Source organism: Streptomyces sp. B6B3 (assembly GCF_039871525.1).
GTDB lineage: Bacteria > Actinomycetota > Actinomycetes > Streptomycetales > Streptomycetaceae > Streptomyces.
This window is the reverse complement of record NZ_JBDPLU010000022.1, coordinates 57194-147796: the sequence shown is the minus strand read 5'-3', so window position 1 is coordinate 147796 and position 90603 is coordinate 57194. Positions and strand designations below refer to the sequence as shown.

General features: G+C 74.1%; 79 protein-coding genes and 1 tRNA gene (1 of these 80 running past the window's edge). 36 read left to right on the top strand and 44 right to left on the bottom strand.

Annotated features, from left to right (window positions below; genetic code table 11):
- Positions 1-70: 70 nt before the first annotated feature.
- Positions 71-147, bottom strand: a tRNA-Pro gene (locus ABGB06_RS32800).
- 71 nt (positions 148-218) lie between these two features.
- Positions 219-1670, bottom strand: coding sequence for a lipase maturation factor family protein (locus ABGB06_RS32795; protein ID WP_347596788.1), 1452 nt, complete (start codon positions 1668-1670; stop codon positions 219-221).
- A 102-nt stretch (positions 1671-1772) separates the two neighbouring features.
- On the opposite strand from ABGB06_RS32795, the gene ABGB06_RS32790 reads away from it, so the two are divergent.
- Positions 1773-2747, top strand: coding sequence for an acetylxylan esterase (locus ABGB06_RS32790; RefSeq protein WP_347596785.1), 975 nt, complete (start codon positions 1773-1775; stop codon positions 2745-2747).
- 69 nt (positions 2748-2816) lie between these two features.
- Entirely contained in the window at positions 2817-3956 is a 1140-nt protein-coding gene (locus tag ABGB06_RS32785) for an MsnO8 family LLM class oxidoreductase (RefSeq protein ID WP_347596782.1), read from the top strand.
- On the opposite strand, the gene ABGB06_RS32780 is transcribed toward ABGB06_RS32785, so the two are convergent.
- The 7 genes from ABGB06_RS32780 to xylB all read right to left on the bottom strand — a co-directional run bounded on the left by ABGB06_RS32780 (position 3894) and on the right by xylB (position 11895).
- A complete protein-coding gene (locus ABGB06_RS32780; RefSeq protein ID WP_347596805.1) occupies positions 3894-5207 on the bottom strand; it encodes a carboxyl transferase domain-containing protein in 1314 nt (437 codons plus the stop codon). The two genes, ABGB06_RS32785 and ABGB06_RS32780, sit on opposite strands and share 63 nt — an antisense overlap.
- Before the next feature lie 23 nt (positions 5208-5230).
- Positions 5231-6736 (bottom strand): acyl-CoA synthetase, encoded by a 1506-nt coding sequence (locus ABGB06_RS32775; RefSeq protein ID WP_347596779.1) that lies wholly within the window; start codon positions 6734-6736, stop codon positions 5231-5233.
- Positions 6737-6789: 53 nt separating this feature from the next.
- Complete coding sequence (locus ABGB06_RS32770) at positions 6790-7560, bottom strand: hypothetical protein (RefSeq protein ID WP_347596776.1); 771 nt, start codon at positions 7558-7560, stop codon at positions 6790-6792.
- An 8-nt stretch (positions 7561-7568) separates the two neighbouring features.
- Positions 7569-8267 carry a hypothetical protein gene (locus tag ABGB06_RS32765; RefSeq protein WP_347596773.1) on the bottom strand — a complete coding sequence of 233 codons (699 nt, stop codon included), beginning with the start codon at positions 8265-8267 and terminating at the stop codon, positions 7569-7571.
- A gap of 158 nt (positions 8268-8425) precedes the next feature.
- Positions 8426-9079 carry a peptidoglycan recognition family protein gene (locus tag ABGB06_RS32760; protein ID WP_347596770.1) on the bottom strand — a complete coding sequence of 218 codons (654 nt, stop codon included), beginning with the start codon at positions 9077-9079 and terminating at the stop codon, positions 8426-8428.
- Between the two features lie 163 nt (positions 9080-9242).
- On the bottom strand, positions 9243-10445 hold the full coding sequence (locus tag ABGB06_RS32755) for an ROK family transcriptional regulator (RefSeq protein WP_347596767.1): 1203 nt from the start codon (positions 10443-10445) through the stop codon (positions 9243-9245).
- Positions 10446-10461: 16 nt separating this feature from the next.
- On the bottom strand, positions 10462-11895 hold the full coding sequence (xylB, locus tag ABGB06_RS32750) for a xylulokinase (protein WP_347596764.1): 1434 nt from the start codon (positions 11893-11895) through the stop codon (positions 10462-10464).
- Between the two features lie 124 nt (positions 11896-12019).
- On the opposite strand from xylB, the gene xylA reads away from it, so the two are divergent.
- The gene (xylA, locus tag ABGB06_RS32745) at positions 12020-13192 is read left to right on the top strand and encodes a xylose isomerase (protein WP_347596761.1); all 1173 of its coding nucleotides are present in this window, start codon (positions 12020-12022) and stop codon (positions 13190-13192) included.
- Between the two features lie 70 nt (positions 13193-13262).
- Here xylA and ABGB06_RS32740 read toward each other — a convergent pair whose 3' ends face one another.
- Both ABGB06_RS32740 and ABGB06_RS32735 read right to left on the bottom strand, forming a co-directional pair.
- Positions 13263-14294, bottom strand: coding sequence for a LacI family DNA-binding transcriptional regulator (locus ABGB06_RS32740; RefSeq protein WP_347596758.1), 1032 nt, complete (start codon positions 14292-14294; stop codon positions 13263-13265).
- A 463-nt stretch (positions 14295-14757) separates the two neighbouring features.
- Complete coding sequence (locus ABGB06_RS32735; protein WP_347596755.1) at positions 14758-15834, bottom strand: LacI family DNA-binding transcriptional regulator; 1077 nt, start codon at positions 15832-15834, stop codon at positions 14758-14760.
- Between the two features lie 347 nt (positions 15835-16181).
- On the opposite strand from ABGB06_RS32735, the gene ABGB06_RS32730 reads away from it, so the two are divergent.
- Both ABGB06_RS32730 and ABGB06_RS32725 read left to right on the top strand, forming a co-directional pair.
- Positions 16182-17213, top strand: coding sequence for a glycoside hydrolase family 43 protein (locus tag ABGB06_RS32730; RefSeq protein ID WP_347596752.1), 1032 nt, complete (start codon positions 16182-16184; stop codon positions 17211-17213).
- Positions 17213-18643, top strand: coding sequence for an RICIN domain-containing protein (locus ABGB06_RS32725; RefSeq protein WP_347596746.1), 1431 nt, complete (start codon positions 17213-17215; stop codon positions 18641-18643). The genes ABGB06_RS32730 and ABGB06_RS32725 overlap by 1 nt, the downstream gene beginning before the upstream one ends.
- On the opposite strand, the gene ABGB06_RS32720 is transcribed toward ABGB06_RS32725, so the two are convergent.
- The 5 genes from ABGB06_RS32720 to ABGB06_RS32700 all read right to left on the bottom strand — a co-directional run bounded on the left by ABGB06_RS32720 (position 18585) and on the right by ABGB06_RS32700 (position 23419).
- Complete coding sequence (locus tag ABGB06_RS32720; RefSeq protein WP_347596743.1) at positions 18585-19598, bottom strand: EamA family transporter; 1014 nt, start codon at positions 19596-19598, stop codon at positions 18585-18587. The genes ABGB06_RS32725 and ABGB06_RS32720 overlap by 59 nt on opposite strands.
- Positions 19599-19779: 181 nt before the next feature.
- Positions 19780-20616, bottom strand: coding sequence for an alpha/beta hydrolase (locus tag ABGB06_RS32715; RefSeq protein WP_347596740.1), 837 nt, complete (start codon positions 20614-20616; stop codon positions 19780-19782).
- Between the two features lie 115 nt (positions 20617-20731).
- Positions 20732-22051, bottom strand: a complete 1320-nt coding sequence (locus tag ABGB06_RS32710; RefSeq protein ID WP_347596737.1) for an ROK family transcriptional regulator — start codon at positions 22049-22051, stop codon at positions 20732-20734.
- A gap of 1 nt (position 22052) precedes the next feature.
- Entirely contained in the window at positions 22053-22355 is a 303-nt protein-coding gene (locus ABGB06_RS32705) for a hypothetical protein (RefSeq protein ID WP_347596734.1), read from the bottom strand.
- A gap of 104 nt (positions 22356-22459) precedes the next feature.
- On the bottom strand, positions 22460-23419 hold the full coding sequence (locus tag ABGB06_RS32700; protein ID WP_347596731.1) for a TerC family protein: 960 nt from the start codon (positions 23417-23419) through the stop codon (positions 22460-22462).
- Between the two features lie 207 nt (positions 23420-23626).
- Between ABGB06_RS32700 and ABGB06_RS32695 the strand changes: the two genes are divergently transcribed.
- Positions 23627-24895, top strand: a complete 1269-nt coding sequence (locus ABGB06_RS32695) for an MFS transporter (RefSeq protein WP_347596729.1) — start codon at positions 23627-23629, stop codon at positions 24893-24895.
- A gap of 64 nt (positions 24896-24959) precedes the next feature.
- On the opposite strand, the gene ABGB06_RS32690 is transcribed toward ABGB06_RS32695, so the two are convergent.
- The 3 genes from ABGB06_RS32690 to ABGB06_RS32680 all read right to left on the bottom strand — a co-directional run bounded on the left by ABGB06_RS32690 (position 24960) and on the right by ABGB06_RS32680 (position 28517).
- Complete coding sequence (locus tag ABGB06_RS32690) at positions 24960-25445, bottom strand: GNAT family N-acetyltransferase (RefSeq protein ID WP_347596726.1); 486 nt, start codon at positions 25443-25445, stop codon at positions 24960-24962.
- A 161-nt stretch (positions 25446-25606) separates the two neighbouring features.
- Positions 25607-27922: a glycoside hydrolase family 95 protein gene (locus ABGB06_RS32685; RefSeq protein WP_347596723.1), complete on the bottom strand. Its 2316-nt coding sequence runs from the start codon at positions 27920-27922 to the stop codon at positions 25607-25609.
- Positions 27923-28058: 136 nt separating this feature from the next.
- Positions 28059-28517, bottom strand: a complete 459-nt coding sequence (locus tag ABGB06_RS32680) for an ATP-binding protein (protein ID WP_347596720.1) — start codon at positions 28515-28517, stop codon at positions 28059-28061.
- A 137-nt stretch (positions 28518-28654) separates the two neighbouring features.
- On the opposite strand from ABGB06_RS32680, the gene ABGB06_RS32675 reads away from it, so the two are divergent.
- The 3 genes from ABGB06_RS32675 (at position 28655) to ABGB06_RS32665 (ending at position 30632) form a co-directional block, all read left to right on the top strand.
- Positions 28655-29521 carry a helix-turn-helix transcriptional regulator gene (locus tag ABGB06_RS32675; protein WP_347596717.1) on the top strand — a complete coding sequence of 289 codons (867 nt, stop codon included), beginning with the start codon at positions 28655-28657 and terminating at the stop codon, positions 29519-29521.
- A gap of 3 nt (positions 29522-29524) precedes the next feature.
- Positions 29525-29761 (top strand): DUF397 domain-containing protein, encoded by a 237-nt coding sequence (locus tag ABGB06_RS32670; protein WP_347596714.1) that lies wholly within the window; start codon positions 29525-29527, stop codon positions 29759-29761.
- 64 nt (positions 29762-29825) lie between these two features.
- Entirely contained in the window at positions 29826-30632 is an 807-nt protein-coding gene (locus tag ABGB06_RS32665; protein ID WP_347596711.1) for an SAM-dependent methyltransferase, read from the top strand.
- A 70-nt stretch (positions 30633-30702) separates the two neighbouring features.
- Here the strand turns inward: ABGB06_RS32665 and ABGB06_RS32660 are convergent, their stop codons facing one another.
- Positions 30703-33648 (bottom strand): glycoside hydrolase family 2 TIM barrel-domain containing protein, encoded by a 2946-nt coding sequence (locus tag ABGB06_RS32660; protein WP_347596708.1) that lies wholly within the window; start codon positions 33646-33648, stop codon positions 30703-30705.
- Between the two features lie 252 nt (positions 33649-33900).
- On the opposite strand from ABGB06_RS32660, the gene ABGB06_RS32655 reads away from it, so the two are divergent.
- Positions 33901-34707 (top strand): SGNH/GDSL hydrolase family protein, encoded by an 807-nt coding sequence (locus tag ABGB06_RS32655; protein WP_347596705.1) that lies wholly within the window; start codon positions 33901-33903, stop codon positions 34705-34707.
- Between the two features lie 38 nt (positions 34708-34745).
- Here the strand turns inward: ABGB06_RS32655 and ABGB06_RS32650 are convergent, their stop codons facing one another.
- On the bottom strand, positions 34746-36098 hold the full coding sequence (locus ABGB06_RS32650; protein ID WP_347596702.1) for an SWF or SNF family helicase: 1353 nt from the start codon (positions 36096-36098) through the stop codon (positions 34746-34748).
- Positions 36091-39057 (bottom strand): DEAD/DEAH box helicase, encoded by a 2967-nt coding sequence (locus tag ABGB06_RS32645; protein ID WP_347596801.1) that lies wholly within the window; start codon positions 39055-39057, stop codon positions 36091-36093. The genes ABGB06_RS32650 and ABGB06_RS32645 overlap by 8 nt, the downstream gene beginning before the upstream one ends.
- A 222-nt stretch (positions 39058-39279) precedes the next feature.
- On the opposite strand from ABGB06_RS32645, the gene ABGB06_RS32640 reads away from it, so the two are divergent.
- From ABGB06_RS32640 to ABGB06_RS32625, 4 genes are all read left to right on the top strand, one after another.
- Positions 39280-40356, top strand: coding sequence for an acyl-CoA desaturase (locus ABGB06_RS32640; protein ID WP_347596699.1), 1077 nt, complete (start codon positions 39280-39282; stop codon positions 40354-40356).
- 103 nt (positions 40357-40459) lie between these two features.
- Positions 40460-40642 carry a hypothetical protein gene (locus ABGB06_RS32635; RefSeq protein ID WP_347596696.1) on the top strand — a complete coding sequence of 61 codons (183 nt, stop codon included), beginning with the start codon at positions 40460-40462 and terminating at the stop codon, positions 40640-40642.
- Positions 40643-40808: 166 nt separating this feature from the next.
- Positions 40809-41201, top strand: coding sequence for a roadblock/LC7 domain-containing protein (locus ABGB06_RS32630; protein ID WP_347596693.1), 393 nt, complete (start codon positions 40809-40811; stop codon positions 41199-41201).
- 100 nt (positions 41202-41301) lie between these two features.
- A complete protein-coding gene (locus ABGB06_RS32625) occupies positions 41302-42150 on the top strand; it encodes a DUF6397 family protein (RefSeq protein WP_347596690.1) in 849 nt (282 codons plus the stop codon).
- Here ABGB06_RS32625 and ABGB06_RS32620 read toward each other — a convergent pair.
- Positions 42128-44641, bottom strand: a complete 2514-nt coding sequence (locus ABGB06_RS32620) for a DUF3516 domain-containing protein (RefSeq protein WP_347596687.1) — start codon at positions 44639-44641, stop codon at positions 42128-42130. The genes ABGB06_RS32625 and ABGB06_RS32620 overlap by 23 nt on opposite strands.
- Positions 44642-44805: 164 nt before the next feature.
- Here ABGB06_RS32620 and ABGB06_RS32615 point away from each other — a divergent pair, with 164 nt between their 5' ends.
- Positions 44806-45594: a metal-dependent hydrolase gene (locus ABGB06_RS32615; protein WP_347596684.1), complete on the top strand. Its 789-nt coding sequence runs from the start codon at positions 44806-44808 to the stop codon at positions 45592-45594.
- Positions 45595-45928: 334 nt separating this feature from the next.
- On the opposite strand, the gene ABGB06_RS32610 is transcribed toward ABGB06_RS32615, so the two are convergent.
- Together ABGB06_RS32610 and ABGB06_RS32605 are read right to left on the bottom strand one after the other, a co-directional pair.
- Positions 45929-47710 carry an ABC transporter ATP-binding protein gene (locus ABGB06_RS32610; protein ID WP_347596681.1) on the bottom strand — a complete coding sequence of 594 codons (1782 nt, stop codon included), beginning with the start codon at positions 47708-47710 and terminating at the stop codon, positions 45929-45931.
- Positions 47707-49545, bottom strand: a complete 1839-nt coding sequence (locus tag ABGB06_RS32605; RefSeq protein WP_347596678.1) for an ABC transporter ATP-binding protein — start codon at positions 49543-49545, stop codon at positions 47707-47709. The genes ABGB06_RS32610 and ABGB06_RS32605 overlap by 4 nt, the downstream gene beginning before the upstream one ends.
- Before the next feature lie 206 nt (positions 49546-49751).
- Between ABGB06_RS32605 and ABGB06_RS32600 the strand changes: the two genes are divergently transcribed.
- The 5 genes from ABGB06_RS32600 to ABGB06_RS32580 all read left to right on the top strand — a co-directional run bounded on the left by ABGB06_RS32600 (position 49752) and on the right by ABGB06_RS32580 (position 56538).
- The gene (locus tag ABGB06_RS32600; protein ID WP_347596675.1) at positions 49752-50303 is read left to right on the top strand and encodes a DUF6886 family protein; all 552 of its coding nucleotides are present in this window, start codon (positions 49752-49754) and stop codon (positions 50301-50303) included.
- A 992-nt stretch (positions 50304-51295) separates the two neighbouring features.
- On the top strand, positions 51296-53224 hold the full coding sequence (locus tag ABGB06_RS32595; RefSeq protein ID WP_347596672.1) for a glycoside hydrolase family 9 protein: 1929 nt from the start codon (positions 51296-51298) through the stop codon (positions 53222-53224).
- Positions 53221-53829: a hypothetical protein gene (locus ABGB06_RS32590; RefSeq protein WP_347596670.1), complete on the top strand. Its 609-nt coding sequence runs from the start codon at positions 53221-53223 to the stop codon at positions 53827-53829. Before ABGB06_RS32595 ends, ABGB06_RS32590 begins: the two co-directional genes overlap by 4 nt.
- Positions 53830-54071: 242 nt before the next feature.
- On the top strand, positions 54072-55148 hold the full coding sequence (locus ABGB06_RS32585) for a LacI family DNA-binding transcriptional regulator (RefSeq protein ID WP_347596668.1): 1077 nt from the start codon (positions 54072-54074) through the stop codon (positions 55146-55148).
- 55 nt (positions 55149-55203) lie between these two features.
- Complete coding sequence (locus ABGB06_RS32580; protein WP_347596666.1) at positions 55204-56538, top strand: amidase; 1335 nt, start codon at positions 55204-55206, stop codon at positions 56536-56538.
- A gap of 12 nt (positions 56539-56550) precedes the next feature.
- Here the strand turns inward: ABGB06_RS32580 and ABGB06_RS32575 are convergent, their stop codons facing one another.
- Complete coding sequence (locus ABGB06_RS32575) at positions 56551-58104, bottom strand: NAD(P)/FAD-dependent oxidoreductase (protein ID WP_347596664.1); 1554 nt, start codon at positions 58102-58104, stop codon at positions 56551-56553.
- 156 nt (positions 58105-58260) lie between these two features.
- Here ABGB06_RS32575 and ABGB06_RS32570 point away from each other — a divergent pair, with 156 nt between their 5' ends.
- The 3 genes from ABGB06_RS32570 (at position 58261) to ABGB06_RS32560 (ending at position 61813) form a co-directional block, all read left to right on the top strand.
- Positions 58261-58860: a DUF1349 domain-containing protein gene (locus ABGB06_RS32570; protein WP_347596662.1), complete on the top strand. Its 600-nt coding sequence runs from the start codon at positions 58261-58263 to the stop codon at positions 58858-58860.
- Between the two features lie 67 nt (positions 58861-58927).
- The gene (locus ABGB06_RS32565; protein ID WP_347596660.1) at positions 58928-60757 is read left to right on the top strand and encodes an ABC transporter ATP-binding protein; all 1830 of its coding nucleotides are present in this window, start codon (positions 58928-58930) and stop codon (positions 60755-60757) included.
- Between the two features lie 105 nt (positions 60758-60862).
- On the top strand, positions 60863-61813 hold the full coding sequence (locus ABGB06_RS32560) for an alpha/beta fold hydrolase (protein ID WP_347596658.1): 951 nt from the start codon (positions 60863-60865) through the stop codon (positions 61811-61813).
- Here ABGB06_RS32560 and ABGB06_RS32555 read toward each other — a convergent pair.
- Positions 61790-62455, bottom strand: a complete 666-nt coding sequence (locus ABGB06_RS32555; RefSeq protein ID WP_347596656.1) for a TetR/AcrR family transcriptional regulator — start codon at positions 62453-62455, stop codon at positions 61790-61792. The two genes, ABGB06_RS32560 and ABGB06_RS32555, sit on opposite strands and share 24 nt — an antisense overlap.
- Positions 62456-62527: 72 nt before the next feature.
- Complete coding sequence (locus ABGB06_RS32550; protein WP_347596654.1) at positions 62528-62926, bottom strand: NUDIX domain-containing protein; 399 nt, start codon at positions 62924-62926, stop codon at positions 62528-62530.
- 80 nt (positions 62927-63006) lie between these two features.
- Between ABGB06_RS32550 and ABGB06_RS32545 the strand changes: the two genes are divergently transcribed.
- Positions 63007-63711 carry a nuclease-related domain-containing protein gene (locus ABGB06_RS32545; RefSeq protein WP_347596652.1) on the top strand — a complete coding sequence of 235 codons (705 nt, stop codon included), beginning with the start codon at positions 63007-63009 and terminating at the stop codon, positions 63709-63711.
- Between the two features lie 19 nt (positions 63712-63730).
- On the opposite strand, the gene ABGB06_RS32540 is transcribed toward ABGB06_RS32545, so the two are convergent.
- Together ABGB06_RS32540 and ABGB06_RS32535 are read right to left on the bottom strand one after the other, a co-directional pair.
- Positions 63731-64117 carry a VOC family protein gene (locus tag ABGB06_RS32540; protein WP_347596650.1) on the bottom strand — a complete coding sequence of 129 codons (387 nt, stop codon included), beginning with the start codon at positions 64115-64117 and terminating at the stop codon, positions 63731-63733.
- Between the two features lie 83 nt (positions 64118-64200).
- Positions 64201-65292, bottom strand: coding sequence for a DUF2332 domain-containing protein (locus tag ABGB06_RS32535; RefSeq protein ID WP_347596647.1), 1092 nt, complete (start codon positions 65290-65292; stop codon positions 64201-64203).
- A 229-nt stretch (positions 65293-65521) separates the two neighbouring features.
- On the opposite strand from ABGB06_RS32535, the gene ABGB06_RS32530 reads away from it, so the two are divergent.
- Both ABGB06_RS32530 and ABGB06_RS32525 read left to right on the top strand, forming a co-directional pair.
- Positions 65522-66190 (top strand): ThuA domain-containing protein, encoded by a 669-nt coding sequence (locus tag ABGB06_RS32530; RefSeq protein ID WP_347596644.1) that lies wholly within the window; start codon positions 65522-65524, stop codon positions 66188-66190.
- Positions 66175-66717, top strand: coding sequence for an O-acetyl-ADP-ribose deacetylase (locus ABGB06_RS32525; RefSeq protein WP_347596641.1), 543 nt, complete (start codon positions 66175-66177; stop codon positions 66715-66717). The genes ABGB06_RS32530 and ABGB06_RS32525 overlap by 16 nt, the downstream gene beginning before the upstream one ends.
- A 7-nt stretch (positions 66718-66724) precedes the next feature.
- Here ABGB06_RS32525 and ABGB06_RS32520 read toward each other — a convergent pair whose 3' ends face one another.
- Both ABGB06_RS32520 and ABGB06_RS32515 read right to left on the bottom strand, forming a co-directional pair.
- On the bottom strand, positions 66725-67678 hold the full coding sequence (locus ABGB06_RS32520; RefSeq protein ID WP_347596639.1) for an EamA family transporter: 954 nt from the start codon (positions 67676-67678) through the stop codon (positions 66725-66727).
- Between the two features lie 95 nt (positions 67679-67773).
- On the bottom strand, positions 67774-68814 hold the full coding sequence (locus ABGB06_RS32515) for a questin oxidase family protein (RefSeq protein WP_347596636.1): 1041 nt from the start codon (positions 68812-68814) through the stop codon (positions 67774-67776).
- 168 nt (positions 68815-68982) lie between these two features.
- Between ABGB06_RS32515 and ABGB06_RS32510 the strand changes: the two genes are divergently transcribed.
- Positions 68983-69702, top strand: coding sequence for a phenylalanine--tRNA ligase beta subunit-related protein (locus ABGB06_RS32510; RefSeq protein ID WP_347596633.1), 720 nt, complete (start codon positions 68983-68985; stop codon positions 69700-69702).
- A 34-nt stretch (positions 69703-69736) separates the two neighbouring features.
- Here ABGB06_RS32510 and ABGB06_RS32505 read toward each other — a convergent pair whose 3' ends face one another.
- From ABGB06_RS32505 to rhaI, 7 genes are all read right to left on the bottom strand, one after another.
- Positions 69737-70339 (bottom strand): TIGR03086 family metal-binding protein, encoded by a 603-nt coding sequence (locus ABGB06_RS32505; protein WP_347596630.1) that lies wholly within the window; start codon positions 70337-70339, stop codon positions 69737-69739.
- A 50-nt stretch (positions 70340-70389) separates the two neighbouring features.
- The gene (locus ABGB06_RS32500) at positions 70390-71025 is read right to left on the bottom strand and encodes an LUD domain-containing protein (protein WP_347596627.1); all 636 of its coding nucleotides are present in this window, start codon (positions 71023-71025) and stop codon (positions 70390-70392) included.
- Entirely contained in the window at positions 71022-72542 is a 1521-nt protein-coding gene (locus ABGB06_RS32495) for a lactate utilization protein B (RefSeq protein ID WP_347596624.1), read from the bottom strand. Before ABGB06_RS32495 ends, ABGB06_RS32500 begins: the two co-directional genes overlap by 4 nt.
- Before the next feature lie 227 nt (positions 72543-72769).
- The gene (locus tag ABGB06_RS32490) at positions 72770-73522 is read right to left on the bottom strand and encodes a (Fe-S)-binding protein (RefSeq protein WP_347596621.1); all 753 of its coding nucleotides are present in this window, start codon (positions 73520-73522) and stop codon (positions 72770-72772) included.
- 2 nt (positions 73523-73524) lie between these two features.
- Complete coding sequence (locus ABGB06_RS32485; RefSeq protein ID WP_347596618.1) at positions 73525-75042, bottom strand: rhamnulokinase family protein; 1518 nt, start codon at positions 75040-75042, stop codon at positions 73525-73527.
- Positions 75039-77102 carry a bifunctional aldolase/short-chain dehydrogenase gene (locus ABGB06_RS32480; RefSeq protein ID WP_347596615.1) on the bottom strand — a complete coding sequence of 688 codons (2064 nt, stop codon included), beginning with the start codon at positions 77100-77102 and terminating at the stop codon, positions 75039-75041. Before ABGB06_RS32480 ends, ABGB06_RS32485 begins: the two co-directional genes overlap by 4 nt.
- 5 nt (positions 77103-77107) lie before the next feature.
- Positions 77108-78268: an L-rhamnose isomerase gene (rhaI, locus tag ABGB06_RS32475; protein ID WP_347596612.1), complete on the bottom strand. Its 1161-nt coding sequence runs from the start codon at positions 78266-78268 to the stop codon at positions 77108-77110.
- Positions 78269-78480: 212 nt separating this feature from the next.
- On the opposite strand from rhaI, the gene ABGB06_RS32470 reads away from it, so the two are divergent.
- The 3 genes from ABGB06_RS32470 to ABGB06_RS32460 all read left to right on the top strand — a co-directional run bounded on the left by ABGB06_RS32470 (position 78481) and on the right by ABGB06_RS32460 (position 80560).
- Entirely contained in the window at positions 78481-78801 is a 321-nt protein-coding gene (locus ABGB06_RS32470; RefSeq protein WP_347596798.1) for an L-rhamnose mutarotase, read from the top strand.
- Between the two features lie 122 nt (positions 78802-78923).
- Positions 78924-79949, top strand: coding sequence for a LacI family DNA-binding transcriptional regulator (locus ABGB06_RS32465; RefSeq protein WP_347596609.1), 1026 nt, complete (start codon positions 78924-78926; stop codon positions 79947-79949).
- Between the two features lie 188 nt (positions 79950-80137).
- Positions 80138-80560, top strand: coding sequence for a secondary thiamine-phosphate synthase enzyme YjbQ (locus tag ABGB06_RS32460; protein WP_347596606.1), 423 nt, complete (start codon positions 80138-80140; stop codon positions 80558-80560).
- 118 nt (positions 80561-80678) lie between these two features.
- On the opposite strand, the gene ABGB06_RS32455 is transcribed toward ABGB06_RS32460, so the two are convergent.
- From ABGB06_RS32455 to ABGB06_RS32440, 4 genes are all read right to left on the bottom strand, one after another.
- Positions 80679-81554, bottom strand: a complete 876-nt coding sequence (locus tag ABGB06_RS32455; RefSeq protein ID WP_347596603.1) for a hypothetical protein — start codon at positions 81552-81554, stop codon at positions 80679-80681.
- Positions 81555-81711: 157 nt separating this feature from the next.
- Entirely contained in the window at positions 81712-82707 is a 996-nt protein-coding gene (locus ABGB06_RS32450; RefSeq protein WP_347596600.1) for a BadF/BadG/BcrA/BcrD ATPase family protein, read from the bottom strand.
- On the bottom strand, positions 82704-83381 hold the full coding sequence (locus tag ABGB06_RS32445) for a uracil-DNA glycosylase (protein WP_347596597.1): 678 nt from the start codon (positions 83379-83381) through the stop codon (positions 82704-82706). The genes ABGB06_RS32450 and ABGB06_RS32445 overlap by 4 nt, the downstream gene beginning before the upstream one ends.
- 45 nt (positions 83382-83426) lie before the next feature.
- Entirely contained in the window at positions 83427-84527 is a 1101-nt protein-coding gene (locus ABGB06_RS32440) for an exo-alpha-sialidase (protein WP_347596795.1), read from the bottom strand.
- 153 nt (positions 84528-84680) lie between these two features.
- On the opposite strand from ABGB06_RS32440, the gene ABGB06_RS32435 reads away from it, so the two are divergent.
- From ABGB06_RS32435 to ABGB06_RS32415, 5 genes are all read left to right on the top strand, one after another.
- Complete coding sequence (locus ABGB06_RS32435; protein WP_347596594.1) at positions 84681-85517, top strand: HipA family kinase; 837 nt, start codon at positions 84681-84683, stop codon at positions 85515-85517.
- The gene (locus ABGB06_RS32430) at positions 85514-85897 is read left to right on the top strand and encodes a DUF3037 domain-containing protein (protein ID WP_347596591.1); all 384 of its coding nucleotides are present in this window, start codon (positions 85514-85516) and stop codon (positions 85895-85897) included. Before ABGB06_RS32435 ends, ABGB06_RS32430 begins: the two co-directional genes overlap by 4 nt.
- Positions 85898-85989: 92 nt before the next feature.
- Positions 85990-86751, top strand: coding sequence for a 3-oxoacyl-ACP reductase FabG (gene fabG, locus ABGB06_RS32425; protein WP_347596588.1), 762 nt, complete (start codon positions 85990-85992; stop codon positions 86749-86751).
- Positions 86752-86850: 99 nt separating this feature from the next.
- The gene (gene ung, locus ABGB06_RS32420) at positions 86851-87549 is read left to right on the top strand and encodes a uracil-DNA glycosylase (protein WP_347596585.1); all 699 of its coding nucleotides are present in this window, start codon (positions 86851-86853) and stop codon (positions 87547-87549) included.
- 60 nt (positions 87550-87609) lie between these two features.
- Positions 87610-88512 carry a Gfo/Idh/MocA family oxidoreductase gene (locus ABGB06_RS32415; protein ID WP_347596582.1) on the top strand — a complete coding sequence of 301 codons (903 nt, stop codon included), beginning with the start codon at positions 87610-87612 and terminating at the stop codon, positions 88510-88512.
- Between the two features lie 26 nt (positions 88513-88538).
- On the opposite strand, the gene ABGB06_RS32410 is transcribed toward ABGB06_RS32415, so the two are convergent.
- On the bottom strand, positions 88539-89447 hold the full coding sequence (locus tag ABGB06_RS32410) for an undecaprenyl-diphosphate phosphatase (protein WP_347596579.1): 909 nt from the start codon (positions 89445-89447) through the stop codon (positions 88539-88541).
- 366 nt (positions 89448-89813) lie between these two features.
- Between ABGB06_RS32410 and tuf the strand changes: the two genes are divergently transcribed.
- Positions 89814-90603, top strand: the 5' portion of a protein-coding gene (gene tuf, locus ABGB06_RS32405; protein ID WP_347596576.1) for an elongation factor Tu. The gene runs 386 nt beyond the window's last position; the window shows 790 of its 1176 coding nt (coding positions 1-790); the start codon lies at positions 89814-89816; its stop codon lies beyond the right edge, outside the window.

Here is a 90603-nt window from a genome sequence, read left to right as displayed (position 1 = left end):
TGGGAGCATGCGCACATACGAAAGGCCGCCCCCGCGAAACGCGGAGACAGCCTCTGACCTGCGAAGATGCTGGTCGGGACGGCGGGATTTGAACCCACGACCCCCTGACCCCCAGTCAGGTGCGCTACCAAGCTGCGCCACGTCCCGTTGCCGGTGTTGGTGCCGTTCCCCAAGGTCACCGTGCAGCAGAACTGTACCTCATGCGGCGCAGTGCTCGCTCAGCCTGGGGCGTCGGGGCCGGGGCGGTCGAGGGCGTGTGGCGGGAGGTGATCGCCGAGGGGGGTGCGGTGCCACCATTCGCCGGTGGCGCGGAGCTCCCGCCAGGTGGAGAAGCGGTAGCGGTAGAGCCGGGCGCGCACCCATGCGGGGGGCGCGTCGGGGAAGGGGTTGACGCGGAGCAGTCGGAGGGTGGCGCGGTCGCCCGCCAGCAGCCGGTGCACGAGCCCGCGCATCCACGGGCGGGGGAGGTGCGGGGCCAGCGCGGCGAACCACATCTGCCAGTCCAGGCGGAGGTGGAACGGCGCGAACTGGCGCGGCAGCCGGCCCGGGGCCCCCGGCTTGCCGCGGAACTCGTACGCCTGCCACCGGGTCTCGTCGGTCAGCACCCGGTCAGCGGTGCCCTCCAGGACGATCTCGTGCCGCACCCGGGTCACCGTGCCGAACGCCCCGTAGGCGTTGACCAGGTGGAGGCTGTTGTAGGAGCGGTTCATCGCCTGTCCCGGGGAGACCAGGTTGCGGACCGGCCAGTAGCTGAGGACCGCGACCAGGGCCGCGAGGCCCAGGACGGCCGCCGTGAACCACGCCGGCGCGTCCGGCTGGTCCGCGGGTGCTTCCGGGAGCGGGAGGTGACGGGCGGCGAGCGCCCCGTCGACCGCCGCGACGGCGAGCAGCATCGTCAGCCAGTTCAGCCAGGCGAAGTTCCCGGAGGCGACGAGCCACAGCTGGGTCACGATGACGACGAGCGCCGCCCACGTCGCCACCGGCTGGGGCAGGAGGAGCGCGAACGGAACGATCAGCTGGGCGACGTGGTTCGCCGCGACCTCCACCCGGTGCAGCGGGGCGGGCAGCCGGTGGAAGAACCAGCTCAGCGGGCCCGGCATCGGCTGCGTCTCGTGGTGGTAGTACAGGCAGGTCAGCCTGCGCCAGCAGGAGTCGCCGCGCCACTTGATCAGCCCGGCGCCCAGTTCGACCCGGAAGACCAGCCAGACGACCAGGTAGAGCGCGACGGTCGGCGGCGCGATGGCGTCGTTGCCCAGGAAGATCGCCAGGAAACCGGCCTCCAGCAGCAGCGACTCCCAGCCGTAGCCGTACCACACCTGTCCGGCGTTGACGATCGACAGGTACAGCAGCCACAGCACGAACCACAGCGCCATCGACGCCCAGAGCGGGACCGCGTCCGCCGCGCCGGCCGCCACCGCCGCGGCCAGCGCCGCGCCCAGCCAGGCGACGGTGCCGAGCAGCCGGTCGGAGTAGCGCAGCTGGAAGAGGCCGGGTGCGTTCCGGAACGGCACCTGACGCAGGAAGTCGGGCGCCGGCGTGAGTCCCCGCTCCCCGGCCAGCACCCGGAACTCGCGGACCGCGCCGAGGAACGCGACCAGGTAGACGACGGCCAGCCCGCGTTGCAGGACCAGCCGGCTCAGCCACGCGTCGGGGTAGGCGATCCAGTCCATGGTCCATCCGTACCACCTGGTGAGCGCCGGGGCAGCCGTTGACGGGGATCTCGGCGCCACGTAGCTTTCCCGCGGTAATCGCTTGCAGGAAAGGCGCATCGCATGCCGTTGACGGACATGTCGTTGGAGAGTCTGCGGACCTACGAACCCGCGGTGACCGAGCCCGAGGACTTCGACGACTTCTGGACCAGCACTCTGGACGCGGCCCGCGGTGCCGCCACCGGGCCCGCCGAGTACCGGCCGGTGCCCGACTCACCGCTCACCGGCGTGGACGTCTACGACGTGCGCTTCCCCGGCTGGAACGGGGAGCCGATAGCCGCCTGGCTGCTGCTGCCCCGCGGCGCGGAGCGGCCGCTGCCCGGCGTGGTCACCTACATCGGGTACAGCGGCGGGCGTGGGCTGTACCTGGAGCACCTGCTGTGGAGCGCCGCCGGCTACGCGAACCTCGTGGTGGACAGCCGCGGCCAGGGCCACGACACCCCGGACGCCGACCCGTCGCCCGCCCCGCAGTTCGTGGGCGGCTTCATGACCCGCGGCATCACCGACCCGCAGCACTACTACTACCGCCGGCTGATGACCGACTGCGTGCGGGCCGTCGACGCGCTGCGCGAGCACCCGGCGGTGGACGCGGACCGGATCGTGGTCTCCGGCGGCAGCCAGGGCGGCGGCCTGGCGCTGGCGACGGCGGGCCTGGTCGGCGACGCGGTGGCCGGCGCGCTGGTCGACGTGCCCTTCCTGTGCCACTACCGGCACGCCTCCGAGATCGCCTCCGCCGGTCCGTACCCGGAGCTGGCGCGCTACCTCGGGGTGCACAAGCGGGTGGACCCGGACGAGGTCTTCAGCACCCTGAACTACTTCGACGGCGTGCACTTCGCGCCCCGCGCCACCGCGCCGGTGCTGTTCAGCGTGGCCCTGATGGACGACGTCTGCCCGCCGTCCACCGTCTACGCGGCCTACAACCGCTACGCGGGGCCCAAGGAGATCACCGTCTGGCACTACGGCGACCACGGCGGCGGCCGGGCGTCGCAGAGCGAGGAGCAGCTGCGCTGGCTGGCCGCCCGCGGACTGTCCGGCTGAGCGAGCGGATCGAGCTGAGCGAACGGTCCCGGCCGGGAATCCCGGCGGCCCGCCGCTGTTGAACCAGGTGTGGACGACATCGAGCGGCTGCGGTCGGTGCGCTGGTCCGTGCTGGACCGGGCGCTGATCCGCGAGGGACAACGGCCCGCCGCGGCGCTCCGGGAGACCGTGGACGCCGCGGTGCGGGTCGAGGCACTCGGCTACCACCGCTTCTGGGTGGCGGAGCACCACGGCGTCCCCGGGGTGGCCGGCTCGGCGCCGACGGTGCTGGCCGCCGCGGTGGCCGCCGCCACCTCCCGGATCCGGGTGGGCACGGGCGGGGTGATGCTGCCGAACCACCGGCCGCTGGTGGTGGCCGAGCAGTTCGGCGTGCTGGAGTCGTTGTTCCCCGGCCGCGTCGACATGGGCCTGGGGCGCTCGGTCGGCTTCACCGGGGCGGTGCGGGACGCCCTCGGCGCGGGGAAGGAGGCCGCCGACCGGTTCCCCGAGCAACTGGCCGAGCTCCTCGCCTACTTCGACCCAGCGGCAGCCGCGGCCGCGGCCGCCGACGCCGAACCAGACACGGCCGCCTGGCCCCGAGGGCCGGCGGTGACCGCCGTGCCGGCCCACGGCCTGCGCGTCCCCGCCTACGTGCTGGCCGTCGGCTCGGGCGCGGAGACCGCCGCCGCGTTCGGGCTCCCCCTCGTCATGGCGAACCTCGCCGACGAGACCAGGACGCTGGCCGCCCTGGAGCGCTACCGCACCGCGTTTCGCCCGGGACCGCGCGGCGGCCGCCCGTACGTGCTGCTCGCCGTCAACGTGGCGGTCGCCGCCGACCACGAGGCCGCCGCTCTGCTGCAGCTGCCCGAGGCGTGGGCCACCGCCGTCTCCCGCACCCGCGGCGTCTTCCCGCCGCTGCCGTCGCCCGGCGACGTGCTCGGGCGCCCGCTGTCCGAACGGGAGCGGCGGCATCTGGACGAGGCCCGCGCCGGCCAGCTGTACGGCGACGAGGCGGCCGTGACGCGCCGGCTGGCCGGACTGATCGACCGCACCGGAGCGGACGAGGTGCTGGTGACCCTCACCAGCCACGACACCGCCGCGCGGCTCGACTCGTACGGGCGGCTGGCGCGGCTGGCCGGTCTCGCGCCGCCGGCCGGCGCGCCCGCCTCAGACCGGCACGACGCCGCGCGCCAGTCCCAGCTCGACCAGGTCCTGCGGGCGCAGCCGTAGCTGCTCCGCCGTGCCCCGCACCTCGTCGGGGCCGCGCTTCAGGATCGCCGCCGCGAGCTCGGGGGCGATGACCGAGTAGTAGCTGTCCGGGGTCACCCAGGTCCGGCCGGACGCGGTCAGGGCCACCGCGCCGCCGGAGCCGCCCTCGCCGACCAGCAGGGTGGTGACCGGGATCCGGCTGGCCGCCACCGCCGTGATCGCCTCGGCGATCGCCGGGCCGACCCCCTCGCGCTCCGCGTCCGCCCCGTTGGCCGCCCCCGGCGTGTCCACCAGCGTCAGCACCGGCACCGAGAGCCGGTCGGCGAGCCGGAGCAGCCGGGTCGCGGCCCGGAAGCCGGCCGGACGGGTGGCGGTGCCGAGCTGTGCCACATAGCCCACGGTCCGGCCGTGGCGCCGGCCGAAGCCGCACAGGACGCCGGGATCGGGGCAGGCCAGCGGCTCGCGCTCGTCGAGGTACGCGTCCAGGTACGCCTCGGCGCGGGGCCGCTCCGGCGCCCGCGCCTGGTGCACGGCCGCCCACCCGGTCTCCGGCAGCGGCGTGTCCCGCAGCGCGTGCGGCGGCGCCACCGGACCGGCGGCCGGGGTGGTCAGCAGGGCGAGCCAGCGGTCGACGGCGGACGGCAACTCCTCCGGCGGCACGATCCGGTCCACCTGGCCGAGCGCGAACTTCGCCTCCGCCGTGTACGCGTCGGGGTCCGCGTCGGCCGGCCGCACCCGGGAGCCGGCGAAGCCGACCTGCGCGCCGGGCAACGCCAGCCGCACGTCCGAGCCGGCGCCGAGCGTGGCCCAGCCGCCGCCGGTGACCGGGCCCACGAGCACCGCCAGATGGGGCAGGCCGGCGGCCCGCAGCCGCACCATCTGCCGGGCGATCCGTTGCAGCTGGGTCAGCGCGTGCATGCCCTCCTGCATCCGGCTGCCGCCGCTGGCGATCACGGAGACCACGGGAAGCGACAGGTCCCGGGCGGTGATGAAGGCGTTCTCTACGCGGTCGCCGGTGGCCGCGCCGATCGAGCCGCCGAGGAAGCCGAACTCGAAGGCGATCAGCACCGCCTCGACGTCGCCGAACCGGCCGAGGCCGCACACCACGGACTCGGTCTCGCCGGTGCGCTCCCTGGCCCGCGCCCGGGCCTCGTCGTAGCCGCGCCAGCCGAGCGGCCCGCCCCCGCCGGGGAGGTCCGCGGCCGTGGCGGAGCGCTGCGGCAGCTCGGTGAACGCGCATGTCAGGGTGGCGATCAGCCGCCGGGCCGGCATCGTGGAGCCGGCCGCGGCCGTCGTCACGCCAACTCCCGTTTGAGGATCTTGCCCAGGGCGTTGCGCGGCAGCGCCGGCCGGAACCGGACCTCGCGCGGCCGCTTGTGCGCGGCGAGCTGCCGGACCACGTGGTCGCTGAGGTCCGTCGCGGAGGGCGGGCTGTCGCCGTCCCGCGGCACCACCCAGGCGATGATCCGCTCGCCGAGGTCCGGGTCGGGCTCGGCGGTGACGGCCGCCTCCGCCACGCCCGGGTGGTCGAGCAGCGCGTTCTCGATCTCGCCCGCGCCGATCTTGTAGCCGCCGCTCTTGATGAGGTCGGTGGACCGCCGCCCCACGAGCCGGTACCGGCCCGCCGCGTCGCGGGTCGCCATGTCGCCGGTGCGGAACCAGCCCTGCCCCGGTTCGCCGTCGAACGCCTGGGCGGTGGCGTCCGGGCGGTTCAGGTACCCGGTGAAGACGTTGGGGCCGCGTACCTGGATCTCGCCGATGGTCTCGCCGTCCTCCGCCGTCATCTCGGCCCCGGCGTCGTCCACCAGCCGCAGCTCCACGCCCCGCAACGGCACCCCCACCGTGCCGGCGGCGTCGGGGCCGTCGACCCGCACGCTCGTGTTCATCAGGGTCTCGGTCAGCCCGTACCGCTCGATCACCCGCCGCCCGGTCGCGGCCCGGATCCGCTCGTGGTCGGGCAGGGGCAGCGGCGCCGAGCCGGAGACCAGCAGCCGGGCGCCGGCCAGCGCGCGGGCGACGGCCGGGTCCGCCCCGGCCGCCTCGGCCAGCCGGTGGTACATGGTGGGCACCCCGAACAGCACCGTGCCGTCGCCGGCCAGCGCGTCGGCCGCGGCCTCGGGGGAGAACCGGCCGAGGTGGCGCACCGTGCCGCCGCGCCGCAGCGGCCCGAGCACGCCGATCACCAGGCCGTGCACGTGGAAGAGCGGCAGCGCGTGCACCACCACGTCGTCGCAGGTCCACTGCCAGGCCTCGGCCAACGCGTCCAGGGTGCTGGCGATCGCCCGGTGGGGGAGCAGCACTCCCTTGGGCGGCCCCGTGGTGCCCGACGTGTAGACGATCAACGCGGTCCGCTCGGGGTCGTGCGCGCCGCCCGGCTCCACGGGGTCGTGCGTGCCGTGCGTGCCGCCCGTGTCGTCCGTGTCGTCCGGGAGCGTCACCTCCGGCGCGGGCCCGGGTCGCGGCGCCAGCCGGGGGAGCGCCGCGAGCGGCTCCGGCAGCACGGCGTCGGGCGCGGCCAGCAGCGCCTCGGGCGCGGAGTCGGCGAGGATGTGCGCCAACTCGCGCTCGCCGATCCGCGGGTTCACCGGTACCGCGGGCACGCCCGCCTCCAGCGCGCCCACCGTCGCCACCGCGGTGTCCAGGGTGGCCGTGGCCCACACCGCCACCCTGGACCGCCCGGCCAGTCGGCGGGCCAGCGCGCCGGACTCCGCCCGCAGCCGGGCGTGGTCGAGCGTCTGGTCGCCGAAGCACAGCGCCGGCTTGTCGAGCGCGCCGGCCAGGGCCGGAAGCAGAGCGATCATCTGCCTCATGCTACGGCCCGCACCCGCCGGCGCGGCGGGCGTTGGGCGTGGCGCTAGGACCCGCGGCCGGCCTCGGGGAAGAGCAGGGTGAACGCCTCGGTGGCGTCGTCGAGCGCCCGCGCGTAGGGCGCGTCGAAGAACCAGACGAGGTAGAGCAGGAACGAGATCAGTGCGGTGAAGAGACCGGCGATCACCAGCTGCCGCGTCGTCTGCTGGATCTGCAGCATGAACACCAGGCCGATCACGACGACGGCGCCGGTGAAGAGCCCGATCCAGACCACCTGCGGCATGGTGGACTGGGCGCTCTCGGCGCGTCCGGCGCGCCCCTCCTTCGCCACCGACAGCCGGTCGAACATGCCCTGGTAGGCCGTCGCCTCGCGCACGGTCTGGGGCTCGTACTGGTTCACCGCCGTGCGCACGCCGTGCAGCAACTCGTTGCCCTGGGCGGTGAGCTCACCGTGGTCCAGCATGTGGTCCCACTCCTCGTTCACGGTGTACGCGACGTAGGTGCCGATCGCCTCCTGAACGTCCTCCCTGACGTCCTCGGGAAAGACCTCGACCTGCTGGGAGATCTCGTGCAGCGCCTGCGCCTCCTGCTGCACCTGGGCGCCCGCGGCGCTGTTCGCCTCCCATACGCCGGCGATGGCCAGGCCCAGGACGATGGCGTAGACCACGCCGATCATCATCGTCATGTACTCCATGACGTCCGGCGTCTCCGACGGGTCGTCGTCCTCGCCGACCCGGCGTTGCCGGACCATGGCCAGGAGCACCACGATGCCGCAGGTGGCGAGGACGATGATGGCCAGGGAAAGCCATTCGGACACCGGACCTCCTAGGAGTGTCGTGAGCGGGAACCGGAACGCGGTCGCAGCGCGGCCGCGGCCAGCACGGCGGGGGCGACGATCAGCAGCGTCCGGCCGACGAGCGAGCCGCCGGAGTCCGACGGCGGGTCGTTGGCCGGCAGTTGCAGCGCGTCGATCAGCGCCGACGTCGGCGAGGCGGTCGGCGAGGCGGTCGGCGACGGGGTGGGCTCGGGCTCGGGCGTCGCCTCGGGCTCGGGCTCGGGTGTCGGCTCGGGGGACGGCGTCGGCGTGGCCTCGACGGGTGCGGGCTCGGGCTCGGGGGATGGCGTCGGCGTCGGTTCCGGTGTCGGTTCCGGCGTGGGCTCAGGCGTCGGAGTGGGCTCCGGCGTGGGCGAGGGCGACGGCGTGGGCTCGGGCGGAGTCGGCGTGGGAGTCGGCGTCGGGGTAGGGGTGGGAGTCGGCGTGGGTGTGGGCGTCGGCTCCGGCGGCTTCGGCGGTGGCTCGCAGGGCAGCCAGGGAGGAATGGGCGGCCAGGGCAGCCAGTGCCCCAGGGGCCAACAGGGGATCGGCGGCCAGGGCGGCCAGTGGTGCGGGGGCGGCTCGTGACACCCGGTGGTGGTCGCGTCGGCGCATGCGTCGGCCGAGCCCGGCGCGACGCCCGCGAGTAGCGCGACACAGGTCACCGCCACGACCGCGGCGGACCGCCGCGCTCCCCGACTTCCCTTCATGGTGCGATCTTGCGCAGCTGGGGCCGAAGTTATGAGATCAGAGGAGGAAATTCGCCTGATGTGATGAAACTTGGCTCATTGGCGATTGGCGGTGGCCGTTCCCCGGCGAATCAGCCGCGCCTCACGCACCGGACGGTGGGCCACCGACGGCCCACGGCTCAGGCGGAGTTGACCAGATCCAGATAACGTTCCCAGTCCCACAACGGGCCCGGGTCCGTGTGGGTGGCACCCGGCACCTCGTTGTGCCCGATGATGTGCGCCCGGGTCTTCGGGATGCCGTGGCTCTCGCAGAGGTGTGCGGTGAGCACCGCCGAGCGCTCGTAGAGCACGTCGGTGAACCATGCGGGCTCGTCGACCCATCCCTCGTGCTCGATGCCGATGCTGCGGGTGTTGTAGTCCCAGTTGCCCGCGTGCCAGCCGATGTCCGCGTCGTGCACGCACTGCGCTGTGCGGCCGTCGGCAGACGCCACCACGTAGTGCGCCGAGACGTCGCTGGACGGGTTCTGGAAGATGCCGATGGTGTCCTGGAACGTCTCCTGCGCCACGTGGATCACGACGAACTCCACCGGATGGTCGTGGGGACGGGTCGCGACCGTGAAGTTGGACGCGTCGGCCGGGGCCCACACGACGTCGGGGAAGTCGGCGGGGGAGACGCCGCCGCCCGCCGGCCGGGGCGTGGCGGCACGCCGGGAGGCGCCGGGGACCGCGTCGGCCGCGGACGCGGTCACGGTGGTCGTGGCGACGGCCAGCGCCGCGCCGCCGCGCAGCATGGCCCGGCGGGAGGGGCGGAACCGTGGGCTGGGCAGGACCATGCGGGCTCCCGGGAGGAGTCGGACTACGGGGTGGCGACGCGACGAGGCGGAACGTTTCTCCTCATGCTGACGGCAACGCCGGGGCCTGCCAAGGGTCGGTGGGTCCGCCAACCGGCCCTGCCCGTGGGCCCGTCGGGCACCGGGCCGCGGCCGGCACGCGTGCTCAGGCGACGCCGCCCGGCGCGTCGAGCGTCGTGCGTATCGCGTGCCGGGCGGCGCCCAGCAGCGGCCCGTCCGGGCCCAACGGCGACGCGGTCACCGGCACCGGCGTGCTCCGGCCGCCCGCGGCGGCGGTGGTCCGGCGTGCCAACTCCCGCCGGACCGGCGGCAGCAGCCAGGGACCGAACCGGGCCAACGCGCCGCCGATCACCACCTGTTCCGGGTCCAGCAGGTTGACCGCGCCGGACAGTGCGATGCCCAGCGCCGTGCCGGCGCGCCGCACCGCCCGCAGCGCCACGGGCTCGCCGGCCTCGCAGCGCCCGGTCAACGCGCCCAGCCGCACGGCGGGTCCGGGCCGTAGGCCGGCGGCTCGCAGCACCGCCTCCTCGCCGGCGTAGGTCTCCAGGCAGCCGCGGCCGCCGCAGGTGCACGGCCGTCCGTCCGGGCGCACCGGCATGTGGCCGAGCTCGCCGGCGAAGCCGTGGGCGCCGCGCAGCAGTTCGCCGTCCACCACGACCGCGGCGCCGATCCCGATCTCCGCCGAGACGTGCACGAAGCTGCCGGGAGCCCGCTCCTGTTCCGACCACAGGCCGGACCAGAGCTCGCCCAGCGCACCCAGGTTGGCCTCGTTCTCCACCACGACGGGACCGAGGTCGGCCGGCAGCAGCCCGCCCAGGTCCGTGTCCCGCCAGCCGAGGTTGGGCGCCCGCAGCACCTTCGTGGTGCCCCGGGCGACCAGCCCCGGTACGGCGACGGTCAGCCCGGCCGGCCGCAGCCCCGCCGCCACGGTCTGTTCCGCGGCCCGGCGCAGCAGCCCGGACAGCGCGTCCAGCACCGTCCCCGGCTCGCTCTGCCGGTTGTGGGCCTGCTGGCTGAGGCGCGCCCGCACCTGCCCGCGCAGGTCCATCACGCAGACGGCCAGATGGTCCACGCCGATCTCGGCGCCGAGGCCGCACGGGCCGCGGTCGCTCAGCAGCAGCTGGGTGCCGGGGCGGCCCACCGTGCCCGACCGTCCCGGCCCCTGCTCGACCAGCAGCCCGGCCCGGAGCAGCTCGTCGACCATGGTGGAGACGGCACCCCTGGTCAGGCCGATGCGGCCGGCGACGCCGGCGCGGGACAGCGGGCCGGCCTCGGCCACGGCGTGCAGCACCCGGGACAGGTTGCGCTGCCGGATCTCCGCCTGGGACTGCGGTGCGGGCTGGGCCACCTGGAGGTCCGCCCGCTCAGTGGTGCCGCAGCAGCGCGTCGGCGTCGGTCAGGGTCCGCGCCAGTCGCTCCAGCGCGGCGTCGTCCCGCGCCACCGCGGGGAGGGCGGGGCCGGCGGCGGTGTCCCAGTCGCGCGCCACCTGCGCCGGGTCGCGGCCCAGCAGCAGCCCCGCGGCCTGCGCCGCGGCGCCGAGCGCCACCAGTTCCTCGGCCTGCGGCACCTGGACCGGCCGCCCGGACAGCCGGCGCACGGTCTCCCGCCACGCCGTGCCCCGCGCCCCGCCGCCGATGAGCAGGATCGGCTCGTCCGTCGCCGCGTCCTCGCCCAGCACCAGGTCCAGGGCTCGCAGCAGCGCGAAGACGGCGCCGTCGTAGGCCGCCTGCAGCAGGTGGCCGCCGGTGGTCCGGTGGGTCAGGCCGTGCACCAGACCGGTCGCGTACGGCAGGTCGGGGGTGCGTTCGCCGTCCAGGAAGGGCAGCAGCACCGCGTCGCCGCCGGGCTCCACGTCCTCCCGCTCCCGGCCGAGCAGCGCGGCGATCCGGTCGACCGCCAGCGTGCAGTTGAGCGTGCAGGCCAGCGGCAGCCAGCCGCGGCCGGCGTCGGCGAAGCCCGCCACGATCCCGCTGGGGTCGGCCGGGCGGCGCTCGGAGACCGCGTAGACCGTGCCGGAGGTGCCCAGGCTCAGCACCGGGCGGCCCGGCACCAGGCCGAGGCCCAGGGCGCCCGCCATGTTGTCCCCGGTGCCGCCGGCGACCAGGATGCCCTCCGGCAGCGGCAGTCCCGAGCGCACCGTGCCGGCCGGCTCGCCGGCGCCGACCACGCGGGGCAGCAACCCCGCCTCCAGGCCGACGTGCTCCAGGATCTCCGCGTCGTAGTGCTGGCTCGCGGTCGACCACCAGCCGCTGCCCGAGGCGTCGCCCCGGTCCGTGGTGCCGCCGGTGACGTCCTGGCCGGTGAGGCGCCCGGTGAGGAAGTCGTGCGGCAGCCGGACCGCCCGGGTGGCCGCCGCGGCCTCCGGCTCGTTCTCGCGCAGCCACGCCCATTTGGTCACGGTGAACGAGGGCGCGGGCACGCTGCCGATCCGCTCGGCCCACGCGGCGGGCCCGCCCAGCTCGTCGAGCAGCCGGTCGCGTTGCGGCGCGGAGCGGGTGTCGTTCCACAGCAGCGCGTTGCGCACCGGACGCCCGTCGGCGTCCAGCGTGACCAGGCCGTGCTGCTGGCCGGCGACCGCCACGGCCGCGGCCTGCCGCACCGGGGCGCCGCACTCCTCCAGGGCCTGGCCGAGCGCCTGCCACCACTGCTCGGGATCGCTGTCGTGCTCGGCGGTGACCACGTGCGGCGCCTGGCCGCGGGCCACCACCGAGCCGGTGGCGCTGTCCACCACCAGGACCTTGGTGGACTGCGTGGAGCTGTCCACGCCGACGACGAGGGGTCCATCCGGAGCGGCCATGAGTGACGTCCTCTCTGACGAGGGTGACGGGCCCGACAGGCGGGTGCCGGGGCCTTCCACCGGGAGCGTCTGCATACTAATTTGTTAACGGCCATGACGAAATACTGGGAGCCGAGGAGCAGCCATGTCATACCAGCCCACGCCCGCGGACAAGTTGAGCTTCGGCCTCTGGACGGTCGGCTGGCAGGGCCGCGACCCGTTCGGTGACGCCACCCGCCCGGCGCTCGACCCCGTGGAGACCGTCACCCGGCTCGGCGAGCTCGGCGCCTACGGCGTCAGCTTCCACGACGACGACCTGATCCCGTTCGACACCCCGGAGGCGGAGCGCGAGGCACACGTCAAGCGCTTCCGCCAGGCGCTGGACTCGGCCGGCATGGTCGTGGCGGCGGCCACCACCAACCTCTTCACCCACCCGGTCTTCAAGGACGGCGCCTTCACCGCCAACGACCGGGACGTGCGGCGGTACGCGCTGCGCAAGACGATGCGCAACATCGACCTGGCGGTCGAGCTGGGCGCCCGCACCTACGTGGCCTGGGGCGGCCGGGAGGGCGCGGAGTCCGGCGGGGCCAAGGACGTCAGGGTGGCCCTCGACCGTTTCAAGGAGGCCTTCGACCTGCTGGGCGAGTACGTCACCAGCCAGGGCTACGACCTGCGGTTCGCGCTGGAGCCCAAGCCGAACGAGCCGCGCGGCGACATCCTGCTGCCCACCGTCGGCCACGCGCTGGCGTTCATCGAGCGGCTGGAGCGACCCGAGCTGTTCGGCGTCAACCCCGAGGTCGGCCACGAGCAGATGGCCGGGCTCAACTTCCCGCACGGCATCGCCCAGGCGCTGTGGGCCGGGAAGCTCTACCACATCGACCTCAACGGGCAGAACGGGATCAAGTACGACCAGGACCTCCGCTTCGGGGCGGGCGACCTGCGGGCCGCGTTCTGGCTGGTCGACCTGCTGGAGTCGGCGGGTTACGACGGGCCGAAGGTCTTCGACTTCAAGCCGCCGCGTACCGAGGACTTCGACGGCGTCTGGGCCTCGGCCGCCGGCTGCATGCGCAACTACCTGATCCTGAAGGAGCGGGCGGCCGCCTTCCGGGCCGACCCGGAGGTCGCCGAGGCGCTGCGCGCCGCCCGCCTCGACGAGCTGGCGCGGCCCACCCTGGACGAGGGCGAGACCGCGGCGACGCTGCTCGCCGACCGGAGCGCGTTCGAGGACTTCGACCCGGAGGCGGCGGCGCAGCGCGGCATGGCCTTCGAGGCCCTCGACCAGCTGGCCATGGACCACCTGCTCGGCGCGCGCGGCTGAGCGGTCCCGGCACTCCTCACGGTCCCGGCGGTCGTCAGGTCGAACACCCCGGCCCGACGACCGTCCGGGACTACCCGGGAGGTGCCGCGCTCTGCCGCGGCACCAACCGGGTGGACAACTCCGTGCGGGCACCCTCGGGACGGTCGCCGTCCATCCGCCGCAGCAGCAGCCGTAGCGCCGCGGCGGCCATCTCCGACAGCGGCTGCCGCACGGTGGTCAGCGTCGGGCTCGCCCACCGGGCCTGCGGCAGGTCGTCGAAGCCGACGACGCTGACGTCCTCGGGGATCCGCAGGCCGCGCTCGCGCACGGCCTCGTACACCCCGAGCGCCATCGGGTCCGAACAGGCGAACACCGCGGTCGGCGGCTCGGGCAGCGCCAGTAGCTCCGCAGCCTGGCGGGCGGCGCCCTGCTCCGTGAAGCCGCCGTACCGCACGTACTCCGGGGGCACCGGCAGCCCGGCCGCGGACATCGCCGAGCGGTATCCCGCCACCCGGGCCGTGCTGCACAGCTTGCGCCGGTATCCGCCGATCACCGCGATCCGCCGGTGGCCCAGGCCGATCAGGTGCTCGGCCGCGGATACCCCGCCCTGCCAGTTGGTCGCGCCGACCGACGGCACGCCGGGGGGCGGGTCGAGCACCGGGTCGATCATCACGTACGGGATCTGGTGCTGGTCCAGCCAGGCGTACTGGGTGGGGTGCAGCTCGGCGAGGTTGAACAGCACCCCACCGGAGCCGCGCGCGCAGAGCTTGTCCAGCCAGCCTCGTTCGGCGCGCCCGCCGCGGGCCCGGGTGAGCGCCGCGGACACCACCACGCCGAGCCCCGCCTCGTGCGCCGCCTCCTCCACGCCGTGCAGCACCGCGCCCGACCACGTGCTGTCCAGCCGGTGCACCACCAGGTCGATCAGCGCGGGCGGGCGGTTCACCGCGAACCGCGGGCGGCGCACGTAACCCAGGCGGTCGAGCACCTCGGTCACCCGGCGGCGGGTCTCGGGGGCGACGTCCTCACGGCCGTTGGCCACCTTCGAGGCGGTGGGCACCGACACCCCGGCCTCCCGGGCGATGACGGCCAGGGTCGGCCCTCCTGCCCCTGCGGGACGGACCATGCCAAACCCCTTTCGTCCGCCACGACCCGAAACTTTCGAATGCGCTGGAGACGCCAGGTCGAAACACTGACCTGATAGCAAGCGCTTCCTACGTTAAGGGCACGTCGCCTGTGTGTGAAGAGTCGGGAGGCGATCCCGGCCGACGTGGAAAATATTTCGAAAGGCGGCGGAAAGGCGGAAGAATCCCCCGCTCCGGTTGGGCGAATTCGACGGTGTTCGACGCCATGCGGCCCCGCGTGCCCCGGCCGTTCGCGGCATGCTGGCGCCCGAGCCGCGCCGCCGTGACCAGCCGGGAAACAAGTGCGGAATCCCGTCGCGGCCGGACGCCGGAACTGCCCGGAAAACCGCCCGTCGGCGTTTCCCGCACGTCGGCCGGATCCGGCCGGTCGCCCGTGCCCGAGTACCGTCCGGAATTCCGTCGACCGGGAAAGCATTTCCGCACCCTCCGGCGCCCGGGCGCTGTTCACCGATCCGAGGAGTCCCCGGGGCCGAGCTGCCGCACCGACGCCCGCACCACCACGTGCGTGCCCAGCGTGGTCCGCGCTTCCGCCGTCCCGGAGCCCCGGCCCAACGCCGCCCGCACGGCGGTGCGCCCCAACTCCTCGTACGGAACGTGCACGGTGGTCAGCGGCGGAAACAGGTCACGGGCAAACGGGATGTCGTCGTAGCCGACCAGCGAAACCTCGTCGGGCACCGCCACCCCCGCCTCGCGCAGCGCGGTGAGCGCCCCGGAGGCCACCATGTCGCTGGTCGCGAAGACCGCCGTGAACGACCGGCCGGCGGCCAACGCCTCCTGGATCCTGCGGTGTCCCGACTCGCGGGTGAAGTCGCCCGGCATCACCTGCCCTCGCTCCGGCGCCAGGCCGTACGCGGCCAACGCCGAGCGGAAGCCGCGCTCCCGCCCGGCGGCCGTGGTGTTCGCCGGGGATCCGCCGAGGAACAGGATCCGGCGATGCCCCAGGGACAGCAGGTGACTGGTGATCGCGTGCGCGCCACCCTCGTTGTCGTACTCGATGACGACCGCCGGCCCGCCCTCCTGGAACGGCGCGCGGCCACACAGCACCAGCCGGGAGCCGGCCGAGGCCAACGACCGGGCGATGCGGGACATCCGCTCCCGGTACTCCGGGCTGTCCGCCACGCCGCCCACCAGGATGACCGCCGCCGCCCGCTGCGCCCGCATCAGCTCCACCAGCACCCGCTCCCGCTCCGGGTCGCCGTCCGTGGTGCACACCAGGCTCAGATGCCCCAGCCGGGCCGCCTCCCGCTCCACGCCCTGCGCCATGTGCGCGAACGACGGACCGGTGATGTCGTCCAGCACGAACGCCACGGTGCCGGTCTCGGCGCCGGCGATGGCGCGAGCCCGGGCGTCCGCCACGTAGTCCAGGTCCCGGACCGCCCGCATCACCCGCGCCCGGGTGGCGGTGCTCACCGGATAGCTGCCGCCGAGCACCCGGGAGACCGTGGAGGCCGAGACCCTCGCCCGGGCCGCCACGTCGCGGATGGTGTGCCGGGCCGCCGCCCCGGGGCTCTTCCTGCTCACCCAGTCACTCCGTTCAACAACCGGTTGCTATCCGGACCCTAGCAGCGGGTTGCCGGGCGGGGGAGGGGAGAGCCGCGACTGCTCCTCTGACATGACCGCTTAGCGCCGCGGCGATCCGCCCGCCTTCGTTCCGGCCGAGCCGGCCGGGCTCGGCAACCGGTTGCTAGATCATGGCCCGAGAACCGCCGCCGACCGGGCCGGCCGGCGCCGGTGGCCGGATCCCCGCCCCTCGCCGCTTTCGAAAGTTGTCAGGGCCGCCGGAGGGTGGGGCATCGCGCGGCCCGGGCCTTAATGTTGCGGACATGCCACTTCGCCACCCGAGCCGCCGGGGAGTGATCAGGGGCGCCATGGCCGTAGCGGGGGCGAGCGGTGCCGGGCTGACCGCCGTCGGCGCCGCCTCGGCCCGCCCCCCACGCCCCACGGCGACCTACGTCAACCCGCTGATCCAGCAGCGGGCCGATCCCCACATCACCCGGCACACCGACGGTCGTTACTACTTCACCGGCACCGCCCCCGAGTACGACCGGATCGTGCTGCGCCGCGCCGACACGCTCCAGGGACTCGGCACGGCGTCCGAGAGCGTCATCTGGCGCAGGCACAGCAGCGGCGAGATGGGCGCCCACATCTGGGCGCCCGAGTTGCACCACGTCGACGGGGCCTGGCACGTCTACTTCGCCGCCGGCCGGGCGGACGACGTCTGGGCCATCCGGATCTACGTGCTGCGCAACGCCTCGTCCGACCCGTTCACCGGACAGTGGACCGAACTCGGCCGGATCGACACCGGCTGGGACAGCTTCTCGCTCGACGCCACCACCTTCGAGCACTCCGGAACCCGCTACCTGTGCTGGGCGCAGTCGAACCCGGAACACGACAACAACAGCAGCATCTGGCTCGCCGCCATGGACAGTCCGTCGTCCATCACCGGCACCGCGGTCGAACTGTCGGTGCCCGAGTACGACTGGGAGACCATCGGCTACCGGGTCAACGAGGGCCCGTACGCCCTCCAGCGCAACGGCCGCGTCTTCCTGACCTACTCGGCGAGCGCCACCGACGCCAACTACTGCGTCGGCCTGCTCACCGCCGCCGACGAGAGCGACCTGCTGAACCCCGACTCCTGGTCCAAGAGCCCGCGGCCGGTCTTCGCCACCAGCGAGCAGAACCGCCAGTACGGCCCGGGGCACAACTGCTTCACGGTCTCCGAGGACGGCACCGAGGACGTGCTCGTCTACCACGCCCGGCAGTACCGGGACATCTCCGGCGACCCGCTGAACGACCCCAACCGCCACACCAGGATCCAGACCCTGGGCTGGCACGACGACGGCACCCCGGACCTCGGCGTCCCGGTGCCGGACGGCGCGACCACCGGAGAGGACGCGTGATGCGACGCTTCTGGCTGCTGGCCGCGGTCCTCTGCTGTGGCCTGCTCGCTCCCTTCCTCACCGGCTCGGCCGCCCACGCCGCGCCGGTGACGCTGCTCAACGGCACGCAGTTCACCGATCCGAACGGGAACCCGGTGCACGCGCATGGCGGTGGGGTGATCAGGGTCGGTGAGTACTACTACTGGTTCGGGGAGAACCGCAACGACGACAACACCTTCCGCTACGTCTCCGCCTACCGCTCCACCGACCTGAGGACGTGGGAGTTCCGCAACCACGTCCTGACCGAGGCCACCGACCCGGAACTGGCCACCGCGAACATCGAACGGCCGAAGGTCATGTACAACGAGGCCACCGGGCAGTTCGTGATGTGGGCGCACAAGGAGAACGGCTCCGACTACAGCGAGGCCCGCGCCGCCGTGGCCGTCTCCGACACCGTCGACGGCGACTACGCCTGGCAGGGCAGCTTCCGCCCGCTGGGCCACATGTCCCGGGACATCACCGTCTTCGTCGACGACGACGGCACCGGCTACATGGTCTCCGCCGCCCGGGAGAACTACGACCTGCACATCTACCGCCTCACCGACGACTACACCGACGTCGAGGCCCTGGTCGCCAACCCCTGGCCCAGCGGTCACCGCGAGGCCCCCGCCCTGTTCAAACGCAACGGCGTCTACTTCATGCTCACCTCAGGCGCCACCGGCTGGGACCCCAACCAACAGCAGTACGCCACCAGCACCAACCTCGCCACCGGCTGGAGCGCGATGACGAACATCGGCGACTCCACCACGTACGGATCGCAGACGGCCTGGGTGCTCCCGATCCAGGGCACCCAGGGCACCAGCTACCTCTACCTCGGCGACCGCTGGGGCGGTTCGTTCGGCGGACGGGTCAACGACTCCCGCTACGTCTGGCTCCCGCTGACGTTCCCCAGCAGCCGCACGATGAGCATGAGCTGGGCCCCCGAGCTGACCATCGACACCGCCGCGGGAACCGTCGCGGCGAGCGGTGGCCCGTACCAGACGCTCACCGCGCGCCACTCCGGCAAATGCGTGGACGTGGTGAGCCGGTCCCAGACGGCCGGCGCGGAGGTGGCGCAGTACCCGTGCAACGGCGGCGGCAACCAGGCGTTCTGGCCGCGCGACGCCGGCGGCGGCTACGTGCAGCTGCTGACCCGGCACAGCTCGATGTGCCTGACCGTGTCCGGCGGTGCCACCGGCGACGGCGCCGCCGTACTGCAACAGCCGTGCGACGGCGGCCAGGCGCAGCAGTGGCGGGTCACCGACGCCGGCGGCGGATACGTCCAACTCGCCGCCCGGCACAGCGGGAAGTGCCTCGACGTCTCGGACGAGTCCACCGCCGACGGGGCGCGGCTCATCCAGTACGCGTGCTCCGGCGCATCCTGGCAGCAGTTCCGGACGGCACAGACGTGACCGGCGCGGCCCGGCGGCCGGCGGTGAGCAGCACCAGGCCGAGGGCGACCAGACCGGTGCCCGCCCACCCCCAGCCGCCGAGCCGCTCGCCCACCACCGCAACGCCCAGCACCGCGGCCACCACGGGCTCCAGCAGGGTCAGCGTGGTCGCGGTGCTCACCGACGTCCGCGCGAGTCCCGCGCCGAACAGCAGGTACCCGAGGCACATCGGGACCAGCGCCAGATAGCCGGCCACGACCACCCCGCGCGGCTCGGCGACCAGACCGCCGCCGGTGGCCGCGAACACCGGCAGCAGCACACCCGCCGCCATGCCGAACAGCGCGCCCATCGTCGCGCGTGAGGAGTGCCCGCGGCGCATGATCCGGGCGCCGCAGTAGGCGTAGGCCGCGTAGGAGGCGCCGGCCAGCAGGCCGAGGAGCACGCCGTCGGGCACCCGGTCGGCGGTGCCGCCGCCCGGTCCGGCGACCGCGAGCGCGGCCGTACCGGCGGTGGCCGCGGCGGTGGCCGTCGCCCAGCGTCGGGTCAACGCTGTGCCGTCGACCAGCCGTTCCAGCAGCGCGGCGAACACCGGGGCGCTCCCCAACGTGACCACCGTGCCGACCGCCACCCCGGCCCACGCCATCGAGGTGTAGAACGCGAGGGGGTAGACGGCGACGTTGAGCGCGCCGAACAGCGCGAGGCGCAGCGTCCGGGGGCCGGCGCGGAGCACGACGAGCGCCGAACGCCCGGCGAGCGCCAGGGTGAGCAGGCCACCGAGGCCCATGGTGGCGGCGCCGATGGCCAGCGGGGAGGAGCCGGGGGGCGCGAGGCTGGCCACGGTGCCGGTGGTGCCCCACAACGCGGCGGCGGCCAGCACCAGCAGCGGCGCGAGGGCGGTGGGTCCGGGAGAAACAGAGGCGGAGACAGAGGCGGAGACAGAGGTGGAAGAAGAGGAGCCGGAGGAGGAAGAAGGCATGAGCGAACGCGTCCTGGTCCGTCGAGGTCCGAAGGGGATCCGCGGGAAGGGCGCGCCAACGCACCGGCGGGCTCGGAGAGCCTCGGGCCGGAACGGAAGAGGAGAAACGCGAGCCGCGCGCCCTCAGCGGGCGGGCGGCGGTGTGACGGCGTGCCAGTAGGACGTTCGCATGAACGGCAGCCTAGCGCGGCGCGTCACGGCCGTCGTCACCGGCCGTCTCGGCGCACCACGCCCGCAGCAGCGTCACCACCTCGGCGGGCCGCTCCTCGTGCAGGTAGTGGCCGCAGTCCGGCCACAGCTCGACCCGGGACAGCGGATGCCGGGACAGGCCGCGCTCCCACCCGGCCGCGGCGGGGGAGGTGTGCACCCCCAGCGCGGGACAGCGGCGGTCGCGCAGGTACGCGTCGGCGGCCGGCCGCAGCCCGAACGCGCCGGGCGCCAGGTACATCCCGTCCCGGTACCTGATCAGCACCTCCGGGTCCATGGCGGCCATCAGCCGCTCGTGCCGGCGCCGCACCCGCTCCGGGGTGCCGGGCGCGAAGGCGCGTCGCACGAAACCCACCGCCCAGGCGGCTCCCTCGCGGCGCAACGCCCGCTGCTCGGCGGGCAGCCGCTCCGCCTCGGCGGCGTCCCCGCCGTAGGCGGTGGCCAGGGCCACCACCGACCGGACGACGTCCGGATGCTCCACCGCGAGCGCGGCGACCACCTGGCCGCCGAGCGAGTGCCCCACCGCGACGACCGGACCGGCGTTCAGCCCGCGCAGCCAGCCGGCCAGGTCGGCGGCCAGTACCCGCGGCGCGCAGCGCTCGGGGCGGTCGGGGGTCCGGCCGTGCCCGGGCAGGTCGGGGACCAGCACCCGGTGCCACGGCGCCAGCCCGGGAAGGTGGTCCGCCCAGTCCTCCCCGTCGCTGCCCCAGCCGTGCACCAGCAGCAGCGTGGGCCCGGCGGGTGCGTCGGTCGGCGTCCCGGTGTCCACCGCGTGCGGCCGGAAGGTCGGGTCGGGCTCTGCCGGCGGCATGGTGGCACTCCTCGGATCGGCGGGGACCGAACGCACCGCCGCCTCGACGGCGGAGCGGGCGACGAAGGGGGCAAGCGCTTTCTGCCCCGCGCAGCATAGCCGGCGCTCGACGGGCTCAGCCTCGGGATCCGGCCTCGCGGGTCGTTCCGTGGCGTGCCGGCCCGAGGGTGCGGGAGGCCGGCCCCGGCGGGAACGGGCCGGGCCGCAGGCTCCCGCCCGCCGTGGCGGCGTGGGAGGTGCCGCCCTGCCCGCCCGGGGCGAGCACGCCCTCCAGCGCGGAACTGGCCGCGCCCAGGCTGACCGGATTGGCGCGCACCGGGCTCAGCACGATCTGGGTGCCGTCGCCCGGGCGGCGCAGCGCGTGCCGGTCCACGGCCTGACGCACCTGGCGCAGCAGCGGCGCGCCGAGCCGCCTGGCCACCCAGCCGCTGAGCACCACGAGCTCCGGGTCCAGCAGGTTCACCAGGTCGGCCACGGCCGCGCCCAGATAGGCGGCGGTGTCGCGCACCGCCTTCTCGGCGACCGGATCGCCGGCCTCGCACGCGGCGGCCAGCGAGGCGATCGTCGCCGCCGGGTCGTCGGGGTGCAGCAGCGGGCTGAGCGGGTTGAGCTCGCGGAGGTTCTGCACGATGCCGGGGGCGCCCACGTAGGTCTCGACGCAGCCGTGCCGCCCGCAGTGGCACAGCCGACCGTCCATGACCAGCGTCGTGTGCCCCCATTCGCCGGCGCTGTTGGACCGGCCGCGGTGCGGCTCGCCGCCGAGCGCGAACCCCGCCCCGACGCCGGTGCCGAGATACACGACGACCGCGTCCTCCCGGCCCCGGGCGGCGCCCGACCACAACTCGGCGGCCAGGCAGGCGTGCAGCGGGTTGTCCAGGAACAGCCGGTGCGGCAGGCGCTCGGCGAGCAGCCGCAGCAGCGGCACGTCCTGCCAGCCCCAGGCCGGCGCGTAGAGGGACACGCCGGTCCTCCGGTCCAGTACGCCGGGGATGCCGACGCCCACCCCGAGCACCTGCCGTCCGGTGGCCGCCCGGTGGCCGACCGCCGCGCCGACGGTCGCGGCGATGGCGTTCACGACCCGGTCGGGGGCGGCGTCGCCGAGGCACAGCTGCCGCTCGGCCCGGGACAGGACCGTCCAGGCGAGGTCGAAGACCTCCGCGTGCACGTAGGTCTCGGAGACGTCCACGCCGACGAGCGCCGCGTCCGACGGGTTGACGGCCAGCAGGCCGCGCGGCCGGCCGCCGCCGGAGTCCTCGTATCCGGCCTCCACCAGCAGGCCGAGCGCGACGAGCTCGCCCACCAGCGTGGCCACCGTCGCGGTGCTCAGCCCGGTGGCCACGGCCAGCCGGGGGCGGGACACCGGCTGGTCGGCGATGACCTGCCGCAGCACCCGGTACCGGTTGGCCGTGCGGATCCCGCGCGAGGTGCGCTTCACCTCATTCCTCGCTGCCGTCCGAGCCCTTCCTGCGGAACCAGCGCCGGCGCCGCGGCTTTCCCGACCGCTTGCGCCGCCGCGGGCCGTCGGCGTGCACCCAGCCGGCGGGCGGGCTGTCGGAGCGCCAGGGCTGTGGCTCCGGGCCCTCGTTCTTCCACCGTTCACGGAGCATCCGGGTGCGCGCGGTCGGCTCCCGCACCTCCGCGCCCCGCACGAAGCTCTCGTCGAGCACCACGTCGTCCCACGCGTCAGGCCGGTCGTCGTCGCCGTGCGGCTCGACAGGGCCAGTCGGCTCAGCCGCCATCGCCCGCCTCCCGTTCACCGTCGGGACGCTCCCGTCTTCCCGGGACATCCACCATTCAGGTGAACGTCCCGGGAGGCTCGTCGGTTCCCTCCGTGGCCGTACCGTCACCGCTCGGCGGCCTCCCTGGCCCGGCGCGAGGCGTAGAGGCTGGTCACCGTTGTCACGGCCAGCACGCCGCAGATGACGGCGAGCGAGACCGCGATGCTGATCTCCGGAACGTGCACGCCCGACTCGTGCAGCGCGTGCAGCACCAGCTTGACGCCGATGAAGCCGAGGATCACCGACAGCCCGTAGGAGAGGTGGACCAGCTTCTTCAGCAGCCCGCCGATGAGGAAGTACAGCTGGCGCAGGCCCATCAGCGCGAAGGCGTTGGCGGTGAACACGATGTACGCGTCCTCGGTGAGGCCGAAGATCGCCGGGATCGAGTCGAGCGCGAAGAGGATGTCGGTGGTGCCGATCGCCAGCATGACGATCAGCATCGGGGTGATCAGCCGCCGGCCGCCCTCCCGGACGACGAGCTTGGTGCCGCGGTAGCCGTCGGTCGCGGGGAAGCGCCGCTCGACCGACTTCAGGAAGCGGTTCTCCTCCCACTCGTCGTCCTCCTGCTGGGACCGCGCCTCCACGATCAGCTTCCAGGCGGTCCAGATCAGGAAGGCGCCGAAGATGTAGAAGACCCAGGAGAAGTTCGCGATGAGCGCGGCGCCCAGCGCGATGAAGATCGCCCGGAGCACCAGCGCGATCAGCACGCCCACCAGCAGCACCCGCGCCTGGAACTCCACCGGTACCGCGAACTTCGTCATGATCAGCACGAAGACGAAGAGGTTGTCGACGCTGAGCGACTTCTCCGTCACATAGCCGGCGAAGAACTCGCTCGCCGGCTGGCCGCCGCTGAACACCAGCAGCCCGACCCCGAACAGGCAGGCCAGCACGATCCAGATGACCGTCCAGGTCCCAGCCTCCTTGAGTGACACCTCGTGGGGCTTGCGCCCGAAGAAGAAGTCGATGGCGATGAGCGCGCACAGCACCACGACGGTGAGCACCCACAGGGCGAACGAGACGTCCACGGTTCCTCCGGTGACGGGGCTTGTCGGTTCGGGGTGCCCGGCGACGCCAGCGTCGCCGGGCACCACAGCCCGATGGTAATCAGATGGTAAAGAGTAATCGGAAAGTAAAGCGGACGGAGAGGCGGGGCGGGTCGGGCGGCAGTGCTGTCCGTCACTGCCGCGACCGGACTGATGTCACCGGGCTGCCCAACGGGCATGATCACAGGCATGGAACAACCGGACGCCGGGCTCCGTGGCTACCTCCAGATCTTCCGCGTGCCGGGGAGCCGTGGGTTCGTCGCCGCCAGCCTGGTCGGGCGGATGCCGATGGCGACGCTCAGCCTCGCCACGGTGCTGCTCGTCGACCACGTGACCGGCAGCTACGCCGTCGCCGGCGCCGTGGCGGCCGTCGGCGCGGTGTTCTACGCGCTGCTCGTCCCGCAACTCGGCTACCTGGTGGACCGCCACGGCCAGCGGCGGGTGCTGCGCCCGCTGGCCTGGGCGTTCGGGGCGGCCGGCGCGCTGTTCCTGACGGCCGCCCTGTCGGAGACTCCGGACTGGCTGCTGTACGTCGCGGGCGCCGCCTTCGGGGCCACCGTCCCGCCGATCTCCGCGCTGGTGCGCGCCCGTTGGAGCCATCTCGCGGGTCAGGACGGCGGCCCGCCGCTGCGCACCACGTACTCCTTCGAGTCCGTCGCCGACGAGATGATCTTCGTGGTCGGCCCGCTGCTGGTCTCGGTGGTCGTGCTCCTGCACCCGGCCTACGGGGTCGCCACCGTGGCCACCTTCGGCGCCGTCGGCGGGCTGCTGCTCGCGGCCCAACGCCGCACCGAGCCACCGGTGTTGCCGCGCCGGACCACCGGCACCCGGGCCATCTCCGTGCGGGGCCTGCGGCTGATGTGCGTCATGTACGTGTGCATCGCGGCGATGTTCGCGGGCCACGAGCTCAGCACCATCTCGTTCGTCGACGAGCACGGCGACACCTGGATGGTCGGCGCGATCCTCGCCACCTACGCGGTCGGCAGCGCCGTCGGCGGGCTGTGGTACGGCGCGCACCGCTGGGTCATATCCCTGGACCGCCGCTTCCTCCTCGCGCTGGTCGCGATGGTCGTCGGCGTGGCGCCGCTGTGGGCCATGCCGTCGGTGTACGCGCTGTGGGCGTTCTCGCTGTTCTCCGGCCTGCTCATCGCGCCCGGCATCATCGCCGGCTACAGCCTGGTGCGGGAGGGCGTGCCGCCCGAGTCGCTCACCGAGGGCATGACCTGGTTGGCCACCGCGGTGGGACTCGGCAAGGCGCTCGGCGTCGCCGTCGCCGGCCTGGTCATCGAGGCCCATGGCGCGCGCTGGGGCTACGCCTTCAGCCTCGGTTGCGGCGCCGGCGCCGTGCTCGTCGGACTGCTGAGCGTCCGGCAGTTGCGCGTCATGGCCAGCGGCCCCGACCCGCGCGCCCGGACCGCCGGCCTGTCGAGACCGCCGGCTCCGCACCAGCCGTCCTGAGCACCAGCCGTCCTGACGCCCGCGACGGGGCCGTCCCCGGGCCGGAGCCCGGGGACGGCCGTTCTCATCCGTGCCGGTAGCGGGTCAGGCACACCTGGTCGGCCTCGAAGCCGAGGCTCTCCCAGAACCGGTGGTCCTCCGTCGCGTCCGCGCAGGAGAGGTACCTGATCGGGTCGGCGCCCTGCTCCCGCAGGTAGGCGACCGCGGCCTCCGCCAGCGCCCGGCTGATGCCGCGACGGCGCTCCTCGGGCACCACGTAGAGCGAGTCGATCTCCCCGCACAGCCCGGGCAGCAGACCCTCCTCGGTGCTGACCCGGCCGTTCACGAATCCGACGATCGCCGCATCGCGCACCGCCACGAGGCAGAACGCGTCGCGGTGCCACGCGGACACCGCGAGCATCCGGGACAGCCGGCGCAGGCCGTGCGCGGTGAGCGGGCCACCGTCCTCGATCTCCCGGCACATGCGGTCCCACAGACCGCCGACCGTGTCACCCTCGTCCTCGGCGATCCGTCTGATCGCCACCGTGTCGTCCGTCGTCGTGTCCGTCATCGTGTCGCTCCTTCCGTTCCGTTCGGCTGATGGGCGCGCGCGAACGGCACGGGGGAGGGGCCCGGGGCCACGCGGTGGCGCGGCTCCTCGGGGTGTCTCAGCGTCAACCTGGCATGGCTCGACGATAGCCGGGGCGGCCCGAGCCGTCACCCGCCCGCGGGTCAACCCCGCGGCGTCAGCAGGTACGTGGCGCCGGAACGGGTCGGGAACACCACGACGCCGGGCTCGGGTCGGGCGACCTCGGGACGGTCGCCACCCTCCTCGACCACGGTCAGCTCCGCGCCGGCGCGCACCCGCGCCTCCCGGCCCAGTCGGGAGGCGATCCGGGCCGACACCAGGGCGCCCGCCGACCACTCCAGGCCCACCTCGAAGCCACCGCGGCCGAGCAGCCCGTGCGCCCGCCCCGCGGGCAGGGCACCAGGAAGCGCCGGCAGCAACGCCAGCTCACCGGCGTGGCTCTGCAGCAGCCACTCGGTGACGCCCGCCGTCGCGCCGAAGTTGCCGTCGATCTGGAACGGCGGGTGCAGGTCGAAGAGGTTCGGCGCGGTGCGCTCCGGGGTCAGCTGGTCGGTCAGCAGCTTGTACGAACGATCGCCGTCGGCCAGCCGCGCCCAGAAGTTGATCTTCCAGCCGAGCGACCAGCCCGTCCCGGCGTCGCCGCGCTGCTCCAGCGTGGTCCGGGCGGCGGCCATCAGCTCCGGGGTGGCCCGGGTGATCTGGTTGCTCGGGTGCAGGCCGTAGAGGTGCGAGACGTGCCGGTGGTGCTGCTCGGGCGCGATCGCGTCCCAGTCCTGCTGCCACTCCTGGAGTTGTCCCTGGGCGCCGATCCGCATCGGCGGCAGCCGGTCGCTGGCCGCCGTCGCCGCGGCGCGCAACTCCGGGTCGACGTCCAGCAGTTCGCCGGCCCCGACGGCGGCGTCGAAGAGGTCGCGCAGGATCTGGCCGTCCATGGTGGGGCCGGCGCACAGCGAGCCGCCCTCGTCCGGGTGGTGGCCGTTCTCCGGCGAGATCGAGGGGCAGGTCACCAGGAAGCCGGTGTCGGGGTCCTCGACCAGGGTGTCCAGGAAGAACCGCGCGGCGTCGGCCAGCACCGGATAGTGCTCGCGCAGCACCGCCACGTCGCCGGTGAAGCGGTAGTGCTCCCACACCGCGAGGGCCAGCCAGGCGCCGCCGGTGGGCCACATGCCCCAGAACGCGCCGTCCACCGGCGCGGTGGCGCGCCACAGGTCGGTGTTGTGGTGGGCGACCCAGCCCCGGGCGCCGTAGCAGTCCCGCGCGGTGCGGGCTCCCGAGACCCGCAGGTCGCGGAGCAGCGCGAACAGCGGCTCCCAGCACTCCATGAGGTTGGCGGGGGCGGCCGGCCAGTAGTTCATCTCGGTGTTGATGTTGATGGTGAACTTGCAGCCCCACGGCGGGTCGGTGAGGTCGTTCCACAGGCCCTGCAGGTTGGCCGGCTGGGTGCCGGGGCGCGAGCAGGAGATCAGCAGGTACCGGCCGTACTGGAAGTAGAGCGCGGCCAGTTGCGGATCCTCGCCGCGGGCGAAGTCCCGCACCCGCTGGTCGGTGGGCAGCGCGGACGCCGCGGTGCCCGGGAGCTCCAGGTCGGCGCGGCCGAAGAGCGCCTGGTAGTCCTCCCGGTGCCGGCGCCGCAGCTCCCGGTGGCCGCGCCGGGCGGCGCCGGCCAGGTCCCTGGCGGCCCGGCCGTCCGGATCGGCGCTCACGTCCTGCCAGCTCACGTGGTTGGTGCCGGCCGAGACGAGCAGGGTGACCGCGTCGGCGGACCGCACCTCGAGCCGGCCGTCCGCCGAGGACACGGTGCCGCCCTCGGCGGTCGCCCGGGCCAGGGCGCGGAAGCGGATCGCGCCGGGCACCTCGCCGGCGTCCTGGCCGGCCCCGTCCACCGCGATCGTGGTGGCGTCGGGCGAGCCGGTTCCGACGGTGAGCGGGCCGTCGAAGGCGGCGGTGAACGAGATCGCGCCCGGCGCGTCGGCGGTCAGCCGCATCACGATCACCTGGTCCTCGGCGCTCGCGAAGACCTCGCGCCGGTGCCGCACCCCGGCCGTCACGAAGCTCACCGCGTGCACGGCCTCCGCGAGGTCGAGTTCGCGGCGGTACTCGGTGACCTCGGCGGCCGACCCGGATCCCGGTCCCGGGAACGTCAGCCGCAGGTTGCCGACCGTCTGGTAGGGCGGCAACGTCACCGGGACGCCCATGAGGTCGGCGTCCACCCGGCGGGCGGCCTCGGCCCACTCGCCGGCGAACACCAGCCGGCGGACCTCCGGAAGCGCCTTACGCGCTCGCGGGTTGTCGAAGTTCCACGGCCCGCCCGCGTAGACCGTGTCCTCGTTCAGCTGGAGCCGCTCCTCCTCGACGCCGCCGAACACCATCGCGCCGAGGCGGCCGTTGCCCACCGGCAGGGCCTCGAGCCACTCGGTGGCCGGTCGCGGGTACCAGAGGAGGTGTGGGGGCAGGGTCATGGCGGCTCGGGTCCTTCGGTCAGGAGTGCGACGGTCGAACGATGGCGCGTCCGGTCCCTCGGACGCCATTCGGCCCGGCGCCCATGGTGCCATCCGCCGCCGCGACACCACCGGGCGAGTCCGCGATACGAGCCGGTCAGCGTTGCGAGCGCCCGATCGGCAGGTCCGCCCAGACCACGTGCCCCTCCCCGGTCTCCCGGGGTCGAACCCCCCATCCCTCCGCCAGCGCGCAGACCAGGAAGAGCCCGCGACCACCCTCGTCCGTCTCGGTGGCGCGCAGGGGTATCCGGCTCGGCCCGGCCCCGTCACTGGCGACCGAGACCCGCAACAACGCACCCGAGACGCGCAGTTCGCAGCCGACCGACGTGCTGGCGGTATGCCGCAAGGCGTTGGTGACCAACTCGGAGACGACCAGCTGAGCGTTGTCGCTGGTCTCCTGGTTCACCCGCCAGTGCGCGAGCTGCTGCCGGACCCGTCTTCGCGCCTCGGCCGCCGAGGCGTCGACGGCCGGCAGGCGGAAACTGAGACGCTCGCCCGCCAACAGCGAGTCGTCGTCGTGTCGCGCCAGGGACTGCGCGTGCGGAGAGGATGCCACCTGCCTACTGTGGACATTGTCTGTCGCATCCGGCAAGAGGCAAACTGCAAATTACAGAATCGTCAGTACCAGAGTGTTGATGTGCTTGACAGCGTGGCACACTTCTGTCGCATGGCGGCGGTTGAAGGGCGCGTGCGGTGACAGGCAGTCAGGTGAGCGGGGCGGCGACCGCCCTGCGGGTGGTGCTGGGCAGACGCCTGCAGGTACTCCGCGAGGGGGCCGCGCTGTCGTTCGAGGAGGCGGCCCGGGAGCTGGACGTCACGCACGCCACCATCCGCAGGATGGAGAAGGCCCAGGTCGGCCTCAAGGTGCCGTACGTCGAGAAGCTTCTGCGGATCTACGGCGTCATCGACCAGAAGGAGGTCGACGCCTTCCTCGGCCTGGTCAGGGAGGCCAACCGCCCCGGCTGGTGGCACCGGTACCGGGACGTGCTGCCCGAATGGTTCTCCGCCTTCGTCAGCCTGGAGGCCGAGGCCGACCAGATCCGCGCCTACGAGCCCCACTACGTGCCGGGACTGCTGCAGACCGAGGACTACGCCGCCACGGTGCTGCGGTCCGGCCTGCCGCACGCGCCCGCCGAGGAGATCGAGCGCCTCGTCGCCCTCCGGCTCGCCCGCCAGGAGCTGCTGACCCGCGACCAACCGCCGCTCCTGTGGGTCGTCATGGACGAGACCGTGCTGCGCCGCCCGATCGGCCGGTCCGACGTCATGCGCGACCAGATCTCGCGGCTCATCGACGCCGCCGCCTCCCCGCAGGTCAGGCTCCAGATCCTGCCCTTCTCCGCCGGTCCCCACCCGGCGATGTACGGACCGTTCCACCTCTTCAGGTTCCCGCTCCCCGAGCTCTCCGACGTGGCGTGCGCGGAGAACCTGATCGGGGCCGCCTACTTCGACCAGCGGGACGACGTCTCCACCTTCCGGGAGGCGTTGGACCGGATGTGCGCGCAGGCCGCGCCCGTGCACCGCACTGAGGCCCTCCTCAGTGGTATTCGCAAGGAGATCTGAACCATGGATCGCATTTACAACGGCATGCCCGCCACGCAGCTCGGCTCGAAGGGCTGGCGCAAGCCGTGGAGCGGGGGCAACGGCGGCAGCTGTGTCGAGGCCATGCGGCTGGGGGACGGACGGGTCGCGCTGCGCCAGTCCAACGACCCGGACGGACCCGCGCTCATCTACTCGCCCCACGAGATCGAGGGGTTCATCAGGGCGGCGAAGTCGGGCGAGGCCGACTTCCTGCTGGTGTGAGGCCCGGCGCGACGGCGACGCGGAGGGGACGCGGACGGGACGAGGACGAGAGGCGGAGCGAGGCGTGACCGACGAGGGCTTCCCCCAGGACCGGATCGACACCACCCGGCCGCATCCGGCCCGTATCTACGACTATCTGCTGGGCGGCGAGGACAACTACGAGGTGGACCGCGAGGCGGCCGAGCGGCTCGCCCAGCTACCCGACGCCCTGGCCAGCATCCGCGAGAACCGGGACTTCCTGCGCCGCGCCACCCGGCGCGTGGTCCGGCGCGGCGTCCGGCAGATCATCGACATCGGCACCGGCATCCCCACCTCGCCCAACACCCACGAGGTGGCCCGCGCCATCGCCCCCGACGTGCGGGTGGCGTACGTCGACAACGACCCGATCGTCGGCGCCTACGCGGGCGCCACGCTCACCAGGGCGGGCGACACCGGCTTCGTGCTCGCGGACATCCGCGAGCCGCGGGCGATCCTCGAGCACCCCGTCGTCGACCGGCTGATCGACTTCCGCGAGCCGGTGGCGCTGCTGCTCGTGGCCGTCCTGCACTTCCTCGACGACGCGGACGACCCGGCCGGCGTCGTCGCGGACCTGGTGCGGCCGCTCCCGCCCGGCAGCTGCCTGGTGATCAGCCACGGAACCGGGGACTTCCACGAGCCCGAGGTGCTCCGCAGGGGGATGGAGATCTACCGGCGTGCCACCGCGGCGTTCCACCCGCGCGGGCACGACGAGGTGGTGGCCTTCTTCGACGGCTTCGACCTCCTCGACCCGGGCGTGGTCCAGGCCTCCCGCTGGGAGCCCGAGACGCCCGGCGAGCCGCCGGAGGAACTGCGCCGGGTCGGTCTCTACGCCGGGGTCGGGGTCAGAGGCTGACCCCGTGTGGAGACCGACCGGGCCGGGGTCGGAAACGGAGACCGCACGACCCCGGCCTCGGGGGCGCCGCTCAGCGGCCCGCCACCGCGCCGAAGGAGACGGCGAACTCGACCGGGCCCACGGTCAGGTGGTACTGGGGGAGCGGGCCCGGGCCGCAGGACTGGCTGCCGATGCCGTGCTGGGCGTGGTCCAGGTTGACCCAGACGGCGTCGCCGGGCACCAGGTCCGTGGTGTGCTCGGCGGCGTCCAGCTGCTCGCTGGTCCAGCGCCGGGCGGTGAACCAGAACGGCGCCGAGTGCGCGGCCATCCGCAGCCCCGCGCCCGTGGCGTCGCGCAGTTCGGCCCACCGCACGTCCGCCCGGGCGCCGTTCTCCTGCGGGCGGACGTACGGCGTCTGCATCGCGTCCACCGACAGCGCGTGCCGGCCCAGAAACGCGGCCTCCCGGGTGTCGGGGTACGCCTCGCCCGGGCCGCCGCCGTACCAGGTGGCGCGGTCCAGGCCGCCGTCCAGGCCGAGCAGCAGCCCGAGCCGGGGGAGCGGGCAGGGCCAGTCGCCCTCGGGCGTGACCGTGACGGTGAGCAGCAGCTCGTCATCACCGGCCGTCCACCGGTAGTCGGCGCGCAGCCCGAGGTCGGTGGCGGCCGGGGCGACCCGGGTGCGCACGATCAGCGCCGCGTCGTCCGCCCGCACCGCGTCGATCCGGTGGCGCATCCGGTGCAGCCCCAGCTTCCGCCAGGCGAGGCCGAACCGCGCGTCCTCCTGCCAGGAGGCGCCCAGGTCGTTGTCGGTCGGGGCCCGCCAGACGTCGAGCCGCGGCCCCTGACGCAGCGGCACCCCGCCCACCTCGCGCAGCTCGCCGCTGGCGGCGTCGAAGACCCCGGGACCCAGCCGCAGGGTGTCCGCCTCCCGCCGCGGAGCCGCCGCGGGGGCGGGCGCGGCCGGCCGGCGCCGGGGCACGGCCGGCAGCTGCGACCAGGCGACCACGTGGCCGCGCGGCGCCCAGGGCGCGTCCGCGGCGAGCACCGCCCGTATCGTCCACACCGCCTCGCCCGCGTCGTCGCCCGCGGTGGGCGCGGCGGGCAGCTTCACGTCCGCGGCCTCGCCCGGGCCGAGCGGCGGAACGGCCAGCGAGCCGCCGGACACCGGTTCGCCCTCGACCTCGTAGGCCCATTCGAACGCCAGATGGCTCAGGTCGGCGACGTCGTGGAGGTTGGTGACGGTGACGGTGCCGCTCGTCGCGTCGTCGGTGATGCGGACGGGTTCGATGACCTTCTTGTACTCGATCAGGCCGGGGGAGGGGGTGCGGTCGGGGAAGAGGAGGCCGTCGCAGACGAAGTTGCCGTCGTGGAGTTCCTCGCCGAAGTCGCCGCCGTAGCCGAAGTAGGTGCGGCCGTCCGGGGTCTGCTTGGGCAGGCCGTGGTCGATCCACTCCCAGACGAAGCCGCCCTGGCAGCGTTCGTAGGTCTCGAAGAGCCGCTGGTAGTCGGCCAGGCCGCCGGGGCCGTTGCCCATCGCGTGGGCGTACTCGCACAGGATGAAGGGCAGGGAGCGGCGGTGCGCGTCCAGTTCGGGGTCCTCCAGCGGCGGTTCCTCGCGGCGGCCGATGGCCTCGACCTCGGCGTGCGGGGCGTACATCCGGGAGTAGAAGTCGCTGTCGGGATACGAGTAGTCGTTCTCGTAGTGCACGGCGCGGGACGGGTCGCGTTCGCGGATCCAGGCGGCCATGGCGGACAGGCCGGCGCCGGAGCCGCACTCGTTGCCCAGCGACCAGATCACCACCGAGGGGTGGTTCTTGTCGCGTTCGACCATGCGTTGGGCGCGGTCCAGCAGCGCGGGGGTGAAACGGTCGTCGGCGACGGGGTTGCCGCGCCAGCCGGGGAAGTTGCAGAAGCCGTGGGTCTCCAGGTCGCATTCGTCGATGACCCACAGGCCCAGTTCGTCGCACAGGTCCAGGAAGGCGGGGTGGGGTGGGTAGTGGCTGGTGCGCACGGCGTTGATGTTGTGCCGTTTCATCAGCAGGACGTCGCGGCGCATCGTCTCCAGGTCCACGGCCCGGCCGGTCTCGGGGTGGAACTCGTGCCGGTTCACGCCCCGGAAGAGGATCCGCCGCCCGTTGGCCTGGAACACCCCGTCCACCACGCCGACCGTCCGGAAGCCGAGCTGGAGGGGGATCCGCTCGCCGTCGGTGGTGAGCTCGGCCGCGTAGCGGTGCGGCGTCTCCGCGCTCCACGGTTCGACCGGTACGGACGCCTCCTCGCCGGTGGCGAGGTCCAGTCCGAGCTCCGGGCACGTGACTCGTCCCGGGACGTCGCAGTCCACCCGCAGCGTGCCCAGGCCCGTGGTGTGGTCGTAGCCGGCGTGCACGAAGAGGTCGGCGGGTGCGCCGGCGGGCCGGTGCAGCAGGGCCACCTCGCGGAAGATGCCCGGCAGCCACCACATGTCCTGGTCCTCCAGGTAGCTGGCGGCCGACCACTGGTGCACCCGCACGGCCAACACGTTGCCGCGCGGGCGCAGCAGGTGGCCCACGGCGAACTCGTGCGGCAGCCGGCTCCCGGTGAAGGTCCCCAACTCCTCTCCGTTCAGCCAGACCCGGGCGCAGGACTCCACGCCCTCGAACCGCAGCACGCTCGCCCCGCCGTCCGGCCACGCGTCCGGCAGGTCGAAGACCCGACGGTGGTCCCCGGTGGGATTCTCGGTGGGCACCCGCGGCGGGTCCACGGGAAAGGGGTACAGCACGTTGGTGTACGCCGGAGCGCCGTGGCCCTGGAGCACCCAGTGGCCGGGCACGGTCACCTGCGTCCAGGCGGCGGTGTCGGCCTCGTCACCGACGAAGTCGGTGTCCGCACCCTCGGCGGTGGCCGACAGGCGGAAGGACCAGGTGCCGTCGAGCGACAGCCGCGCGGCGTCCGAGCCGGCGTACCAGGCGCGGCCGGGGAGGCTGCCGGTGCCGGGGGAGGGGTCCTCGTAGTAGGGCAACGGGGAGGCGGGAGGGGCGTCCTCGGGCCGGGTGTGCATGGGTCTCCTCCGGCGCCGCGACGTTCGATGCCGCGCGGCGCTGTTCGTATCTGTTGTCTGCTGTTGGTTCACGCTAAGCGGCCGGGCTTCGTTGGACAACCTCCCGGGGGCGCACGGTCGTCACCTTCGGCCTCTCCGGTCGTTGCTGTTTAAGCGGCGTTAACGCGCCTGGCGTGGACATGACGTGACGCGGGTAGAACGCTGCTACCAGTTCTCAATGCTCCTACCCCCACGGAAACTTGAGGAGACTCGATGAAGTTGCGCCGCATCGTGGCGGCGGCCGTCACCGCGGTCACCGCTTTCGGTGTCAGTGTCCTGGGCCCGTCGGCCCTGGCCCAGGACTCCCCCACGGCCGCGGGCGCGTACGTCGCCCTCGGCGACTCCTACTCATCCGGCGTCGGGGCCGGCAGCTACGACGACGCGAGCGGTGACTGCCGCCGCAGCAACGTCGCCTACCCGGTGCTGTGGGCCAACGCCAACGCCCCCTCCTCGTTCGACTTCACGGCCTGTTCGGGCGCGAGGACCACCGATGTGCTGAACAACCAGCTCGGCCCGCTGAACTCGAGCACCGCGCTGGTCAGCATCAGCATCGGCGGGAACGACGCCGGCTTCGCCGACGCCATGACGACCTGCGTGCTCGAGGGCGAGAGCGCCTGTGTGGCGCGGATCGCCGAGGCGAACGCGTACATCTCGAACACCCTGCCGGCACAGCTGGACGCGGTCTACTCGGCCATCCGCGACCGGGCGCCCAGCGCCCAGGTGGTGGTGCTGGGTTACCCGCGGATGTACGAGCTCGACGGCAGCTGCTGGGTGGGTCTCAGCGAGACGTCCAGGGCCGCGATCAACAGCGCCGCGGACAACCTCAGCGACGTGACCAGCAAGCGCGCCGCCGACCACGGATTCGCCTACGGCGACGTGCGGACCACGTTCACCGGACATGAGATCTGCTCGTCCGACGAATGGCTGCACAGCGTCACCTGGCCGATCAACGACTCCTACCACCCGACCGCCGACGGCCAGTCCGGGGGGTACTACCCCGTGCTGGAGGGCCTCGCCTGATCTCTGCCTGATCTCAGCCTGATCTCACGGAGCTTCGCTCACCGGCCGCCGTCCTCGTCCGCGTCGCCTCGCAGCGCCGTGGCCAGGGCGGCGGCCGGATCCTCCTCCGGCGGACCGGCGGGCCACCAGCGCCCGCCCTGCCGGCGGTACGGCCACCAGCGGCCGTCCGCGCCGCAGCGCAGTTGCGCGTCCGCGCCGACCAGGGTCCACCGTCCGTCGGCGCCGCGCAGCGCCGGCGGGGACTCCTCCTCCGACCACGCGTGGGCGAGCCGCTCGGCGGCCCAGACCGGCGCCGGAGCGTCGTCACCCTCCAGCACCGCGAGCGCCGCCCCGCCGCCGAACCCCCAGGCACGGGCGGCCATCTCCAGCTCCGTGTCGGTGCGCCCGCAGCCCTCGGCCAGCCGCCGCCGCAGCGGCGTGGGCGCACCGGCCGCCGCCAGCCGCGCCGCGTCCCGCCAGATCGCGCCCGGCCCGTCGGGGCCGCCCGGCCGCTCCGGGTCCGGATCGACCCGCGGTACGGGGCCGAGCTCCGCGGCGAGCAGGTCCCGCGCCCGGCGTGCGGCGTCGGCGGCGAGGAACTCCAGCGCGTCCACGTCGAGTCCGGGACCCGGCGGGACGCCGCCGCCCAGCGCCGGCGGCACGCCCGGCTCCGGCACCGGATCGGGCGGCGCGGGCAGCGGCACCACGCCCCGCCGATACGCCTCGACCGCCGGCACACCCGCCGGCTCCTCCGCCGCGCCGGGCCCGCGCCCGGCGCCCGCCGCGCCGTGCCGTTGCAGGTCCGCGAGCACGTCGTCCTCCGTGCGCCCCCGCAGCAGCAGGATCGCGAACGGTTCGGCGTCCAGCACCCGGGCCACCTGGTAGCTCAGCGCCGCGGTGTGCGCGCAGTGGTCCCATTCGCCGCAGTCGCATGTCGGCTCCAGATCACCGATGCCCGGCAGCAGTTCCACGCCGGCCGCCTCGGCGTCCTCGACGAGCGCCGGCGGCATGTCCCGGTCCAGTAGCGCCGCCAGGTGGCCGGCCTCGCGGGCGATGGTGGCCAGCAGCCGGTCCCATTCCGTGGCGTCCAGCCGGCGCAGCAGCACGTCGGCGCGGTGCGGCGTGCCGTCCGCGTCGCGCACCACGGCGGTCAGTCGGCCAGGACGCACCGAGACGGCGCCCACCGCACCCGACCGCGCCTGCCGGCGTCCCTGCTTCAGCCGCTGGCCGTCCAGCGCCGTGTCCTCCAGGGCCTTCAGCCAGCGTTGGCCCCACCAGGTGGTGGCGAACCCGCGCCCGGGCGCCGGCGGCGGCGCGGCGAAGACGCGTTCGGCGTCGTCCTCGTGGTCCGGGCGCTCCGGGCGCTCCGGGCGCTCCCGGTCCTCGCCCGACCGCAGCTGTTCGTCAGTCACGTCCGTCCCCCTCCCGCAGCTCGACCAGGCGCGCCAGCTCGGCGTCGGACAGCTCGGTGAGGGCGGCCTCCCCCGAGCCGAGCACCGCGTCGGCCAGCTCCTGCTTCCGCCGCAACAGCGCGGCGATCCGGTCCTCGACCGTGCCCTCCGCGACCAACCGGTGCACCTGCACCGGACGGTGCTGCCCGATGCGGTGCGCCCGGTCGGTGGCCTGCGCCTCGACGGCCGGGTTCCACCAGCGGTCGAAGTGCATCACGTGCTCGGCGCGGGTGAGGTTCAGGCCGGTGCCGGCGGCCCTGAGCGAGAGGAGGAACACCGGCGCCTCGCCCGCGGTGAACCGCGCCACCAGTTCCTCCCTGCGGGCCACCGGCGTCCCGCCGTGCAGCAGCAGGCTGGCCACCCCGCGCGCCGCGAGATGGTCCCGCAGCAGCCGCGCCATCCGCACGTACTGGGTGAACACCAGGACGCTCGCGCCCTCGGCCACGATCGCGTCCAGCAGTTCGTCGAACAGCGCCAGCTTCCCGGAACGCCCGGTCAGCCGGGGGCTGTCCTCCTTGAGGTACTGCGCCGGATGGTTGCAGATCTGCTTGAGCGAGGTGAGCAGCTTGACCACCAGGCCGCGACGGGCCACCCCGTCGGCGTCCGCGACGGCGGCCAGGCCCTCGCGGACCACCGCCTCGTACAGGCCCGCCTGTTCGGGGGTCAGCGCCACCGCGTGGTCGGTCTCGGTCTTCGGCGGGAGCTCCGGGGCGATGCCGGGATCCGACTTGCGCCGGCGCAGCACGAACGGGCTGATCAGTCGGGCCAGCCGGCGGGTGGCCGCCGGGTCCGCGCGGCCCTCGGCGGCGTCGGCGTACCGGCGACGGAAGGTGCCGAGCCGCCCCAGCAGTCCCGGGGTGGTCCAGTCGAGGATCGCCCAGAGCTCCGACAGGTTGTTCTCCACCGGTGTGCCGGTCAGCGCGACCCGGGCCCTGGCCGGGACGGCGCGCAACTGGCGGGCGGTGTCGGAGGCGTGGTTCTTGACATGCTGAGCCTCGTCGGCGACCACCAGGGACCAGTCGGCCGCGCCGGCCAGCAGTGTCGCGTCGCGCCGCATGGTCCCGTAGGTGGTCAGCACGAACCCGCCGCCCTCGGGGCCGGCCAGCCCGGTCAGCTCCCGGTCGGGGCCGTGGTGGCGGCGGGTCGGGGTGCCCGGCGCGAACCGGGCGATCTCCCGCTGCCAGTTGCCGATCAACGAGGCCGGGCAGACCACGAGCGTGGGGCCCGCGGTGTCCGGGTCGCGCTGCCGGTGCAGGTGCAGCGCGATCAGCGTGACGGTCTTGCCCAGGCCCATCTCGTCGGCGAGGCAGCCACCGAGGCCGAGCGAGGTCATCCGGTGCAACCAGTCGAGGCCCCGCAGCTGGTAGTCGCGCAGGGTGGCGGCGAGACCGGGGGGCGGGGTCACGGGCTCGGGGTCGGCGCGTTCCGGGTCGGCCAGCCGGTCGCGCAGCGCGGCGAGCCAGCCGCCGGCGCGCACCTCGACGCGTTCCCCGTCGTCCTCGGTGCTGCCGGCGAGAGCGGCGCCCAGCGCCTCGGCCGCCGACAGGGTGCGATCCCGACGGCCGACGGCGCGGCGCACCTGCTCCGGGTCCACCAGCACCCAGCTGTCCCGCAGCCGCACCACGGGACGGCCCGCCTCGGCCAGCCGGTCCAGCTCCTCGCGGCTCAACGCGGCGTCGCCGATCGCGAACCGCCAGCTGAAGCGGAGCAGCGCGTCGGGTCCGAGCAACGACGGCGGGCCGGCGCCCGGTGGTCCGCCCGCGGGCCCGCCCACCTCGCCCCGCGTGGTCAGCGAGCGGACCAGTCCCCGCGGCCAGTGCACCCGGAGCCCGGCGGACGAAAGCGCCCGGAGGACGGGGGCGCCGAGCAGCTCCGCGATGTCCTCCTCGGCGAGGTCCACGGCGTCCGGGACGGCGGCGGACAGCAGCGGGCCGAGCGCGTCCCAGGCCGCGGCCGCGCGGCGGAGCGCCAGCAGCGCGTCGGCACGGGCCCGCGGGCCGAAGGCGCCGGCGGGGTCGCCGGCCGACCAGAGCTCGGCGGCGTCCACCACCACGGTCGGGTCGGTCAGGCTGTGCGCCTGGAGCACGGCGCGGAACCGGGTCGGCCTCCCGTCGGGCTCGGCCGGGGCGTCGGCCGGATCCGGCGCGGCAGAGCGCGGTTCCTCGGCGAGTATCTCCACCCGCAACGACAGCTGGACGCCCGCGTCGTGCCCGGCCGCGACGCCCTCCGCCCAGGGGCGGTGCTCCGGCACCGGGCGCACGGGCCGGGCACCGGCCGGGGCGGCGAAGGCCGGCCCGCCGGCGGCCAGCGCGGCGGCCGGGGTGCGCGGCAGGCCGTCGGCGACGGCGTCCAGGAAGGCGCGCAGCAGCCGTTCGGGACGGGGGAGCAGCGGCACCCCCGCGGTGGCGTCCGGCAGCGGCGCGGCGTGTGCCTGCGCGGGCATGGCCGCGGCCAGCTCGCCGATTCGTTCCGCGTCGGCCGCGTCCAACGGGGCAAGCCGCCAGGCGTCGTGGTCCCCGGGGCTGAGCCCGGGCAACAGCCGGCCGCGGGCTGCCAGTTGCAGGGCCAGCACGGCGGCGGCGCCCCAGTAGGCGGCGGCCGGATGGCCGCCCGCCGCCCGGGCCCGGGTGAGCACCGGCAGGGCCTCGCGCACCGGCCGCACGACGGCGGGCACGGAGCGGACGGCGACCGAACCGTCCGCGTCGGGCAGCGCGACGTCGAGCGGCTCGGTGTCCCCCTCCGGCGTCGTCTCCGGATGCCAGAAGGCCACGCGGGACGCGCGCGGCGGGTCGGCCGGCAGGAAGACGGCCGCGCAGCCCGCGAGGGCGACGGGCCGACCGGGCGGCGGATCGGCGGGAGCGGCGTGGTCCGCGGGATCGGTGACTGGGGAGGCGGGCGGGACGGATGGGGCCGGGCTCACGGTCACGGTGCGGCTGCGCTCCTCAAACTTGACTAGTCGCGGCAGCGGCCGAGGGTACCCCACCGTGGCACCGTTCAGGAAAGGTCCGCCGAGCGGAAGGGGGTATACCCCCGTGTTCGGGAGGCCCTGGATACACCCCGTTCCGGGTGCTGTGGCCATGGCGCGGGTGTGGCGGTGGGCCTTACGGTCTGGGGGACCACATCGTCGATCGCCGGAGTCGCCATGTCCCACGCCCCCGTCGCCCTTGACCCGCCGCCGTCCAGGAACTCCGGCGGTGTCGCCGAGGAGGCGCCGGCTTCGGATGCCTTCGCCCCGCTCCTGCGGCAGATCAGGGGACAACGGCTGCTGGACCGGCGCACCGGCTGGTACACGGCGAGCATCTCCCTCAACGCGCTCGCGCTGGCCGGTGTGGTCGGCGCGCTGCTGATGGTCGGCGACTCCTGGTGGGCGCTCGTGCTCGCCGTGCCGTTCGCGATCCTCTCCGCCCGCACGGGCTTCATAGGACACGACGCCGGCCACTCCCAGATCAGCGCATCCCGACGCACCAACCGGCTCCTCGGGCTGATCCACGGCAACCTGCTCCTCGGCATGAGTTCCGCCTGGTGGAACGACAAGCACAACCGGCACCACGCCAACCCCAACCACCTGGACAAGGACCCGGACGTCGGCGAGGGCGTGCTGGTGTGGACCCAGGCCCAGGCCGAGCGGCGCGCGGGCATGGCCCGCTGGCTCACCCGCAACCAGGCGTGGCTGTTCTTCCCGCTGCTCACGCTGGAGGGCATAGCGCTGAAGGTGGCGAGCGTGCGGATGGTCGCCGCGTCGGCGGACTGGGACCGCAACGGCCGGGCCCGCGCCACCGAGGCGGTGCTGCTCGCCGCCCACCACGTGGGCTACGTGGCGCTGCTGACCGCGGCGCTGTCGCCGGGCCGAGCGGTGGTCTTCGCGCTGGTGCACCACGCCCTCTTCGGCCTCCACCTCGGCGCCGTCTTCGCCCCGAACCACAAGGGCATGGAGATGCCCGACCCGGACGGCGAGCGCTGGGGCCATCTGCGGAAGCAGGTCCTGACCTCGCGCAACGTGCGCGGCGGCTGGCTGACCGACTGGCTGATGGGCGGCCTGAACTACCAGATTGAGCACCACCTCTTCCCGAGCATGCCCCGCCCGCACCTGCGGCTGGCCCGGCCACTGGTCCGGCACTACTGCCGCGTCGCCGACGTCCGCTACACCGAGACCGGGCTGCTGGACTCGTACCGGCTGGCGCTGCGGCACATGCACGAGGTCGGGGCGCCGCTGCGCTGAGTCGGGCCTTCCGCCCGTTCCCACTGGTTCCGGACGGAACGGAGGACACTGGAGAGACGTTCACCGGATGCGGCGGTCGTCGTCGCGACAGGGAGGTAGGAGCATGTCTCGTGGTGCGAAGATCGGCATCGCCGCCGTGGGTGCCGGCCTGGTGCTGTGGATCCTGACGAACTTCTGGATCGCCGCGCTCGTGATGCTGGGCATTCCGGTCGCCGCGTACCTGACGCTCGACCGTTCGCAGCGCCGCCGGCTGCGCCGGGTGGGCCGCCGGGAGCTGGGTCGCTGACCCGCCGTCCCGGCGCCCCGCCGGCACCCCACCCCACCCGAGGTGGCTGACCTGAGGAAACGGTACGGTCGCTTCCGGATAGCGGTACGGCAGAAATGGTTGCCGACGGCCCGTTACTGGGGAAGGCTGACACAGCAGTCGCCTTACGGAGAAGGGGGAGCTGGGGATGGCACTGGGTACCACGCTCGACTGGTTGCTGGACGACCTGGCCCAACGCGTGTCCCGGGTGCGGCACGTCCTGCTGCTGTCGAGCGACGGGCTGGTCACCTCGGTGAGCCGGGGCCTGCCGCGCAGCAGCGCCGAGCATCTGGCCGCCGTGGCCTCCGGGCTGCACAGCCTGGCCAACGGGGTGGGCGAGCACTTCAAGTGCGGGGACGTCCGGCAGACGATGATCGAGTTCGACGACGGGGTGCTCTTCGTGACCGCCGCGGGGGACGGCAGTTGCCTGTGCGTCCTCACCGGATCGGACGCCGACATCGGGCAGGTCGGGTACGAGATGACCCTCCTGGTGAACAAGGTGGGGGAGCACATGGGACTGGCGGCCCGCGAGCCCCGCTGAGCACCGAGCGCGTCCGTTCGTCACGCTGAGTTGCCATCACGGGGTTGCTGCGGCTAGAGTGACTACTTAGAGTCATTTTCCCGTTGCGAGGAGTCATCCCATGGCATCGCTCGACACCACCCTCCGCCCCGTCCCTCCCGTCACCGCCGCCACCGCCGCCACCGCCGAACATCTCCCGGACACCGTCTCGGCACCCCGCGCGGCCCGAGCGCTCGGCCTCTCCCGCCGGCAGCTCGACGTCGCCGTGCGGCTCGGCCTCGTCGCCACCGAGGCGACCGACGTGCCCTGGCTCCGACGAGTGTCCTGGGCCGAGATCGAGCGGCTCCGCGCCGACCCCGGGTTCCCCGTCCCGCTGCGGGACCAGGCCCTCCTGGTCAACGCCACCGAGGGCGCGGACATGCTGGGCGTCACGCCCGCCCGCTTCGCCCGGCTCGCCCGCGGCGGCTGCCTGGCCCCGCTCAGCCTCTACCCGCACCGCGGCGCCTTCGTCTGGCGCTACCCGGCCATCGAGCTGCGGACGTTCGCCGAGCGCCACCCCGAGCTGCTGAGCGGGCCGGTGCCCGAGGCCCTGCGGTCGCTGCTCCGCGAGGGCGCCGACTGGCGGCCCCGACGCTGGCGCGCCCGGCACACCGGGCTGCTCGCCGCACAGGCCCGGTCGCCGTGGGAGCGGGCCGCGGTGCCGGCCGCCGTCCTCCACCCGCGCGCCCTCCGGGCGCTCGTCCCCGACCAGCACGAGCGGGCCCTGCTGCGCCGCCTCCGCCCGCCGCTCTGCGACACCAGGGAGGAGGCCGCCCGGGAGGTGCTGCCCGCCACGGACCCGGACGAGACCCGGTGGTACGGCACCGCGCTGACCCTGGCCCTCCGGGACGCCCGCCGGGTCCGACCCGGCCCGCTGCCACCTCCCCGGATCAGCCCGCACCGGGCCCTCAGAACTGGCCGACGTCCGTGAGGTGAACCACCGCCCGGCCCTCGGCGGCCGACGCCGTGAGATCGATCTCGGCGGAGAAGCCCCAGTCGTGGTCTCCCGCCGGATCGGCGAAGGTCTGCCGCGCCCGCCACAGGCCGTCCTCCGGCCGCTCCTCGATCTGCAGCAGCCGCGGCCCCCTGGCGTCGGGTCCGGTGCCCAGCTCGTCGTACTCGGCCCAGTAGCCGGCCATCGCCTCGTCCCACGCGTCGGCGTCCCAACCCGCCTCGCCGTCCAGCTCGCCGAGCTCGTCGACGCGCCCCAGGGCCGCCAGCTCCACCCGGCGGAACAGGGCGTTCCGCACCAGCACCCGGAACGCCCGGGCGTTCGCGGTCACCGGCGTCACCTGGTCGGCCCGCTCCCTGGCCTCCTCCGCGTCCTCGACCTCCGGATTGGCCAGCTGCTCCCACTCGTCCAGCAGGCTGGAGTCCACCTGCCGGACCATCTCGCCCAGCCAGGCCGTGATGTCCTGCAGGTCCTCCGACTTCAGGTCCTCCGGCACGGTGTGCTCCAGCGTCTTGTAGGCGCCGGCCAGATAGCGCAGCACGATGCCCTCTGTGCGCGCCAGCTCGTAGTGCGAGACGAACTCCGAGAAGGTCATCGCCCGCTCGTACATGTCGCGGATCACGGACTTCGGCGACAGCGGATGGTCCCCGACCCACGGGTGGCTCTTCCGGTACAGGCCGTAGGCGTGGAAGAGCAGATCCTCCAGCGGCCGGGGATAGCCGACGTCCGTCAGCCGCTCCATCCGCTCCTCGTACTCGATGCCCTCGGCCTTCATCGCCGCCACCGCCTCCGCCCTGGCCCGGTTCTGCTGGGCCGCAAGGATCTGCCGGGGGTCGTCGAGCGTGGACTCCATCACCGACACCATGTCCAGGGCGTACGACGGGGACTGCGGGTCGAGCAGTTCGAAGGCCGCCAGCGCGAAGGTGGCCAGCGGCTGGTTGAGCGCGAAGTCCGCCTGGAGGTCCACGGTCAGCCGCACCCGCCGGCCCTGCTCGTCCGGGACGTCCAGCCGCTCGACGATGCCGCCGTCCAGCAGCGAGCGGTAGATCGCGATGGCCCGCCGGATGTGCCGCAACTGCTGGCGGCGCGGCTCGTGGTTGTCCTCCAGCAGCCGGCGCATCGCCTGGAACGGGTCGCCGGGACGCGCGATGACGGCCAGCAGCATGGCGTGCGTCACCCGGAAGCGGGAGGTCAGCGGCTCGGGCTCGGCCGCGATCAGCCGCTCGAAGGTGTTCTCCGACCAGTTCACGAAGCCCTCGGGCGGCTTCTTGCGCACCACCTTGCGGCGCTTCTTCGGATCGTCACCCGCCTTGGCCAGCGCCTTCTCGTTCTCCACCACGTGGTCCGGCGCCTGCGCCACCACGAAGCCCGACGTGTCGAAGCCCGCCCGGCCGGCCCGGCCCGCGATCTGGTGGAACTCCCGGGCCCGCAGCACCCGCACCCGGCTCCCGTCGTACTTGCTGAGCGCGGTGAAGAGCACCGTGCGGATCGGCACGTTGACCCCCACCCCCAGGGTGTCGGTGCCGCAGATCACCTTCAGCAGGCCCGCCTGCGCCAGCTTCTCCACCAGCCGCCGGTACTTCGGCAGCATCCCGGCGTGGTGCACCCCGATGCCGTGCCTGACGTACCGCGACAGGTTCCGGCCGAACCGGGTGGTGAACCGGAAGTTGCCGATCAACGCCGCGATCTCGTCCTTCTCCGCCCGGGTGCACATGTTGATGCTCGTCAGCGCCTGGGCCCGCTCCACCGCCTGCGCCTGCGTGAAGTGCACGATGTACACCGGCGCCTGCCGCGTCTCCAGCAGCTCGGTCAGCGTCTCGGTCAGCGAGGTCGTCCGGTACTCGTAGCTCAGCGGGACCGGGCGCGTCGCCGAGCGCACCACCGCCGTCGGCCGCCCGGTGCGCCGCGTCAGGTCCTCCTCGAAGCGCGCCACGTCGCCCAGCGTCGCCGACATCAGCACGAACTGCGCCTGGGGCAGCTCCAGCAGCGGGATCTGCCACGCCCAGCCCCGGTCCGGCTCGGCGTAGAAGTGGAACTCGTCCATCACCACCTGGCCGACGTCCGCCTCGGCCCCGTCCCGCAGCGCGATCGACGCCAGCACCTCCGCGGTGCAGCAGATCACCGGCGCGTCGGCGTTGACCGACGCGTCGCCCGTGAGCATCCCGACGTTCTCGGTGCCGAAAAGCTTGCACAGGTCGAAGAACTTCTCCGACACCAGCGCCTTGATCGGCGCCGTGTAGAAGGTGACCTTGTCCTCTGCCAACGCGGCGAAGTGCGCCCCGGCCGCGACCAGGGACTTCCCCGATCCGGTCGGGGTGGACAGGATGACGTTGGCCCCGGACACCACCTCGATCAGTGCCTCCTCCTGCGCCGGATACAGGGAGATGCCCTGTTCCGTGGCCCAGGACGAGAAGGCGTCGTAGAGGGCGTCGGGATCGCTGGCGGCAGGCATCTGATCGATAAGGGTCACGCCCCCATACTGCCCGCACTCCGCGACCATGCGGGAACCGGCCGGTCGCCCGCCGGTCCGGGGGCACTACGCTGTCCCGCCGTAGGGGAGTTGACACCGGGGTCGCGCGACGCGCCCGGCGAGACCTCGGCGGAGACACGAACTGAAGGGGGCGGGGCGCGGCCATGATGGGACCGGCACACTCACTGTCCGGAGCGATGGCCTGGCTGGGGGTGGGCGTCGCCATGGCGTACGCGGACCACCCCATGCCCTGGCCCGTGCTCGTCGTCGGCACGCTGATCTGCGCGGGCGCCGCCCTGGCCCCCGACCTGGACCAGCCGTCCGCGACGATCTCCCGCGCCTTCGGCCCCGCCTCGAAGCTGCTGTGCAAGGTCCTCTGCGAGATATCCGCCGCCGTCTACAACGCCACCAGGAGCCGGAGCGAGCGCCGCCGGGCGGGCGGCCACCGCACCCTCACCCACACCTGGCTGTGGGCGGTGCTGGTCGGCGCCGGCTTCGGCTTCGCCGCGGTCGCCTGGGGCCGCTGGGCGGTGCTGGTCACCCTCTTCATCCACATGGTGCTCGCCGTCGAGGGCCTGCTCTGGCGCATGGCCCGTGTCTCCAGCGACATCCTCGTCTGGCTGCTCGGCGCCACCAGCGCGTGGATGCTGGCGGCCGTGCTCGACGAGCCGGGCAACGGCGCGAACTGGCTCTTCGCGGACCACCCCTACCTGTGGATCGGCCTGCCCATCGTGCTCGGGTCCGTGGTGCACACCCTCGGCGACTCGATCACCATCTCCGGCTGCCCGATGCTGTGGCCGCTGCCGATCGCCGGCAAGCGCTGGTACCCGCTGGGCACCCCCCGGTTCATGCGCTTCCGGGCCGGCGCCTGGGTGGAGACCCGGGTGCTGATGCCCGGCTTCATGATCCTCGGGGCCGCCGGCGGGGTCGGCGCGGTGGTCCTGGCCGCCTGACCCCGCGGCGAAACCCCACCGAACGACCAGGAGCGGAACGCGGGGTCGGCGCCTCGTCCGGGCCCCGGTGGGCGGTCGGCGAGGACGCCGTCCACCTGACGGCGCGGCGGTCGTGGACGCCCTGTCACCTCGCCGAGCCCGAGCGGGCCCTGACGGAGGCGCGGGCCGCGCCCGGGCCGGCCACGCGTCGCGTCCACCCGCCGGCCGCGGAGCGCCGACCCAGGGAACGCGCCCCGGCGCCCCCGCCGGCAGCCGTTTCACCCGAACGAGGACGACACGCGGAGACGACCGGGCGGGGGCGGGGGCGGGGGAGCCGCCCCCGCCCCCCACGCCGTCAGCCGTGCCAGGACCGCCACAGCGCCGCGTACGCGCCGTCGGCCGCCACCAGCTCGTCGTGGCTGCCCAACTCGCTGATCCGGCCGTCCTCCACCACCGCGATGACATCCGCGTCGTGCGCCGTGTGCAGCCGGTGCGCGATGGCGATCACCGTCCGACCCCGCAGCACCCGCGCCAGCGAGCGCTCCAGATGCCGAGCCGCCCGCGGGTCCAGCAACGACGTCGCCTCGTCCAGCACCAGCGTGTGCGGATCCGCCAGCACCAGCCGGGCCAGCGCGATCTGCTGCGCCTGGGCCGGACTCACCGTCAGCCCGCCGGAACCCACCTCCGTGTCCAGGCCGTCGGGCAGCCCGCGCGCCCACTCGGCCGCGTCGACCGCGCCCAGCGCCGCCCACAGCTCGGCGTCCTCCGCGTCCTCCCTGGCCAGCAGCAGGTTGTCGCGCAACGGCCCCACGAAGACGTGGTGCTCCTGGTTCACCAGCGCCACCTGCTCCCGCACCCGCTCCGCGGGCATGCCCGCCAGCCGCGCGCCGCCCAGGGTGATCTCGCCGCGCCGCGGCGCGTAGATCCCGGCCAGCAGCCGGCCCAACGTCGACTTCCCCGCGCCCGAGGGGCCGACCAGCGCCACCCGGGTCCCCGGCGAGACGTCCAGCGACACGCCGTGCAGCACGTCGGTGTCCGCCAGATAGCCGAACCGCACCTCACGGGCCGTCAGATCACGGCCGTCCGGGCGCAGCGCGCCGTCCCCGTCGTCGTCCTCGATCTCCCGCACCCCGACCAGCCGGGCGAGCGACACCTGCGCCACCTGCAGCTCGTCGAACCAGCGCACGATCATCCCCACCGGCTCGATCATCATCTGCGCCAGCAGCGCACCGGTCGTCAGCTCGCCAACCGTCAGCCAGCCCTCCAGCGCGAACCAACCCCCCAGGATCAGCACGCCGCCCAGAATCGTCGCGTGGTAGAGGTTGATCGTCGGGATCAGCACCGAGCGCAGCCAGAGCGTGTAGCGCTCCCACGCGGTCCACTCCCGCACCCGGCGGTCGGACAGCGCGATCCGCTCCCCGTCCAGCCGGTGCGCCTCGATCGTCCGGCCGGCGTCCACCGTCTCCGCCAGCACCGCCGCCACCGCCGCGTAACCCGCCGCCTCCGAGCGATAGCCCGCCGGAGCCCGGCGGAAGTACCACAGGCAGCCGGTCAGCAGCACGGGCACCGCGATCAGCACGGCGAGCCCCAACGGCGGCGCCGTCACCACGATGCCGCCCAGTAGCAGGCCGGCCCACACCACGCCGATGGCCAGCTGCGGCACCGCCTCCCGCATCGCCTGCGCGAGCCGGTCGATGTCCGTGTTGATCCGCGCCAGCAGGTCGCCCGTGCCGGCCCGCTCCAGCACCCCCGGCGGCAGTCCCACCGACCGCACCAGGAAGTCCTCGCGCAGGTCGGCCAGCATCCGCTCGCCCAGGGTGGCCCCGCGCACCCGCACCAGCCGCACGAAGAACGCCTGCACCGCCAACGCCACCGCGAACAGCGCGACGGTGCGGCCCAGATGCAGCTCCCGTGCCCCGGAGGACAGGTCCTCGATGACCCGGCCGAGCAGGTACGGGCCCACCATGGAGGCCACCACCGCCACCGCGTTGACGGCGACCAACGCCAGGAAGGCGCCGCGGTGCCGGCGCAGCAGGTCCCGCACGTAGGCGCGCACGGTGGCCCGGCCGGCCACCGGCAGCCGCGTCGCGTGCTCTCCGGTGGCCGGGTCGTACTCCGGCGGACGGACGCCGATCATGCCGTCTCCTCGGCGTAGTAGGCGGGTGAGGAAGGGGTGGACTCCGCGACGTCCGAGCCGGGAAGCCCGGCGTCCGGCTCGTCCGGCTCGTCGGGCTCCCGGGTCACGATGGACCGGTAGCCCGGGGCCGACCGCAGCAGCGTCCGGTGCGGTCCGGACGCGACGGCCCGGCCGTCGCGCACGAACACCACCTCGTCGGCGAGGTCGAGCAGCAGCGGGCTGGAGGTGAACACCACGGTGGTGCGCCCCGACCGCAACGTCCGCACGGCCCGGGCGACCCGCGCCTCGGTGTGCGAGTCCACCGCCGAGGTCGGCTCGTCCAGCACCAGCACCTCAGGATCGGTGACGAGCGACCTGGCCAGCGCCAGCCGCTGCCGCTGCCCGCCGGACAGCGAACGCCCCCGCTCCGTGATCCGGGTCCGCATCGGGTCGCCGCTCGCGTCCGGCGCCGCCTGAGCGAGCGCCGCCAGCACGTCCTGACACTGCGCGGTGGCCAGCGCCTCGTCGGCCGACACCCGACCGGACGCCGGCACGGCGAGCAGTTCCAGCAGCGTCCCTGACAGCAGCACCGGATCCTTGTCCTGGACCAGCACGGCCGTCCTGGCTGCCACCAGCGGCACCCCGTCCAGCGCCACGCCCCCCAGCCGCGCCGACGGCTCGCCCCGGGAGTCGGGCGCGTGCCCGCCCAGCCGCGCGGCGAGCCGCTCGGCCGCGTCCGGATCACCGCACACCACCGCCGTCAGCCGTCCGGATCCGGCCCGCAGCCCGGTGGCCGGGTCCCACAGGTCGCCGCCGAGCGGCCGGTCCGCGCCGCCGGTCGGCCCGTCGCCGGGCCGCTGCTCGCGGCGCAGGCCCAGCACCCGCACCGCGCGTTTGGCCGACGGCCGGGAGAAGGTGAACGCCATCGCCGCCTCCTGGAACAGCCGCAGCGGGAAGAGCAGGAAGGTGACCGCCCCGTAGACGGTGACCAACTCTCCGGCCGAGATCCGCCCGTCCTGCGCCAGCCCGGCGCCCTGCCACACCACGGCGACCAGCAGCAGTCCCGGCATCACCACCTGGATGGCGTCGATCAGCGCCCACATCCGGGCGCTGTGCACCGACGCCGCGCGGACCTCCTGGGACGCCCGCCGGTAGCGGTCGAGGAACAGTTCCTCGCCGCCGATACCGCGCAGCACCCGCAGCCCCGCCACCGTGTCCGAGGCCAGCGCGGTGGCCCGCCCGGACTTGGCGCGTTCGCGGTCCGCCCGTCGGGTGGCGGCGGGCAGCAGCGGGAACATGCTCAGCAACACCGCCGCGATGCCCACCAGCACCAGCACGCCCAGCCGGGGTTCGTAGACGACCAGCCCGACGCACACCCCGAAGGCGACCAGCGCGGCGGCCGCGAACCGGGAGAACGACTCCACGAACCAGCCGATCTTCTCCACGTCGCCGGTGGACACCTTCACCACCTCGCCGGCCGCGACCTGACGGGTGAGCACGCCGCCCAGCGTGGCCGTGCGCCGGGCCAGCAACTGCTGCACCCGGGCCGCCGCGGTGATCCAGTTGGTGACCGCGGTGCGGTGCAACATGGCGTCCGCCCCCGCCATCACCAGGGCGACGGCGAGCATCAGCAGGCCGGTGACCGCCAGGTCCCGCCCGGAGTCGTCGACCACCGCCTGTACCGCGAACCCGAGCAGCACGGGCAGCGTCGCGACGCACGCCATGTGCAGCGTGCCCCAGCCCAGGGACCGGGCCTGACCGCCGAGCTGGCGGCGGAAGAGCCACACGAGGAACCGGAATCCGGAGCGTACGTCGGGCTCTCCGGGGTCGGCGTGCGGAAGATCTCGGATCTGCATGACATCCCAGAGTCAGTACGGGCGAGGGGAGGGTGTCGAACTGGTCAACCTGGCTAGAGTCACGGTCCGAGGTGCCGAATTTCAACGGGTTTTTCCGGACCCGGTCCGGGCGCGCCCGCCGCGTCGGCCAACCCCACCCGGCACCTCCCGGCCAGCACACCGCCGGTTTCCGGCCAACCCGCTCCGGATGGCGGTAGAAAGGACGCATGCGCCCGCGCCCGGGGGAGGTGCTGCACTTCTCCCACGACCCCGACATCCCCGTCTTCGTCCCCCACGTCGCCCCGACCAGCCGGGAGTCACGCCCCTACGTCTGGCCCGTCGACGGCAGCCGGTCGCCCGACTACTGGTTTCCCCGCGCGTGCCCGCGCGCTATGGCCTGGCTGGTGCCCGGTACCACCGAGGAGGACCGGCTCCGCATCCTGGGACCCGGCGGGGGCACCCGGGTGCACGCGATCGAACACGGCTGGCTCGCGGCGCTGGTCAGCACCCGGCTCTTCGCCTACCGGCTGCCGGCCGCGCCGTTCCGACCCATCGGCGAACCGGTGCCGAACGCGATGGTGGCGACGGAACCGGTCACCCCGCTCGGCCCCGCTGAGCCGGTGGATGACCTGCTCACGTTGCACCGCGAGGCCGGCATCCAACTGCGCGTGCTGGACAACCTCTGGGAGTTCTGGGACGCGGTGGTCGACAGCACCCTGGGCTTCAGCGGCATCCGACTGCGCAACGCCCGGCCGCGTCCGCCGACGCGCTCCGTCTGAACGCGACTTCAAACCCCGAAACCTGGGGCGCCTCTCAGTCAGCCATTCACCGCGCTCCGCTTCATCCCGTGCACCTCTGCGCGGCGCTGTGGCACGCCTGGCGCCGCCCCCGTTTGAAAAAAGGAACGCACGAGGTGTTGACCGGATCGATACGCGCCCCCACTATGAGGCTATCCACCGGGTGGGAGCGCTCCCACTTAGCCGCACGGCGCACCGCCCGGCGGTGGCTCGTATCCGAGAGAGAAGGATCGAGAAGGGCCACAACCATGCCACCCCCCCAAGGCATCCCCATCGCGCCGTGCCTCTCATGGCCCGGCGCGCGGCAGTCGGCAGGTGACTGTCGCGGTGAACCCGCCGACGCCTCATCCGCCGAGCCACACGAGACGGAGCACCCGCGCGGCGAGGACCGCCGACCGATGCTCTGGAAGTGGCTCAGGGAGGCCAACCAACACAGCGCGTTCAACCGGCGAAGCCGGGGAACCAACCTGTGACACCGCGGCGGAGGGTCGCCACCCCCTTCGCCGGCTCGGCCCACCCGAGCGTTGTTCCCCCGTCTCCCGCCGCGAAGTAGCCGCTCCGGGCCCTCGTGTCGAGGGTTGGTCGGCGGGCTGACGGGTCGCCGCTTCGACTCTGTCAGGGACGACCAGGACTGAGGCGGAGCCCGTCCCGGATGGCTGTGTGCCGACATTTCCCGAAGCCATCCGGGACGGGTGTGGCGTGGTTGGACGATTCCTGTTTGAAGATAAAACGGTCCAAGTCATTGACGAGGGCATGACGCCATCGCACCATGTGCAGTGCCGCCGTCGGGTGGGAGCGCTCCCAGTACGGACTGCCGAGCCGCCCCTCGGGGACCGAGGCAGTCACCACCCGACGGCGGTCTCCGTATCCCAGCGGAAACCGAGGAACGAAAAGGGCCTGCAACCATGTCACCCCCCAAGACAGCGAGACACTCGTTAAGACCCCCGCCCGCAGCGCGCCGTCGGCGCCGCCGCGTGTCGCTCGCCGCGCTCCTCGGCGCGGCGACGATCGCCGGCGGTCTGCTGGTGCCGGGTGCGACGGGCGGAGCCGAGGCGCAGGAATCCCAGTTCAACTACGCCGAGGCCCTGCAGAAGTCGATGTTCTTCTACGAGGCACAGCGCTCCGGGGCACTCCCGGACGACAACCGCGTCAGCTGGCGCGGGGACTCCGCGCTCGACGACGGCGCGGACGTCGGCCTGGACCTGACCGGCGGCTGGTACGACGCCGGCGACCACGTCAAGTTCGGCCTGCCGATGGCCTCCGCCGCCACCATCCTGGCCTGGGGTGGGCTGGCCGCCGCCGACGGCTACGAGCAGTCGGGTCAGCTGACCTACCTCAAGGACAACCTGCGCTGGGTGAACGACTACTTCATCCGGGCGCACCCCGAGCCCGACGTGCTCTACGCCCAGGTCGGGGACGGCGACGCCGACCACAAGTGGTGGGGTCCGGCCGAGGTGATGCCGATGGAACGCCCGGCCTACCGGGTGGACGCCGGCTGCCCCGGATCCGACGTGGCCGCCGAGACCGCCGCCGCCATGGCCTCCTCGTCGATGCTCTTCGCCGAGGACGACCCGTCGTACGCCGCCACCCTGGTGCGTCACGCGGAGCAGCTGTACGCCTTCGCCGACGAGCACCGGGGCGTCTACTCCGACTGCGTGCCGGCCGGATCGTTCTACCGTTCGCACTCCGGCTACCAGGACGAGCTCGTCTGGGGCGCCTACTGGCTGTACAAGGCCACCGGCGACGCGGCGTACCTCGACAAGGCGGTCACCGAGTACGACGAGCTGAACACCGAACAGCAGACCGACACCCGCAGCTACCGCTGGACGATCTCCTGGGATGACAAGTCCTACGGGGCCTACGCCCTGCTGGCCATGGAGACCGGCGAGGAGCGGTACGTGCAGGACGCCAACCGCTGGCTCGACTTCTGGACCAGCGGCGTCAACGGACAGCAGGTGCGCTACTCGCCCGGCGGCCAGGCGGTCCTGGACTCCTGGGGATCGCTGCGCTACGCCGCCAACACGGCCTTCGTGGCCCTGGTCTACTCGGACTGGCTGTCCGGAACCGACGCGGAACGCGCCGCCCGCTACCAGGACTTCGGCCAGTCCCAGATCGACTACGCGCTGGGCGACAACCCCCGCCAGTCCAGCTACGTCGTCGGATTCGGCGAGAACCCGCCGACCGAGCCGCACCACCGCACCGCCCACGGCTCCTGGACCGACCAGATCACCGCCCCGGAGGCCAACCGCCACGTGCTGTACGGCGCGCTCGTCGGCGGACCCTCGGCCCCCAACGACCAGTACACCGACGACCGGCAGGACTACGTGGCCAACGAGGTGGCCACGGACTACAACGCCGGCTTCTCCGGTGCCCTGGCCTATCTGGCCGGACTGCACGGCGGCACCCCGCTGCCTGACTTCCCCCAGGCCGAGGAGCCCACCGACGCCGAGATCTACGTCGAGGCGTCGCGCAACGCCACGGGCTCGACCTTCACCGAGGTCAAGGCCACCGTCAGGAACACCTCGAGCTGGCCGGCCCGGGCGATCGAGGCCGGCACCCTCCGCTACTGGTTCACCCTCGACGAGGGCACGGACCCGGCGGCGATCACCCTCAGCTCGGGCTACAGCGAGTGCCCCGAACCACTGGGCGAGGTCCACCAGGCCCAGGGCTCGCTGTACTACCTGGAGCTCGACTGCGCCGGCAGGTCCATCTTCCCCGGTGGCCAGTCGCAGCACCGCGCCGAGGTGCAGTTCCGCATCGACGGCGGCGCCGGCTGGGACCCGTCCAACGACTGGTCCAACGAGGGACTCGGAGCGACCACCAGCAGGACCCCGCACATCACCCTGTACGACGACGGTGAACTGGTATGGGGCGAGGAGCCCGGAACGGAGGCGTCATCATGAGCGACACCCTGTACTCGCCCGCGGGACACAGCGACGAGCGGAGCGCCGCGCGGCGCGACGTGAGCGACCGGACCAGGTCCGGCCTGTCGCAGACCGCGGCGCGCGCCCTCGCCGTGCTGCGCATCATCACCGGCTCCATCTTCCTGTGGGCGTTCCTGGACAAGACCTTCGGCCTGGGCTACGCCACCGACGCCGAGAACGCCTGGGTGGAAGGCCACTCGCCGGCCGAGGGCTACCTCGCCTCGGTCGCCACCGGGCCGCTGGAGTCCACGTTCCACGACTGGGCCGGACAGACCTGGGTCGACTGGGTCTACATGCTCGGCATGCTCGGGCTCGGCCTCTCCCTGGTCACCGGCGTGGCGCTGCGGGTCGCGGCCCTGGGCGGCACGCTGATGATGCTCTTCCTGTGGGCTGGTGAGTTCCCGCCCGCCCAGCACCTGTCCGACGGTTCCCCGAGCATGTCCACCAACCCCCTGGTGGACCAGCACATCGTCTACGCCGGCGCCATGATCGCGTTGGCCGTCTGCTCGGCCGGCCGGGTCTGGGGCCTCGGCCGGGTATGGGAACGCCTCCCGCTGGTCAGCCGCCACACCTGGCTGCGCTGATCCGGCGACCCCGAGGACCGCGGGTGCGCGGGGAGTGGGCGATGGCCTCCCCGTGCACCCGCTTCAACCTCCGGAAGACCCCGGCGACCCTGCCCCCCGATCGCAGCGAACGATCTCTGCCCGGCCGGCGGCTCCCGGGGCCGGCATCCGGGCGGTGAGGGCCGGCGGTTACCGGTCCCACCTGCGACTAGACTGCGTCCGATGAGCGGCACCCCGAGAAACGCTTTCTGCGGAGCGAGGCCATGACCCCCGCCGATCCGGCACCCGGCGCCCCCGCGACCCTCCGGGACGTCGCCGAGCGGGCCGGTGTGTCGATGGCCACCGTCTCCCGGGTGCTCGCGGACAACTATCCCGTCGCCCAGCGGACCCGGCAGCGGGTGCTGCGCGCCATCCGGGAGCTGGACTACGTCGCGAACACCCACGCCCGCGCGCTCCGCGGCCGCGGCACCCCGACCGTCGCCTTCGTGCTGAACGACGTGCGCGGCGCCTCGTTCGCCCAGGTCGCGCACGGCGTGGAGGAGGAGGCCGCGCGCCGCGGCCGGATCTGCCTGATCTGCACCACCCAGGGCGACCCCGAGCGCGAGCTCTCGGTGGTGCGCACCATGCGCGAACAGGGCGCCGGCGCGGTGATCCTCATCGGCGGGGTGGTGGACGACGCGGCCTACCGGGAGCAGATGACCGGCATCGCGCACTCGCTGGACGCCTCCGGATCCCGGCTGGTGCTCTGCGGCCGGCCGCCGCTCGGCCCCGACGTCCCCGCCACCTGCGTCGAGTACGACAACGAGGGCGGCGCCTACGCGGTGGTCAGCCGCCTGCTCGCCCAGGGACACCGGCGGATCCTCTTCCTCGGCGCCGACGCCGAGGGCACCACCACGGTCGCCGGCCGGATGGCCGGGTACCGCAGGGCCCTGGCCGACTACGACGCGCCGGCCGAGGAGGGCCTGGTGCAGCGCGCCGACTTCAACCGGGCCGACGCCTACGAGCGGCTGCGCGGCCGGATCCGCCAGGGCGTCGACTTCACGGCGGTCTTCGCCGTCACCGACATCGCCGCCGCGGGTGCGCTGGCCGCGCTCACCGACTCCGGGCTCACCGTCCCGGACGACGTCTCCCTCGTCGGGTACGACGACGTGGACCCGGCCACCGACCTGCGCCCGCAGCTGACCACCGTGCACGTGCCGTACGAGGAGTTGGGGCGGACGGCGGTCCGGCTGGCGCTCGGGCTCCGGGAGGGTGAGTCGTCCTCGGCCGAGCAGCACGCCCTGCTCGGTACCCACGTGGTGATCCGCGACTCCACGGCGCCGGCCCCCGTGGCCCGCTGACCCCTCGCGGCCCGACCCGCGACCGCACAGGGTCCCGCGCCCTAGGCTGACCGCCGTGTCCGAACTCATCCGCCTCCGCTCGTTGTCCGCCGAACTCGCCGCCCTGCGCTCCGGCGCGCTGAGCGCGACCGACGCCGTCGCCCGGAGCTGTGACCGCATCGAGGCCGTGGACGAGCTGGTCCGCGCGTTCCTTCCCGAGCCGGGTCGCCGCGAGCGGCTCGCCGCCCGGACGGCGACGCTCACGGCCGACGCGCCCCCGCCCGCCGACCGGCCGCCGCTGTACGGCGTCCCGGTGGCCGTCAAGGACATCGTGCACGTCGCGGGGCTGCCGACCCGGGCCGGCTCCCGGCTGCCCGCCGAGGCGCTCGCCGGCCCGCAGGCCCCCGTCGTGGACCGGCTGGTCGAGGCCGGGGCGGTGGTCGTGGGCAAGACCGTCACCGCCGAGTTCGCCGTCGTCGCCCCCGGCCCGACCCGCAACCCGCGCCGGCCCGCCCACACCCCCGGCGGATCGAGCAGCGGTTCGGCGGCTGCCGTCGCCGCCGGCATGGTGCCGCTGGCCCTCGGCACCCAGACCATCGGGTCGGTGGTGCGGCCCGCCGCCTACTGCGGGGTCACCGGGTACAAGCCCAGCCACGGCCGCGTGCCGGGCGCCGGGGTGATAGCCAACGCCCCGACCTTCGACACCGTCGGCGTCTTCACCGCCACGCCGCTGGACCTCCTGCCGGCCGCCGCCGTGCTGCTGGACGACTGGCGCCCGCCGTCCGCGCCCCCGACCGGGCCGCCCGTGCTCGGCGTCCCCGACGCCGCCTACCTCCGGCACGCCGACGACGCGGCGCTGGCCCATTTCGAGCGCCAGCTCGAGACGCTGGAACGACGCGGCTTCGCCGTGCGGCGCACCGGTTTCCTGGCCGACTTCGACGCGGTCCGGGCGGACCAGTTCGTCATCAACCGCTTCGAGCTGGCCCGCGGCCACCGCGCCTGGTTCGCGGCCCACGCCCCGCTGTACCGCCCGGAGACCGCGGCGGCGATCCGCGAGGGACAGCCGATCGAGCCCGCGGCGTACGAGGCCGCGCTCCGCGCCCGCGCCGCGCTCCGCGCGCGGCTCGCCGAGACGACGGCCGAACACGGCGTCGACGTGTGGGTCGCCCCCGCCGCCACCGGACCGGCGCCGCGCGGCCTCGGCAGCACCGGGAACCCGGTGATGTCCCTGCCCTGGAGCTACCTCGGCGCCCCGGCGCTGTCGTTCCCGGCCGGCCGCTTCCCGGACGGGCTGCCCGCCGGGTTGCAGTGCGCGGGCCCGGTGGGCGGCGACGAGGACCTCCTGCCGCGCGCCGCCGCCGTGGCGGACGCCCTCACCCGCCACCCCGGATCCGGCCGCCCGCCTGGCTAACCCTGTCGGGAGCTAACGCCCGAGCGCCGCCATGGCCGCGTTGTGTCCGGGGATGCCGCTGACCCCGCCGCCGCGCAGCGCCCCCGCGCCGCACAGCAGCACGTTGGCGTGCGCGGTCTCCACGCCCCACCGGCCGCTGTCCTCGCGCGCATGCGGGAAGGCGAGGTCCCGGTGGAAGATGTTGCCGCCGGGCAGCCGCAGGTCCCGCTCCAGATCGAGCGGCGTCCTGGCCTCCAGGCACGGCCGGCCGAACGCGTCCCGGGCCAGGCAGTCGGTGAGCGGCTCCGCCAGATGCCGGTCCAGGGCCTCCAGCGTCGCCTCCAGCAGCCGCGCCCTGGTCCTCTCGTTGTCCCGCGCGAACAGCCGCGCCGGCGTGTGCAGCCCGAACAGGGTCAGGGTCTGGTAGCCCTCGGCCGCCAGTTCCGGCGCCAGGATCGACGGGTCGGTGAGCGAGTGGCAGTACAGCTCGCTGGGCGGCGTCTCCGGCGGCTCCCCGGCCGCCGCCTGCCGGTAGGCGTCCGCCAACTGCCGATAGCCCTCCGCCACATGGCAGGTGCCGGCGAACGCCTCCCGCGGGTCCACGTCCGGATCGCGCAGCCGCGGCAGCCGCCGCAGCAGCATGTTCACCTTGAACTGCGCGCCCTCCGGGGCCGGTTCCGGTGACGGCTCGCCCAGCAGCCGGGCGAGCTCCGCCGGCGCCGCCCCCACCAGCACCTGGTGCGCGCCCACCACGCCCTCGGCCTCGAAGGTGCGGTACCGCACCTCGGCCGCGCGGCCGTCGGTGTCCACCGCCGTCACCTCGTGCCCCGTGGCGATCTCCGCGCCCGCGCCCAGCGCCGCGGCCGCCAGCGCGTCCGTCACCGCCCCCATCCCGCCCACCGGCACGTCCCAGTCGCCGGTGCCCCGCCCGATCACGTGGTAGAGGAAACAACGGTTCTGCCGGAGCGCGGGGTCGTGCGCGTCGGCGAAGGTCCCGATCAGGCCGTCGGTGAGCACCACGCCGCGCACCAGATCGTCGTCGAACGCCGCCTCCACCGCCTCGCCCAGCGGCCGCTCGAACAGCGCCGCCCAGGCCGCGGGCTCGGCCACCCGCTCGCGCAGCGCCTCCCGACTCGGCAACGGCTCGGTGAGGGTGGGGAACACCCGCGCCGCCACCCGCCGGGTCATCCCGTAGAACCGCTGCCACGCCTCGTACTCCCGGTCCGAGCCGGTGAGCCGCGCGAACGCCTCGCGGGTCCGCTGCTCGCCGCCGCCGACCAGCAGCCCGGTGTGCCGCCCGTCCCGCACCGTGGGCGTGTACGACGAGAACCGCCGGCCGCGCAGGTCCAGCCGCAGCCCCAGGTCCGCCACGATCTCCCGCGGCAGCAGGCTCACCAGATAGGCGTACCGGGAGAGCCGGGCGGTGACGCCGTCGAAGGCCAGGTCGGACACGGCCGCGCCGCCGGTCCGCGGCAGCCGCTCCAGCACCAGCACCCGGCGGCCGGCCTGGGCGAGGTAGGCGGCGGCGACCAGACCGTTGTGGCCACCGCCGACGATCACGACGTCATACGAGCTGCGGAGGGGCATGACACTTGGTAACACGCCGCGTCCGCCCCGGCCAGCGGCGTGGCCGGATCCTCTGGTCGGCCGGGGCGGGCTGGCGTAGGGTCCGTCACGCCCCGCACCCCGGCCGAACGCGGGACGCCGTGCCCGCCAGGCCACCGAGAGACGGAGGACCGGATCGTGGACGACGCCGTGACGCTGCCGGCGATACCGGCGCCGCTGCGCTGGCTGAACACCCCCGTCGACTGGCGGGTCGACGGCCCGGACGCGCTGACGGTCACCGCCGGCCCGCGCACCGACCTGTTCACCGACCCCGGCGGCCCCGACCGCTTCGCCAACGCCCCCGCCCTGCTCGGCGACCCGTCGGGCGACTTCACGCTCAGCGCCCGGGTCACCGTGTCCCTGGCCGAGACCTACGACGCGGGCGTGCTGCTGCTCCACCGGGACCCGGACACCTGGGCCAAGCTGTGCCTGGAACTCTCCCCGCAGGGCCGGCCGACCATCGTCTCGGTGGTGACCCGCGGCAGCTCCGACGACGCCAACGGAATCGCGGTCGACACCGGAGACGTCTGGCTGCGGATCGCCAGGATCGGCGACGCCTACGCCTTCCACGCCTCCACGGACGGGAGCTTCTGGCAGCTCGTCCGCTACTTCACCTTCGGCGGCGCCGCCCAGGTCGGCTTCCTCGCCCAGTCGCCGCTCGGCCCCGGCAGCACGGTCTGGTTCACCGGGATCGCGTACGCCCGGCGCACACTGAGCGATCTGCGCGGGGGAAGCTAACGACCCGGTCCCGGCCGTAAACTGGAGGGTCGTCTCCGCAGAAGAGACGTTCCCCCCGAAGGAGCCCATGCCAGACAGCACCCCGCCCCGGGGCGCGGAGGCCGAGGACGACGCCTCGGCCCCACCGCCGCCCGCACAGATCCGACGTATCCTCCGCCTCTTCAAGCCCTACCGCGGCCGGCTGGCCGTCGTGGGGATACTGGTCGCCGCCTCCTCCCTGGTCGCCGTGGCCTCCCCGTTCCTGCTGCGGGAGATCATCGACACGGCGCTGCCCGAGCGGCGCACCGGACTGCTCGCCCTCCTCGCCCTCGGCATGATCGCCACCGCGGTCACCAGCAGCGTCTTCGGCGTGCTGCAGACGCTGCTCTCCACCACGGTCGGCCAGCAGGTCATGCACGACCTGCGCACCGCCGTCTACGCCAAGCTCCAGCAGATGCCGCTGGCGTTCTTCACCCGGACCCGCACCGGCGAGGTGCAGTCCCGGATCGCCGGCGACATCGGCTCCATGCAGGCCACCGTCACCTCCACCGCGACCTCCCTGGTGTCCAACCTCACCGCCGTGGTCGCCACCGTGGTCGCGATGCTGGCGCTGGACTGGCGACTCACCCTGGTCTCGCTGGCGCTGCTGCCGTTCTTCGTGTGGATAGCCCGCCGCGTCGGCCGGGAGCGCCGCCGGATCACCACGCAGCGGCAGAAGCAGATGGCCGCGATGGCCGCCATCGTCACCGAGTCGCTCTCGGTCAGCGGCATCATGCTCGGCCGCACCATGGGCCGGGCCGAGGCCCTCACCCGGAACTTCTCGGCCGAATCGGGCCGGCTGGTGAACCTGGAGGTCCGCGCCAGCATGGCCGGACGCTGGCGCATGTCCACCATCGGCATGATCATGGCGGCGATCCCGGCGCTGCTCTACTGGTCGGCCGGCGCGATGATCCAGCTCGGCGGCACCCCGCCGTCGATCGGCACCCTGGTCGCGTTCGTCAGCCTGCAACAGGGGCTGCTGCGCCCGGCGGTGTCCCTGTTGTCCACCGGCGTCGACATCCAGGCTTCGCTCGCGCTGTTCCAGCGCATCTTCGAGTACCTCGACCTGCCCGTGGACATCACCGAGCGCCCGGACCCCGTGACCCTGCACCGGGCCCGCGGGGAGGTCAGATTCGAGAAGGTCACCTTCCGGTACGACCCCGGCACGCCGCCCGCCCTGGACGGCATCGCGCTGACGATCCCGGCTGGCGGCTCGCTCGCCGTCGTCGGCCCGACCGGCGCCGGCAAGAGCACCCTGGGCTACCTGGTGCCTCGGCTGTACGACGTGACCGAGGGGCGGGTCACCCTGGACGGTGTCGACGTCCGCGACCTGAGCTTCGACTCGTTGGCCCGGGCCGTCGGCGTGGTCTCCCAGGAGACCTACCTCTTCCACGCCTCCATCGCCGACAACCTGCGGTTCGCCAAGCCCGACGCCAGCCAGGCGGAGCTGGAGGCGGCCGCCCGGGCCGCCCAGATCCACGACCACATCGCCGGGCTGCCCGAGGGGTACGAGACGCTCGTCGGCGAGCGCGGCTACCGGTTCTCGGGAGGCGAGAAGCAGCGGCTGGCCATCGCCCGCACCATCCTCCGCGACCCGCCGGTGCTCGTGCTGGACGAGGCCACCAGTGCGCTGGACACCGGGACCGAGCAGGCGGTGCAGCTGGCCATCGACGGGCTGTCGGCCGGCCGCACCACGCTGACCATCGCCCACCGGCTCTCCACCATCCGGGACGCCGACCAGATCGTGGTGCTGGACGGCGGGCGGATCCTGGAGCGCGGCACCCACGAACAACTGCTGGCGCTCGACGGCCGGTACGCGGAGCTCGTGCGCCAGGACAACCGCGAGCGGCAGGTGGTGGAGGTCGAGGCGGCACCCTGAAACCCACCCCGAAACCGGGGGTACCACCCTCGCCCATAAAACTGTGCGAACGGTCGTGCTACTATCTGCTCCTCCGAAGACCGACAAGCCATGGAGCCACCGGCCATGAACCTCACGACCGGCGTCGTCCGCACCACGCTCGCCGCCCTCGCCCGGGTCGCCCCGAGGGCCGCCGCCGGGGTCGCCCTGCCACTGTTCCGCACACCCACCGGCCGCAGCCGGCTCCGGCCGGCCGAGGAGCCGGTGATGCTCCGGGCCCGCCCCGACCGGTTCGAGGTCAACGGCAAGGCCGTCGACGTCTTCGCCTGGGGCGACGGCGCGCGCCCGGTCCTGCTGATGCACGGCTGGCAGTCCCGGGCGTCGCGGTTCGCCCCGCTGATCGCCGCGCTGCTCGACCGCGGCTACAGCCCGGTCGCGTTCGACGCGCCGGGCCACGGCGGTTCGGGCGGCCGCACCACGACGATCCTGGAGTACCGCGAGATCGCCCGACGGCTGCACCAGCGGCACGGCCGGTTCACCGCCGTGATCGCGCACTCCATCGGCGGCCTCGCCGCCTTCTTCTCGGTGCGCGAGCAGGCGCCGGCCGACCGGGTGATCACCCTCTCCGCCCCGGCCGACTTTGACCACGTGGTCGACCGGTTCTGCGCGCAGCTGCGGCTCGGCCCCCGGGTCGGGACGGAGCTGCGGCGCCGGATCGAGAGCCGCATGTTCCCCGAGGAGCGGGACATCTGGGCCCGGTTCGCCGCCACCCACCGCCCCGCCGACCTCACCCAGCCGATCCTGGTCGTCCACGACGAGGCCGACGACGTCATCGATCCTGGCCAGGCCCGACGTCTGGTCGCCGCCTACGGCCAGCAGGCCGACCTGCTGGTCACCCGGGGGCTCGGCCACCGCCGGATCATCTCCGACCCGCGGGTGGCGGAGGCGGTGCTGGACTTCCTCGCGGCCACCGAGACCACGGAGACCGCCGAGGGCATCGAGCGCATCGAGACCGTGACGACCCCGGCGGACGCCGTGCCCGTACCCGAGGGCTCAGCCGCCGACCCGGTCGGATAGTCCCGGGAACTCCAGGCCGGCCGGATCCGCGGCCGCCTCCCGCAGCAGCCGCCGGATCGCCACCTCGGCCCGCCGGTACCCGGAGTCGTCGTCGTGCAGCACCGACTGGGCGTTCGCCATCTCCAGCAGCGCCATCAGCTCGAACGCCAGCTGGCCGATCTCCGCGTCGGGCCGCAGCTCACCCCGCGGCCCGGCCCGCTCGATCATGCCCTCGACCAGCTCGACCCAGTCCTCCCGCGCCCGCGCCACGGCGTCCCGCACCGGCCCGCCGCGCGCGCTGAACTCCGCGGACACCGCCGTGAAGAAGCAGCCGCCGGGGAAGACCCGAGCCCGGGAGTAGTCCAGGTACCGCTGGCACAGCTGCCACACCTGCCCCAGCCCTTCCGGGACCTCCCGCGCCGGCCGCACGATCTGGTCGGCGAAGACCGCGACGGCCGCCCTGATGGTCGCCAGCTGCAGCTCCTCCTTGGAGCCGAACAGCGCGAACACGCCGCTCTTGCTCAGGCCCAGCTCGCCCGCGATGCGCCCCAGCGACAGCCCGTCCAGGCCCTCGACGGAGGCGATGGCCATGGTGCGGCCCAGCACCAGCCGGCGGGTCTGGTTCCCCCGCTCCACCCGCCCGTCCGTCCGCGCTCCGGCCACGGCGCCGCCCTTTCCGTCAGCAGAAACCCCATGCTACCGACGGTGTCCGGGGCCGGCCCCGGTGTCGACCGGTCAGCTGAGGCGGCCGGCGGCGGCCAGGTCGTCGAACACCGCGTGGTCCACCGGGGCCGTGCGGTGCCGGTCGGCCAGGCTCAGCCACGCGATCTCCGCGATCTCGCTGCTGGCCGCCAGCGTCCCCCGGTACTCGCCCGTGTAACAGGCCAGGACCAGGGTGCCCGGCGGATGCCCGTCCGCCTGCCCCGTGTACGTGCCCAGATGGGTCACCGTCTCCGGCAGCAGCGTCACCGTGAGCTCCTCGCGTACCTCGCGCAGCAGCGCCGCCAGCTCGGCCTCGCCCGGCTCCCGCTTGCCGCCGGGGATGTAGAAGAGGTCCCGGCCGCGGGACCGGGCGCCGAGGATGCGGCCACCCTCCAGGTGGACCCACGCCACGGCCTCGATGAGCTGCGCCAACGTCCTCCGCCTCGCCTTCCGCCCGCGTGCTCCGGACCGCCCCCGAGGCGCTCTCGCCCGGGGACCCGCACGATGGTGTCATGGAGTCCTGGGGGTGTGCGATGGAGAATCCGGAGAGCCCGGACCGGCGGCCCTACGGCGACGGGCCCCTGTGGTTGCATCCCGACGACGACCTGGCGCCCAACCGGCCGGGCGAGACGCTGCACGGCCGGATCGCGGCCCTGCCGGCCGGCGCTCCGCGCCGGCTGCTCGACCGGCTGCTGGTGCGGTCGGCCGAGGCGGACGAGCTGCGGGCCCGGCTGGTCGGCGAGCAGGCCGCCGGGACCCGCCTCGACCGGCTCGCCGAGGCCGGCTGGCGGGTGCTGCACTCCGTTCCGCTGCCCGGCGCGGCCGAGGTCTGCCATCTGGCCATCGGGCCGGGCGGCGTGCTGAGCCTCCGGTCCGTCTTCCATCGCAACGCGCGGCTCCGGGTGGACACCGACGGCGTCGAGGTGACCAGGGCGCTGCGCCGCCACCGCGTGCCGCACGTCCGGAGCTGCCGGCGGGACGCGCGGCGCGCCGCGCACGCGCTCGCCCGCAGCCGTGGTTTCCCGGTCGAGGTGCGGCCCGTGCTGGTCTGCGTCGCCGCGGCCGGCGTCACCGTGTCACCCGAGCTGCGGGACGTCGAGGTGCTCACCGAGCACGAGCTGCCCGCCCTGGCCGCACGCGGCGGCGTGCTCAAACCTGACGTGGTCGAGGCGCTCTACGGCCTCGCCCGCGACCGGCGCACCTGGCGCGACGTGTGACGCCCACGTTCTCGTCCGATCAGCGGATCGTGCGCGGCCGGGCCGGCGCCGGCTCCGGCGGGAAGACGCAGAACTCGTTGCCCTCCGGATCGGACAGCACGTGCCACCGGACGCCGTCCCGGGGCGGGGTGACCAGGCGGGCGCCCAGCGCGATCAGCTCCTCGGCGTCGCCCCACACGTCCAGATGCACGCGGTTCTTCGCGGTCTTCGGCTCCGGCACCCGGTTCACCCAGATCAGCGGACCGTGGCCGGTGGGGTCGTGGATCGGCACCGGCCACTCGGGGCGCGGCGGCTCGCCGCCGTCCTGCTGGTGGCGCTGGTAGCCCAACGCGGTACACCACCAGTCGGCGAGCGCCTGGTGGTCGTTGGCGTCCATGGCCAGGTCCTTGAAACGCGCGGGTGACATGGCGCGAGCGTAGGCCCTGCACGACCGAAGTCCACGCATCCACCGGCGCGTGCCCGCAGCCGCACCACCACCGAGCGTCTCGTTCACGCCCGGCGGCGCGGCGCCGCGTCGACGCCGGCCGGGAGACCGTGCGGCGGGGCCGGCGTCAGCAGGCGTTCGGGCTCGCCCGGCGCCTGGGTGACCAACCAGAAGCCGGGCTCGCCGTCGACGGTGCGGGGTTCGAAGGAGATCCGGGCGAAGCCGGCGTCGGGACCGGCAGCCGCGGCCAGCCGGTCCAGTTCCCGCTCCACCCGGGCCCACGCGGCGTCCGGCACGTACTGCCGCATGATCGAGTGCCACACCACCGTCAGCGTGCCCGGCTCCAGCTCGACGTTGGCGAGGAACTCGTCGGCGCCGGCCGCCTCCACCGTCGCCGGCACCTTGGCGGCGATCCCCAGCGCGCCGTCGAGCCGCGCCCGACGCTCGTTCTGGTCCGGCCACAGATACGCGCGTAGTGCCAACGAGCCGTCTTGCGTCAGCGGGTCGATGGGGGAGGGATCGCAGCCCCGCCGCTCGACGATGCGCAGCGACGGATGGCGCTCGGCCCCCGCGCGCAACCAGCCGGGCACCTCCCCCCGCCAGGTGTCGGTGAGGTGGACCGGCGAGTCCACCGGACCCCATACGAAGTCCCCGGCCGTGTAGCGGAACTGCTCGGCCCGCAGGTTCAGCCCCGCACTCGACCCCAACTCGAACAGCCGGACCGGGAGCTGCGCCGTCGGCACGGTGTGGAGCAGCCCCGCCACCAGCAGGCTGGACCGGCCCACCTCGTTCGTCTGGGGCGGGTTGCGGAGCCACGCCCGCACCCACTCCGGCTCCGCGGCGACCACCTCGCGGAACGCCGGCCACGCCGCCGCCGGCCGCGCCGGGTCGAAGGCGCCGCCGGCGCTCGGATAGTGCGCGGCCAACTCGGGCGCCCGGCCGGTCAGCACCAGGGCGTGCACCCCGCCGAGCAGCCGCAGCGGCACCGCGTCGTCGAACGAGGCGTCCAGATATCCCGCGATCGCCGCCGCGCACGGCCCGCCGTCGCGGATGTCCCGGGCCACCTGCTCCAGCAGGGCGGCGTAGAGCGGGGAGCCGAGGCGGGCGCAGGCGGCGGCCTGCTGGGCGAAGGCGCCGGCGGCCACTTCACGGGGCATCGTTACTCCTCACTCGGGAACGCACCAAGATCATGGGGCCGGGACCACCCGTTACGGAAGACGCGGGGCGGGGCGATGTTGCAACCGCCGCCGGTCGTCCTCGCACATCTGGGCCCGCGAGACGCTGCGCTCATGGTGGCATCCGCCGGTCCCGCCGCGCGCCCCGCCCTCCGCGAACCGGGGACCGTGACGGCCGCACGGCGAACCCGGGCTTCTACCATGGGACGCCATGAGCACGCCGACCATCGCCGTCTTCACCCGTACCACCGGCTACCGACACGAGTCCATCCCGCGCGGCGTCGACGCCTTCCGCGAGTTGGGCGCGGAGCACCGCTTCGACGTGTCGGCCACCGAGGATCCGGAGGAGCTGGCCGCCGCCCTGCCGGACTGCGCGGCCGTGGTGTTCCTGTCCACCAGCGGCGAGGTACTCACCGACCCGACCCGGGAGGCGCTGCGCCGGTACCTCGCCGACGGCGGCGCCTTCGTCGGCGTGCACGCCGCCGCATGCACCGAGTACCAGTGGCCCTGGTACGGCGAGTCGCTGGTCGGCGCGGTCTTCGACGGGCACCCCGACCTCCAGCCGGGCGTCGTCGCGGTGGAGGACCACGACCACCCCGCCACCGCGCACCTCGGCGAGCGCTGGGAGTTCACCGACGAGTGGTACAACTTCACCGCCAACCCGCGCGGCCGGGTCCGGGTGCTCGCCTCCGCCGACGAGTCCAGCTACACCGGCGGCCGGATGGGCGCCGACCACCCGCTGGTCTGGTGCCACGAGAACGCCGGCGGGCGGTCCTTCTACACCGCGCTGGGCCACACCGACGAGTCCTACGCGGACCCCGCCTTCCGCGCCCATCTGCTCGGCGGGCTGCGCTGGGCCGCCCGGTGGCCGCAGCCGTGACCGGCGGCCCCGACCCGGTCCTCACCCGGGTACGCGGCGACATCACGGGGCAACACGTCGACGTGGTGGTCAACGCCGCCAACTCCTCGCTGCTCGGCGGCGGGGGAGTGGACGGCGCCATCCACCGCGCCGGCGGCCCGGAGATCCTCGAGGAGTGCCGCGCGCTGCGCGCCTCCCGGTACGAACACGGCCTGCCCGTCGGCCAGGCGGTCGCCACCACCGCGGGCCGCCTGCCGGCCCGCTGGGTCGTGCACACCGTCGGCCCGGTGTTCTCCGCCCGGGAGGACCGCTCCGAGCTGCTCGCCTCCTGCTACCGCGAGTCGCTCCGGGTAGCCCACGAACTCGGCGCCCGGACCGTCGCGTTCCCCGCCGTGTCCACCGGGGTGTTCCGCTGGCCGCTCGCGGACGCCGCCCGCATCGCGGTGACCACCGTCCGGGCGGAGGCGCGCCCGGGACGCTTCGCGGAGCTGCGCTTCGTGCTCTTCGACGAGCCCGCCCACCAGGCGTTCGGCGCGGCCCTCGGCTGAGCCCGTGTCATCCGGCCCGACCCCGGGAATCCGGCGCGAGCTCGACGCCCGGCCGCTGCCGTCCCGGCCGCCGGAGCCGCACCGTCCGGCGGCGGCCGTCCCCGCCCGCCGGGGACCCGAACGACGTCAGCGCGACGCCGCCGACCAGCAGGACCGCGGCCAGCCAGCGCGGCCCGCTGATCCCCTCGCCCAGCAGCAGGGCCGCCGAGGACATCCCGAACACCGGGACCAGCAGCGAGAACGGAGCCACCAGCGAGGCGTGGTAGCGGCGCAGCAGGAAGCCCCAGACGCCGAAGCCGAACAGCGTCGCGCCCCAGGCCACGTAGACCACGGCGCCCACCCCGCCCCAGCCCAGGCCGGTCAGCGCCGCCCAGTTCTCCCGGCCGCCGTCCATGAGCACCGACAGGACCGTCAGCGGCAGGATCGGGACGAGGCTCACCCACACCATGAAGCCCAGCGCGTCCTCCGGCGCCGCCCGCCGGGTGAGGACGTTCGACACGCCCCAGCACACGGCCGCGCCGATGACCAGCGCGAAGCCGAGCACCGGCCCCGAGGCGCCCTCGTCCAGCGCCGCCACCGCGATGCCCACCAGCGCCACGCCCATCCCCAACACCCGGGCCGGACCCGGCCGCTCGCCGAGCACCAGCGCCGCGATCAGCGCGGTGAACACGGCCTGGCTCTGCAGCACCAGCGACGACAGCCCGGCCGGCATCCCGGCGTCCATCCCCACGAACAGCAGCCCGAACTTCGCCACGCCGAGCGCCAGCCCCACGGCGACGATCCACCTCAACGCCACCCTCGGCCGCGGCACCAGGAAGACCGCGGGCACCGCGGCCACCAGGAACCGGAGCGCGGAGAACAGCAGCGGCGGGAACTCGTCCAGACCGGCCTCGATCACCACGAAGTTGACGCCCCACACCGCGGCGACGAGGACGGCGAGGCACAGGTGGGTGGGACGCATGCGTCGAGCATCCCGCCCCACACTCCCGGGGCACCAGCGACAATCCCTTAAGCCGATCGTTCAGCAACGCTGACGCGTCGTCGGACGCGGCGGCGTCAGCTCACCGGCTCGATGAGTTCCACGGCGCGCAGCCCCGCGCCGAGCGGCAACGGGTCGCCGGCCCGGTCGGCCGCCACGTCGAGCACCGTGTCCACCAGCTTGATGGCGTGCTCGTCCCCGTGCGCCGCCGCCCGCGCGAACAACTCCTCGCCGGTCACCCCCGCCGCGTCCGGCGGCCGATGCGGGCCGTCGGCCGGTGCGTACGCGGCGACCACCGCCGCGCTCGCCGACCAGGCCCACAGCAGGCTCGCCGGCCACAGCTCCCGGGGCAGCGCCGGCAACGTCCGGCGCACCGCGTTCGGCGCGGTCGCCGCGTGCACCAGCATCACCGGCTGGCCGTGGGCGTGCGAGGCGTAGTACCCGGTGGCCCCCCGCACCAACTCGTCCAGCCGCTCCGGCACCCCGTCCGGCGCCACCGTTCCCGGCTCCACCCAGGCGGGCACCTCGCTGAGCTGCGCCAGGCGGTGCCTGATGCCGCCCGAGCGGTCGGCCACCGGAGGCACCGCCCGCAACGCGTGCCCGGCGCCGACCGGCGCCGGCAGCGGGACCACGCCCACGGGCAGCGGCTGGTGCCGCGCCGCCCAGTAGCCCAGGCCGTGCGCCAACTCGGCGCGGCGGGGCTCGTTCTCGCCGTCCCGCAACAGCACCCGCACCGCGTGGCCCACCCGGATCACCGGGTGCGTCGCCGCCGCGGCGATGCCGGGCAGCAGCCGCGGCCACCAGGCGGCGAGCACCTCCCGCCACGGCCGCTCCGCGAGCCGTTCCTCGAAGTACACGGCCCAGTCCGCGAGGTAGCGCGGGTCGCCCAGGCGCTCCTCGCGGTTCTCCTCGGTGATCCGGTCGTACCGCCCCGGCCGCTCCTCGAGCCGCCGCGCGTAACCGTCCAGCCATCGGTGCACCCGGGCGCCCTCCCCGTGCCGCACCAGGGCCTCCACCGCCATCGGCCCGTGGTTGCTCAGCCAGTCCTCGAACTCCGGACCCGTGCGGTGCAGGCGCAGCAGCGCCTCGTCCAGCGTGCCCGTCTCGTCCCTGTCCATCCCCCGAACGTACGCGCGGCCCGGCGGGCGGATAACCGGCCGGGGACCCAACCCCGACGCGCCGCTGGACCTACCCCTGGTCCTAGGTCCGCCGGCCGGCCGGCGGACCATCCCGCCCCGGGTAGGCTGAGCGGCCGGCAGCGGCACACGACGACGGAGGACGAGGCGATGACGGAACTGCGGGTGGCGGCGGAGGTCGCGGAGGCGTTCCCCGCCCTGGCGATCGCCGCGGTGGTCGCCGAGGACCTGCGGGCCGAGGAAACCTGGCCGGAGACCGAACCGCTGCTCTCCGGCCTGGAGACGGCGGCGACGGAGGGCGCCTGGCAGCCGCTGGCCGAGACCGACCCGCTGCTGGCCACCTGGCAGGAGGCGTACCGCGCCTTCGGTACCAACCCGCGTCGCTTCCGCCCCAGCATGGACGCGCTGGGCCGGCGGCTGGGCAAGTCGGGGCGGATGCCGCGCGTCAACCCCGCCGTCGACGCCTACAACGCCGTCTCGGTGACCCACGGCGTCCCGGCCGGGGCCCTCGACCTGTCCGCCGTGCGGGGCGACATCCTGCTGCGGTTCGCCGTGCCCGGCGACGTCTTCGTCCCGCTCGGCGAGCCGGCGGAGCGCGAGGAGGCGAGGCCCGGGGAGGTGGTCTACGTCGACCGGGCCGACGACGCGGCGGTGCTGACCCGGCACTGGAACCACCGGGACAGCGACCGGACCAAGGTCACCCCGGCCTCCCGCCACGTGCTGTTCCTCATGGAGACGGTCGAGCCCGACGCCGGGCGCAAGACGCTCGACCAGGCCGTCGATCAGCTCGCCGCCCTGCTGGCCGGCCACGCCACCGCCGTCACCCGCCATCTGCTCACCCCGGACGAGCCGGCGGCGCGGCTCGCCTGACCCCCGCGCCGCTCGGCCAGGGCGGTCTGGCGGGTCAGGCGGCCGTCCCCCGGCCGGCTGCCGCCCCGCCGCCCGGGTCACGCCCCAGCAGGCCGAGCAGCTGGTCCTGGCGGCTCGCCGACGCGGGCACCCGGACGGGCGCGGCGAAGAACGCGCCCTGCAGGGCGCCGGGCAGCTCCCTCGTGTAGTCGTACACCAGCGCGACCAGGTCCCCGTCGATTCCGTCGTCGGCCCCGACGCCCCGGGCCAGGTCCCAGGCGTGCACCGTGAGGTCCATGACCATCTGCCGGGCGTACTCCGCCGCAGGCGTCGGCCCTCCGCTGGTGTGCACCGTGCCGTCCAGCGCCCCCGGTTCGTGGAAGGCGTCCCGCGAGTCGGCGGCCGCCCGTTCCCAGGCGCGCACCGGGTGATCGCCCAGCACGTCCCCGTCGAACCGGTCGCCCACCTCCTCCAGCGTGGCGCCGCGCAGCAGCCACGGCGCCCACAGGTGCTCGCCGGTCAGGTGGTTGACCAGGTCGCGCACCGACCACGAAGTGCACGGCGTGCCCCCGTCCCACTGGTCGTTCCGCACCCGGTGGACCCGGTCGTCGAACTCCGCGAGCCCTCGGTCGAAGGCGTCAAGCAGTTCCAGTTTCATGGGCGGCGGCACCTCTTTCCGCCCCTTTCAGGGCGAATGCGACATCTAGATCACATGCTAACCAGGGCCACCTCCAGGGCGCGCGGTCCGTGCACCCCCTCGACGCGGTTCAGCTCGATGTCACTGGTGGCCGAAGGGCCGGAGATCCACGTCTGCGGCCGCCCCGGCGTCAGCCGCCCGAGCGCCTGCGACACGGAGTCCACCACCTGCTCCGGCACCCGGACCACACACACGTGATGATCCGGCACCAGCGTGATGCGGCGCCGCCCCTGGTCGGGCCCGCCGTCCAGCACGATCGTGCCGGTCTCCGCGATGGCCACGGCACATCCGGTGACCACGCTGTCCACCGCGTCCAGATCATGCGGCGTCAGCTCGGCCGCGTCCGGCACCCGGCGGACCTCCGTCGCCGCCAGCCACTCCTCCGGCAGCCCGGCCGGCACCACCACGCTGGCCGAACCGCGGGCCGCCAGCAGCCGGCCCACCAGCTCCGGCAGCCCGGCGGCGTCCGTCCGGTGCACCACCGCCCGGTAGTCGGCCAGGTGCTCGGCCAGCATCTCCACCGCGTCGGCGGGGAAGTGGCTGGTGAGGTAGTCGCGCGCCACCGGCACGTCGTCCGGCGTCTCCTCCCGCGGCACGTCCGCCAACGCCCGCCGGATCCGCCCCAACACCACGTCGCGCCCGCTCATCGCCCGTCACCCCGCCGCCGGTCCCGGCCCTCGACCGGGCCCGCTCCTTCGTCCCCCGCCCCGCGGGTGCGCCGCCACCAGTCGCGGAACGACTCGGCCGGCACCGCGGGCACCTCCCGGGTCTCCGTCCACGCCCGACCGGGACCCGGCAGCCGCCGCGGATGCAGGCGGCGGGTCCGGGACGCCATCCGCTGCCCCGCCCGCAGCGCCCGCGGATGGTCCAGCGCCCAACGGGCGGCGCGCATCGCGGCCCGCTCCGCCGCATGGCCCTTCGCCGGCCTGATCCGGGTCCGGGTGCCGCGCACCGTGACCTCCCCGCCCTGCACCACCCGCTCCCGCAGATGCACCAGCACCTCGGGAATGTCGATGGCCACCGGACACACCTCGTAGCACGCCCCGCACAGCGACGAGGCGTACGGCAGCGAGGCGTCGAGATCCGTCGTGGTGCCCCGCAACTGGGGCGTGAGGATCGCCCCGATCGGCCCCGGATACGCCGAGCCGTACGCGTGGCCGCCGGCCCGCTCGTACACCGGGCACACGTTCAGGCAGGCCGAGCAGCGGATGCAACGCAGCGCCTGCCGGCCGACGGTGTCCGCCAACGCGTCCGTCCGGCCGTTGTCCAGCAGCACCAGATGGAACTCCCGCGGCCCGTCGTCGTCCGACGTGCCGGTCCACATCGAGGTGTACGGGTTCATCCGCTCCGCCGTGGACGACCGCGGCAACAGCTGGAGGTACACCTCCAGGTCCTGCCAGGTCGGCACCACCTTCTCGATGCCCACCACCGAGATCAGCGTCTCCGGCAGGGTCAGGCACATCCGGCCGTTGCCCTCCGACTCCACCACCACCAGCGTGCCGGTCTCGGCCACCATGAAGTTCGCCCCGGACACGCCCACCCGGGCGTCGAGGAACTTCTGCCGCAGGTGCAGCCGCGCCGCCTCCGCCAGGTCGGCCGGCGCGTCGCTCAGCCCCTCCGGCGCGGGGCGCCCCCAGTCCGCCATCCGCTCCCGGAAGATGTCCCGGATCTCGCCACGGTTGCGGTGGATCGCCGGCACCAGGATGTGCGACGGCAGATCGTCGCCCAACTGCACGATCAGCTCGGCCAGGTCCGTCTCGTTCGCCCGGATCCCGGCGGCCGTCAGCGCGGCGTTGAGGCCGATCTCCTGCGTCGCCATCGACTTGACCTTCACCACCTCGTGCTCGCCGGTGGCCTGCACCAGCCGGGTCACGATGCGGTTCGCCTCGCGCGCGTCGGCCGCCCAGTGCACCTGGCCGCCCGCCGCCGTCACCTGGCGCTCCAGCCGCTCCAGATAGTGGTCCAGATGGCGCAGCGTGCGGTCCTTGATCGCCGCACCCGCCGCCCGCAGCCCCTGCCAGTCCGGCAGCTCCGCCACCGCCCTGGCCCGCTTGTCGCGGATGGTGTGCGTGGCGTGCGTCAGGTTCGCCCGCAGCGTCTCGTCCCGCGTCGCCGCCGCGGCGGCCTCGGGAAACGCCGGCATGCCCAGATACGTCCCGCTCACCGTGCTCGTCCGTTCGCTTCTCCGCCCACGCGGCGTGGTGCGGGTGTCGTGGCGGTGTGCGGCCCGGCAGCCGCGTGTGCGTCGCTCACCGTGCTTGTCCGTTCGCTTCTCCGCCCACGCGGCGTGGTGCGGGTGTCGTGGCGGTGTGCGGCCCGGCAGCCGCGTGTGCGTCGCTCACCGTGCTTGTCCGTTCGCTTCTCCGCCCAGGCGGCGCCAGACACCGTCCCTCACCAGGGCTCCTCCTCCGTGCTGGCCAGGATCTCCGCCAGATGTACCGGACGCACCGGCGAGCCGAGCCGGGCCAGCGTGCCGCCGATGTGCATCTGGCAGGAGTTGTCCACCGTGCACACCGCCTCGGCGCCGGTGCCCGTGACGTTCCGCGCCTTGTCGGCGCCCATCGCCGCCGAGACCGCCGCGTTCTTCACCGAGAACGTCCCGCCGAAGCCGCAGCACTCCTCCGCGCCCGGCAGGTCGACCAGCTCCAACCCCTTCACCCGCTCCAACAGCCGGCGCGGCCGGTCGCCCAGCCGCAGCATCCGCAGGCCGTGACACGTCGGGTGGTAGGTCACCGTGTGCGGATAGAACGCGCCGACGTCCTCCACGCCCAGCACGTCCACCAGGAACTCCGTCAGCTCGTACGTGTGCGGCACCACCGCCCGCGCCACCCGCGCCAACTCCTCCCCGCGACCCTCCGCCGCCGCCCGCGCGCCGATCCGCGGATAGTTGTCCCGGACCATCGCCGCGCACGATCCCGACGGCGTCACGATGTGGTCGTAGCCCTCGAAAGCCCGGGCGAACCGGTGCACCAGCGGCTCCGTCTCGTGCCGGTACCCCGTGTTGTACTGCGGCTGCCCGCAGCAGGTCTGCTCGGCCGGGAAGTCGACCCGCACCCCCAGCCGCTCCAGCAGCGTCACCACCGCCTGACCGGTACGCGGATACAGCGCGTCGTTGACGCAGGTGACGAACAACGCGACCCGCATCCTCACTCCTTCCCGTCGGCCACCCGGGCCGCCGCCCGGTCCCACGCCGCCCGGCCACCCGTGGGTTCATGGTGCCGCAGCTCCTGGGTGGCGCGCAGCAGGGACCGCAGCTCCGCCAGCCCGCCGTCCACCACCCCCGCCGCCCGTGCCTGCACCAGCACGTTCCCCAGCGCCGCCGCCTCCGCCGGGCCGGCCACCACCGGCAGCCCGCAGGCGTCCGCCGTCAGCTGGCACAACAGCTCGTTGTGCGCGCCGCCGCCGACGACATGCACCGTCTCCACCTCCCGGCCCGACAGCCGCTGCGCGTCCAGCACCGCCCTCCGGTGCGCCAACGCCAGCGAGTCCAGCACGCAGCGCACCGTCTCCGCCGGATCCCGCGGCTCCGGCTCACCGGTCCGGCGACACGCCGCGGCGATCCGCTCCGACATCCGGCCCGGCGCGATGAACTCCGGGTCCCCGGCGTCCACCACACTGCGCAACGGCTCCGCACGCCCGGCCGCGGCCAGCAGCGCGGCCAGATCGCCCGTGCCCGCCACCCCCGCGGCCCGCCACGCCCGCAGACACTCCTGCAGCAGCCACAGCCCCATGATGTTGCGCAGGTACCGCACGGTGCCGTCCACGCCCAGCTCGTTGGTGAAGTTGGCCCGACGACTGTCCTCACCCAGAACCGGCGCGTCCAGCTCCAGCCCCGCCAACGACCAGGTGCCGGTGGCGATGTAGGCGAACCGCTCACCCTCCGCCGGCACCCCCACCACCGCCGACGCCGTGTCGTGCGAACCCACCGCCGTCACCGGCACCGGACCGGCCAGGCCGGTCTCCTCCAGCACCTCCGGCAGCAGCCGGCCCGCCGCCTCGCCGGGCTGCCGCAGCGGCGGGAACAGCCCCAGGTCGATCCCCAGCGCCTCGGCCACCGGCCGCGCCCAGTCCCGCGTCCGCGGGTCGACCAGCTGCGTCGTCGAGGCGTTGGTCAGCTCCGTGCCCGCCTCGCCCGTCAACCAGTACGTGATCAGGTCGGGGATCAGCAGCAGCCGCCGGGCCGCCGCCAGCTGCGGCCCGCCCCGCGCCGCCACCAGCTGGTAGACCGTGTTGAACGGCAGGTACTGCAGGCCCGTCGCCGCGTACAGCTCGGCCGCCGACAGCGTCTCCGCCACCCGCTCCGCCGCGCCCCGCGTGCGCTCGTCCCGGTAGTGCACCGGATTGCCCAGCAGCGCGCCGTCCGCGTCCAGCAGGCCGTAGTCGACCGCCCAGGAGTCCACCCCGACCCCGGCCAGCCGCCCGCCGCCCGCCCGCCCCGCCTCGCGCAGGCCGTCCAGCACGCCGCCGTACAGCGCCAGGATGTCCCAGTGCAGCGTGCCGCCGACCCGCACCGGGCGGTTCCCGAAGCGGTGCGCCTCCCGCAACGACAGCGTGGCCGGACCCGCGTACCCCAGCATCACCCGACCACTGGACGCCCCCAGGTCCACCGCGGCGAACGGGCGGCCCGCGTCGGCCGCCCCGCCCGCCCCCGCCGTCCCGGTCATCGCAGGAACGCCGCGGCCACCCCGGCATCCACCGGGATGTGCAGCCCCGTGGTCTGGCTGAGGTCCCCGCCGGTGAGCGCGAACACCGCCGCCGCCACGTGCTCCGGGAGCACCTCCCGCTTCAGCAGCGTCCGCTGCGCGTAGTACTCGCCCAGCTTCTCCTCCTCGACCCCGTACACCGCCGCACGCTTCGCGCCCCAGCCGCCGGCGAAGATGCCGGAACCGCGCACCACCCCGTCCGGGTTGACGCCGTTGACCCGGATGCCGTGCTCACCGAGCTCCGCGGCCAGCAGCCGCACCTGGTGCGCCTGGTTCGCCTTGGTCGCGCCGTAGGCGATGTTGTTCGGGCCCGCGAACACCCCGTTCTTGGAGGCGATGTAGACGATGTCGCCGCCCAGGTCCTGCTCGATCATCACCCGCGCCGCCTCCCGGGAGACCAGGAACGAGCCGCGCGCCATGATCGAGTGCTGCAGGTCCCAGTCCGCCGTCGTCGTCTCCAGCAGCGGCTTCGAGATGGAGATGCCCGCGTTGTTCACCACCAGGTCGACGCCGCCGAAGGCCAACACCGCCGCGTCCATCGCGGCCCGGATCTGCCCCTCGTCCGTCACGTCCACCGTGACCGGCACCGCACGGTCGGGACCGCCCAGCTCCTCGGCCACCTCCGCGGCCGTCCCGGCGTCGATGTCCGCCACCACGACGCAGGCGCCCTCGGCCGCCAGCCGCCGCGCGGTGGCCCGGCCGATGCCCGACCCGGCCCCCGTCACCAGCGCGATCCGGGTGGCCAGCGGCTTCGGCGCGGGCATCCGCCGCAGCTTCGCCTCCTCCAGCTCCCAGTACTCGATGCGGAACTTCTCCGACTCCTCGATGGGGGCGTACGTCGACACCGCCTCCGCGCCGCGCATCACGTTGATCGCGTTGACGTAGAACTCGCCCGCCACCCGCGCGGTCTGCTTGTCCTTGCCGAAGGAGAACATCCCCACGCCGGGCACCAGCACGATCGCCGGATCCGCGCCGCGCATCGCCGGCGAGTCGTCCGTCGCGTGCCGCTCGTAGTAGGCCCGGTACTCCGTCCGGTACTCCTCGTGCAGCTCCTTCAGCCGCTCCACCGCCCGCTCCAGCGGCGCGTCCGCCGGAACGTCGAGCACCAGCGGACGGACCTTGGTGCGCAGGAAGTGGTCGGGGCAGGAGGTGCCGAGCGCCGCCAGCCGAGGATGCTCGGCGCGGGACAGGAAGTCGAGCACCACCTCGTCGTCGGTGAAGTGGCCCACCTGCGGCCGGTCCGCCGAGGCCACCGCCCGGACCGCCGGGGCCAGCGCCGCCGCCCGGGCCCGCCGCTCCGCCTCCGGCAGCGGACGGAACTCCGACCGCACCGGCCCGAACGGCTCGGCGCGCCCGCGCTCCGCCAGGAACTCCTCGGCCGTCCGGATCATCCACAGCGAGTTCCGCTCGCAGTCCTCGCTGGTCGCGCCCCACGCCGTGATCCCGTGGCCGCCCAGCACACAGCCGATCGCCTCCGGGTGGGCCCGCTGCACCGCGGCGATGTCCAGACCCAGCTGGAAGCCGGGGCGCCGCCACGGCACCCACACCACCCGGGAGCCGAAGCACTCCTTGGTCAGCGCCTCCCCGTCCGCCGCGCAGGCCAGCGCGATCCCCGAGTCCGGGTGCAGATGGTCCACGTGCGCCGCCTCGACCAGGCCGTGCATCGCCGTGTCGATCGACGGGGCCGCGCCGCCCTTGCCGTGCAGGCAGTAGTCGAAGGCGGCGACCATCTCGTCCTCCCGGGCCACGCCCGGGTAGACCTCGCGCAGCGCCCGCAGCCGGTCCAGACGCAGCGTCGCCAGACCCTCGGCCCGCAGCGTCCCCAGGTCCCCACCGGAGCCCTTGACCCACATCAGGTCCACCGCGCCGCCGGTCACCGGATCCGTCACGGTGCCCTTGGCCGAGGTGTTGCCGCCCGCGTAGTTCGTGTTCCGGGGATCCGCGCCCAGCCGGTGCGAGCGCTCCAGCAGCTCGTCCACCGCCGCGGGCCGCGCCGTGTCCCCGTTCGGCGTCGCCGTCATCCCGCTCACGCTCCCCATCCGGCCTGCTGGCCGCCCTTCCGCTGTTCCACGATCTGCTCGGCCCAACCGGACCGCGCGTAGGCCGCCATCGGGTCGGGGCCCATGCCGTTCTCCTCGCGCAGCTCGGCCAGCAGCGGCCGTACGTCCGTGTTGTACGCGTCCATCAGTACCGCGTTCGCGCCCAGCACGTCGCCGTTCGCCTGCGCCGTGGCCAGCGCGTCGCGGTCCACCAGCAGGGCCTTGGCGGTGGCCTCCTGGACGTTCATCACCGAACGGATGATGGCGGGGATCTTCGGCTCGATGTTGTGGCACTGGTCCAGCATGAAGGCCACGTCGGGCGTGAAGCCGCCGCCGCCCACCACCTCGACCATGATCCGGAACAGCTGGAACGGGTCGGCCGCGCCGACCATCAGGTCGTCGTCGGCGTAGAAGCGCGAGTTGAAGTCGAAGCCGCCCAGCTTGCCCTCCCGGAGCAGCACCGCGACGATGAACTCGATGTTGGTGCCCGGGGCGTGGTGCCCGGTGTCCACCACCACCTGGGCCTTCGGGCCCAGCCGCAGACAGTGCGCGTAGGCGGTGCCCCAGTCCGGGACGTCGGTGCTGTAGAAGGCGGGCTCGAAGAACTTGTACTCCAGCAGCATCCGCTGGTCGTCGCCCAGCCGCTCGTAGACGGCCGCCAGCGCCTCGGCCAGCCGGTCCTGCCGGCCGCGGATGTCGTCCTGTCCCGGGTAGTTGGTGCCGTCGGCGAACCACAGCTTCAGGTCGCGGGACCCCGTCGCGTCCATGATGTCCACGCACTCCATCAGATGCCCGAGCGCCTTGCGGCGGACGGCGGCGTCCGGATGGCACACGCTGCCCAGCTTGTAGTCGTCGTCCTGGAACACGTTGGCGTTGATGGCGCCGAGCCGGAGCCCGCGCTCCTTCGCGTACCGGGCCAGGGCCGCGTAGTCGTCGACCCGGTCCCACGGGATGTGCAGGGCCACGGCCGGCGCGATGCCGGTGTGCCGGTGCACCTGGGCGGCGTCGTCGAGCTTCTCCCGGGGGTCACGCGGCACCCCGGACTGGGCGAAAACCTTGAAGCGGGTGCCGGAGTTCCCGTAGGCCCACGACGGGGTCTCGAGGGACTGCGAGGTCAAGGCCGCCTTGACGGCGGATGGGGCGGTCATGCGATCAGGGCTCCCGGGCCGATATGAATCGTTTCACTAAGGCGAAGCTAAGAGGGTGTGTCGAGCGCTGTCAAGGGCGCGTCGGAGCCGTCGCTCGCCCGGATGGCGTTCGGTATACCGACCGACAAGGGGATCTTGACGCGGCGGGACCGGGTGGCTAATTTCCCTGCCTGCCAGCAGTGAAACCTTTCAGGAAGGGTCGGGTGGCGGCCGTGCGGCGGGTCTGCTTTCTGCTGAAGGTCCGCGCGGACCGGATCGACGAGTACCGGGAACGGCACGCGGCGGTGTGGCCGGAGATGCGCGAGGCCCTGTCGGCCACCGGCTGGCACAACTACTCGCTCTTCCTGCGCGAGGACGGACTGCTCGTGGGCTACCTGGAGACCGAGGACTTCGAGGCGGCGCGCGCGGCCATGGCGGCCACGGAGGTCAACGCCCGCTGGCAGGCGGAGATGGCCGGGTTCTTCGAGGAGTTGGACGGTCGCGGTCCCGACGACGCGATGATGCCGCTGACCGAGGTGTTCCACCTACCCTGACCGCCCGGGCGCCGGGGACCCCCCGGTGGTTTTCCGCCGGGTGATCGCCCGTGCGCCGGGCGCGACGCTTACGATGGCCGGCGGCGAGAAGAGCGCGCGGCGAGACGAACGGGGCACGGCGGATGGCGCACACGGTGGGGATCAAAGAGGTGGCCCGGCAGGCCGGGGTGTCCGTCGGGACGGTCTCCAACGTGATCAACCGCCCGCACATGGTGGCCGAGGAGACCCGACAGCGGGTCCAGGCGGCGATCGACGAGCTGGGCTACGTGCGCAGCGAGTCGGCCAGGCAGCTGCGGGCCGGCCAGAGCCGCATCATCGCGCTGCTGGTGCTCGACATGGCCAACCCGTTCTTCGTGGACGTGGCCACCGGCGCGGAGCGGGTGGCCCGGGCGTCCAAGCTGGGCGTGATGCTGTGCAACAGCGCGCAGAGCACCTCGGAGGAGGCCGACTACCTCGGCCTCTTCGCGGAACAGCGGGTGCGCGGCGTCCTCGTCACCCCGGCCGACCTGTCGGGGCGCAGCCTCACCGACTTCCGCCGGCACGGCATCCCGTTCGTCTTCGTGGACCGGGTGCTGCCCAGCGCCGAGGGCTGCTCGGTGTCCGTGGACGACGTGCTGGGCGGGACCCTCGCCGTCCGCCACCTGCTGGCCCAGGGGCACCCGGAGGTGGCCTACGTCAGCGGCCCCATGTCGTTGCAGCAGTGCCAGGACCGCCGGCAGGGGGCGCTGGCCGCGCTCGCCGAGGCCGGCCTCGACGAGTCCGCGCTCCGGCACGTCGAGGCGGCGCGCCTGGACGTGCCGGCGGGGCGGGAGGCCGGCGCCGCGCTGCTGCGCATGTCGCCGCGGCCCTCGGCGGTGTTCTGCGCCAACGACCTGCTGGCCCTGGGCGTGTTGCAGGCGCTGTTCGCGGCGGAGCTGCGGGTGCCGCAGGACATGGCGCTGGTCGGCTACGACGACATCGAGTTCGCGGCCGCGGCGGCGGTGCCGCTGACCTCCGTGCGCCAGCCGGCGGTCCGGATGGGCCGGCAGGCCGCGGAGCTGCTGCTGGAGGAGACCGGCGAGGCGGCCCAGAGCCACCGGCACCAGCGGATCGTGTTGGAGCCCGAGCTCGTGGTCCGCGAGTCGACCCGGTGGACGCGGCGAGCGTAGGCCCTGTCAGGCGGATCTTCACGGGCCCGCGACGCCAGCGGATGGGGTACCTCCCAGGGCCCCGAGGGACTGGGGGAGTCGCGGGCCGATTCTCCCCAGCCCGGAAGGCTGGGCGGCGCCCCATCGATCCGCCGGTCAGACCTGGGGCGCGTCGCGAGGTCCCGGGCGGCGGGCCGTAGCGTGGACCCATGAGCGACGGCTTCCGAACCAGCGTCCTGCGGATCACCACCGGGTCGGCCGAGTCCGTCACCGACCTCACCCGCGACTGCGAGGAGTTCCTCGCCGAGGCGGCGGGCGGGGCGGACGGGCTGCTGAACGTCTTCGTGCCGCACGCGACGGCCGGCGTGGCGATCCTGGAGACGGGGGCGGGCAGCGACGACGACCTGCTGGCCGCCCTGCGCGACCTGTTGCCGCCCGACGACCGGTGGCGGCACCGGCACGGCAGCCCGGGGCACGGGCGTGACCACGTGCTGCCGGCGATCGTGCCGCCGCACGCGACCGTGCCGGTGCTCGGTGGGCGGCTCCAGCTCGGCACCTGGCAGTCGATCTGCCTGGTCGACACCAACGGCGACAACACGCGGCGTGAGGTCCGGCTGTCCTTCCTCGGCTGACCGCGGCCGCCGCGCCGGCCGCCACGGCCGCGACCGGCTTGGCCGGTCGCGCACCACAGACGCCTCGACCAAGGGGACGCCCGCGCCGCGGCCCTCCGGTGCTGACGCCGCGTTCGCCTCAGCGGGCGGGCGCGCGTTCCGGCGTCAGGCCCAGTTCCGTCATGTACACCGACAGCGCCAGCCTGCCCACCGCCGGGTACGAGCCGAGCGGCTCGGCCGCCGGGCAGCCGGCCGCCTCGGCGACCTTGGCCAGCAGCCCCTCAGGGGCCTCGGGCCCGATCAGGTAGGGGGCCAGCGCCAGCTGTTGCGAACCGGACTCCAGGAGCTTCCGCGCCGTGGCGGCCACAGCGCCGTCCTCGTCGAGGGCCGCCGCCAGCACCGGCACGGCCAGCCGGGCGGAGAGCAGCATGCCGGTGATGCCGGCCGCCCGCACCGCCTCCTCGCCGCCGACGGTGGCCAGCACGATCCCGTCGGCCGCCGTGGCGACCGTGAACAGCCGGGCCCGGTCCGCGCGGGCCAGGCCCGCCTCGGACAGCCGCACGTGCACGGCCTCGGCGAGCAGCGGGTGCGGGCCGAGCACGTCGGCGACCAGGACGTTCGGGCCGCCGTCCGCGGCCGCCTCCCGTATCGCCTGCTGGTGCTGGCTCTCCGGGCTGACCAGCAGCGGGACCACGACCGCGGCCGGGCCCTCCGCCGCGTCACCGCGTTCGGCGACGGCCTGCTTCACCGTGTCCCGCAGGGCGGGGAACTCGTCGTCACCGCTCGTGGCGTACCCGACCCGGGCGTCCAGGCCCGGAAGTTCGGCGCGGGCGATGCTCACCACGTCGTCGGCGAGGGCGCGGACGTCCGAGGTGGGGTGTCCAGGCACCGCCAGCACCAGCGCGGGGGCGCCCTCGGGCGCGGTCACCGGCTCCGGCCTGCGGTGACGTCCGGACTGGCGGGGGCGCGGCATTCGATGGGGCAGGCCGGGCGCGGACCCAGTGGGGGAGCTCATGTCGCCGCATGTTAACGCCTCCGCGCGCCCCCGCGTGCGGCCAGGGTGACCGGTCCCGGTCTGTCCCGGTTCCGCCCGTCAGGCGGAGCGACGCCGGGCGATCGGATCATCACACTCCGTACTGGCTCGGTGCGGGGTCGGCGCGCCCTCGCCCCGCTCAGCAGAGGTGCAGCAACGCCGGATGGGCGGGCAGCCGCAGGGAGCCGGCGGCGAGCCCGGCGGCGATGCGCACCGCCCCGTCCAGCGGGCTGCCCGCGGCGGGCACCATGGCCGCCCGGGGCAGCCGCCGCGCGAGCTCGGCCCGCAGGGGGCCGAGGAGCGGCTCTCCCATCCGGAACAGCCCGCCGGTCAGCGCCACCTCGCCGTCGTCGGCGAGGCACGCGGCCACCGCCGTCGCCGCGATCTCCCCGGCGGCCGCCTGGAGGATCGCCACCGCGACCTCGTCCGGCGGCCGGGCGTCCGCGCAGCCGGCGACCTCGGGGGCGAACGACGCCAGCATCGCCGGCCGGTCGGTCCGCGGATACAGCCGCCCCGGCAGGGACTCGGGCGGGCCGAAGACCTCCACGGCGCGCGCCAGCAGCGCCGTGGATCCGCCCACCCGCCCGTCGTGGGCGCGCATGGCCGCCTCCAGACCGGCCTGGCCGATCCAGGAGCCACCCCCGCAGTCGCCCAGCAGATGGCCCCAGCCGTCAACGCGGCGCCACTCCCGCAGGTCGGTGCCGACCGCGATCAGCCCGGTCCCCCCGGCGACCACGGCGCCCGGCCGCTCGCCGAGCGCCCCCGCGTAGCCGGTCACGGCGTCCGCGGCGAGGGCCAGCCGGCGCACGCCGAGGGCCTCGGCCAGCGCCCGGGGCAGCTCGGCCCGCAGCTGTACGCCGAGCGTCGCCATCCCGGCCGCGCCCACGCACACCGCCGCCACCGGCGCGTCCGCGCCGGCCCGCGCGAGGAGGGCCCGGGCGGCGGGCACGAGCTGTTCCGTCAGATGGCCGGCGTCGATGCCGTGGGAACCGGTGCGGACCGGCTCGGCGCAGTCCAGGCCGCCGTGCTGCTCCAGCCCTCCGTCGGCGGCGAGCCGGCCCAGGCCGACCCGCAGTCCGGAGCCCCCCGAGTCCACCCCGAGCACCCAGGACGGCGTCCCGGCCGCCTCGGTCACGGCAGCTTCCAGTCCACGGGCTCCGCGCCCTGCTCGGCGAGCAGCGCGTTGGCCCGGGTGAACGGCCGGGAGCCGAAGAAGCCACGGTCCGCCGACATCGGCGACGGATGCGCCGACTCGACGGACGGCACCGTCCCGAGCAGCGGCCGCAGGCCACGCGCGTCACGCCCCCACAGGATGGCCACCAGCGGCGTGTCCCGGGCGGCCAGGGCCCGGATCGCCTGGTCCGTGACCTCCTCCCAGCCCTTCCCGCGGTGCGCCCCCGGCCGCCGCGGCGCCGTGGTCAGCGCGCGGTTCAGCAGCAGCACGCCCCGTTCGGTCCACGGCGTCAGATCGCCGCTGGAGGGCCGGGGCAGTCCCAGGTCGCTGCCCAGCTCCCGGAAGATGTTCTCCAGGCTGCCGGGCAGCGGGCGCACCTCCGGGGCCACCGAGAAGGAGAGCCCCACCGCGTGCCCCGGCGTGGGATACGGGTCCTGACCCACGATCAGCACCCGCACCTCCTCGAACGGCTGCTGGAAGGCGCGCAGGACGTTCGCACCGGCGGGGAGGTAGGTCCGCCCAGCGGCGACCTCCCCGCGCAGGAAGTCGCCCATCGCGGCGATCCGTTCGGCCACCGGGGCCAGAGCCCGGGCCCAGCCCGGCTCGACGATCTCGTTCAATGGTCGTGCTGCCACGGTCCGTCACCCTACTGGTCCGGCCGGCCTCCGGTCGCCCGGCGGTCAGTCGATGACCGCGGCCCGAACGCACAGCACGTCCGGCAGATGGGCCACCAGCTGACTCCAGCTGTCGCCGTCGTCCGCGCTGCCGAACACCTCGCCGTTCCGGTTGCCGAAGTACACCCCGGCGGGGTCCGCGTCGTCCGTGCACATCGCGTCCCGCAGCACCGCGCCGTGATGCGGCGCGTCCGGCAGCCCGACGCCCAGCTCCTGCCAGCCGGCGCCGGCGTCGTCCGTGCGGTAGACGCGGCACCGCCGCCCCGCCGGCACCCGGTCGGTGTCCGCGTTCAGCGGGAAGACGTACGCCACCCCGGAGCGCCGCGGATGCGTCACGATCGGGAAACCGAAGTCCGAGGGCAGCCCGTCGCCGATCGACGTCCAGCTGCCGCCCGCGTCGTCGCTCCGGTAGACACCCCAGTGGTTCTGCAGGAACAGCCGGTCGGCCAGCTCCGGATCCCTCGCCACCTTGTGCACGCACTGCCCGAAGTCCGGGAACCGCTCCGGCTGGAAGACCACCTGCACGCCGCTGTTGGACGGGAACCAGCTGCCACCCCCGTCCGTGGTCCGGTACACGCCGCCCGCGGACACCGCCACGGTCACCGCTCGCGGGTCCCGCGGATCGGTGAGCACCGTGTGCAGCCCCAGCCCGCCGCCGCCCGGCTCCCACCGCTCCCGCGTCGGGTGGTCCCACAGCGGGCGCATCAGCTCGAACGTCTCGCCCCCGTCCGCCGAACGGAACAGCGCGCCCGGCTCCGTCCCCGCGTACACCACGTCCGGCTCCGCCGCGCCCGCCGGCTGGAGCTGCCACACCCGCTCCAGGGAGGCGTCGGTGCCGTCGGGGAACGCCACGGCGGGTCGGCCGGGCTCCTGCCAGCTCGCGCCCAGGTCGTCCGAGCGGAACACGGAGGGCCCGAAGTGCGAGCTGTCGGCGCCCACCAGCAGCCGCGGCCGGTCCCCGCGCCGGTCGACGGCCACGGCGTACACCGCCTGGGCGGCGAAGTGCGGGCCCTCGAACTCCCAGCCGGGACCGCCGCGCCGGTCCACCGGCCGCCGGGCCAGGAACAGGCCCTTGCGCGTTCCCACCGCGAGCAGCACGTCCGTCATCGCGAACACCTCCGTGATCCTGACCTCATTGTCCTGGATGGGTCAGTCTGCACCCGACCACTGACAACGGCGCGCCTCGTGCCGCGCCGACCCGGCACCGCGGCCGCGCGCTCCGCCGACCTCCGCCGCCCGGGCGTCGTCTAACCTGGCGGGATGCTCCGCGAGACCTCCGCGATCCGCTACGTCACCCCGTTGCGGGAGGGCGGTTCGCTCCCCGGGATCGTCGAGGCGGACGACCTCGGCACGTACGTCATGAAGTTCACCGGCGCGGGTCAGGGGCGCAAGGCCCTGGTCGCCGAGGTCCTCTGCGGCCAGTTGGCCCGCCGCCTGGGCCTCAGGGTGCCCGAGCTGGTGCGGATCCAGCTCGACCCCGTCATCGGCCGGTCCGAGCCCGACCAGGAGGTGCAGGAGCTGCTGAAAGCCAGCGGCGGCCTGAACCTCGGGATGGACTTCCTGCCGGGCGCCCTCGGCTTCGACCCCCTCGCCTACCAGGTCGACCCGGCCGAGGCCGGCCGGGTGCTGTGGTTCGACGCCCTGGTCGGGAACGTGGACCGCTCCTGGCGCAACCCCAACCTGCTGGTCTGGCACGGACAGCTGTGGCTCATCGACCACGGTGCCGCGCTGATCTGGCACCACAACTGGCCGACCGCCCCGGCCGCCTCCCGCGTCGAGCGGCCCTACGACGCCGCCGACCACGCGCTGGCGCCCGCCGGGCCCGACCTCGCCGCGGCCGCCGCCGAGCTCGCCCCGCGGGTCACCGAGGAGTTGCTCCGCGAGGTCACCGCCGACGTGCCCGACGCCTGGCTGGCCGACGAGCCCGGCTTCGCCTCGCCGGACGCGGTCCGCGCCGCCTACGTCGAGGTGCTCGCCGCCCGCGCGCGCGGCGTGACCGACCGCATCACCCTCGGCCCGCCCAGCGCCGACCGGCCGTCCCGGGCCCCGGGCTGGCTCACCACCTGGCCGCACTCCAGGAGCGGAGCCGCCCGATGACGCCACGCGACCTGTTCGAGTACGCCGTGCTGCGCGTGGTGCCCCGCGTCGAACGCGGCGAGTCCATCAACGCCGGCGTCGTCCTCTACTGCCAGGCCCGGTCCTTCCTCGCGGCCCGCACCCATCTGGACACGGTCCGGCTGCGGGCGCTCGACCCGGACGCCGACGTCACGGGCGTGCACGCGGCGCTGCGCGCCGCCGAGTGCCTGTGCCGCGGCGGGTCCGAAGCCGGTCAGGCCGCCGAGGAGAACCCCGGACGCCGGTTCCGTTGGCTCGCCGCGCCGCGCAGCACGGTGCTCCAGCCGGGCCCCGTGCACACCGGCCTGACGGCCGATCCGGACGCCGAACTCGACCGGCTGGTCACCCTGCTGGTGCGTTGACGCGGCCGCGTTGACACGGGCGGGCATCCCGGGCTACCAAGCGGTGGTTCATCGTTGCGGTCGGGCGCGGCCCGGCAGGGAGGAGCACCCGCATGTCCACCACCGAGCGGCGCGTCGCCGTCGTGACCGGCGCGGCCCGCGGCATCGGCGCCGCCACCGCCGTGCGACTCGCCGAACAGGGCCGGGCCGTGGCGGTGCTCGACCTGTCGGAGCGGGACTGCGACGAGACCGTCGCCCGGATCACCGACGCCGGCGGCCGGGCGCTCGCGGTCGGCTGCGACGTCTCCGACGCCGGCCGGGTCGAGGCCGCGGTGGCCCGGATCGCCACGGAGCTCGGCCCTCCGCTGATCCTCGTCAACAACGCCGGCGTGCTCCGCGACAACCTGCTGTTCCGGATGGACGAGGCCGACTGGGACACCGTCATGAACGTCCACCTGCGCGGCGCGTTCCTCATGTCCCGCGCCTGCCAGACGCACATGGTGGAGGCCCGTTTCGGCCGGATCGTGAGCCTCTCCTCCAGCTCCGCGCTCGGCAACCGCGGCCAGGCCAACTACGCCACCGCCAAGGCGGGCCTGCAGGGCTTCACCAAGACCCTCGCGAAGGAGCTCGGCCCGTTCGGCATCACCGCTAACGCGGTGGCTCCCGGGTTCATCGTCACCGACATGACCGCCCGGACCGCGGCCCGGCTCGGCGTGGGCTTCGCGGAACTGCAGGAGTCCGCCGCCGAGAACATCCCGGTCCGGCGCGTCGGTCGGCCCGCGGACGTCGCCGGCGCCATCGCGTTCTTCACCGGTGAGGACGCGGGTTTCGTCTCCGGCCAGGTCCTCTACGTGGCCGGCGGCCCCCTCGACTGATCATGCTGTCAGTGCCGGACGGTACCTTCTGCACCAAGATCCGGAACACCGTCCGGGTCAACCACACACCCCGCCCCGGAGGTTGACGAAGTGATCGGCATGCTGCCCGAATCCTGGCAGGACGCGCTCGGCGAGGAGGTCGACCAGCCGTACGTCAAGGAGCTCGCCGAGTTCGTCGAGGCCGAGCGCGCCGCCGGCCCCGTCTACCCGCCTCGCGAGGAGGTCTTCGCGGCGCTGGAGGCCACGCCGTACGACCAGGTCAAGGTGCTGATCCTCGGCCAGGACCCGTACCACGGCGCGGGCCAGGGCCACGGCCTGTGCTTCTCCGTGCGGCCCGGCGTGCGCATCCCGCCCTCGCTCCGCACGGTCTACAAGGAGATGAGCGACGAGCTTGGGCACCCCCTCCCGGACAACGGCTACCTGATGCCGTGGGCCCGCCAGGGCGTGCTCCTGCTGAACTCGGTGCTCACCGTCCGCGCCGGCAAGCCGGCCTCCCACAAGAACAAGGGCTGGGAGCGGTTCACCGACGCCGTGATCCGGGCCGTCGCCGAGCGGCCCGACCCCGCCGTCTTCGTCCTGTGGGGGGCCTACGCCAGGAAGAAGGCCCCGCTGATCGGCGACGGGCGGCACGCCGTCGTCGAGGGCCCGCACCCCTCCCCGATGTCCACCGTCCCGTTCCGCGGCACCCGACCCTTCACCCAAATCAACGAGGCCATCGCCGCCCAGGGGCACGCGCCGATCGACTGGCGCATCCCCGACCTGGGCCCCGACGCGGGCAGGGGCGCCACCGCCGGCTGACCACCGGCCGCGTATGCTGCCACGTCACCTCGAGCCACCGCCACGTCAAGGAGCCCCGAAGTGAAGGTCGGCGTGATCGGGCTGGGAGACATCGCCCACAAGGCCTACCTGCCCGTGCTCACCACCCAACCCGGCGTGGTGCCGCACCTGCACACCCGCAGCCCCGTCACGCTGCGCCGCACAGCCGACACCTACCGGGTGCCCGAGGCGCAGCGGCATCCGGGTCTCGACGCGCTCCTCGACGCGGGCCTGGACGCCGCGTTCGTCCACGCCCCCACCGACGCCCACCCCGAGCTGGTCACCCGGCTGCTGCGGGCCGGCATACCGACGTTCGTGGACAAGCCCCTCGCCGACGACCTCGGCGAGGCGCAACGGCTGGTGGCCCTCGCCGAGTCGACCGGCGTCTCCCTGGCCGTCGGCTTCAACCGCCGGCACGCGCCGGCCTACGCCCAGTGCCTGGAGCACCCCCGCGACCTGATCCTGATGCAGAAGCACCGCGCCAGCGTGCCGGAGTCCCCGCGGCGCCTGGTCTACGACGACTTCATCCACGTCGTCGACACGCTGCGGTTCCTGGTCCCGGGACCCGTTGACCGCATCGACGTGCGGACCCGGGTGCGCGACGGGCTGCTGCACCACGTCGTGCTGCAGCTGGCCGGCGACGGCTTCACCGCCATCGGCGCGATGAACCACCTGTCGGGGTCCGCCGAGGAGATCCTGGAGGTCTCAGGACAGGTCGCCAAGCGGGAGGTCCGCAACCTGGCGGAGATCATCGACCACAAGGGCCAGCCCAGCGTCCGGCGCCGCGGCGACTGGGTGCCCGTGGCCCGCCAGCGCGGCATGGAGCAGGCCGTGGTGACGTTCCTGGACGCGGTCAGGACCGGGCGGCGGCTCAGCGCGCAGGACGCGTTGCGCACCCACGAGTTGTGCGAGCGGATCGTCGACGACGCCCTGGGCCGCTGCTGAGCCCGACCCGCCGCGCGACGGCGGGGCTAGCCGTCCTCGGTGGTCACGTGGTCCCCGGTGCCGATGTTCTCCCCGGCCTCCGGATCCACCGCGCCCGTCCAGATCAGCACCAGCAGGATCGCGCCCACCACGATCCGGTACACCACGAACGGCATGAAGCTGCGGGTGGAGATCCACTTCATGAACCACGCGATGATCGCGTAGCCGACCAGGAACGCCACGATCGTCGCGAAGATCGTCGGCCCCCACGAGACGTGCGTGTCCGCCTCGCCGATCTCCGTGAGCTCGTAGGCGCCCGACGCGAGAACCGCGGGAATGGCCAGCAGGAACGAGTAACGGGCCGCCGCCTCACGGGTGTAGCCGAGGAACAGCCCACCGGTGATCGTCGCGCCCGACCGGGACACGCCCGGCACCAGCGCCATCGCCTGACACATGCCGTACAGCAGACCGTCCCGGACGTTCAGCTGGTCGAGCGTCTTGCGCTCCCTGACCGCACGGTGCCGGCCGCCGACCGCGTCCAGCTTCACCAGACGGTCCGCGACGCCCAGGATGATGCCGAGCACGATGAGGTTGATCGCGATCAGCCGCAGGTCACGGAACGGCCCCTCGATGGCCTCCTGCAGCGTCAGCCCCAGCACGCCGATGGGGATCGAGCCGATGATCACCAACCAGCCCATCCGGGCGTCGGGATCGGAGCGCGCGGCCCGGTCCCTGAGCGACCGGAACCACGCCGAGAGTATCCGCGCGATGTCCTTGCGGAAGTAGATGATGACGGCGGTCTCCGTGCCGATCTGCGTGACCGCCGTGAACGCCGCTCCGGGATCCTCCCAGTCGAACGCCACGGCCGTCAGCCGCAGATGGGCGCTGGAGGAGATCGGAAGGAACTCCGTCAGCCCCTGAACCAGCCCGAGGATCAACGATTCGAACCAAGACATGGAGGTTGGGCATCCCGAGGAGAGTGGCGTTGCGGAGTGACGGGGGTGAAGCGAGATCACTCTAGGCCACGACCGGCTACGGCCCCTAACGCGGGCCTGCGGAAAACCATTCGACGCACCCGCCCACGCCGCGGGATCCTCATGACCATGGTCCGGCACGCCTTCCTCGCAGCACCGTCCGCCACGGCGGACGCGCGGCAGGCTGCCCTCCTCCCGCTCACCGCCGACGGCGCTCGACGCTGACCCTTCCCGGATCGCACCGCGGACCCCGCAGGGGGAGGGTCGGCGAGGCTCCGGGGTCCGTCTCCCGGCCGTCCGCGACCGCGGCCCGCCGGGATCCCACCGCAGCGGCGAGGAACACCACCCATGCCCAAGCAGGCGTACGTTCGCACCAAGCCCCACCTCAACATCGGCACGATGGGTCACGTGGACCACGGCAAGACCACGCTGACCGCGGCCATCACCAAGGTGCTCAGCGAGCGCGGTTCCGGCACGTTCGTGCCGTTCGACCGCATCGACCGGACCCCGGAGGAGGTGGCGAGGGGCATCACCATCAGCCTCGCGCACGTCGAGTACGAGACGGACACCCGGCACTACGCGCACGTCGACATGCCGGGGCACGCCGACTTCGTCAAGACGATGATCACCGGCGCGGCCCAGCTGGACGGGGCGATCCTCGTCGTCTCGGCCCTCGACGGCGTGATGCCGCAGACCGCGGAGCACGTGCTGCTGGCCCGCCAGGTCGGCGTGGCGCACGTCGTCGTCGCCCTCACCAAGGCGGACGCCGGCGACCCCGAGCTGACCGACCTCGTGGAGCTGGAGGTGCGCGAGTTGCTGACCGCGCACGGCTACCCCGGGGACGTGCTGCCGGTCGTCCGGGTCTCCGGGGTCGGCGCGCTGGCCGGCGAGCCGCGCTGGACCGCGGCGATCGAGGCGCTGCTGGACGCCGTGGACACCTACGTCCCGGTGCCCCGGCGCTACCTCGACGCCCCGTTCCTGCTGCCCGTGGAGAACGTGCTGACCATCACCGGTCGCGGCACGGTCGTCACCGGGGCCGTCGAGCGCGGCACGGTGCGCGTGGGCGACCGGGTGCAGCTGCTCGGCGACGGGTCCGAGACGGTTGTCACCGGCCTGGAGACCTTCGGCAAGCCGATGG

Coding starts and splice junctions, on each gene's coding strand:
- ABGB06_RS32795 (WP_347596788.1), bottom strand. CDS start 1,670: ATGGACTGGATCGCCTACCCCGACGCGTGGCTGAGCCGGCTGGTCCTG.
- ABGB06_RS32790 (WP_347596785.1), top strand. CDS start 1,773: ATGCCGTTGACGGACATGTCGTTGGAGAGTCTGCGGACCTACGAACCC.
- ABGB06_RS32780 (WP_347596805.1), bottom strand. CDS start 5,207: ATGCCGGCCCGGCGGCTGATCGCCACCCTGACATGCGCGTTCACCGAG.
- ABGB06_RS32775 (WP_347596779.1), bottom strand. CDS start 6,736: ATGATCGCTCTGCTTCCGGCCCTGGCCGGCGCGCTCGACAAGCCGGCG.
- ABGB06_RS32765 (WP_347596773.1), bottom strand. CDS start 8,267: ATGAAGGGAAGTCGGGGAGCGCGGCGGTCCGCCGCGGTCGTGGCGGTG.
- ABGB06_RS32760 (WP_347596770.1), bottom strand. CDS start 9,079: ATGGTCCTGCCCAGCCCACGGTTCCGCCCCTCCCGCCGGGCCATGCTG.
- xylB (WP_347596764.1), bottom strand. CDS start 11,895: ATGGCCGCTCCGGATGGACCCCTCGTCGTCGGCGTGGACAGCTCCACG.
- xylA (WP_347596761.1), top strand. CDS start 12,020: ATGTCATACCAGCCCACGCCCGCGGACAAGTTGAGCTTCGGCCTCTGG.
- ABGB06_RS32740 (WP_347596758.1), bottom strand. CDS start 14,294: ATGGTCCGTCCCGCAGGGGCAGGAGGGCCGACCCTGGCCGTCATCGCC.
- ABGB06_RS32730 (WP_347596752.1), top strand. CDS start 16,182: ATGGCCGTAGCGGGGGCGAGCGGTGCCGGGCTGACCGCCGTCGGCGCC.
- ABGB06_RS32725 (WP_347596746.1), top strand. CDS start 17,213: ATGCGACGCTTCTGGCTGCTGGCCGCGGTCCTCTGCTGTGGCCTGCTC.
- ABGB06_RS32720 (WP_347596743.1), bottom strand. CDS start 19,598: ATGCCTTCTTCCTCCTCCGGCTCCTCTTCTTCCACCTCTGTCTCCGCC.
- ABGB06_RS32715 (WP_347596740.1), bottom strand. CDS start 20,616: ATGCCGCCGGCAGAGCCCGACCCGACCTTCCGGCCGCACGCGGTGGAC.
- ABGB06_RS32705 (WP_347596734.1), bottom strand. CDS start 22,355: ATGGCGGCTGAGCCGACTGGCCCTGTCGAGCCGCACGGCGACGACGAC.
- ABGB06_RS32695 (WP_347596729.1), top strand. CDS start 23,627: ATGGAACAACCGGACGCCGGGCTCCGTGGCTACCTCCAGATCTTCCGC.
- ABGB06_RS32690 (WP_347596726.1), bottom strand. CDS start 25,445: ATGACGGACACGACGACGGACGACACGGTGGCGATCAGACGGATCGCC.
- ABGB06_RS32685 (WP_347596723.1), bottom strand. CDS start 27,922: ATGACCCTGCCCCCACACCTCCTCTGGTACCCGCGACCGGCCACCGAG.
- ABGB06_RS32670 (WP_347596714.1), top strand. CDS start 29,525: ATGGATCGCATTTACAACGGCATGCCCGCCACGCAGCTCGGCTCGAAG.
- ABGB06_RS32660 (WP_347596708.1), bottom strand. CDS start 33,648: ATGCACACCCGGCCCGAGGACGCCCCTCCCGCCTCCCCGTTGCCCTAC.
- ABGB06_RS32655 (WP_347596705.1), top strand. CDS start 33,901: ATGAAGTTGCGCCGCATCGTGGCGGCGGCCGTCACCGCGGTCACCGCT.
- ABGB06_RS32640 (WP_347596699.1), top strand. CDS start 39,280: ATGTCCCACGCCCCCGTCGCCCTTGACCCGCCGCCGTCCAGGAACTCC.
- ABGB06_RS32635 (WP_347596696.1), top strand. CDS start 40,460: ATGTCTCGTGGTGCGAAGATCGGCATCGCCGCCGTGGGTGCCGGCCTG.
- ABGB06_RS32630 (WP_347596693.1), top strand. CDS start 40,809: ATGGCACTGGGTACCACGCTCGACTGGTTGCTGGACGACCTGGCCCAA.
- ABGB06_RS32625 (WP_347596690.1), top strand. CDS start 41,302: ATGGCATCGCTCGACACCACCCTCCGCCCCGTCCCTCCCGTCACCGCC.
- ABGB06_RS32615 (WP_347596684.1), top strand. CDS start 44,806: ATGATGGGACCGGCACACTCACTGTCCGGAGCGATGGCCTGGCTGGGG.
- ABGB06_RS32610 (WP_347596681.1), bottom strand. CDS start 47,710: ATGATCGGCGTCCGTCCGCCGGAGTACGACCCGGCCACCGGAGAGCAC.
- ABGB06_RS32605 (WP_347596678.1), bottom strand. CDS start 49,545: ATGCAGATCCGAGATCTTCCGCACGCCGACCCCGGAGAGCCCGACGTA.
- ABGB06_RS32600 (WP_347596675.1), top strand. CDS start 49,752: ATGCGCCCGCGCCCGGGGGAGGTGCTGCACTTCTCCCACGACCCCGAC.
- ABGB06_RS32590 (WP_347596670.1), top strand. CDS start 53,221: ATGAGCGACACCCTGTACTCGCCCGCGGGACACAGCGACGAGCGGAGC.
- ABGB06_RS32585 (WP_347596668.1), top strand. CDS start 54,072: ATGACCCCCGCCGATCCGGCACCCGGCGCCCCCGCGACCCTCCGGGAC.
- ABGB06_RS32575 (WP_347596664.1), bottom strand. CDS start 58,104: ATGCCCCTCCGCAGCTCGTATGACGTCGTGATCGTCGGCGGTGGCCAC.
- ABGB06_RS32565 (WP_347596660.1), top strand. CDS start 58,928: ATGCCAGACAGCACCCCGCCCCGGGGCGCGGAGGCCGAGGACGACGCC.
- ABGB06_RS32560 (WP_347596658.1), top strand. CDS start 60,863: ATGAACCTCACGACCGGCGTCGTCCGCACCACGCTCGCCGCCCTCGCC.
- ABGB06_RS32545 (WP_347596652.1), top strand. CDS start 63,007: ATGGAGTCCTGGGGGTGTGCGATGGAGAATCCGGAGAGCCCGGACCGG.
- ABGB06_RS32540 (WP_347596650.1), bottom strand. CDS start 64,117: ATGTCACCCGCGCGTTTCAAGGACCTGGCCATGGACGCCAACGACCAC.
- ABGB06_RS32535 (WP_347596647.1), bottom strand. CDS start 65,292: ATGCCCCGTGAAGTGGCCGCCGGCGCCTTCGCCCAGCAGGCCGCCGCC.
- ABGB06_RS32530 (WP_347596644.1), top strand. CDS start 65,522: ATGAGCACGCCGACCATCGCCGTCTTCACCCGTACCACCGGCTACCGA.
- ABGB06_RS32520 (WP_347596639.1), bottom strand. CDS start 67,678: ATGCGTCCCACCCACCTGTGCCTCGCCGTCCTCGTCGCCGCGGTGTGG.
- ABGB06_RS32515 (WP_347596636.1), bottom strand. CDS start 68,814: ATGGACAGGGACGAGACGGGCACGCTGGACGAGGCGCTGCTGCGCCTG.
- ABGB06_RS32510 (WP_347596633.1), top strand. CDS start 68,983: ATGACGGAACTGCGGGTGGCGGCGGAGGTCGCGGAGGCGTTCCCCGCC.
- ABGB06_RS32505 (WP_347596630.1), bottom strand. CDS start 70,339: ATGAAACTGGAACTGCTTGACGCCTTCGACCGAGGGCTCGCGGAGTTC.
- ABGB06_RS32500 (WP_347596627.1), bottom strand. CDS start 71,025: ATGAGCGGGCGCGACGTGGTGTTGGGGCGGATCCGGCGGGCGTTGGCG.
- ABGB06_RS32490 (WP_347596621.1), bottom strand. CDS start 73,522: ATGCGGGTCGCGTTGTTCGTCACCTGCGTCAACGACGCGCTGTATCCG.
- ABGB06_RS32485 (WP_347596618.1), bottom strand. CDS start 75,042: ATGACCGGGACGGCGGGGGCGGGCGGGGCGGCCGACGCGGGCCGCCCG.
- ABGB06_RS32480 (WP_347596615.1), bottom strand. CDS start 77,102: ATGACGGCGACGCCGAACGGGGACACGGCGCGGCCCGCGGCGGTGGAC.
- rhaI (WP_347596612.1), bottom strand. CDS start 78,268: ATGACCGCCCCATCCGCCGTCAAGGCGGCCTTGACCTCGCAGTCCCTC.
- ABGB06_RS32465 (WP_347596609.1), top strand. CDS start 78,924: ATGGCGCACACGGTGGGGATCAAAGAGGTGGCCCGGCAGGCCGGGGTG.
- ABGB06_RS32460 (WP_347596606.1), top strand. CDS start 80,138: ATGAGCGACGGCTTCCGAACCAGCGTCCTGCGGATCACCACCGGGTCG.
- ABGB06_RS32455 (WP_347596603.1), bottom strand. CDS start 81,554: ATGAGCTCCCCCACTGGGTCCGCGCCCGGCCTGCCCCATCGAATGCCG.
- ABGB06_RS32440 (WP_347596795.1), bottom strand. CDS start 84,527: ATGACGGACGTGCTGCTCGCGGTGGGAACGCGCAAGGGCCTGTTCCTG.
- ABGB06_RS32435 (WP_347596594.1), top strand. CDS start 84,681: ATGCTCCGCGAGACCTCCGCGATCCGCTACGTCACCCCGTTGCGGGAG.
- ABGB06_RS32430 (WP_347596591.1), top strand. CDS start 85,514: ATGACGCCACGCGACCTGTTCGAGTACGCCGTGCTGCGCGTGGTGCCC.
- fabG (WP_347596588.1), top strand. CDS start 85,990: ATGTCCACCACCGAGCGGCGCGTCGCCGTCGTGACCGGCGCGGCCCGC.
- ung (WP_347596585.1), top strand. CDS start 86,851: ATGCTGCCCGAATCCTGGCAGGACGCGCTCGGCGAGGAGGTCGACCAG.
- ABGB06_RS32410 (WP_347596579.1), bottom strand. CDS start 89,447: ATGTCTTGGTTCGAATCGTTGATCCTCGGGCTGGTTCAGGGGCTGACG.